Raw genomic sequence first — 93412 nt, 5'->3', positions numbered from 1 at the left:
TCACGCAGAGGCGCAAAGACGCAAAGGAAAAAGAAGGGATGAGATCGTCTCCCTCGTTACGGGAAGGAATCAAAAATACCTGTAGCAAAGTCTTCGACCAACCCAAAGTGGCGTAGCCCTGTCATCTTGGTAGAATCCGCATATTCCCAACAGCCACCCAGGGGCGTTAGCCCTGAGATCTTCAACATGCCCGTCAGTCGTTCCGGGAAAAAGAGGTTCACGCAGAGGCGCAAAGACGCAAAGGAAAAAGAAGGGATGAGATCGTCTCCCTCATTGCGGGAAGGAATCAAAAATACCTGTAGCAAAGTCTTCGACCAACCCAAAGGGACGTAGCCCTGTCATCTTGGTAGAATCCGCATATTCCCAACAACCATCCAGGGGCGTTAGCCGGGAGATCTTTAACATGCCCGTCAGTCGTTCCGGGAAAAAGAGGTTCACGCAAAGGCGCAAAGACGCAAAGGAAAATAAAGTTGAATTTGTCTCCCTCGTTACGGGAAGGAATCAAAAAGCCAGTAGCAAAGTCTTCGACCAACCCAAAGTGGCGTAGCCCTGTCATCTTGGTAGAATCCGCATATTCCCAACAGCCACCCAGGGGCGTTAGCCCTGAGATCTTCAACATGCCCGTCAGTCGTTCCGGGAAAAAGAGGTTCACGCAAAGGCGCCAGGACGCAAAGGAAAATAGAGATGGATTTGTCTCCCTCGTTACGGGAAGGAATCAAAAAGCCAGTAGCAAAGTCTTCTAACTTCTGCAGGGGTGTTGGATTGTTATCTTCAATAGATCTGCTCCAGTTTTTCCGGGAGAAATGGGTTCACGCCATGGGCGCAAAAAATAGGCAAAGGGGATCACTCCAACAAATGTGGGGGCTCGGTCCCGCATTTATTTTTAGAGGCTTGGTCAATGCTTCATTCAAAGTTACATCAATCTTCCCATTCAGCACCAAAAGGAGACATCCTGAAAAATCGGCCGCTGACTTCCGCATTCTCCACCAGCAGGTAGTCACCGTTTTCAGCTCTCAGCAAAGCACTGAATCTTACCGTGGCCCGGATGTAATCTGCATCCTGATCGGAACTTGTTTCAATGTCCGAAAGGGTTACATCAAATAAGGCATTACTCACTCCCAAACTGGAATACCGAACACCATCCTCCAGATACTCAATGACGAAATTACCGAAATCATCAAACTCATCCGCAAAGCCATAGGCAGCAGGGACAAAGAGGTTGAAAAAAGATGCCCGTGTACTGAAATCCTCACAGGCAAAAACAGCCCTGACCTCCAAGTACCTTTTGGCATAGGTGAATTCCTCGGCATTCGGATCATATTCTACCAAGGATATGGCCGTTCCCATTACGGGATTTTCAACGTCTTCATAACCCAATCCACAGTTTCCGACACCAGATCCACTAATCTCAATGGGATACATATCCTCCCAGCAAACCGTTTCCTGCCTACTAGGGTTTCGAAAGGACGACTGCGTGGGGTTATCACCATAAAATTTGAGGATAAACCCACCGTATTCGGCTGTGCTAGGTTCACAGGACACCACGACTTCGTTCTCATTTTGATCCAAGCAAGAACCTATGACTACTAGCGTGATGACTGCAAAAATGGCGGTTGGTAGATATTTCATATACAATCAGTTGCGTCTGGCACTTTACCAGTATAAATATAAATTAATGAACGTACTGACTGATTGTAAGGTTTTTTTTATTTTTTGGTATTCCGTTCGGATATTTTTGCATTGGAAAACCAGCTCTCGATAAATAGACCTAAAAAAGCTTCTGTCCCGGCGGTACAACCCCAGCCAGCCGGAGGTAGACAGTTGTTTGCCCTCTGTGGTGTGTCTGATGCTCGTAAAGGGTGTCAAACACAGCCCTTCGACTCATCTTGTATCTGCCAAACAGGGTGGTAATCTCGGCCAGGTCAGCATCTTCCATGTTTCTGAGCTGCTCGATCACAAAATCGTAACTGTCCAGCACCCACTTGGTAACCGTTGCCTTGGATTTGTCCTTGCTCTGCTCACATTCTCCGAACCCCACCGGGCAAGTTACGTCCGCAGCTAAGGCAGCAAAGGAAAAATTCCCATCAGCCAAGTGTAGCATTTGATCCGCAAATGAGCGGATCTGCGGGGTAGGTTTCAACGAATAGCTAGCCTCGGGCATGGTATCCAGGTACTCTTTGGTATAGGCTTTCGCCCTCTCCCAGTTCTTTACGATCTCTTCCATCTATTAGGTAGTTGATTCACGTTATATCCTTCGGTTTTCACTCCAAGCGGCCAGTTAGGAGCGAAAAGTTGCACGGTATCAATGTAGCTTAAACGCAGGTTTGTGGTTATTGTTTTCGCTCCACCTCACGGAGGTTTTCCAATTTCTTCGTTCGCAGGAACCCGTTGATGTCCTCAAAGTGCTCCCTTACCCGCTTATTCCCAAATTCAAACACCTTGGTCACCAGCCCATCCAAGAAGTCCCGGTCATGCGAAACGACAATCAAGGTTCCATCAAACGCTTTTAGGGCATCTTTGATGATGTCTTTGGTCTTCATGTCCAAATGGTTCGTCGGCTCATCCAGAATCAGCAGGTTAACGGGCTCCAGCAACAGCTTCATCATGGCCAATCGGGTCCTTTCTCCTCCGGAAAGTACCTTTACCTTTTTGGCAGATTCCTCCCCACCAAACATAAAGGCCCCGAGTAGGTCTTTGATTTTTGTCCGTATCTCACCCACCGCTATTTGATCGATGGTATCAAATATCGAAAGGCTCTCATCCAGCAGCGAGGCTTGGTTTTGGGCAAAGTAGCCAATTTGCGTGTTTTGGGCCAGTTCGCACTTGCCGTCAAAGTCTATCTCTCCCATGATGGCTTTCACCATGGTTGACTTTCCCTCTCCATTTTTACCCACAAAGGCAATCTTCTGTCCGCGCTCTATAATCATGGAGGCATCCTTAAACACCACATGATCGCCGTAGGATTTGGATAGGTCCTCCACGATCACCGGATATTTGCCCGAGCGGGGAGAAGGCGGAAAACGCAGCTTCAGTGCGGAATTGTCCACTTCATCCACCTCGACGATGTCCAGCTTTTCCAGCATCTTGACCCGAGACTGCACTTGCAGTGTTTTGGAGTAGGTGCCTTTGAACCGGTCAATAAACTGTTGCGTATCGGCAATCATCTTTTGCTGCTCCTCGTATTGCTTTTGCTGCTGCTCTCGGCGCTCTTTCCTCAACTCCAAGTAGTGGCTGTATTTTGCCTTATAGTCGTAGATTCGGCCCATGGTCACCTCGATGGTGCGGTTGGTAACGTTGTCCACAAATGCCCGGTCGTGGGAAATAACCACCACCGCTTTCGCTTTCTCCGTGAGAAACTCCTCCAGCCACTGAATGGATTCAATATCCAAGTGATTGGTCGGTTCATCCAAAAGGATTAGGTCAGGCTTTTGCAGCAGGATCTTTGCCAGCTCGATGCGCATACGCCAGCCTCCGGAGAACTCCAAGGTAGGCCGGGTCAGGTCGGAACGGCTAAAGCCCAGGCCCAACAGTACCTTTTCTACTTCCGCTTCGTAATTTACCTCTTCGATGGCATAGAATTTCTCGCTCAGTTCGGATACTTTTTCGATGATCTTGTAGTAATCGTCGGAATCGTAGTCCGTTCGCGTGCTCAGTTCTTCGTTTAGTTGCTCGATTTCCCGTTGCATACCTAGGTAGGAGGCAAATGCCTTGGCTGTTTCTTCGGCCACCGAACATTCGTCTGTGGTTAGGAGATGCTGGGGGAGGTAGGCGATTACTGCGTCTTTGGGGGCGGAAATCCCTCCTTTGGACGGCTTGGAAATCCCGGCGATAATCTTCAACATGGTCGATTTTCCGGCGCCGTTTTTACCCATTAGGGCTATTTTGTCGTTTTCGTTGATGGAAAAGGAAATGTCGCTGAAAAGAGACTTGCCACCATGCAAAACGGAAATGTTGTCAACTGAAATCATGCTTAGTATGTTAAGGGCTTGGTCGGCTGAATGAAGAGGTCGATGAGGCAAGAACGCGACAGGATGATTCCGACTGATTTAGTCATCGATTCCACCGGATTTCATTTTCTCGGCATTTTCCGCGAAGCGGAGCGCTTGAATAAACTCCTCGATGTTTCCTTCCATCACATCCGGCAGGTTGTATACCGTCTTATTGATGCGGTGGTCGGTGACCCGGCTTTGGGGATAATTATAGGTTCTGATCTTGTCCGAACGGTCTCCGCTTCCCACCATGGATTTTCGTTGGGCACCCACCGCTTCGTTGTGTTTGGCCAGTTCGATTTCGTAGATACGGCTTCGAAGTACTTTGAGTGCCTTTTCAAAGTTTTTGATCTGGGATTTTTGATCCTGACACGTCACGACAATGCCAGTGGGGGTGTGGGTTAGACGAACCGCAGAATAAGTGGTATTCACCGATTGGCCGCCCGGCCCCGAAGAACAGTACGTGTCTTTCCGGATATCATTCATGTCCAGTTGCACGTCCACCTCTTCCATCTCCGGTAACACAGCCACAGTCGCGGCAGAAGTATGCACCCGACCCTGGGTTTCGGTAGCTGGCACCCGCTGCACCCGGTGAACCCCGGATTCGTATTTTAACATGCCGTACACATCGGCGCCCGACACGGTACTGATGATCTCTTTGTAACCGCCCGCCGTGCCAAATGTCAAGTCCAACACGGTAAGGTTCCATCCCTGTTTTTCGCAGAACCGCTCATACATTCGGAATAGGTCCCCTGCAAAAATGGCCGCTTCGTCACCGCCCGTACCCGAGCGTATTTCCAAAATACAGTCTTTGCTGTCATTCGGATCTTTGGGTATCAACATGGCCCGTAGGTTTGACTCCATGCTTTCCTGCTGTTCCTTCAACTCATCGAGCTCCTGCTTGGCCATCTCCCGAAAGTCAGGATCTTTTTCCTTGTCGAGGATCGCCTTGGTACTCTGTAGGTTTTCCAGTACCAATTTATACGCTTTATAAACCTCCACCACCTTTTCCAGGTCTTTGTATTCTTTGGTGAGCTTGGTATACTTACCCATATCGGACATCGCATCCGGTTGGATAATCAGCTGGCCCACTTCTTCAAACCTTTCGTTGATAGCTTCTAATTTGTCAAGCATAATGGAATTATTTGGAGGGCAAAATTAAGAAATAATGTGGATTGGGTGTTTCTTTTTTGAGAGTATTGTAATGCCTGTGGGTATTTGTAGCCGCAATGCAATCAATACCGTCGGAATTTTGTTATTTTCGGGTAGCGAAGGGTGACTTATCGGAAAGCCATGCTACGGTTCCTATCATTCGCACGCCGAGGCGCTGTTAAGGAGCGACAGGCCGTGTAGGCACCGAATCCATTCAACGGAAAACCCACGCGACCTTTGAGACCACTAAATATTGAAAGTCATGAAGAAGATTTATCGATTCCTGCTGATTGTCCCATCCCTGTTTGTGTTAATTGCCTGCGGATCAGAAAAATCCGTAGACCGGGAGACCTTTAAAGAAATTCAAAAAGCCACCGAGATCAAAAAGGTCAACGAGGCAGAGCTGCTCGAATTTACGATGAAATGGGGGGATCAAATCAGTGGAGAGGCGCAAACGGCATTGATCGAAACCCTACAGAAAGCCATTGCCGAAAATGGAGCTGCCGGTGCGGTCGAATTCTGCCACGCCGAGGCCCTACCGATCACCCAAAAAGTGGCCGATAAACACCAAGTAGTCGTCAAACGAGTATCGCTGAAAAACCGAAACCCCGCCAATGCGCCTTCTGAAATGGAGAAAAGTCTGTTGGAAGCCTATGCCTACAATACGGAGCAGGGCGAGGCAAACCAGCCGAACATCCAAAAACTGGAGGATGGAGAAGTGCTTCTCTATACGAAGGCTATCGTAATCCCCGGTGGCTTATGCCTTCAATGCCACGGTGATCCAAATACGGAGATTGAAGCGGCTACGCTTGCCAAAATCAATGAAAAATATCCCGGAGACAAAGCCACCGGCTACAAGGCAGGAGAGCTTAGGGGCATGTGGAGCATTGCCATCCCGCGGAAGGAAGCCATTAGAAATATGTAATCGAAAATCATCCTGGTATTGGTTTTTCGATGTGCCCATTTTCCAACTTGCATCGGGCTGCGTACCGCTTATCCAAATCGTATCTTTTATAGCCATTTTATGAGAATAATCTATGTATTGTTTCTTTGCTTAATGCCTTTTTTTTCGGCGATGGCACAAACCAAAAGCCCTGCCGCATTTTTGGGTTACGAGCTTGGAAGCCGCTTTACACCCCACCACCGCGTAGTGGCGTATTTTGAGCATGTCGCTGCAGAAAATGATGAGGTAGTCCTGGAGTATTATGGGGAGACGGTAGAGCATAGACCCCTGCTCGTAGCCTACGTATCGTCAAAATCCCATATTGATCGGCTGGACCAAATTCAGGAGGATAACCTGCGCAGGGCGGGATTGCTCGAAGGTACGCCGCAAACCCGTCTTCCCATCACTTGGTTGAGTTACAACGTGCATGGTAATGAGGCGGTATCTTCTGAAGCCGCCATGATGACCCTCTACGCCACGGTGGATCCGCAGCAAAAGGAAGTTAGCGGTTGGTTGGAAAACACCCTGTTAGTGATTGATCCCTGCCTGAATCCCGACGGGCATGAACGCTACGTAGGCTGGTATGCGCAAAAGGCGCACGGCCAATTGCAGCCAGACCCCCAATCCATGGAACACCTAGAGCCTTGGCCCAGTGGCAGGCCAAACCATTACCTTTTTGATCTCAACAGGGACTGGGTTTGGCAGACCCAGCGGGAATCCCGGCAACGCATGGAATTGTATAACCGATGGCTGCCCCATGTCCATGTAGACTTTCACGAAATGGGCATTGACGCACCCTATTATTTTGCGCCCGCAGCAGCGCCTATCCATGAGCAGTTGTCGCCGTTTCAGCAAACCTTTCAAGAGTGGTTTGGCAGGAACACGGCGCGGTATTTTGACGAAAACAATTGGTTTTACTATACCAAGGAAGACTTTGACCTACTGTATCCCAGCTACGGCGACACCTATCCCATGTACACTGGAGCTATTGGGATGACTATCGAGCAGGGTGGCTCCGGAAGGGCTGGATTGGGCATGCTAAATGCCCTCGGCGACACGGTTACCTTAACTGACCGGATTCTTCATCACCACACCACGGCCGTATCGGCCATCGAAACTACCGCCACCCATTCCCAACAAGTCCTGGATGAATTTGCCGAATACTACCGATTCAATAGCACGCAGCCCAAATCACGCTACAAAAGCTTTGTCATCAAAGCATCCAACGCACCGGACAAGGTACAGCCGCTGCTGGATCTCTTGGATAAAAACGGCATTCGCTACGGGAAAAGTGGCAGGCATGCGCCCCTTTCCGGATTTCATTACCTAAAAGGGACAACCGAACGGTTTACCATGGACCCTGAGGATTTGATCATCACCGCTTACCAGCCCAAATCTGTGCTCACCCAAGTGCTGTTTGAACCGGAGCCTGTGCTGACGGATAGCCTCACCTATGACATCACCTCTTGGGCGTTGCCTTATGCGTTTAATTTGGAATCCTATGCGTTGGAAAGCCGACTGGATCCGGGGCAGGCGTATATAGGCAGTGAATTTCAGCTCAATCAGCCCGATTCGGGCACATTGGCGTATTTGGCTCCTTGGCATGCTATGAAGCACGCAAAATTTTTGAGTGCCTTGATGAAATCGGGCATACGGGTGCGTAACGCCGCCTATGGTTTTCGTATTGGGGAGACCTCTTACCCCGTCGGCACCCTGATTATCACCCGAGGTGGCAATGAGCGCGTGGCTGATTTTCATAAAACGGTAACTGATATAGCAAATACCTTCGAAGTACCTTTGGGAAAAACACGCACGGGATTCGTCGATAGCGGTAAGGACTTTGGCTCGGCCCAGGTGCAAGCCCTGAAAGCCCCCAAACTGGCGGTGATAGCGGGTGAAAAATCAAATTCACTGCAAGTAGGCGAACTTTGGCATTTTTTGGAAGAGGAACTCGCCTATCCCTTTGTCATGATCGACTGGACACGGCTGCCCACGATGGACTTGACTACCTATGAAGTGATTGTATTGCCCTCGGGGGACTATGGAAACCTGTCAAACCCCGGCATACAAAAGCTAAGAGAGTGGGTGCAGCAAGGCGGTCGGCTGGTCGCAACGGAAGAAGCGTTAGCTTCCTTTGCAGACCAAGAAGGTTCCGGCCTGAAAAAGTACCGTGACGAAGAGGAGGAAAGCCGCATTTTTGAAGCTACCCACATCGGATCAGAGGAGGAGCTTACCTCGCCCTACCAACTGCGGGACCGGCTTCGGATCTCGGAAGAAGTAATCGGTGCGGTGTTACAAGTGCAAATAGACAGTACCCACCCGCTCGGCTATGGGGTAGGCAGTGCCTACTATACGCTGAAAAACCGGGCTACCCGGTATGCCTATCTTGAGAAAGGGGGAGTGAATGTTGGTTTCATCCCCTCTGGGACAAATCACCGAGCAGGTTTCATTGGCCGTAAAGCCAAGGAGTCGCTCCACCAATCCCTGGTCATTGGATACGAAAAATACGGCAAAGGAGAACTTGTTTATTTTGTGGATAATCCGCTGTTTCGAGGATTTTGGGAGGGAGGGAAACTGCTGATGGTGAATGCAATATTTTTGCGGAACCACTAGCACGCATAGGTTCCGGAACATTGACTCGATTTGTTACAGAGATAAATGCCACCGGAATGGGCTTTCTTCAACCGCCCTGAGCGTGTAGGCAGTTAGTTTATTTTGATTTTCATCCCTATTCATCCATCAAGAAGCTATATGCGAGAAAAAGATAAATTCCGCTGCCCCTGGTGCAAAGGATTTGAGGCATACCAACGGTACCACGACGAGGAGTGGGGTGTACCGGTATACGATGATCACCGTCATTTCGAATTTCTGATTCTGGAAAGTGCCCAATCCGGACTCAACTGGGCCACTATACTCAAGAAACGGGAGGGGTATGCACATGCCTTTGCCGGCTTCGACTACGCACAGGTAGCAGCTTTCCCGGATAGCATGGTCGAGTTGCTTTTGCAGGATTCCGGAATCATCCGGAATCGCCTGAAGATAGCTGCGGCGATAAACAATGCCCGAAGGCTCCTGGAAGTGCAAGCAAACGAGGGATCCTTTACGGACTATATTTGGAAATTTGTAGACGGTAAACCTATCCAAAATCATTGGAAAGCCCTCTCCGAAGTTCCTGCCACCACAGAAGTCTCCGATAAATTGGCCAAGGATATGAAAAAGCGTGGCTTTAAATTTCTTGGCAGCACCACCCTCTATGCGCATTTGCAGGCCACGGGATTGGTCAATGACCATTTGGTAGACTGTTTTCGTCATCGGGAGGTGCAGGTATTGGCCAGATAGGTTTCTACCAGATTTTGGGTTTGAAGACTAGGTGGGGATAGTCCGTGCCCAAATTGATGCCTAGTGCAGAAAGGTCACTTTTTGCCATCAGGTCCGGCCGATGGATTCTGAATCCGGGGATGGCGCTCAATTCGGGCAGCCACTGCCGCACATAATCTCCATCTGGATCGTAGTTTTTGGCCTGTGTAGTCAGGTTAAAATAGCGGTCCGATCGCGGGTCGTTGCCAACTCCGGCTACATACATCCAGTTAGCCCAGTTGCTACATACATCGTAATCGATGAGTTTGCTTTCAAAGTAGGCCGCACCCCAGGTCCAATCCAAGCCCATATCGTTGGCCAGGAAGCTGGCGACCAACTGCCGACCTCGGTTGGACATAAAGCCTGTCTGATTCAGTTCCCGCATATTGGCATCGATAAAGGGGATACCCGTCATACCCGTTGCCCATGCATTAAACAGTAGGTTATCTTGCTTCCAGACTCTTGTTTCTGGCTGTATGCCTGAGCGCTTAAAAATTCGGTCTCCGTGTTTTTTGGAAATAAAGCGAAAATAATCCCGCCAAATCAATTCAAAAATCAGCCAGTAAGTAGAGTCGTTTTTTTCCACCTCCTTTTCATATTTCCGGATTTCGGCATAAATCCAACGGGGAGATAAGGAGCCTACGGCTAGCCAAGGGGAAAACTTGCTCGAATAGTCAGCCCCAGTCAATCCGTTTCGAGTTTGCTTGTATCGGGCAATGGCGTCCGTTTCCCATAGATAATGTTCCACCCGTTTCAGTCCTTGTGTCTCACCCCCCATAAAGGATAGCACGGCCTTCTCGGATGGATTTGGGGATTCCAGACCCAATTCTCCCAACGAGGGGATAGTTCCCGTTGATTTTAGTTCCGCCGGGAACGGAATGGTGACAGGAGTGGGAAACAATTGCCTGATCACGGACTCCTTCTCACAGGCCTTTCGGAAAGTGGTAAATATCTCTGGAAGGCGAGGGATGGGAAATGGAAGGTCTTCGGGGTGAAAAAGGGTGGCTTGCCAGTAGCTTTGGGTGGCAATACCTTTCTTTTTTCCGTTTAAGTACAGGGCCTTTTCGACCTGCTTTTCTTCGTAGGTGACTTCTTCGGAGAAGAAAATGGCTGCTACCTGATTTTGCTCGGCAAATGTTACCAATACCTCTTCGGGATGGCCGTTCAGCAGGATCAGGTCTGCACCCGTAGACTGGAGGCTCTTTTCAAGATCTATCAGGGATTCACGGATAAAGTTCGCCCGAAAGGGCCCGGTTTTTTCCAAATTCAACGGTGTCCTTTGAAAACTCCGCGGGTCTATACAAAACACCGGAATGACTTCTTCTGAATGGCGCAACGCCTGTGCCAACATTTCATTGTCGTGCAGCCTCAGGTCATTTCTAAACCAACAAATTGCTCTTTTATACTTCATATTAGAGCAAAAACAAACGAACAGGGCAAGTGTTTGGGTAACGAACCTGTTTCCATGTTGCTTATTTTGACCCGTAACGGAACAGCTGATTGCTAGACCGAATAGAAGAGAGGACAGCAGAAATCCTGCGAATTAATCATCTCCCAGGATATCCGATTTTTTAGCGGTCTTACTTTGCCGAATTCGGTAGTTGAGCGAGAGGTTGATTTGCCGTCTTCGTGGAAGGACATCGCTTTCGGTCAAAAATCCAGGCCCCTCAAAGACCATGCGGGTACGCCTGCTGTTTGCAATGTCCATCACATTCAGGATAAGGGTTCCTCTGCCGTTGAATATATCCTTGCTGGCAGAAATATCGGCATAGTAAAGCGCCTTTCTGATTCCTTGCGCTACGCGCTGCCTTCCTTCGTAGTTGGTGCGAACTTGGATGTCCAACGTATTGGGTAGGCTGAAGCGTGAGGTAAATCGGGCAAACCAACTGTAGGTATCGCGCTTGTATTCTTCCATGATGTTGCTCCCATCTATTTGGGCGTAAAAAAGGTTTAGGTTTAGGTCTATTTTCCACCACTCAGTGGGATTGAAGTCGCTGGTAAATTCTGCCCCGTATGACCGCTCGGAAAGCAGGTTTTCCGGCAATGTCATGGCATTCCCCTCTTCATCCACTGTTCGGATACGCTCTATCTTGTCTTTGGTATTTCTAAAATAAACGGTAGAAAAGATCGATCCTCTGTCCATGTACTTGATGTGTCCGAGCTCGTAGGCATCGGTGAATTCGGGATCCAGGTCAGGGTTTCCACTAAAGAAATTCCGTGCATCTGAAAATGTCATGAAGGGACTAAGGTCATTGTAAAAAGGCCGCCGTATCCGCCGGCTGTAGCTTACCTGCATGGCATCATCTGGGCTGATGTTGTAGGTCACGTGCGCGCTCGGAAATAGGTTGGCATATTGGCGGGGATTTACCGAATTGGCGCGTACCAAGGTGGTTTGTACGTCGGTGTATTCGGCACGAAGCCCTCCTTGGTAAGAAAGCTTTTGGTTTTTATTACCCAGGATTGCATAGGCAGCATGGATATTTTCGTCGTACAGAAAGATATCCTCCAACCCCGGGAGCGGCTCGAAATCACCCGATTCTTGCTGTTCACTTACGATAAAGTCGTTTTCCATGTCCCGAAAACTGCTTCTGATACCGGTTTCAAAATTTCCATCTTTAAAAACCGGCTTGGTATAGTCTAACTGGAAAAGCCATTGCCGTTCAAATTCATCGTTTATGGATGTCTGAACCAAATTTCTGGATGGGATAGGTGTGCCGTTGGGTTGAAACCCAAACTCGGTGTATACTTGGTCAGAGTTTTCCCAATAGTCTAGATAAGTGACCGCAGTGGTTAATTGATGACCTGCCTGCTCAAATGATCTCTTGTAGCTGATATTATATTCCGAGTTCGGTTCCTTTTCGTCTTCATCCTGACGCCGCTGATAGTAACCTTCCATCACGCCATTGGACAAATAGTCCTCGTAGCGGATGTCCGTGATACGTTTTGCGTCACTTCTTCTGAATAGATAGGATCCGGTGAGAATACTGTTATCGTTAAAGTAGTAATCTAGGCCTGCCTGAATGTTGTTGTTGATGCCGTTCACGGTGCCTGTCGTAAACTGCTCTGTATAAAATGTGGAATCCTGAACCGTGACATCCTGCCGAAGAAAACCCTCTCTGGGCACCCTGCGGTAGGCAAGGCCATAATTGACAAACCAGTTGATATTCTTGCGCCGGTAGTTCAGATTTGCCGCAAAGCCCAAGTTGGTAGGGTTCCCGGAAATCCCTTCAAAGGATGCATTGAATCCTTGTGAGTTTTCTTTTTTCAACACAATGTTGATAACCCCTGCCATACCCTCCGCTTCGTAGCGGGCGGAGGGATTGGTAATCACTTCCACAGACTCAATTAGGTTGGCAGGAAGCTGTTGAAGACCGCTGCTTCCCTTGAAGCTGACCAAGCCAGAAGGTTTTCCGTCAATCAAAATACGTACATTGTCACTGCCCCTAAGCCGTACGTTTCCTTCGGGATCTACGTTGATGGATGGGAGATTCATCAGAATATCGGTAGCCGATCCTCCCGCATTTGCCAGGTCTTTGCCTACATTAAAGATCCGCTTATCCAAGCTCAATTCCATCAGCGTTTTTTCCCCGGTAACTACCACTTCGTCCAGGGCCGCGGTGCTGGGCTGCATGGGAAAGTCCCCCAAATTGATCGTCGCTCGTTCGGAAGTTACCTGCACTTCGTCGATCCTACGGGAGTCGTAGCCCATAAACTCCAGGAGCAAGTAATAGCTTCCTGTGGGAATATCAAGGCTAAAACGGCCATCCTCTTGGGTAATGCCTCCGTTGACCAATCTGTCCTGTTCACCATCCGCTGTGTATACACTGACGGTGGCAAACCCCAATCCCTGTTGACTTTGGTCATCCAGTATGCGACCCGTAATTTTTACATTGCTGCGTTGCTGGGCTGACAGTTTATCTGAACCCAATGACCCAACCAACAGCAGGGAAATAATGATATAAAAGCGGTAAGCGTGTTTCATCCAATCCGTATTTTGGGTAATCTGCAAATATACGGAATGAAAGAATCAATAAGTGCAGTTTTTACAGGAACGAACAATTGCTTTTATGGACTTATATGTTCATTACATCAGGAATGTAAGTTGAGTATTGTACGGAAAGTATTGATTCAAAAAGAGGATCTTTCGTAGAATAGTAGATAAGGTTTTGTTGTAGTCTTATTTGCTCCCTGCCTATTAAATTGCTCCAAAAAGGCCCTCTGCCGTATAATATATTGTTTGATCGAATCTGCGCTCAGGACTTAGCATTTTTTCTCCTCCGTTTAAAATTATTTCTTTAAGGATTTGCGGTTTTAATATTGGGCTTGTCCTCCGCTCATGGTTCATATAGTTTTTAGTGACCTTGCCGCTTAATGCAAATTCTTTATCGCTTTGCAAGCCAAAAGCCATTTCAGTATAAATCCTTTGAATGTTGGTTTTGTGGGTTGTTGATAGTTCATATAGGATTCTAGTAAGCCTAGCGGAACTTCGCATGAATCGATTTACATAGCCAGTACCTTCGTTTGACTTATCAATAAAAGGTCTGCATATAGCAAAATCAGACCAAACAAATAGGTCAAATGCGTTTTCGTCAAGGATCGGAGATTTACCTTTTGTCTTCCATATTGGTTGTATGAGAAATGGTTTCTGCTTCTCTTTAAATTCTATTTGAAAAGTGTTTAGCGAACTCAAAATATTAGTTCTTTTAGAGTCTATCTCAATTATGCTATCCCAGTGTTGAATTTTAGAACAAACTGGCTCAAAGATACTACGAATTCGAGAAAAGTCACTCTCGCATGAATGCGCAATTCCTAATGCTGAATAAGAAGTAGTTGCAGGTCTTATTACAATTTCTGAACCCCAATCTTTTTCATCTTGATTACTTGTGCTATTGTCAGGAATTACCGTTAGCTTAACTTCTAATGCTCTTAGTTGCGAATTTTGATCACAAACAACTAGATCAATACCTTTTATATCATCAAAAGCAAATTTTTGATAGGCATCATACTTGGTTTCAAAATTAAAGGAGAGTTTTGAATTTTCAATTTTAGTGTTGAAGACTTCATCTATTTCAATTTCCGACGCTTGAACTTTCAAATTAGAATCTAGCGACAAATAGACAGCCTTGATTGCTTTATCTCTCATATAGCATGCAAGAGAGGCTGGAAATGTACTGTTAAACTGATTTTTTCCCCAAAGATTATTTCCTGAGCGATTGGAGTTTTGAATTCCGTAAAGTCCTGGTTGAGTTTTAGTCATAAATATTTTGACGTCAATATTTTGACGTCATTAAAATCTAACGTAAATTGCACTGTAAGTTAATAAACTAATAAAGACAAAGAAATGATAGGGATAGATCTTTTTTCGGGTTGTGGAGGAATGACTCTCGGCTTTGAAATGGCAAATATTAGGGTTATTAAAGCTTATGAGTATTGGGATGAGGCCATTAAGTGTTACAAGAAGAACTTTGAACATCCCATTGAAAAGGCTGATCTAAGTAATTATAAGTTGTACTTGAAAGATATATCTGGTGCAAATCCTGATATAATTTTCGGTGGACCACCATGCCAGGACTTCTCTCATGCTGGAAAAAGACTTGAGGGAAATCGAGCTGACTTAACCAGATCATTTGCAGAGATAGTTGCAAGTGTTCGGCCCAAATGGTACGTGATGGAAAATGTAGATAGATCACGAAACAGCTTGGCCTATAAAGGTGCTCGAAAAATATTAAAGGATTCCGGTTACGGTATCACAGAAGTTGTTCTTGACGCTAGCCTATGCGGTGCTCCTCAGAAACGGAAGAGGTTTTTTTCAATTGGCTTGCAAAATTCACTTGATGGGTTCCTTTTGTATGATTTAAAGAAAAATTTATCAAATAGTCCTATGACTATCCGAGCCTTTTTTAATGGAGTTTTTGATGTTGAGTTTTATTATAGACATCCTAGAAATTATAGTCGAAGAGCGATATTTTCTATTGATGAGCCTTCTCCAACGATACGTGGAGTAAATAGACCTGTTCCGGCAGGTTATACTGGACATCCTAATGATCCTGTAAAAATTGACGGGATAAGAGAACTTTCAACATTTGAGAGGTCTTTAATTCAAACCTTTCCAAAAGACTTCATATTCCCATCTAACTCAAAGACAACCAATGAGCAACTCATCGGAAATGCTGTTCCGATAAAGCTCGCTGAGTATGTAGCTAAAGCAGTTTTTAAACACCATTTGGCATATGTATGTACAAGAAAAGAAAATCAATTGATCAGGAATTTGTAAAATGGCTTCAATCAAAAAAAAACCTGAAGGAAAGAAGCTCAAGAGATGTTAGATCCCATCTTCTAAGAGCTGACGAGATAATTGATATTGATGATATGACGCTTCATGAGCCTGAAGTCACCTATGGCTTTTCCAAGTCAGAAAGATATCAGAAGTTATCATCAAGTACAAAGTCTCATTTAAAAAGAGCAGTTAGATTGTATAAAGAGTATTTAGGAGAAAAATTGCATGATTAGAATTAGGTAATCGTCAAGATGCTCAAGTAACAGATAATTCACTCTAAACTTTGATGAACGAACTAAAGGAATAGGGGAGTTTTTTGATTCAAAAAAATCCCGCTATTTTAGCCATTCTTTTAACGTCCAAACATCACATGAATCCCACAGTAGCCAATTTCCGAACGAACATCCTACTCTATTTATTCGTAGTAGCTTTTTCCTGTTCTCCTCGTGAGGAGAAAGTAGAGGATTTGATTCGAATAGATCAACTTACGCTTGCCGAAGGAGAAAGGCTGTTTGAGCAAAACTGCGCCACTTGTCATGCATTTGACCAAGACGGTATTGGTCCACGATTGGGAGGGTTGACCAGAGAAGTATCTGTACATTGGTTAAGGGCGTTCATTGCCAATCCCACCCAGGTGATTGATTCTGGTGACGAGAGGGGCCAAGCGCTTTTTGCCAGGTACCAGTCTTATATGCCGGGATTTTCTTATTTGGGGGAAGGGAGTATTGATGCCCTGATCGCTTACATGCACCAATTTGAGGCCTCAGCGCAAGCTAAGCAGACGAGAGCAGACTCCGTTACCAACCCCATACCAGAGCCGATACCGCTGTCTGACTTGGTAGTAGACCTAGAGTTGGTGGCCCAGCTACCGCTATCTAGTGAAGAGATGCCCCGCACTCGGATCGTAAAGTTGGATTATGAAAGTGCTAGTGGGGAATTATATATCAGCGACCAGCGGGGCAAACTGCATCATTTGACGAATGGAACCTCAGAGGTTTACTTGGATGTAAAGGCCGAAATGCCGCATTTCATCGATAAGCCAGGACTTGGAACCGGATTTGGGAGCTATGCTTTTCACCCTGAGTTTGCCAAAAACGGTTTACTGTACACGTCTCATACCGAGCAGCCGGGTACAGCCACGGCGGATTTTGCCTACGGAGATTCAATTAAGTCAACGCTTCAATGGGTGGTGCAGGAATGGCGAGCCTACAATCCCGAAAGCAAGCCTTTTCGAGGGGAGAGGCGTGAGCTGTTTCGCATAGACATGGTAACCGGTATCCACGGGATGCAGGAACTTACCTTCAATCCACTCGCCAAGCCCGGCGACGAAGATTACGGTTTGCTGTACATCTGTATCGGAGATGGTGGAAGTCTTGGCGCAGGATACCCTTTCATTTCCCACGGGCCTACGCAGGCTTGGGGAAGTATTTTTCGCATTGATCCAACGGGTACAAACAGTCGAAACGGAAACTACGGTATCCCTCCGTCGAATCCGTTTGTAGGAGATACCAAGAAGCTACCCGAAATCTACACCCATGGCTTTCGCAATCCTCATCGGCTCACTTGGACTAGGGCGGGGCAGAAACTCGCAACCAATATCGGTCAGGGAAAAGTAGAGTCCATTTATATGGTACATCCGGGAGAGGATTATGGCTGGCCTATACGGGAGGGTATTTGGGTAATCGACCACGAGATAGATATCAACCAGGTGTTTGAGTTGCCCCAAAACGATGCAGACTGGGGGTTCACTTACCCGGTGGCTATGTATGATCACGACGAGGGAAATGCCATTTCAGGTGGTTTTGAATATTGGGGAAACAAAAAGCCAAAACTTAACGGCAAATACTTTTTTGGAGACATCGTAAGGGGAAGGTTATTCTATTTGGAAACCGATAAGTTGGCATTTGGAAAATCTGTGCCGATATATGAATGGCGGGTACGTTGGAACGGTGACGTGAAAACCCTTGCGGAACTCTGCGGAACTAACCGCGTGGACCTCCGTCTAGGAAGGGATGCGTCGGGAGAACTCTACATCCTTACCAAGCCTGATGGCAAAGTGTACAGGGTCGTTGGTACAAATTGATTGTACTAAAAGCTTAAATCGGTAAATGAGAAAAGCCGGGGGAAGATCCCGTGGGTAGATCTTCCCCCGGCTTTTTTATTTGACGGGGATTTTCTAGGTATGGAAATGCTAGCGATCTTTTAACGCTTGACACTCGTCGTATTGTGGGTCGATGTCGATGAAAACTTCTTCTTTAGCGAGTATAAACCATTTGCTGAGAATATCTTCTTCCTTTTTTCGGCGCGTAGCGGCTTTCAGTTTTTCGTAGTCATCATTGATGTTTGCACGATGGGCAGGAAACCGTTCTTTGTAAAACAAAATACGTACGGCGGGTTCTGATCTCCCGTTTCTCGGATCCACCTCGTCGAAACGCATGGGTGTGGTAATGGTCCCCACTTCCATACTGTCCAGGGTAAAATACAATACGGGGTCTTCCAAGGTGCGTAAAGTAAGCCGGTTGGAACCATTCACCGGATCGGTAAAAAAGCCACCGTTGTCAGAAGTCTGCCGATCGTCGGAATACTCCTTCGCTGCTTTGGCAAAGGTGATTTCTTCGTTGACGATTACTTGCCGAAGGCTATCCAGGTACTGCTCTGCTTTTACGATATCCTCCTCGGTAGGCTTTGGCGTAATCAATATATGCCGGGTATTGAACGTAGTCCCTCTTCGCTCGAGTAGTTGAATCAAGTGGAATCCAAACATAGTTTCTACAGGATCACCTATCTCTCCGGGACGCAGGGCAAAAGCCATGGCTTCGTATTCGGGCGCCAATTCTCCCCTACGAAAGAATCCCAGATCTCCTCCCTGAATCTTGGATCCCGGGTCTTCAGAGTATTGGGAGGCCAAGGTAGCAAAGTCTGCTTCGCCGTCGAGAATTTGCTTTTTCAGGCCTGCCAGAAAGTTATATACCTTGTCTTTTTCCGCTTTGTTGGCTTCTGGTTTTTTTACAATTTGGCCGACGGTAACCTCGGCGGAAAAGAAAGGCAGGGAGTCTTTAGGGATTGCCTCGAAAAACTTGCGGACATCAGCGGGAGACACGGTGACATCTTCTGCAATCTTCTTTTGCATTTTGCCGACGATCATTTGCTCTTTGATCGCATCCTGAAGTTCCGCTTTTAGCTGGTCAGAGGTTTTGCCGTAGGCCTCGATCAGGGTTTCCTCGTCTCCACCAAACTGCTGCATGATCATGCTAAAGCGCTGATCGGTTTGAATGAGCACTTCCGCATCCGAAACCAAAACAGAGTCAATCTCGGCTTTTGCGGCCATGAGTTTATTGATTACCAGCGACTCAAAAACCTCGCACTTGGACGGGGTCTTAAATCCCTGCTGGGCTTGTGAAACGGCTTCCAGATAGGCCTTTTGTAGGTCTGATTCCAACAATATATAATTGTCCACCTTGGCGATGATTTTATCCAATACTTGGCCTGTTGGAGTTGGCTTGGGGGCAGCTGGGGTGGTTTCTGCAACAGCCAAGGTATCCTGCCCTTGTACAGACCAAGCTGATAACAGCAGCACCACGGCAAAATAGCCCGATTTTAAGTAATTATTCATAAATCGTAAATTCATTATTTTCTAGCGCTTTGTTGTAAACATCTTTGTGAAGCTGTTCCGCTAAAGCCACTCTTCGTTTGTTGACAATGATTTTGGATATCTCATCCTTCACAAACTCCAACGGAGGAACCTGGTCCTGTAGTCTGTATTCCAAAATGTGAAAGAAGTAAGCGTAGGAGTCGTCCTCCGCTGAGATGGTCCGGTTAGACCTTAATAGTTGGACGTTATTGGCATTCTGGGCCAGCGGCGTGTTTAGAATGATATCGTCAAATTTGATCCAAGTGGAGTCTTCGAGAAAGTAATTGGTGGCATAGCGCTGGGCAATGTCCTTGATTTCTTTGCGGTCGTTTTCCCGGTTACTATTGATCAACCGCTCTACCTGCCTCTTTTGGGGCAGTCCTTTTTCCATTTTGACAAAGTTGGTGCGGACGATGATTTCCTTGAGCGCAAAGTTCTCCTTATGCTGATTGTAATACGTTAATATTTCCTCCAAGGGCACATCTTTGTTGAGATTTTTCTCTACGTGGGATTTTTCAAATTCATAGGTAATTAGGGCGTAGCGGTAGTCCAAGAGCTTCCGGTTTAGTTCGGCCTCGTTGATCGTTAGGTTTTTTGACGCCTCTTTGATCATTAGCTGTTTTTTGATCCAAGTCTGAACATACCTGCTTACCAACTCGGCACTGTCCAATTCATTTTTGGTATCCCCTCGGATAAAGTCTATCTCCGAAGCATGCAGGTAGGTTTTTCCCACGGCAGCAATGATCGGGTCGTCCTCGTCTTCTACCTCCCCTTTCATCTTGAAGAGGTCGCAGGCACCGAGCAGCAAAGTGCTGCCTATGATCAGGTATGTTTTAATGAACTGCAATTTCGTAAACCCGTTTTTTTTCCGCCTCATCTACGTGAAGAGCGAATCTGTCTCTTAATTCTTCTATCAATTTTTGGTCCAGATAGTTTTGGTAATCCTGAATAACTAACCCCTTGGTTTCTTCAAACTTTTTGGCTCGTGGAGGTATGGCCTCGCCGGTCAGCACAAAGTAGTGGCGGCTTCCCCGTTTTACGTCGTGGAAGGCGGTGGAAAGATTCAAATCCTTCACTATTGGGTGATTGGGCACCTCCACCACCTTGTCCTCTACGGTAAACAGCAACGGAAAATCATCGAGCCAACGATCTTCCAGCCGCTCCTTCCATCCTGGTTCGTATCGTTTGTCACGCAGGAACTCCTGGATTTCGGTTTCCTCTGATGTATTGTCCTGTGTCATGGAAACAATCAGTGCCGGCACACGTTCTTTCCATTGATAACGGTCTATATTGGCTTCGTAGTATTGATACTGACCCAGCGAATCCAAGATTCCCTTTTGCCATACCAAATCATTCATGAGGCTAAATAGTAGGATACCTTCACGGAACTCCTGTAACAGCAGCCGGTAATCGGCATTGGTTTCAATAAGTTCCTGTTCTTCCACTGTATTAAGTTTGTCGGATAAAAACCGCTCATACCAGTCAGCCACCCCATTGGCTTTTTGCGACTCCACCGAATTCAAGCTCTGCTCTATGAATGCATAAAAACTACGCAAAGAGGTGGGTTCTCCGGAAATAACTACCAAGTCTTCTGCCCAACGATCTCCGGAGCTCAGCACCTGTTCCAAGGGCTGTAGAGACACGCCATCCCAATTGGAGAGTTCGCGTTCCAGCATTTGGAGTAGCGGCTCATTCTCTGACACTTGGTACTTGGCTTTTTGCATGGCCAACACCTGAGATTTGATCAAAGTGGAGCGGCTATCCCGAAGTATCCGTGATTTTAAGGTAGGCTCTAACTCTTCATATGGAGCAATGGGCTTACGGTCTTCCAATCGGATGATATGGTAGCCATAGGTTGTCTTTACGGGTGGAGATATTTCACCAATCTCACTGAGGTTGAAGGCGGCTTCCTCAAATTCGGGAACAATACTTCCTACCCCAAACCAAGGAAGCATTCCACCGTTGTTTCGTGTTCCTTGGTCTTCAGAAAAACTCAAAACAGTGTTTTCCCAAGTGCTGCTTTCCAGCCTAAGCTGTGCATAAATATCGGCAATCTTCCTTACTGCGCGATCCTCACTCTCAGGATCCGATGGATTGGTCCTGACCAATAAATGGGAAACCCTAATCTCCCCGGGGTTCGGTTTGCGATCCTCCAGCCGGATGATATGGTACCCAAAATCGGTGAGGACCGGTGGGGAAACTTCTCCCACCTGCAGCGAATAAGCAGCGGCCTCGAAAGGGTACACCATTTGCATTGCTGTGAAGTAACCCAAATTTCCCCGATTTACCTGCGCTGACGGGTCTTGGGAGTGTTCTAAAGCAAGCGCCCCAAAATCGGCTCCAGCCTTCGCCTCTGTTTGTATTTTTTCAGCCATGCGCAGCACTGCGATGGAATCTTCCAAGGCGGCGTTTGTCGGAAATGACAAAAGAATGTGGCTGGCTTTTACCACTTCTTGCAGCCGTTCGTAGGCTTTTTGCAGTTCCCCTTCCTGTACGTCACTTTCGAGCATGTAAGGTTTTCGTAGATCTTCCCTGAATGCTGCAAATTCGGCCTTGAATTCCTCTTTCTCGTCATAGCCCAAGCGGATGGCCTCTGCCACCTTTAGCTTAAAATTGATATAGAGCTCCAGGTTGGTTTCAAATTCCTCTTCGCTCAACGCGGCAGTTTCTTCACCGGGCGGCCTGTTTTTTTGCAAGATATACAGAAACTCTTCGGCATAAGTGGGCTCTCCGTCTATTGTAAAGAGGTATTTGCGCTCAGCTAGCAAGGGTTCGTTCTCCTCTTCTACAGCTACCTTACTTGCACATGAATTCAATACAAGCAGGACAAAACAAATGCCGAAACCGAATTTCATCTTTCTATCGTTGTTTTTTAGCCGTCATTACCTGTCCCAATGTGACGGGATGCCTTCCGACAGGCAAGTCGCACGAATTTTAATTGTCCCTACGTGTGTCGCTTGCGTCGTGCCTGGGTAGGTAGGCACGATTGAGCACATTTGGAAATTAATCCTGCAATGTTACAAATTTTAACAGAGAGTTGACGGCTATTTAGCTTATAAGTGGGTGGATTTAACAATTATTTGGAATTGAGTTTCTTAACCAGGCGACAAATGTTTTGGCTGTTTTTGGTCTCAAATTCAATTTTATCCATGATCTTTCGGACCAATAAAATACCCAAGCCTCCTTTGCGCTTTTCCTTGATCACTTCAGACAGTTCAGGTGCCTGGTACTCGAGGATGTTAAATGCCTGCCCTGAATCAACTATTTCAAAAATTATTTTTCCGTTGTAAGTAGCTACTTTAAGTAGGATCTGATCTTGGGGATTGCATCCATGGGAGTGGATGATGAGGTTGGCGCATACCTCTTCCACCGCCAAAATCAATTGGTTTTGGATAACCTCCGACAGACCTACCGAAGAAAGTATCCTGGTCAAAAAAACCCTAAGATCTCCTAGCCTGCGTTTTTCACAGGGCAAATTCAATTCATGCTCCATAAAGGATATCCAATGCTTCTTGATGGTTATTCACCATGGTAATCAGTTGGTCTAAACCGAGTATATGAAATACGTTATATACTTTTTCATTCATCCCGTATATGATAAAGGTGACTCCTTTCTCCTGAAAATCTTCCAGATAAGACATAAACACGCCCAATCCTGCGGAAGAAATGTATTCCAGCGCGGAGCCATCCACCAAAATCTGCTTACATCCCTCGCTGAGGAGACGGTGTATCGCCTGATCCAGTTCCACCGAGTTGCTGGCATCTACTTCTCCTTGTAGGGAGATGATGCGGTGCTGATTTTCTTCGATGATGCTTATTTCTAACATAATGGTTTATACGCTTATACTTGCTTTATGTTTTTTCTTTAAAACTTTACCACCATCAAGGAGTAGTCGTCGTCTGGTAAGGTGTCTTTGCCTATGAAACCATACACCTCCTGAATGATTGTGGTTTTGATTTCCACGGGAGAGCATCTATGGCATTGGTTTACCACATCTGCCAGTCGATCGTAGCCAAATTCCACGTTAAGATGATTCTTTGCCTCAATGATGCCATCTGTATACATGACCATCACATCTCCCGGCCGGTAATGTAGCCTCCCTTCTTCCAGAAAGGTGACATAGTGGGGATTTCGTACAATACCTAGACCCATGCCTTTGATATCCAAAAACCGACTTTTTCCCTTTTCGCTGTCAAAATATAAGGTAGGGCAATGGCCCGCCCGGGCGAAGGTCAGTTCGTTCCGTTGTGTGTCAAGTAGGTAATAGGAAGTCGTAATAAAATGGTTTTTTTCCAAGCATCTGCCCAACGCACTGTTGGCTTTATCGAGAAATTCAACCGGACGAAGCTGTAGCTGCACCAGGCTATGAAATACGCCCTTCATCTGGGACATGTTGAAAGCCGCCGAGGTACCCTTCCCGGACACATCGCCAATGATCAGGGCAAATCGGTGTTCATCAAACTGGAACGTTTCGTAGTAATCGCCGCCCACTTCATCGGCAGCGGCGGAAAAACCTTCGATTTCAAAGCGGTCATTGTGGTGGAGTACCGAGGGCAATAGGCTCCGCTGCACGCGCTGAGCAATCTCCAGTTCCTCTTTGTAGCGTTCGTTTTTGATCGCTTGGTTCAGTAGCCGGTAGTTTTCTACCGAGATAGAGGCTTGGCCTACAAAGGTAGAGATGATATTGATCATCTCCTTGTTAAATCCGTCTTTAACTTCCTTGAAAAGGAAGATGCTGCCCAGCACTTTTTTATTGATCTTCAGGTGAAATATCAACACCGACCGGTAGATTTCGTGGTTGACTCTTCCGTGAATGTATTCCATTCGGTCCCCGGAATTTTCCATCAAAAACTCCCCGAAGGGTTTGCTGGAGGCAATAAGCTCACGCAGGCTCTGTTGTTCTGATTTGGACATAAATCGCTGCTGAACTACGGTGGTTTCTTCTTCTTCGGAAAGCTTTATTTCCAGCCAAGCAGCATCGACATAGGCAGCACTCATGCAACTGTCCATCAAAATATCCAGTACCCGCTCTTCGTTTTCTCCTGGTTCAATGGACTGGCTCAGCTTCTGAAAGTTGATCGCTTCCACCAGCTTTTGCTCAAACACCGAAGATGTGGGAAGGTTAAATAGCGTGACCAAAAAGCTGAATATCGAATAGATCAGTACAAACGCAAATAAACCGAGGATGAAGAGGTTCTCGGTCAGGTTGACAGAAAACTCGTTTTGCAGCACATACTCGATCAACTGATACAAGAGGTAGGCGGCGCTGAAGATGATGATTGCTAAAAATAACAGCGATTTCCACTTTTCTTTAAAGGTTAGATAGGGAATCCACTTGAGATTTGCCGATAGAATGATGCTGTATATGAGTAAGAAAATCAGTCCGAAAATAAACCCGTAATTGAACGTATTCTGATTGATGAGCACAAAAAACATACTCAGGAGCAGGATGACCTCGAAGGCCTGCCATTGCTGCACCACCGCTTTGGTTTTTTGGTATAGAATCAGGTGTTTCCAAAGCAAGGAGGTAGATACCAAAAACAGACTGGTGAGGGCGAAGTTGACGTGATAAAAGAAGTTTCTAAGAAGCGGATCCCGGTATAACTGGCTGTCCTGAAGGAGGTAATAGAACAAGGCGATTAGAAAGGAAACTACCGTGGCAGTCAGCCCCGTGGAGGAAGCCCGCCAGATTAGGTGAAGAAAACTATCGTTTTCATGCTTTGAAATGGAGTGGTTAAAGAAAAGGTACAACAGGATAAAAAAAATAATTTCCAAAATCCATGTAAATTCTGGACCTATCCCGACATTCATTTCGTTAATTTCACCAAAAATTCGGGTTAGATCAACAAAAAGCAGCCCAAGCCATGTCAGGATGGCAAGGAGCACGGTAATCTTGCTGATATGTGCCTGGGGAAATTTGATCATAAACAAAACGCTTACAATAATACATATAAGGATGTAAAATCCATAAAGGAGGTTGTTAAAAGCTACCTTTTCTTTAAATGACAATACCTGAAACCTATCGCGCCTCTGCGGCAGCCATAGTCTGCGGAGATAGCGGTAGGGACTCCAATCGACCAATCAAATAAATAATTATTGCTATATGAAGAATCTTCTCGTTTATCTCTTTTTAGTTGGTGCTTTCACTGCCTGGAGCTGTACCAGCGCAGACGTAAACCGTTTCATACAGGGTGCTTCCCAAGCCACCCTTACCAATGAGGATGTAGGGGATGGGCTCCGCGATGCATTGGTGAAGGGCATTTCGGAGGGTGCAGACAAGGCTTCTCTTGAAAACGGTTTTTTCGGAAACGAACTTATCCGGATTGCATTGCCGGAAGAACTGACAAAACTTGAGGCTACCTTGAGGCAGTTTGGTTTGGGTGCGGAGGTAGATCGGGTTCTACTTACCATTAACCGAGGTGCTGAAAGCGCTGCGAAAGAGGCCAAGCCGATCTTTATCAATGCCATCCGCCAACTTACCATTCAGGATGCCTTTGCCATACTACGCGGTGAACAGGACGCTGCTACCCAGTTTCTGAGGCGAACTACCTCCGCACAGCTTACCGAACTCTTTCAACCAAAGGTACAGGAGTCACTAAATCAAGTAGGAGCTACCCGGCATTACACTGATCTGGTAAATGCCTACAATGCGATCCCCACCACCCGCAAAATTAACCCTGACCTGAATGCTTATGTAACCGAAATGGCCATAGACGGGCTTTTCAAACTCATAGCAGAAGAAGAACAGAAGATTAGGGCGAATCCGGCCGAAAGAACCACCGCCATCATGAGGAGGGTGTTCAGTGCGGTTGATTAGTCCACCTTTACAAAAAAACAATATCCATAATGACCTGATCGCCATACTTTTCGGAGATCAGTGTCATTACTTTTGACTTGTTCATCATCAGTTCCTTTTTTATGGCACCGGAGCTGAGCTGCACATAGAGTATCCGATTCTTGACAGATACTTTTGAGGTCCGAGTAGCTACTGTTTTGCCCATTAGCTGTGCCCACTCGGCCACCACCCGCCGCTCGTTAAACCGATCTTTGATCCGATAGGCCTCTAAGAGTTCTTGAAAAACCTCCTTGAGCGGGGCTGTGTTATTCTTTCTGGTACTGTCTTTTGGTTGCCATGCCATACCCAAAGGTACACTTTTTGCGAATTCTATCGCATGCCCCCTGATTTAATGCAGGAAAAAGCCACATTGCTTAGATGAATAGTTTTTCGGCAATGCTGTCTGCCAGTAGCTTTCCGTTCTTTGTCAGCCTAAGAAATTTATCAGATGCGGCTAGCCAACCATGTTCTTTCATCCAACGTATTTCTTTCAATCGCTCCTTTGGAAGGTTCAAACCGTAGGTTTTTTCAAAATGATGCAAGTCTACTCCCCAAATCGTCCGGAGTGCGGTGAGTATGTATTCGTTGGCCCTATCCTGTAAACTCAGCACATCCAGTTCAAAAACTTGCTCCCCGGAAGCCATTGCTTTAAGGTACTGTCCGTTATTGGCGATGTTGTGTCCACGGTTGATTCCGTCAAAGGAATGGGCGCTGGGCCCAATACCCAAATAGGGGATTCCTTTCCAGTAGTTTGTGTTGTGAACAGCAAACATCCCTTCTCGGCCAAAGTTTGAGATTTCGTACTGGATGTATCCCGCGGTCTCCATGGCATTCTGAAGCATTTCAAACTGTTCCGCCACAAACTCCTCTTCTGCTGGAAGGAATTTCCCTGCCTTTGACCAGCGCCCCAAAGCGGTTTTTGGTTCAACGGTCAGGCAGTAGCTGCTGATATGACCCGGATCCATTTTTAGGGCGGTCTCCAGATCCAATCGCCAATGAGTATGGTCAGGAGCAGGAAATCCATACATTAGGTCAATGGACAGCTTTTGAAATCCCCCATCCCGGGCAGTATCTAGTACACGGTAAGATTCCTCAGCGGTGTGGGCCCGGTTATAAAATCGAAGGATTGGCTCCTGAAAACTCTGGATACCAATGCTTAATCGGTCTATTCCCATGCTTCGGTAAGCCTGCAATTTTTCTTTACTTAGGTCGTCGGGATTGGCTTCCAGGGTAAGCTCCTTCAGGTCCATTGGAAAATGCCGGTAGATGGTGTCCAATAAGGTTTCAATCGATGTCGGCGACAATAGCGAGGGGGTACCCCCACCGAAATACACCGTTTGAACGTTGGATCCGGCGGGCAAGTATGCGCTACGCTGTACCAGTTCGTGCCTCATAGCTTCCAGCATCTGCTCTTGGTAGCCGGTGTGGGTGCTGAAGTGGAAGTCGCAATAGTGACAGGCTTGCTTGCAAAAGGGAATATGAATGTAGATACCGGACATACGCAAATGAGATCCTGACTGCATGTGTAGAAACGTCCGCAATCATTCAAAATTAGAAAGAGTTTGGGGATAATTCGAATAAGGCTCCAAGCTGATCTAAAAAATTTATTAATTTCGGGCAAACAATCCTTTGAAATTGACTGACCTAAGGAGGTGGACCCATACATGGGACAGGTAGCCTGCCCTAGTACATGTTAAAACAACGAAAACCCATGAGACAACAGAAACTTTACGTAACCTACGCCTTTTTGATTGCTTGTACCTTTTTTGCCGCGACTTCCTTTGCGCAGATGGAGGTAAAGGGCAGCTTGGTCTCCAAAAATGCAGAAGTAAAAAAAGTAGCAGACGGCTTTAAGTTCACCGAAGGACCTGCGGTAGACCGTCCGGGCAATGTTTATTTCACCGATCAGCCCAACAACAAAATTCATAAGTGGAGCTTTACGACCGGCGAGGTAAGTACCTTCATCGAAGATTCCGGTCGATCAAATGGATTGTATTTTAATCTCAAAGGCGAGCTATTGGCATGTGCCGATATGGGAAATGAGCTGTGGTCTATCGATCGGGAAGGAAACCCTACGGTATTGGTGGAGGGTTTCAAGGGTAAAAAACTCAACGGTCCGAACGACCTGTGGATCAATCCCCGCGGTGGAATTTATTTTACGGACCCGTTATATAAGCGTGAATATTGGGAAAGAGATCCTGCGATGCAGCAGGACGGTGAGCACCTGTATTACTTAAGTCAGGACGGTGTGCAGCTTTTTCGCGTGGATGATAACCTGGTAAAGCCAAACGGGCTGGTAGGTACGCCCGATGGCAAAAAACTGTATGTGGCAGATATTGGTGCCAAAAAGACCTATGTGTATGATATCGAGGAAGATGGTTACCTAACCAACCGTACGTTGTTTGTAGAAATGGGCTCAGATGGTATGACCATTGACCACCGAGGAAACGTCTACCTGACGGGAGACGGTGTTACCATTTTCAACAACAGAGGCGTTCAGATCGGTCACATTCCGGTAGATGCCGGCTGGACATCCAACGTTTGTTTTGGAGGTGGTGATCGAAAAACACTGTTTATCACTGCCATGGATGCAGTGTACACATTGGATATGAAGGTCAGGGGAGTTTGGTAAGACACGGGAAATGGCTGCTCATTTTTGCCTTCGCCCTTTTCTGGATTACTATAGTCAAGGGGGAAGATAGCGATACCCTTTCCATTCAGGTGGTTGGGGAAAGGACTTATGGTAGCACCATTGTCCTTCCCGATTCCCTTTCGAGGCATATTTACTTACAGGATCAGCTATTGCGCTTGCAGGCAGAGGGTTACCTGTTGGCAGCAGTGGTTTCTTCCGATCTCCGATCTCCGCAGCACCTATCTGTTGTCATTGAAACCTTTCAGCGTTTCGAGTGGATGGCATTGCGGGCAGGTAACCTGACCGACCATCTCCTGTTACAAAGTGGCTTCGACCCACTTGCCTTTGATCGCAAGCCCTTGAATTACGAATCACTAGCCAGGTTGTTTGAGAAAATTCTAGATCAATCCCAACGTACCGGTTTTCCCTTTGCGTCGATCCGGTTAGATAGCCTAGCGAAAATTGGGAATGGGTTTTCCGCTTCCATTTACTATGATCCAGGTCCGCTGATTCGCTTTGATACCCTAAAGATCACCGGCAATAGCAAAACCAGACCGGTATTTTTAGGCAAAACGTTGCGGATCGTTCCCGGCGCGCCGTTTTCCCAGCGGAATGTCGACCGTTCGTTAAAGTCGATCCGGACCATACCCTATCTGCAGGTAAGCGGTGAACCTCGCCTGAGTTTCCAAAACGAGGAAGCAACCCTGTATTTACCCGTAAACGATCGAAGGATCAACAGCATTGACGGGATCATCGGTGTCCTACCAAACGAAATCGAAGGAAACCGGCTGTTGGTCACCGGCCAATTTGATATGGTACTTTATAATGTGTCCGGTAAAGGACGAAACTATCGTATCAATTGGCAGAGGCTTAGCCAGTATTCCCAAAATCTCCGGCTCGATGCGACCGAACCCATGGTATTCGGATCGGGTTTAGACGTGAGCGCTTCTTTCTATTTATTAAAGGAAGACACCACGTTTCTAAACCGGGACGTTAAGTTTTCGCTGGGCTATCGAGTCAATCCAAGTCTATACCTGAGTTTCTTCAACCGACGGCAAGCAGGAGACCTTCTGTCAACATTTCACCTCCGTGAAGCCACAGAACTTCCCTCTGCCGCTGACTTCCGCTTCAATAACTATGGAATGAACCTGGAATACATGGATTTAGACGACGCTTTTTTTCCCAAGCGTGGAGGCAGGGCAGTACTTGATGTTGGAATAGGCAATAAGCGCTTGCTCCAAAATACCGGTCTTCCCCCTCAGCTTTACCAAAATTTGCTCACCCGTACGCTTCAGTATTACTTGCAAGCAGATTACAGCTATTATCACCTCTGGAAACCCACTTTTGGTGCGGTATTCCAGGTTCAGGCAGGGTATATGGAGAATCCAAACCTGCTTCTGAATGACTTGTTTCGGTTGGGCGGCCTCAAGACCATCCGTGGATTTAATGAAAACCACTTCTTTGCCTCGCAGTATGTCCATGCCACGATAGAACCCCGATTTTATTTTGATACTAGTACCTATTTCCTGATTTTTGCAGATGCGGCAGTGATGGTGAATCGCCTACCGACTTTGGTCAGAGACTTTCCCTATTCGTTTGGGGGTGGTTTTAGCATACAAACCTCAGGTGGCCTGTTTCATTTTGTCTATGCGCTCGGAACTTCGGCAGATCAGCCGTTCGGGTTTAATTATTCACGCATACACTTTGGCTATACAGGGAGATTTTAAATGAACAGCAAGGTACAGCTTTTGGGGCTATTTTTTTTGATGAATTTGCTGGCAGGCGCTCCAGCATTTTCACAAGTGTTGGAAAATTACGATGAGCGTTTTTCCCTCCTTCCTTCCGGCCAATTTTACGACCGCCCAGCCGGCATCCAAGTATCGGTGGATAGGGCGAGCTTTCCGCTAAGCACTTTCCATATTCAGATGCCGGAAGGCTCCACGTTGTTTATAGAACACATTTTGTGGTTGCAGGCAGATGCGGATACGCTATTAAAGCTACCGCTCAAGGATATAAATGCGGTGCTGCCCTTAGATGATTCTACCGCTGAATTCACCCTTTACAAAAAGGGGATTCGTGCAGAGGAAGCCTCTATCAGAAAAATGGGGCCGAACCCTCCAGGCTTGTACGATCAAGGTTCCAGCCAGGGATTTTTGGGTGATTATGCCCAACGCGAACGGGATGTGTTTCCGGAGTTTTTCTTTACTTCGCTTTTTTTGCTGATGCTTTTGGGAGCGTTGTTTCGAATGATTCACCCGGTCGTTTTTCCGTTATTTTTAAATCCACGCTATCTCATTTCGTCGGAGGAATTTACGGAAGGCAGTTCATTTACGAAGTTTTTTACCAATGCGCTGCTTTACTACCTACTTCTATTAAACATGTTGTTGATGCTGGTCATAATAACCATATCCAAGGTTTTATCAGTAGCGCCGATCGGCCTGGTGCTAATCAATGATATGAACCACTATTTTTTCATTTGGATTGCGGGCACACTGCTCTTGATGGCTGCCTCCACTTTAAAGGTTATCTGGCTAAGGATCAGCACGTATGTATTTGATATCGCTAAGTTCGAGATTCCACACTTTCTGTATATACTGCGGGTCCTTTCCCTGAGTACGTTAGTGATTACCTGCGTGATGCTCATAGGCCTCGCCAACGAGTATCACGCCATAGAAGATTTTGTAATCTTTTTCTTAAAAGCTTTTTTCAGTTGTTATATCTTGGCATTGTTGGTATTAGGTGTCTTAATGAGGAAAAGATTGTCCTTTAAGAATTATCATTTATTTTCGTACATTTGCACCTCAGAATTAATTCCCTTTTTGGTGATTTCAAGATTGCTCATTGGGTAAACCTATACTAACAAAGGAAAAATAAAGATGACTAAGGCCGTAAAAGACAGACTCCAACGAGTCAGAAGCATTCTAGTTTCACAGCCAAAACCCTCTGATGAACGGTCACCTTATTTTCAGTTGGCCGAAAAATACAAAATCAAGATTGACTTTCGTCCGTTTATTCAGGTGGAGCCCGTTCCCTTGAAGGAGTTTAGAAAGCAAAAGATTGATATCCTCAAGCATACTGCGATTATATTTACCAGTAGGAATGCAATCGACCATTTTTTTAGTCTTTGTCAAGAACAGAAGATTGAGATGCCTGCAGACATGAAGTATTTTTGCATATCCGAGCAGACCGCACACTACCTGCAGAAATACATCGTGATCAGAAAGCGAAAATTATTTGTTGGGAGTAAAACCGCCTCGGATCTTTTTGATTATTTCAAGAAGCACAAAGGCGAAAAATACCTTTTTCCCTGTTCAGATATCAGAAAGGAAGACATTCCTGATTTCCTGACCAAAAACAACATCAATTTTACCGAAGCGATTATTTACCACACCGTTGCGGCAGATCTATCGGATCTCAAGGATATCAAATACGACATTTTGGCTTTTTTCAGTCCATCCGGCATCAAATCGCTGTTCCACAATTTCCCTGATTTTGAGCAAAATAACACCCGTATTGCCGCTTTTGGTCCTACTACAGCCCAGGCAGTAAGGGAACAGAACCTCATACTAGACATTGAAGCACCGTTACCAAATGCCCCAAGTATGACCGGAGCACTGGAGCTCTACATAAAAAAGGCAAATAAATTATAACATCTTTTAATCTTTTGTAAGGTAAATTGAGTTAAAATGTGTAGAATAGGTTTTCAAACACAAAATGTGATTCACACATGATCCGAAAAGTTTACCTGCATGCACGTGTAAAATGGATATTGTTGGGTGTCTGTTTGTTGGTACCGATGCTCTCCCATGCGCAGCAGGATGCTCAGTTTACGCAATATATGTATAATGGGCAATTTTTTAACCCGGCCTTTGCCGGCAAGGAATCAGGCCATGCGATCACGGCCCTGCATCGGAGTCAGTGGTTGTCCTACAGTACGGCGACAGGTGGAGGCGGCGCCCCTACCACCCAGTTGATAACCGTTTCCAGTGCACTCGAGAAGGCAAACTTGGGTGTTGGACTTACAGTAGTGAACGACCAAATTGGTGCCATCAATAACCAAGAAGTAAATTTAGCATTGGCTTATCACTTGAGGATGGGCCGGGGAAGGTTAAGTTTGGGAGCATCCGGCGGTTTTTTTTCCAGCACGATAGATTATGGGAACCTGGAAGGCGTAAATCCGGATCCCTTGGTTGGCTCCGGAGGCCGCGAGAATCAGATCAACAACAGCATTTCAATGGGCCTGCTATACGATCGCAGCAATTTTTATGCTGGAGCCAGCATACGGCATTTTAACGAACCCTCGTTTGACTTCGGCGAAGGCTTCGAAAACCGCTTAGAAAATCATCATTATGTTTTAGTCGGCTACAGGATAAACACTTTTGCGCTTTTCAGTGTTGAACCAAGTATATTATTAAAATCCATATCTTTGAATAATTTTTCGTACGATGTCAGCGTTATAGGCACGTATAACAAAAAATTGAGTCTTGGTTTAGCGTACAGAGGAGAAGAATCTGCTTCGGTTCTAATGGGTTACAGCCTGATGAAAGATAATTCGTTGAGGTTGGGTTATGCATTTGATCTGGTAGTAGGAGGGCTCGAAGCGAAGTCTCCGACTACGCACGAATTTATGCTCACTTACAATCTACCTCAGGCTAAGAAGGAGCTAGAGAGGGTTATACAGCGGACACCGAGATTTAGGTTTTAAAATATCGGAACCAAAAAGCACAATAAGCTTGTGTTTTTCTGACATTTTCTACTAAATTTCGATTTCTTTGCGAATGTAAATAGTTGAAATTGAATGTTATTAATTTAATGTCATTTATGTTAAGAAAAATGGACTCGCGTTATTTTGCTCTTGCCGTCGGGCTAGTTGTCGCGACACTCCTCCAGGGCTGTGGGCTTTTTGGCAGCAAAGGTGCAGCCAGCGAGAAGTTAAACCGAAGAGGGGAAGTAACCGGGGTGCCAAAGCGTTCAGGATGGCAGCAAGCCTTACCGCATCAGATGGTTCCTGTGAAGGCAGGAACGTTTTGGATGGGTCAAGCAGATGAGGACATCTCGCTCAGTATGTCTTCTATGAACAAGCAGGTGACGATCTCTGAGTTTTTTATGGATAAATACGAGGTCTCCAATAACAAATATCGGCAATTTTTAGAATCGGTTCGAATGGGAGATCTTGCGCTCGGTACTCCCACCACCCAAGCGGACCCACCTCAGTTTAATATTGATGAACTCATCCCGGATACCACTGTGTGGACAAACAGTTTTACCCATCACTACGGGGATCCATTAATGCAGTATTATTTTGATCACCCGGCATTTGACGACTACCCCGTGGTAGGTGTCAGTTGGGATCAGGCAAAAAAATTCTGTGAATGGAAATCATACCACATGAATGCCAACGATCGCTCGGAGTTTGACATGCCGCGTTTTCGGTTGCCGTTTGAAGCAGAGTGGGAATATGCTGCAAAGGGAGGGAAAGATATTGCGAAGTATCCCTGGGGGGGGCCTTACCTGAAAAACAGACGTGGCTGCCTGATGGCCAACTTCAAGCCGGGAAGAGGAAACTACATAGATGATGGGTTTGCCTACACGGCGCCTGTAGATGCCTTTGCACCAAATGCGTTTGGGCTTTATAACATGGCGGGTAACGTTTCTGAGTGGGTGGAGGATGCGTACAACCCGGCAGCAAGTGCGATGGTTTGGGATATGAATCCGACGTTTTTTGATGCCAACGAACCAAGGAAAGTGGTACGTGGCGGTTCTTGGAAAGATGTCGCGCATTTCTTGGAGACAAGCGCGAGAAGCTATGAGTACCAAGACGTGAAAACAGCACACATTGGGTTTCGAACGGCGATGACCTACATAGGACGATCGGGCTCTATGAGCGTGAAAACAAATCGAAGAAGCAGACGATAACAGGTAAATTCAAATTCCAAAAATTCAATTTTATATATCACCCCTTTTTTAGCAAATAATATGTCAGCAACGAACAAAAACTCTCTGGCCTACAAGTTCTACACGAACATAATGCCAAAAATTTACGGAATTGGCGCCGCAGTGGTAATTTTGGGTGCCATGTTTAAGATTTTGGATCTACCCTTGGCGAATCTGATGATTGGTGTCGGGTTGAGTACCGAGGCGTTTATATTTTTCCTGTCGGCCTTTGAACCCAAGCACGAAGAAGTTGATTGGACACGGGTGTACCCGGAACTTGCAGATGATCCCAATGCTGCGGCAGTGCCGGTAAAGAAGGCAACCAAAGCTGCTACCGACAATACCACCCAAAAGCTGGATCAAATGTTGGAGAATGCAAAAATTGGACCGGAATTAATCGAAAGTCTAGGCAAAGGCATTCAGAATTTGGTTAGTTCTACTGAGAAGATGGGAAGCTTGGCAGATGCGTCGGTAGCTACCAACGATTACGCACAAAACGTACGAAAGGCCAGCCAAACGCTCATATCTATCAATGATTCTTATGAAAAGACAGCTTCTGCGCTTGCAGAAATGTCTTCCGCCAGCCAAGATGCGAAGCAATATCGCGATCAGATCGTGAGTGTGACCAAAAATCTTAGTGCCCTGAACAATATATATGAGATGGAACTGCAGGACTCGCAAAATCACGTCAAGGTGATTAACAAGTTCTATTCCAATATCACTGCTGCGATGGAAGGCCTAAACGAAGCTGGAAAAGAGACACAAGCCTTCAAAACCGAATTGGCCAAGCTTAACACAAATGTAAACTCTCTAAACAAGATTTACGGGGGCATGCTTTCTGCAATGAAGGGATAAGCCAAAGTAAGACTGTAGATACATTTTGTTGTTAAGTAAACAAATAAGATAATATTATGGCAGGTGGAAAAGAGACACCAAGACAGCGGATGATAGGTATGATGTACCTTGTCCTTACCGCTCTTTTGGCCCTACAAATAAGCAACCAAATCCTACAAAAGTTTATCCTTCTCAACGATGGACTGGAGAGAACCTCGGAAAATTTCATTCGAAAAAATGAAATGTCGGTTAGTATCATTGCTTCGACGGTGGAACAACAGGGAAACAATGAAAAGGATCTGCCAAAGCTAGCTGCGTCTAGGGAAATTAGATCGCTGAGTAGGGAAATGTTTAATTACATTCAGGATATCAAAGAGACCCTGATAGAACAAGCCGATTTGTTGAATGAAGAGGGTAATTTTAGAACTGCGGCCCTCAAAAACGTAGAAGTTCCCGGTAACCTCTTCAATAATAATCGGGTAGGGTATGAGATGCAGGAAAAATTAAATGGCTATCCGGCGGAGGTTAATCGCATACTGGAAGGACTTGGGTTGGACGGTTCCTTTGGCGACATCGCAAAAAATGCCGACGAGATTGATTTATTCAAAAACGATAGCGAAGTAAACTACAAGGACTATGTAAATCTCAACTACGTCAAATCTCCTGTGGGTGCGGTTTTGGCAATATTGAGTCAGCATCAGAATGAGATTTTAAATGTGGAAAGTGAAGCGCTAAACCGCATTACCAACTCCCTGGGATCCTTTATTTTTGAGGCAGATAAGTTGATGGCCCGTGTGGCGGCCAATTCGAATATCGTTGCAGCGGGTACGAGGTTTGAAGCGGACATGTTTGTAGCTTCATCTTCTTCTGGGGTACAATTAAGAATGACTGCGGATGGTCGTGAAATCCCGGTAGAGGATGGCTTCGGTAAAATTGAGTTCCCTGTTCCGCCCGCAGGCAGTTACGATGACAGGGGGTTGGCAGCTAGGAAACTCCGTGGTGAAATAGTTGTTCCTATCGGGGGAGTGGATAGTGTATTGACAGTCGATTACGAGTATTTTGTCGCGCAGCCCGTAATCCAGGTTTCTTCGGTTGTCGTTCGTCAGCTTTACGCAGAGTGCGCAAACGAACTGAATATCGATGTACCTGCTTTGGGTAATTCCTATGCACCGGAATTTTCGGTAAGTGGAGGACAGGCCATCAAAGGTACGCGGCCCGCAGATGTAACTATTATTCCAGGAGCCAGTGGAAAGGTAAACATCACCGTGGCGAGCGGTGGCAATCGTATTGGATCTTTGGAGTACGATATCCGTCCGGTTCCTGCGCCGACCATACGTCTGTTTAACGGGGACAATGCGATTGATCTTCAAAATACCTTCCCTTTTCCGGGGCCTAGGCAATTGAAGGTTAGGGCGATTCCTGAGCCGACATTTGCTCAGACCATGGCTAAGGATGCTAATTTCGAGGTATCGGCCGGCGAAGTTCGTTTGGTTAGAAACGATGTACCTCGTTCCAGTGTTCGAATTTCCGGCGAGAGTGTTTCTACTACCAGCTTGCTTGCAGAGGCTCAGGCGGGAGACAAGTTGATCGTAATCGTTAACGAGGTTACCAGAACAAACTTTCAGGGGAATAAAATTAGGAGTCAGCTCAACGAAGTCTACACGATTAACATACGCTAAGACAAATCGTTTCGTTATCTGACATACACCAGTAAAGTACAGCATCATGAACGCATTGAAGGGAATATTTTCAGTAATCGGGGTTAGCTTTCTGCTGCTTTTGGTCGGATCAGAAGCGCGGGCACAAGGACCTGACTCCCAGAACCCCTCTGTTGGGGGCGATTCAGGGATGAAGATGGACACGACTTTTTCTGTTTTGCCCATTCGGGAAGACGATAAGATGTATCAGATTTCCGTATGGAGAAGGATAGACCTGAGGGAGAAGTTTAACCTTCCATTTTATGGTACCGGTGGGCTGAAGCTGGGTGGAATCATGCGCAATATCCTTCAAGCTGTTGAGAATATGGAGTTAACTCCTTATGCAGATGAGGATTTCACCACGGAGCTGTCCATTACTGATTTTCAATCAAACTTTTGGATTAATGAGATCGGTGATAGCATCTTTGTGAGAGACCTTTATTACGTGGATTTTAAGGAAGACTTTATCTTCGACAAAAACCGCTCGGAGACGAAGTTTGATGTAAAATACATTATACTAACCATGCCCTCTGAAACCAACAGTAATGCTGGGGAACGTACTATCGGGTTTTTTAAATACAAGGATTTCTACGAGCATTTCAAAAATCATCCTGATGCAAAGTGGGTAAATTATCAAAATCCATCTAAGAATATTCCCTACAGTCAAGCGTTTGACTTGAGGCTTTTCCGGTCGGTGGTGCGGAAGTATACCAACCCGGATAATGCCTTGATTGCCGATATGGTGGATAACAGCGATCCAAACGCCAAAATGCAGGCCTACTTAAAGTCTTTGGAGTTTGAATACAAGTTACTCGAATGGGAGAATGACCTCTGGGAATGGTAAATTGGTATTTAAAAGGGGAAATAATTGAACGGACAGGCTGACTTTTCACAAAGTCAGCCTGTCGGCTTTTTTAATGTAAAGGAGTTTGAATTTCTAAGACTGTGGCGGGGGAATAGAACTGTGAGTCAAGAAAGTGGCCCTTTCGATGCGGCTTCCTGTGGCATCTAACCAAAGATTTCACCGTGTCTAGACGAATGCAGGATGAGTGCAATTGGGTTTGTATCAGAATAAGATTTTACAGAGGAGCAATGGGGCTCAATGGAAGCGGGCAGTGCACCAGGATGACGGGGTGAATTCCCCCAACTTTCCTAAGTGAGCATAGGTATACATTGAAAGATTTTTTTGTACCTTAGGGAACGCTGGATTAAAAAGCGTATCTAATTCTACGCATTTGGATAATGGTGTAAATAGGGAGTAGGCGAAAATGATACACTTCAGATTGGAGATTGTCTTTGTTTTTATGGCATGCCTTTTTTTAGGCTGCGGGGTCGATACGCCCCAAGACGTCGAAAGGGCAGCGCATTCCCTACCCGAAATCGTAGACTATAACCTTCATATAAAGCCAATACTATCTGATCGGTGTTTTGCCTGTCACGGACCCGACAAAAACAATCAGGAAGCCGGCTTATTTCTGCACGCTTCCCAAGGGGCCTTTGCGTTGCTGCAAAGCGGAAATAGGGCCATTGTTCCGGGTAATCTGCGCAGAAGTGAACTGGTTCGTCGAATCCTATCTGAGGATACCGAGATCATGATGCCCCCTGCAGCATCGAACTTGCACCTTACGACAGAAGAAAAGGCGCTATTGATCAAATGGGTGGAGCAAGGAGCTGAATACAAAAAGCATTGGTCGTTCATCAAGCCTGAAAGAGCCACCCTTCCGGAAATCAAAAACGAGTCCTGGGCGGCCAATGCGATAGATTACTTTATAGCAGCGAAGCTGGATAAATTTGGGATTGCTCCTTCCCCGGAAGCCCGAAAGGAGATTCTGGTGCGGAGGGTCTTTTTCGACTTAACGGGACTCCCTCCTACCGTGGGTCAGTTGGAAGCGATTATGGCAGACAGTACTAGCAATTATTTTGAAAGACTGGTAGATGACCTGCTTGCCTCTCCTCGTTACGGGGAGCGCATGGCGGCACATTGGCTGGATGTAGCTCGATTTGCCGATACGGAAGGATACCTGGATGATTTTCATCATGAAATGTGGCCCTATCGGGATTGGGTTATCGATGCTTTTAATCAGAATATGCCCTACGATGCGTTCGTGGTTGCGCAGGTCGGCGGTGACCAACTTCCAAACGCAACCGAAGGGGAACGGTTGGCGACCGCTTTTAATCGACTGCATAAGCAAAATTCAGAAGGAGGCGTCATCCCGGAGGAGTTTCGGGTTGAATACGTCGCAGACAGAACGAATACGGTAGGAACGGCTTTTATGGGGCTGACGGTATCTTGTGCCCGCTGCCATGATCATAAATACGACCCCATTTCCCAAAAGGATTACTTCCAATTATATGCCTTCTTCAATAGTACCATTGAACGGGGAGATGCGATCTTTTCTGGAAATTCTATTGAAAATGGCAGCCGTATCCCCAATAAATACTCGATGAATGCGGGTCCGGTCATGCCACTTCCATCGGAGGAAGTCGCGGAAATCAGAGCCTTTTTGCTGGAGGAAATCGATGCCAAAGCTTCCGAAATTGAATCGCAAAGCCAGCTGAATGAGACGGAGGCGCTAGCTTGGGCTGCATCGCAGCCTGGCTACGCCATGTTACAAAGTGTGGTAGAGAAGGTCACCAAAATAGATCTTCGATTTGATAGTATCGTCGATGAAACCGTCGAGGACTATGCGAAGGGGTCTGGGGTAGCACGGATTTTCGGGCATAATTTGGTGGATGGCAAAAAGGGCAAGGCAATCGAATACAATGAGGGCAAAGTGATTGCCGATGGCAGTAGGGTCAGCTTTGAGCGTATGGACCCTTTTACGGTGAGTTTTTGGATTAAAACGCCAAAGGAGTTTGATGAGGCCCGAATTCTATATAATGGAAATGGTAGAATTCAAGGCTATAGAGGATGGGATGTTTGGATGGACTCCACGCGGCTTTCCTTTCGATTAAACCATGCCCATCCCTTCCAATCCTTGGAGGTACGGCTAACCGAAAAATTACCCTTGAATGAGTGGCACCACTTTGTCTGGACCTATGACGGGTCTAGTTCGGCCAAGGGGATGACCGTTTGGCATAATGGGAAGAAGGCTGATCTAGCCATCCAACGAGACCATATTTACCGCTCTACCGTACCCTACAAAGATCCAAAAGGCTTTGTATACCTGAAATACGAAGGTTTCGTAATGGGTGCCAGTCACTACGATGCGGATTTCGACGGCGGCATGATTGATGAGGTTCGGGTGCTTGATAAGGAAGCTGGCGAATTGGTGGCTACATACCTATACGATGAGGAAACGGGAGTTGAGCGGTTTCGCAAATCGGTCGCTTCCCAATCCAAGGAAGCGTTGGAATTTTATTCCCTACATGTAGATCAGAAACTGGAACGCCAACGAGAGGCATTACGGGCTCTACAGCTGAAAGAAGTGATGGCCATCGATACAGTTCAGGAGATCATGGTGATGGGCGATTATGAAAACGACCGACCGACCTATCTGTTGGAACGAGGGGCTTACGATTCCCCGGGAGAGCGAGTTGAAAGGGGCGTTCCCTCCGCCATCCTACCCTGGCCGGAGGAGCTTCCCAAGAACCGATACGGACTCGGTAAATGGTTGACCCACAAAGATAATCCTCTCACAGCCCGGGTGGCTGTGAACCAGCTGTGGTATCTGATGTTTGGCCGCGGGCTGGTACGGACCAACGAGGATTTTGGTAATCAGGGGGCGTTGCCCAGCCATCCCGAACTGTTGGATTGGCTGGCCATTGACTTTCAAGAAAGTGGCTGGGATGTTAAGCGTTTGATCAAAATGATGGTGACTTCGTCTACCTATAAGCAGTCCTCCGTTATCCGGGAAGACCTTCGGGAAATCGATCCGGACAATCTGCTGTTGGCCAGAAGTCCCCGGTACCGCCGCTCCGCCGAGATGGTGCGAGACAATGTGCTGGCGGTAAGTGGGCTGTTGCAACCAATTGTGGGAGGGGAGTCAGCCTTCCCTTATCAGCCGGAAGGACTATGGAGGGAGACGATCACCCATGCATTTTTTCCGGAATATAAGATCGATTACGAAAACGGTCTTTATCGACGAAGCATCTATACCTTTTGGAAGCGGAATGCGCCCGCTCCAGGTATGCTTGTGTTTGATGCCTCCAATCGGTCTGAATGTCAGGTTCAGCGACAGCGAAGCAATACTCCATTGCAGGCTTTGGTGTTGCTGAATAGCCCGCAGATACTTGAAGCCTGCCGGGTTCTTTCAGAAAAGGTTCTTCTCGAGTCGGGTATGGACATCTCTAAATCCATCGATGCCCTTTTCCTGGCCTTGATCGGCAGAAAACCAACGGACCGGGAGCATGCTATTTTGGAAAGACAATATGCTGAAGAAGCCGCGTACTTTGCCAAGGAACCTATGGCGGCCAAGGAGTTTTTAAACATTGGATACCAGGCTCCCTCCGCAAACATTCCTTTTACAAATTCTGCGGCAATGGCACGTGTAGCCAATACGATCCTGAATTCAACAGAGTCCTACTACAAAAACTAACAACATGAGCTATTTGAAAGAAATTCAGGCGAATGAATATTTCAAAACCCGCAGGGAGTTCCTACAAAAAACGTCGAGAGGCCTGGGCGGACTGGCCTTGGGTAGTCTCCTTTTCCCCAACTTCTTGAAGGCTTCTGGCTCAGCAGAAATTGATCGACAATTGGTCAATAATCGCGGAATTTTGGGAGGAACCCATCATACACCCAAGGCAAAGCGGGTCATCTACCTTTTTCAAAGTGGGGGACCCAGCCAGTTCGAATTGTTTGATTACAAACCCGAATTAAACAAGCGTCAGGGAGAGGAAATTCCCGACTCTGTAAGGGGGGGACAACGGGTTTCCGGAATGTTGGCGGCACAATCCAGCTTCCCGCTAGTCGGCTCTCAATTCGAATTTACGCAGCACCCCAAGACCGGCGGTTATTTTAGCAAGCTTATGCCCAATACAGCCGACATTGCGGAAGATATTTGCATGATTAATTCCATGCATACCGATGCCATTAACCACGAACCTGCAGTAATTTTTATGCAAACCGGTTCACAACAAGTCGGAAGGCCGAGTATCGGCTCGTGGATGAGTTACGGCCTCGGGAGTTCGAATGACAACCTTCCTTCCTTTATTGTCATGTTGTCCCGCGGGAAGAATGGGGCCCAAAACCTAAACATGCAAGCTTGGAACAGTGGTTTTTTGCCGTCCCATCATCAAGGCGTTCGCTTTCGTTCCGGTCATGACCCGGTCCTATACCTAAGTAATCCCAATGGTATTACCAGAGAACGCCGTCGCTCAGAGTTGGACTATTTGGCCGAATTGGAAGCGGAACAAAAAGAGGTATGGGGCGATCCGGAAATTGATTCCAAATTAAGCCAGTACGAAATGGCGTATCGTATGCAGAGCAGCGTTCCCGAAATCGCAGACCTTTCGGACGAACCCGCCTATATTTTCAATTTATATGGCGAGGAGGCACGAATTCCGGGTACCTACGCCTATAATTGCCTAATGGCGCGCAGGCTTGCCGAACGAGATGTAAACTTTATCCAATTGTATCATATGGGTTGGGATCAACATGGAAATCTCCCGGACGAAATCACAAAAATGGCAATGTCTTCGGACAAGGCCTCAGCGGCCCTGGTAAAGGACCTCAAACAGCGGGGCCTGCTGGAAGACACGCTTGTCATTTGGGGAGGGGAATTTGGTCGAACCAGTTTTTCACAGGGGAAAATAACGAAATCCAACTATGGAAGGGATCACCATCCTAGAACCTTCAGCGCTTGGATGGCAGGGGGAGGGATCAAGCCAGGCAAGGTTTACGGAAAAACCGATCCCTTCGGCTATAACATCGTTGAAAACCCGGTTCATGTGCATGATTTTCAGGCAACCCTGCTTCATTTGCTAGGGGTAGATCACGAAAGACTCACCTTCAAGCACCAGGGACGACGGTATCGCCTTACCGACGTTCATGGCCATGTGGTAAAAGATATATTGGCTTAATCCATGAGACGAAGAAATTTCATAGCAAAAGTAGCCACCGTGGGAGCGGCTTTTCCCACGTTGCATGCAGTCGGGAACCTCCCCAATTACCGTCCAAGCTCCAATAAGTTCAATGGAGAAATCGTGGGTCACGGGGATTTTAAGTATCGGGTAGACACGCAGTGGGGTCAGCTCGACCCCAAAAAGGTGCCGATCGATAACTGCCACGAGATGGTGATCGATTCCAAAGGGCGGATCATCCTACTGACCGATGAACCCCGGAACAACCTCATTTTTTATGATCAATCGGGGAATCTGCTTGATGCTTTTTGTAACCGGTTTCCTGGAGGCCACGGACTCACCCTGAGTGAAGAGGGAGGTGAAGAGTTTTTATATATTACGGACAGTGGTTGGTTTCACGACCACAAGCATCCGGATGAGTGGAAGTACTTCAGTGGCAATGGCTTTGTATCGAAGATCACCATGAAAGGAGAATTGGTGTTCAATTTGGGACATCCCCAAACGATCGGAGTGTATGAGCCAGGCATGGCTTTTAAGCCCTCGGAGACCGCAATCGGACCCAACGGAGATATTTATGTAGCCGATGGATACGGCTCCTGCTACATCATACAGTACGATCAGCATGGCCGATACATCCGACATTTTGGCGGTAGGAATAATTCGGATCCCAACTACCAACTGAAAACCGCACATGGAGTTACGCTGGACACCAGAAATCCAGACGAGCCACAATTGATTGTAACGTCCCGCGAAGAGTGCTCTTTTAAGTTTTACACGCTTGACGGACGATACAAAAAAACCGTCACGATCCCCGGGGCAATGGTAAATAGGGCAGTAATTCATGGGAAAAACGTGTACGCGGGCGTATGTTGGTCGCAAATAGATGGTAAAGCAAAAGCGGGTACGGGATACATCACCATCTTGGACGAGCAGGATCGGGTGATCTCCAATCCAGGCGGACAGGCACCTCGGTACATAAATGGCATGTTAGAACATCAGATCCAGGAAGTCCCCTTCCTGAGTCATGGGCATGATGTCTGTGTGGACCAAGATGAAAATATCTATGTGTGCCAATGGAATGGCGGGAGGACCTATCCTATGAAGCTGGAACGAATATAGAGGGTTGATCCTATTGGCTACCTACGGGAACCAAGGTGCCCTGCTAATCCGAAAAAATAGCAAACGACTGGTATTAACTTGATTTCCGCCATTCGATGATTTTTGCCATGACTTTCTCGGCTTTGTCTTTGCCGATGACAGTTTGCATTTCTTCTAAGCTAGCTTCCTTTATCTTTTTGATGGATTTAAAGTGCTTAAGTAGCTTTTCTGCGGTCAGCTTTCCCACTCCTTCTATTTCTGTGAGTTGTGTTCCAAATGCATTTTTGCTGCGGACATTTCGGTGAAAGGTAATGGCAAATCGGTGGGCTTCATCCCGGATGCGCTGCAAAAGGCGTAAGGATTCTGATTTTTTATCGATGTAGATTGGGTAGGAATCTTCCGGAAAGTAGATTTCTTCCAGGCGTTTGGCAATGCCGATGATGGGGATTTTGCCGTAGATTCCCTGCGCTTTTAATGCACTCACCGCAGAAGAAAGCTGACCCTTGCCTCCATCGATTACGATTAGCTTGGGAAGGGGTTTTTCTTCCTCTTGTAGGCGTTGGTATCGTCTTCCCACGACTTCTTCCATGCTTGCGAAGTCATTCGGGCCTTCCACGGTTTTAATATGATAGTGGCGGTATTCTTTGTTTGCAGGTTTTCCATTCAGGAAGCAAACCATGCTTGCCACGGGATGTGTTCCCTGAATATTGGAATTGTCAAAGCATTCGATGTGATCAGGCAGTTCCGGAAGGGATAAGTCGCTTTGCAATTGGCGCAGAATACGGTTCTTCTTGTCTTGGACTTCACCGGTCAGCAGGGCTTTTTCCTTTTTGTAATACAGGGCGTTTTTCAGGGAAAGCTCAATAAGTTTTCGCTTATCGCCAATTTTGGGTACGGTAACTTGGAAGTCTCCGATTTCTTCTTCCATCGGAATGTTTACCAATACCTCTTTTGCTTCACTCTGAAACTGATCCCGAAGCCTGATTACTGCCGTTAGGAGCAGTTCTGCAGGTTCTTCGTCCAGCCGCTTTCGCAATTCCACCGTTTTTGAAAGGATCAAAGCGCCGTCCTTGATTTTTAAGTAGTTTACGAATGCCACTTTTTCGTCTACCACAATGCTAAAAATATCCAAGCTGCCTATACTTTGGCTTAAAACCAACGATTTGGCTTGGTATTTTTCCAATAGATCCAGCTTATCCTTGTACCGTTGGGCTACCTCAAACGCCAGGCTTTGTGCAGCCTCCTGCATCTTTTCCTTAAAATATCCCTTCGCAATACCCAGATTGCCTTTTAGAATGTATTTGGCCTGTTCGATGTCCTTTTGATAATCTTCCTCGGATTGCAGGCGCTCGCAAGGTCCCAGGCAATTTCCAAGGTGGTACTCCAGGCATACTTTGTATTTCTCTGCTGCTACTTTGGCGGGTGATAGGTCGAGCTTGCAGGTTCGGATGGTAAACAGGGATCGTATAAGCTCCAATACGTTATTCATGCCTTTTACACTGGCAAATGGACCGTAATAGGTGCCTTTTGAAGGAATAACCTTCCGAGTCGGGTAAATTCGGGGATAGTGTTCTTTCGTAAGCAGTAAATAGGGATATGTTTTGTCATCCTTTAGGAGGATGTTGTATTTGGGCTGGGATTTCTTGATAAGGTTGTTTTCTAACAGCAGTGCGTCAAACTCTGAGTTGACGAGGGTAAATTCGATCCTATCAATCTCCTTTACCATTCTTCGGGTTTTCCGATTGATGCCTATGCTGTTTCCAAAATAGCTGGCTACCCGCTTTTTCAGGCTCTTCGCTTTGCCCACGTAAATCAACTCTCCTGCGGCGTTGTAATAGCGGTATACGCCCGGTTGATCCGGTAAGTGGTGGTATTCCTCCGGACGGTATGCAGGTGATTCCATCATGAATGCGGTAATTTGGCCTACCATGTCTGCACAGGTGCAGCCATCAATCGGGGATTAGAAGTCGGTCGTTTGGCTGTCAAACTGGAAATCGTCGAAATCCGGTCGGTTGAGGTCATACATGGAACAGTCGATTTCCATACTCAAAGGTCTTTCCGGCATGGGAAAGGGTCCTTTGGTGATACCCGTGGAGGGATCGTCGTAGACTTTGGCCATGAAATTGGTCCAAATGGGACGGGCCGTTCTGGAGCCTTGACCGCTGATCCAGCTTCTAAAGTGGATGGCACGGTCATCTCCTCCTACCCATATTCCACTGACCAGGTCTTTGGTTACGGCCATATACCAGCCGTCTGAAGCGTTTTGTGTAGTTCCCGTCTTACCGCCGATTTCATTCCCTTGATCTCGGAGTGTCCATGGCACTCCCTGACTGGTGCCTCCCTCTTCTTCGGTGCCTCCACGAAGCATGTATAGCATCAGGTAGGCATGCTCCTCGCTCATTGCAGGACGTTTTTTGGGAATGAATTGATACAGTACATTTCCATTTTTGTCCTCGATTCGGTCTATGTAAATGGGTGTGATGTGCTCTCCTTTATTGGCAAAGGTTCCGAATGCGCCCACCATCTCCAATATGGATACATCACTCGTTCCCAAAGCCAATGCCGGCACTTCGTCCAGGTCGCTGGTAATGCCTATTCGGTGGGCCGTTTCTACCACCACGCGAGGACTAAGTTTCTTCATCATGTATGCAGTAACCGAGTTTACCGACTGTGCCATCGCCTTTCGGATGGTCATGCGTTCGTATGTAAACTTGCCATCTGCATTACTGGGTTGCCAGATAGGCTGGTTGGGTACACTCACCTCTACAGGTTGATCGATGACGGAATAGCAGGGTCCGTAGCCGTTTTCAATTGCCGCTGCGTACACAAACGGTTTAAACGTGGAGCCAGGTTGTCGTTTACCCTGCTTTACGTGGTCGTATTTGAAGTGCTTGTGATTGATGCCTCCCACCCAAGATTTAATGTGGCCGGTATGGGGATCCATGGTGACAAATCCGGTTTGCAGGTACTTTTTATAATGACGAAGGGAATCCATGGTGCTCATGAGCGTATCTACCTCTCCTTCATTCCATGAAAAGACACGCATTTTTTTCTTTTCGTTGAGTTTGTATTGGATCGAATCGTTATCGTCCCCGTATTTTAGCTTCAGTAGGCGATAGGCCTCGGTGCGCCTAACGGCATTTTCGATAAAATTGGGGATTGCCCTGCCTTGGTTGTCAATCCATGGCTCGCGTTTGCCCACTTCTGCTTCAAATTTTTTCTGCAGGTCGGCCATATGGGTGGCTACAGCCTCTTCCGCATAGCGCTGAAGCCTGCTGTCAATCGTGGTAAAAACCCGAAGGCCATCGCCAAAAAGATCGTACGAAGATCCATCGGGCTTCAGGTTGTCCTTTGCCCATTTCAATAAGTCAGCCTTGACAACTTCTCGGAAATAGGTAGCCATCCCTTCGTTGTGGTTTTCTACCCGATATTCCAGTTCAATCGGAAGGCTGGAGATGGAGTCAAATTCCGTTTGCGACAGAAATCCGTACTTTTCCATTTGTGCCAAAACAGTATTTCTACGGCGGAGGCTATTTTCGGGGTTGAATACGGGGCTGTAATATGTAGGTGCTTTGAAAAGGCCCACCAAGGTAGCTGCCTCCTGCACTGCTAGGTCATTGGGCTCTTTATTGAAGAAGGTTTTGGAAGCGGTTTTTATCCCATAGGCATTGCTGCCAAAATCCGAGGTGTTGAGGTACATGGTAAGGATTTCATCCTTGGTGTAGGATTTTTCCAGTTGGGCAGCCACTAACCATTCTTTGGTTTTGATGATTAGCATACTTAGGCCTGGAACCCTATTTAGGGTACCCTGCATTTCTTTAGTTCTTGTTTTGAACAGGTTTTTCGCTGTTTGCTGACTAAGCGTACTCCCTCCGCCTGCCCCCCGCTGCTGTAGGATGAGGCTTTTAAATAGTACTCGGGCCATTCCCCGCGGGTCTATACCAGAATGATCATCGAATCGAACATCTTCCGTAGCAATCAAGGCATTGATGAGGTTGCGGCTCAATTCGTTATAGGTCACAGGGCTGCGGTTTTCTCGGAAATACTTTCCCAGCAAGACGCCGTCAGCTGAGAATAACTCGGAAGCCAACTCGCTCTCCGGGTTTTCCAAGGATTTGAAGTCGGGCATGCTTCCGAAAAGGCCCAAAAAGTTGGAGCTTACCGCTAAGATAAACAACACAAATCCGAGGATGCTCGCCACAAAAAAAATCCAAAGGTACTTGATGGTTCTTTGGACGTTAAATCCGGTGGTAGTAGGTTTTTGCTTTGCCATTTTAGTTGTTGTATGACTTCCGGAAGAAGGTCCGATATTCTTCGAGGTCTTTGCGTCGATTCAGTTGTTGGAAGTTTTCTATCGAAATAACAAAACTACTCAATTTTGCCTCCTCCGGTAGGTTTTCGGTGTTAAAAGAATTTAAAAACTGATCTCGGTAAACCCGCGCCTTTTCATAATTGGAAAATGGGCTGATGATCACAATGGTGTTTTCCCTGTCCAAGGCGATCGTTCCTGTCCGCAGGCGATCGTTGGGGAAATTTGTGCTGTGAAATTTCTCCAAATCTGCCGTCAGGTTTTTTGATTCCGCCGCCGTACTTGGTTCCATGGCTAAAATAAAGACATGGGTTTGGGATTCATTGACCCGGTAAATCTGCTCTTCGGCGGCTTCTTCGGTATCACCATTTCCCACTTCGGTAGTTTTTTCCGGCTCTTCTTCCCTATCATGGGCCGCATCTGCCATGGCGTCATCCTGTTCTTCGCCACCTCCTACGCCATCTAGCATTTTCCTTGCCAAGTTTATCAATTCCGGATCGGAAGCGTTCAAGAGGAAATTTTCGAGCTTGATTCGGTATTCTTCTAAATTACCGAGCTTGCCCGTATTCATTATATCCAAAATCAACAGCCTATCGGTGTTTTTGGTCAGCGGATAGCTATTTAATGTGTTCCGGACGAGTTCCCTTGAGTCTTGGTAATTTCCTGTCTGATATAGGCGGTAAGCGGCCGCATAATTTTGTGAAGACTCAAAATTGGCCTGTGTTCCGGATACCGACTCGGGATTATTGACCGATTTGGTGTATTGGGATTCTGGAAATTCCTTGTTCAATAAAGATACATATTGTCCAAAGTCCTGTCCCAATTCTTTATTCGCAAGGTACAGGGTGTAATAGGCTTCGGGCTTTTTTAGGGTACCCGGGTATTCGTTTACCAAGGTCTCCATGTAAGAAATCGACCGATGCGGATCCTTGAGATCAAAAAACAATAATTTTCCCAAATTGAAGTTGGCATCCTCCATCTCGTCTACCAACCGGTCTATGGTCGCTTGGTCCTTGGGAATGCGGGAGAGCAAGCTTTGCCGATCTGGAAGATTCAGGGCGGCCATCGCTGAAGTCATTTCCTGGTCTTCGGAGATTGATTGAATACCTGCATCTTGAGAATTATCGGTGTTGGGAGATTCTTGAAACCCACGTGCGCTTCTACGCCAGTTGTCAGTCAAGGGTCGGTTTCCCCACACGCGATTAAATTCGATGGCTCCCTGTGACATGGCGCTTGGATTTTCCCAGTAAAACGATGTGCCCGAGCCACCACCTCCTGCAGATGCCAAGAGGTTATCAAAAATTCCAGAGGGTTTTTTGTTTCGCTGCATCTCTGCCTCCTGGATCAAGCGCTCTTCCTCCTTTTTGAGAAAATCGTCCACATAGGCTTCCTGCTGCTCGGGAGAAAGCCGGCTAAGCGAAATCAGGCTATCATTGGCTTGGATCAACTCGAAATTTAAGGCGTATTGGTCAAATATTTCCTTTCTTGCGGCCAGTACCTCGTAGTTTTTGTCGCCCTCCCGGAATTGCTTCATAGCACTGTCCAAGTAGTATTTGGTAGTCAGGAAGTCGTTGTAGTCCTGTAGGTAAATGTCTGCCAGCTTCTCGTAAATATACCCTTTTTGCCGACGGTTTTCGGTGGGTTCTTTCGCGGCTAAGGTAAGTAATCGAATGCTTTCTTCTTTTTCGCTTTGTTTGTACTCAAATAGGGCCTTTTCGTAGAGGATTACATCCCTAAATTCAAGGTTTTTCCGGTCTTTGTACAGGTCATCGTAGTAGCTCCTTACCCGGCGAAGGTCTTTGCTTTTTCCCAGTTCTGCTACCTGCTGGGAATAGAGAACCGCAAAAAAGGTTCGTTCGTAACTGGGGCTTCCCGTGATCGCCTTTTGGTAATATTCGTAGGCAACGGCGTCTAGTCCCGCCTGCTGATAGAGTTGTCCCAAGATAAAATTCATTCGGGAAATGGCCCTTTTATCTTCGGCAAATTCCAGTGCCCGAAAAAGCGCAGGAGCCACCATATCCGTTTCCCCTTTGGCCTCGTAGTAATACGCCAAGGTCTGGTACAGCAGAAATCGATTCTCATCGCTGATTCCGGACTCTTTGGACAGAAAGTCCATCACGTACACGGCATCGTCAAATTTTTGAAGGTCTATGAATGACCGCAACAATCCGATCAGCGATAAGTGGCGAACCTCTTTTTGTTTGCTGTTCACATTGAGGTATTTGAATGTATTTTGGGCTTCGTCAAAGTTACCTTGGAAATAGTCGATTTTGCCCAACAGGTAATAGGAAGGATCTACCCATTTGCTGATTCTATGCCAATCGATGGCTTTGGAGGCCAAGTCCCTCGCTTGCATCAGTGCTTCATTGTTGGATTCGATCACCGTACTGTCAATGGGGTAAAAAACGGGCAACACCTGCGAATAGTCTTCCTCGTATTCGGACTCAATGTTCGCCTCCACTTCCCGTATTTTATCCAACGCCAGAAAATACGCGTTGAATTTGGCCGTTGTGTTATGGTACAGCCTGTTCATGTACGTATCCTTCTGCGAAGTGCAGGAGGTGACTAAAAGGATGCAAAACAAAAAGACAGTATATAGCGTATTACTTCTCAACTTCGGTCGGGTTTAAGTGCCTGCAAATTACCTCTTTTAAAATAAATATGTAAAGACTTCCATTAATATCCTATTTTTGCACTTCCTAAGATCATACAAACGCACCTAACTTGAGCTTCAAACAGAAATTAAACGATTGGATAGAGACAAAATTTCTTTTCGTGATCCGAAGAGAGGAGGATTTTTCTGTAATCACCTCTATCAGTATTACGAAAATAAGGATCGCTTTATTGTTGTTTTTGTTGCTCATTACCTCATTTGGCATATCATTGATGCTTTCCAAGACGTTGCTGGCCCGTTGGTTTGACCCAGCGTATATTGAGTCTGAGAATACCGCACGGATCTATCAGCTGTCCGAAGTAGTGGATTCACTCATTATGGAGGTTCAGGCGAAAGATCGCTATGTGAAAAACATACAGCAAATTATCTCCGGAGGTGAAATGCCCGAGGATACGCTCATCAATCAGGAACCGGCCCAACTGGAGGTAAACCGAAGTGAAATCGACCTTTATAAGTACAGTGAAGCTACGCTGAGTGTTATCAGTGAATTTGAAAGCATGCCACTGGATGAAACCAGTTTTGGTCGAATAAACAACAGTGCCTTTGCCGATACCTATTTCTTTCCCCCGCTGAAAGGGGTGGTAGTAAGCGGTTATACACCGTCAAGCAATCATTTTGGTGTAGATATCGTAGCTGCAGAAAATGAACCTATCAAAGCCATCGCCGAGGGAACGGTTATTTTCGCCTCTTGGACTTTGGAAACCGGCTATGTGGTGGGAATACAGCATTCGAATGAGCTGATTTCAATTTACAAACATAATTCAGTAATATTGAAGTCGGTAGGTGATGCCGTGCGGGGAGGAGAGATCGTGGCCATCATAGGGAATACCGGTGAACTGACCACGGGACAGCATTTGCATTTAGAACTTTGGTACAAAGGCAACCCCTTGAATCCGCAGGAATTCATTACGTTCGACTAACTATGGCAACTAATAAGGAAGATAAGCTTAATGCTACGGAGATGGTCAGTTCCAGCAACCTAGTAGCTGCGGGAACGGTCATTGTCGGGAACATTGCCACTCCGGGAAATATTCGGGTGGAGGGTACGGTAGAAGGATCTCTGGAATCCCAAAATAAAATCATTGTGGGCGATTCGGCCGAGGTGCATGGAAACCTATCAGCCAAGGAAATAGAAATTGCCGGACATGTGAAAGGCGAGATCCGATGCAATGGTGCCCTTTACCTAAAAAAGACTGCCGTTATATTAGGTGATATCTATACAAAGAAACTCATTATTGAAAACGGTGCGGAACTAAACGGCAAATGCCATATGGGAGATAGATCCGAATGACCCGCAGCGATTAAGTACTCACTTACTTGAAAATACCCCGCGAAAAAGATACCCCAGGTTATGTCCGCTTCATCGGATTGGCCTTTCAAATGATGGCCCTGATAGGACTGGGAGGATACCTCGGGCATCGATTGGATGACAATACGACTTATAGTTTTCCCGTTTGGTTATTGACGGGCTCTTTTTTGGGTACGCTGATTGCCTTTTATCAATTATTCAAAAGCCTTCCTACAGACCGTAACTAGTCCAACGCTGCCTCATGAAATCGTATAAAACCTTGCTTATTCAATTGGGGGTATTTACCGGGTTACTTTGCTTGATGATTGCAGCCCTTCAGTGGCTTTTGCCCGGTCCATGGATGCACCCTCAGGTATGGACTATCACGGTATTCTTTGCGATATTGACAGGGCTAACTGGCATATTTTCAATACATTTATTAAAAAACGACAAATTAAATTCTGTATCTATAATCTTAGGTAGCACGGTTTTCAGATTAATTGTCAGTCTGCTGTTTGTTTTTGTGCTTTTATGGGGGGAAGATGAGAATTTACTTTGGTTTGTTGTTAATTTCTTTATAATTTATTTGTTGTACTTATTGTTTGATATATACAGCTTAATAACTAATTTGCGCCTTCATTTGAAATAGGCAAAACAAAAGAAGTTGATGATCCGCAAATTTGTATGCTTAACTGCCTTATTGTCAGTGTTTTTTCTGGCGTTTTCGGCACAGGCAATAGCTGCTTCCGGTGAAGATGAAGACAAGACAAGTTTCATCATGCACCATATCAAGGATTCCCATGAATGGCACTTCGCTACCATAGGTCATACCCACATCACACTACCACTTCCTGTCATCATTTATTCCTCCGACAGGGGCTTTGAATTTTATTCTTCCACCGACTTCTTAGATCCGGAAACCCACCATTTTGGAAAAGAACATAATGGCTATCTTATAGATGATCATGACAAACTACAGGCACTAGATGAAAGCCGGTCCTTCATCGATCTTTCTATTACCAAAAACGTGGCCATGCTCTTTTTGGTTTTGGGTATTTCACTTTATTTGCTTTTATCCGCTTCAAAACATTACAAAAATAACCCCAACAAGGCCCCCAAGGGAATCGCATCCTTTGTGGAGCCCATTGTTATTTTCGTAAGGGACGAAATCGCCATACCTAATATCGGTCCAAAATACAAGAAGTTTACTCCTTACCTCCTGACGTTGTTTTTCTTCATATGGATAGGAAATCTCTTGGGACTAATGCCAGGTGCGGCTAACCTCACAGGGAATATCGCCGTGACAGTGACTTTGGCCATTATCACGTTCTTAGTGACCAATTTGAATGGAAACAAGGCCTATTGGAAGCACGTGGTGGCGACGCCAGGTGTTCCTTTACCGCTGTTGCTAATCATCGTGCCGGTAGAAATTATCGGTCTATTCACCAAGCCCTTTGCACTTACCGTCCGATTATTTGTGGCTATCACAGCAGGACACATCGTGATATTGAGCTTTATAGGATTGATCTTCGTTTTCGAATCCTATGCTGTGGGTGTAGCGAGTACGCTAATGGTGGTATTTATCAATATCATTGAATTGCTGGTGGCTACCATACAGGCCTATGTGTTTACCTTGTTCTCTGCGATGTATATCGGAGCCGCGGTGGCCGAACATGCACATGATGATCACCATTGATTTGGAATTTCTTTGTTCAATTATTCATAAATAAATCACACCTATGTTAACTTCATTATTATTGACTGCCGGTTTTGCACTTATGGGTGCGGGTATTGGTGCCGGAATTGTAGCGATAGGCGCAGGTCTTGGTATCGGTCGTATCGGCGGACAAGCCATGGAAGGAATTGCACGTCAGCCAGAGGCTGCTGGAAAAATCCAGACTGCCATGCTGATTATCGCAGCTCTTATTGAGGTGGTTTCCCTTTTTGCAGTGGTAGTATGTCTACTGATTGCATTGAACGGTAACCTTACTTTCTAAAAACAATGGGGGATTGGCGATAGGCCAGTCCCTCTTTTCACATTGAACAAACAAGAAGAAATATAGCGTTATGGATCTGATTAGTCCTGATTTAGGTTTGATTATTTGGCAAACAATAGGCTTTGCCATTCTATTCATTATCCTGGCCAAATACGCCTGGAAGCCGATCCTTTCTGCATTGGAAGAAAGGGAGGGGACCATCGAAACCGCACTTTTGTCAGCTGAGCAAGCCAGAAAAGAGATGGCAAGCCTAGTGGCTGAAAACGAGAAAATCCTTCAGGAAGCCAGAATCGAGCGGGACGAAATATTAAAATCGGCCAACGAGTATGCGGCGAAAATCATGGAAGAAGCTACGGCAGCCGCTTCTCAAGTAGAGGCAAAGATGATAGCAGAAGCCAAAGCACAAATTCAGACAGAAAAGGAAGCAGCCCTCACGGATGTCAAAATCCAGGTCGCGGAAATGTCCCTGCTGATCGCAGAGAAACTGATGCGCCAGAAGTTATCGGCTGAGCCTGAGCAAAAGAAATTGGTCGAAGAATTCGTAAAGGAAATTAAACTTAACTAACGCATGTCTGAATTTAGAGTCGCCTCCCGATATGCAAAGTCTCTCCTCGAACTCGCTGTCGAAAAAGGCATTTTAGAACAGGTCCATCAGGACATGACCCGCCTCCTTGAGCTGGAAGCAGCCCATCCGGAGCTGGCGGGCATGCTAAAAAGCCCGATAGTGAGTTCTGACAAAAAGCTCACCGTATTGGAGTCTATTCTCAAAAGCAGCGCATCTGAGCTGACCCTTACCTTTGTGAAGCTGGTGTCCCAAAAGGGAAGGGAGTCCTTCCTCCCTGCCATGGCCCGTGAATTTCACCGCCAATACAACATTCAGATGGGTATCCAACTGGCAGAGGTTACCACTACGTTTAACATCGACAAGGAACTTCGCACCCGGTTTGTGGAGATTGTAAAAGAGGTATCCGGAAAGAAACAGGTAGAGCTGATCGAAAAAGTGAACCCGAAGTTGATTGGTGGTTTCGTGCTTAAAGTAGATGACCGGCAGTTGGATGAGTCGATTCATAGCAAGTTGCGCAAGTTAAGGTTGGACTTCACAGAGAACCTGTACGAGAAGAAATTTTAATTGATACTAGTATACAAATAATTCGATATAAGAATGGCAAATGTAAGACCTGATGAAGTTTCGGCTATCCTGAAAGAACAGCTTTCCGGAGCCAGGACTCAAGCGGAACTGGAAGAAGTGGGTACCGTCCTTCAAGTAGGTGATGGTGTTGCCCGTATCTATGGACTTTCCAAAGCCCAGGCCGGTGAATTGATTGAGTTTGAAAGCGGCATGAAGGCCATGGTGTTGAACCTGGAGGAAGACAACGTCGGTGCAGTGTTGTTTGGCGATTCCAAGGTCGTAAAAGAGGGAGATACTGTCAAAAGAACCCGACAAATTGCCTCTATCAAGGTTGGTGAAGGAATGCTGGGCCGTGTGGTGGATACCTTGGGAATGCCTATAGATGGTAAAGGACCCCTCGCCGGTGAGCTTTATGAAATGCCTCTGGAACGCAAAGCTCCCGGGGTAATCTACCGTCAGCCGGTTAACGAGCCACTTCAGACAGGGATTAAGTCCATTGATGCGATGATTCCAATCGGTAGAGGGCAGCGGGAATTGATCATCGGTGACCGTCAGACAGGAAAGACTGCGGTCGCCATCGATACCATTCTGAACCAAAAGGAGTTTTACGATAAAGGAGAGCCGGTATTCTGTATCTACGTAGCGGTAGGTCAAAAAGCCTCTACTGTGGCGAACGTGGTAGCAGCCTTGGAAAAAGGAGGCGCGCTTCCATACACTGTGATCGTGAGTGCGGCGGCAGCTGATCCTGCGCCTATGCAGTTTTTTGCGCCGTTTACAGGTGCGGCCATCGGGGAGTTTTTCCGCGATACCGGTAGACCGGCCTTGGTAGTATACGATGACCTTTCTAAGCAGGCGGTGGCTTACCGGGAGGTATCCCTTCTATTGAGAAGGCCTCCGGGACGAGAAGCTTATCCTGGTGACGTGTTTTACCTACACTCCAGGTTATTGGAGCGCGCAGCGAAGATCAACGCTTCAGACGAGATAGCCAAGCAGATGAACGACCTTCCGGAGTCCCTGAGACCCTTGGTAAAAGGTGGTGGGTCGCTTACAGCCCTTCCGATCATCGAAACACAAGCCGGTGACGTGTCTGCCTATATTCCTACCAACGTGATTTCAATTACGGATGGACAAATATTTTTGGAAACCAACCTGTTCAACTCCGGTATTCGGCCCGCCATCAACGTGGGTATCTCCGTATCCCGCGTTGGAGGTAATGCGCAGATCAAGGCAATGAAAAAGGTAGCCGGTACGTTGAAACTGGATCAGGCCCAATTCCGCGAATTGGAAGCCTTCTCTAAATTCGGCTCCGACTTGGATCCAACTACCAAACGAACCATCGAAAGGGGTAGGAGAAACCAAGAAATCCTCAAGCAAAAGCAATACTCCCCCGTACGTGTGGAACTACAGGTGGCGATCATCTACCTATCTACCAAAGGATTCCTTGACATGATCCCGGTGGAGAAAGTAAAGGCTTTCGAAGCGGATTTCTATAACTTGGTAAACGCACAATATGGGGATGCGCTTGCCGCTATCCGTAAGGGAGACTTGGATACTGCCGGCGATTTGTTAAAGAAAGCTACGGCAGAATTGGCACCCAAATATGCGTCAGCTTAATTCCTCTCGGGGATAAACCTATATCAAGGGCACAGTAAACGATCATGGCGAACCTTAAGGAAGTAAAAGAAAGAATCAATTCGGTCAGCTCCACGCAGCAGATTACCAAAGCTATGAAGATGGTCGCTGCGGCGAAATTGCGGAGGGCACAGGATAAAATTGTCCAAATGAGGCCCTATTCCCAAAAGCTGACCGCTATACTCAACAATATTTCCTCAGGATCTGAGGGCAGCACGGATATCGTATATGCACAGCAGCGACAGGTAGAGAAGGTTCTGTTTGTACCCATCACTTCCGATAAAGGTCTTTGCGGCGCGTTCAATTCCAACGTCATCAAAGCGACCTCCCTCGAGTTGGAAACGACTTACGCAGGTAAGCAGATTACGGTGATGCCTATCGGAAAAAAGGCGTTCGACTACTTTAAGAAACGTGATTATCCACTTATAGACGATTATGCATTGCTTTTTGCAGACGTCTCTTTTGACCGGGTAAAGGTGGCCGCGGAGCATGCAATGAATGCCTTTGAATCCGGCAGCTTTGACAAAGTAATTATCGTGTATAACGAGTTTAAAAACGTGGCAACCCAAGTGGTCAAGGCTGAGCAGTTTTTGCCCATCGAGCAAAACGATTTGGTGGAAACAGGTGCAAATCAGCAGGACTACATCGTGGAGCCTTCTAGGGAATATATCATCGAGGAACTGGTTCCCAACTCGCTGAAAATTCAATTTTACAAAGCCATTCTCGACAGCAATGCTTCGGAGCACGGGGCACGGATGACGGCGATGGATAAGGCGACCGAAAACGCCAACGACCTGCTCAAGCAATTGAAACTGGTCTACAACCGTACTCGTCAGGCAGCCATCACCAACGAGATCCTGGAGATCGTGGCCGGTGCAGAGGCGCTGGAAAGCAGCGATTAATTTCGTTCCGTATAAAACACCTACAACCACCCCACTGGAATGCTTAACTTCCGGTGGGGTTTTTTGTTGGGGACTTTCTAAACGGAGGGAAACTCTTCCAATTCACCTGAGGGCATGCATAAAATTTCTGTGGGGTCATGGAGAGAGACAGGTGCTATGCAAATCGTTTCTGGTGCCGTGGGATAGAAACGAGTTCATTTTGAAGCTCCTCAATCAGAAATAGTTGCTCAGGAAATGGAAACCCTTTTCGATTGGTTCAACGCTAAAATTGATGTTGATCCTGTTTTGCAAGCGGCTATTGCTCATTTGTGGTTTGTAACGGTACACTCATTAGATGATGGAAATGGACGTATCTCAGCACGATCTATGACGGATTTGCAGTTAGCTCGATCCGATGAAAGCAAACAACGCCTTTTAAAGTATGTCTCCCCAAATCCTCGAACCTATTCATTCAACCGCTTATAAATCTTCTTCATCATTATCTCTTTGGCCAAATCACCTCCGGCATAGGCCTCTTCTTCACCAAAAAAGCAAATACACTTGCCTATCTCTTCAGGAGTCTCACCGGAAGCAGCAAAAAGCAAGTCATTTTTTTCAAGTAAAAAGGATTTTTCCGCTACTTCCTTTGGTATTCGTCTTTCTATTTTTGATGCTTTGATATTGTATTTCGTGTAAAGGTCTCCATACAAAATTACTGGTAGCCCCTGTAAAGTCAGATCAGTTTTTGAAACGCCTTTTCCTTTATAAAATTTCCCTGCATTTGCCAATCTTGCCTTTTCCCAATGACTAGGAATCTCCCCGATCCATTCAATGCCGGAATCTTTGTAGGAATCGTAGGTTTTCATAGTTCTTGGTTGAGTTGTGCTTTCAGTGCCTGCCCCTTGGCGGTATGTCGGTATTTTTGCTTGGGATGGTTAATACTATTGGGATATTTTAGTTCAATGTACTTGTGTTCCAAAGCCGGGGAGATGTATTCCACTCTGAAATAATCATTGTGTTTTATCTGTAAAGCATCTTGTAGTTGTTGTCTTTTCATTTCTCCTTCCAATACGAAAACCACCTTTTTTATAGTTGTTATATCTTGCAGGGTTTCCTGCGGGGCAAGTTCCCCAGTAACTTCCCCAGTAATCTTAGATGTTCCCCCAGTATCCGGAGTTCTGAATAGGGTTACAGCGAAAAATTGGGCTTGCACAAACTTTAAAAATTTCTCCATGCCCTTCGAATTCAGCATCGTTGTATTGATGGTAGATGCTCATAATTCCTGGTTACGTAGAATGGGATTAAAGTCAGCATCAAAACAGTTAGCTGTTCCTGTAAATGCCTTTATAATTTCCTTTTTAATCGCAGTATTTTTGTCAAATATCTGCATCCAAATCGAAAAAAAACCGTTGTCCGCAGACCAATAGCCTAATAGTTTTTCAAATTCGTCACCAGCTCCATTTTCTATCGCTTGATTGTATAAAAGCATAGCAGCATTTGCCTTAACAAATGTATCTCTTCGGTTAACCCACCTTCTATCGCTGGAGGTTGGGTTGTCAGGATACTTTTGCAAGCCAACCAAGTCTAACAGATTTTGAGCTTTAAGCTTGATGTTTCCAGGTAAATTAGGATTCACTTTTACTTTTCCGTCTGCGGTATAAATAAATGCTAAATGGGTGTTATGCACATCTGGCCACAAATATTCCGCCAATTTAACCGGCTTTTTTCCTTTGGTAGAATTGCAGTTTGTACAGGCTAGCACAAAATTTTCCCATTCTAGTTCTAAATGTGGCTCCAATGCTTTTGGCTGAACATGTTCCACTGCCAAAGACGCGGGTAATTTTTGATTGCAATAAGCACAATACTGACCCATTCGGTCAATCAAATCCCTGCGAGAATTCCCATAAGAGGTATAGGTTTTTGGAGTTCTATCAGGATTCAATGGTCTAGCACCTCTTTCTATTGGACGCATAGGCTATTTATTGTCTTTATTTCGTATTTTCAATATCCGTTTTTCCAATTACAGCCAATCTATTCATTTTTAAGAAAGCAGCTACAGCAGGGTCATTGATTTCGGCTGATTTTTCCATTTCATCAAGCTGATATTTGAATTCCATTGACATTTCCTTCTTGTTATCTTTAATGTGAGAAAGAAGGTTAAGGTATTCTAATGTGAGGTCAAATTTCTGTTTATATTCCAAGCTTCTCGGCTCCACTTTCATGATGCGAGATGATACATCTTGAATACTCATTTTATAAGGATCGTCATTGATACTTGTATCCAGATTAATCAACTCTTCAGCTTTTAAGGACTGAACAATAAATGGGGAGTGTGTAGTGGCAATAAATTGTATATTTGGAAAAGCTTGTTTTAAATCACTGACCACGTGTTGTTGCCATTTTGGATGAATGTGCATATCAAGCTCATCAATCAATACAATTCCCTTGCTCAACTTCACAGCTTCCCTGCCCAAATGAGCATTCAGGATAACACATCTATAGGCAATTTCTGCTACCATTGCAGCCATTGTTCGCAACCCATCACTTAAATAGAATAATGGTAAGAAGTTTTTTTCATCTCTATCATTTGTAAATTGCCCCCCCAAATCATCTGAATCTTCATCCCACTCAGTTGGTTTCCAGTTTTGCACACAAATATCTATGGCTTCCAAAACAGCATCTAAAAGGACACTTTCCGGCCTTTCTTTTAGCTTTTTCCAAGAGGCAGATTTGATCCACTCCATGGGGGATTTTTTGTCCGAATGATCCCCTAGACATCTTGAATATCCATCTCTTAACCTAGAGCCTTTCTTTTTTAGGTTAATGGTTTGTTTGGGTTCAACCCATAACCTGGCGGTACTGAAAAATCCAATTACAGGAAGATCAATATCTTCTCGCATATGTTCATTGACAGCATCATTGAGTTCCTTTGCCCTATCAATAAGCGCATAAGCTTCCTTAATATCTGTGCGTCCTCCTGGTTTTGCAATAGATCGTTTCCAATGAATCTCTTGATCCCCAATCAAACCAAAAGCTGAAAAAAAACAGTTTTTTTGCGGTACAAATCGATTGTGTAAATCAATTCTACGTATATCTTCCTTTAGAATATGATATCGATCGGCCTCGTCAATTCCTAAAAGGAATGTCCCAGCTGCAAGCCGTAATCCTTGAAGAATGGAAGATTTGCCTTTCCCATTTTCTCCTATAATTACGGTGAAGTTTGTAGGAAACTCAAAAGTTGCATATTCAAAGTTCCGAAAATTATTCAGCTCCAATCTATTAATTCTCATATTGCAATATAACTTATTCCAAAATGTATTTTTCCATTTCCAACGTCTTTTCTTCCAAAGCTAAAATATCAGCCTTAATATCCTTTAAAGATCGAAGTGGTTTAAACTCATAGAAATACTTCGTAAAATTAATCTCGTAGCCAATTTTGGTCTTGCTGTGGTCTATCCATGCATCAGGCAGGTGGGGTTTAACTTCTGCATCGAAATATTCTTCGATGGTTTGTTTGCGGAAAGGAGACGCAGGATCCTGCGTCTTTACAAGAAAAGGTATGTTTTCATAGTCACGTAAAGAAGCGTCGGGTTTTGGTTTGCCCTTGGCTTTGACGACTTTGCCTTTTTCATCTCTGAGTGGTTGCTCCACGGTGATCCGCCAGTACCCAAAAAAGGCATTCGGAAGGATCTTGACGAATTGATTTTCTTCAAAATTGCCATAGAGGTTGGTGATAAAGCCTATTCCTTTTTCAGATCCGTTTTCAATGATTTTTTTACGCTTATTGCCCAAGCTCCGGTCCATTTTCTGCCAGAAACGGTTCCCCTTTTGCAGAGTCGTTTCATGCAACGAATCTGCGCCTGTTCCCGTGGCATTGATTAGCTGTACTTTCCCCTTTCGCTCCGTGCTTTTGTGATTGGTGACAATCCAGATGTAAGTGCTGATCCCTGTATTGTAAAAAAGTTGATCCGGTAAGGCGACAATGGCTTCCAGCCAGTCATTTTCGATGATCCATTTTCGGATATTGCTCTCACCACTTTCTGCAGCTCCTGAGAATAGGGGGGATCCATTGAAAACAATGGCAATTCGGGAGCCATTGGGTTTCATCTTGGAGATCATGTGCTGCAAAAACAGCAAGGAACCGTCGTTGATTCTAGGCAAACCGGCACCGAATCGGCCATCCATGCCCTTTTTGTTGGCTTCTGCCTTGATGAGTTTCTCTACCTTCTTCCAGTCCACCCCAAAGGGAGGGTTGGAAATTTGATAGTCAAATTGTTCTTCTGTCAGCTGATCGTTGGAAAGCGTATTGCCAAATTTGATGTTGCTGGGATTTTGCCCTTTGATCAACATATCGGCCTTGCAGATGGCATAGGATTCCGGGTTGATCTCCTGTCCAAAAACCTTGAGTTCCGCTTTTGGATTGAGCTCTTTTACATATTGTTCCCCTCCGGAGAGCATTCCGCCTGTTCCGGCGGTTGGATCATAGAGCGTTTTGACAATGCCTTCGATGGTCAGCATCTCCATGTCCTCGATAAACAAGAGGTTCACCATCAGACGGATAATTTCCCGTGGGGTAAAGTGCTCCCCTGCCGTTTCGTTGGACTGTTCTGCAAACTTTCGGATGAGTTCCTCAAAGGTGTAGCCCATTTCCATGGAATCCATATCCGAAAGGTCAATCTCCTGAAAGGACTTGACCACCCGAAAAAGGATATCGGCCTTTGGGTCATCCATCCGGTCGATATGATCATCAAAGTTGAAATACTCGATGATTTCCCGAGCGCTGGTAGAAAAGCCATGGATGTAGTTTCGAAGGTTGGCCGCGACATTATTCGGATCGGCCACAATCCTATCGAAGTCAAAGGCGCTCCGGTTGTGAAAATTATGTCCGGCGATCTTGTTAAGCGCAATGTCGATGACGCCCTCTTTCAGGGATTCCACCTTGGGAAGGTAGTCGAGGACTTTTTGCTTTGTGGGCTTCAGAATACAGTCCAATCGTCTCAGGACGGTCATGGGGAGGATCACCTTTCCATAGTCTGACTGCTTGTAGTCTCCTCTCAGCAGGTCGGCGACTTTCCAGATCAGGTCGGCTTTTTCCTTAAAGTTCTTCATTGTGCTATTTTGTAACGTCTTGTTCTTCGGTTGATTTGGTTAGTGGAAAAGTCCCAGTTGCTTGGGGGGCAGCTAACGAAGCATGGAACAAAAGCCCTCGGTGCTACCCACCTGTAAAGCAAAAGGCTTTGGAAACCATTCATGGATAGGGATCACCTGAATACTTCAAAGGCTTAGCGAAGCTACAATATAGGCAAAAGAATGTTTTTAGCCCAAGACATAAAAAAAGCTTCCCTTTTCGAGGAAGCTTGCATGTACCAGGAGCGGGACTTGAACCCGCACGACCTAATGGTCACAAGATTTTAAGTCTTGCGTGTCTACCAATTCCACCATCCCGGCATATTATATTGACTGGTTTTCTTTCAATAGGCTGTTCAATAATCTAACAGGCCCATAAAGAATAAAGCCCTTGGTAGAGGGCTTTAGCAGAGCGAAAGACGAGATTCGAACTCGCGACCCCGACCTTGGCAAGGTCGTGCTCTACCAACTGAGCTACTTTCGCTTTTAATACGTTTCAGCCGTACCCGTTTGCAGCGGCCTAATGTGATTGCAAATTTACCTGCTTTTTTATAAAAGGCAATATTTCCAGTCAAATATTTGTAATCGGCAAGCATGGTGTTCACTACCCCTTTGATTTTTAGGTGGAAAAATACAGCTAGGCCAGGGTTTTTTTGATTTCGTTTAGCTTAAGCAGCGCTTCTACGGGCGAAATAGTGTTGATGTCGATGGCATCGAGCATCTCCTGCGCCGCCTTAAATTTGGGATCCATCTCAAACAAGCTCAGCTGATAGTTGTTTTTAGGCATATCCTTGATCCTGTCGCGCTGCCCTTTGAGGTCCTTGTCCTTCTCCAGGTGCTTCATGATCTCGGCGGCACGAAGCACGACCGGATTGGGCATGCCTGCCATCTGGGCCACATGAATCCCAAAGCTGTGCTCACTCCCTCCCTTTTCCAGTTTCCGCATAAAGATCACCTTGTTGCCCAGTTCTTTCACGGATACATTGAAGTTTTTCACCTTGGGAAAATCCTCCGCCAGCTGATTCAACTCATGGTAATGGGTGGCAAACAACGTTTTGGCTCGGCACTTGGGTTGGTTGTGCAGGTACTCCACGATGGACCAAGCGATGGATATCCCGTCGTAGGTAGAGGTACCCCGACCGATCTCGTCCATAAGTACCAGGCTGCGGTCACTTAGGTTGTTGAGAATGCTGGCTGTCTCGGTCATCTCCACCATGAAAGTGGACTCACCCTTGGAGAGATTGTCTGAAGCACCCACCCGGGTGAATACCTTGTCAATGATGCCCAAACGGGCATAAGAGGCCGGGACAAAACTGCCCATCTGTGCCATCAGCACGATCAGGGCCGTTTGCCGGAGCAGGGCCGATTTCCCGGCCATATTGGGGCCTGTGATAATGATAATCTGCTGCGTGGCATTGTCCAGAAAGATGTCGTTGGGCACGTAGGCGTCGCCAATCGGCAATTGTTTTTCAATTACCGGATGCCGCCCATCCTTGATCTCAATGGATTCGGTATCTGCCATCTTGGGCATGCAATAATTGTTTTCCGACGCCACCTGCGCAAAGGATAGCAACACATCCAAGGTGGCCAATATCCGGGCGTTTTGTTGAATGCTCGACACGTAATCGGTGGCATCCTGCACAAGCAGGTTAAAGTATTTTTGCTCCAAAGCAATCAGCCGTTCTTCCGCATGAAGGATCTTTTCCTCATATATTTTGAGCTCCTCGGTGATGTAGCGCTCCGCATTTACAAGCGTTTGCTTGCGGATCCATTCTTGGGGAACTTTGTCCTTGTGCGTATTGCTCACTTCCAGGTAGTAGCCGAAGACCTTGTTATAGGCTACCTTGAGGGAACTGATTCCTGTCTTTTGCACCTCCCGCTGCTGTAGCTGTATCAGGTAATCTTTGCCGGAATTGGCCAGCTTTCGGTATTCGTCCAAATCGGCATCCACACCATTTTTGATGATGCCGCCCTGATGGGTCAGCATGGGCGCATCCTCCATCAGCTCCCGATCAATCTTTTCAAGCAAAAATTCGCAGGAGTTCAACTGATCCGCCAACTTCTTTAGAGAGCTGTTGCTCGCTGCGCTAAGCAGTGCCTTGATGGGGAGGGTACTTTTTAGGGCTTTTTTAAGCTGGTTCATCTCCCGTGGGTTGATGCGCCCCACGGCTACCTTGGAGATTAGCCGTTCCAGGTCGCCGATGTGCTTAAGGTGAGAGGCAACCTCCTCACGGAAAGCGGGATTTTCGAAGAAGTGCGCTACCATTCGCTGTCGCTCTACAATAGGCTCTTTTTCCTTTAGAGGAAGCACCATCCATTTTTTCATCATGCGGCTGCCCATGGGAGTATGCGTGTGATCCAAGATTTGTATCAGCGGCACGCCACCCTCCTGCTGCGGGTGGATTAGCTCCAGGTTGCGGATGGTGAACTTATCCAGCCACACGTATTTTTCCTCCGCTATGCGGGATATGGAGGCAATGTGCTTGACCTCCTTGTGTTCGGTCTCCTCCAAATAAAAGAGCACCGCACCAGCTGCCACGATCCCCTGGGGCAGGTTTTCGATCCCAAAGCCTTTTAGAGAGTTGGTCTGAAAATGCTGGGTAAGGCGTTCGTAGGCATAATCGTATTGAAATACCCAATCCTCGCAGTGGAAAGTGGTAAAGTCGCTTTTCAGAAACTCAGCAGCCCGGGCTTTTGCCGCCTTGGAATAGATCACCTCCGAGGGACTGAAGCTTTGTAGCAACTTCTCGATATACGCAGGTTGACCCTGTGCGGCCATAAATTCTCCGGTGGAAAGATCCAGAAAGGCTACGCCCAAGGCCTCGCGATCAAAATAGATCGAAGCGAGAAAATTGTTTCGCCGCTTGTCCAGCACGTTGTCGTTAAAGGAAAGTCCCGGAGTCACCAGCTCGGTCACGCCCCGCTTCACAATGCCTTTTACTTCCTTGGGATCCTCCAATTGATCGCAGATGGCTACGCGGTTGCCCGCGCGGATCAGTTTGGGCAGGTAGGTGTCCAGGGAATGGTGGGGAAAGCCTGCCAACTCAATATGGGAGGCGGCTCCGTTTGCCCGCTTGGTCAGTACGATGTCCAATATTTTACTGGCCTTTACCGCATCCTCTCCGAAGGTTTCGTAAAAATCTCCCACCCGAAACAGCAGCAAGGCGCCGGGGTGCTTGGCCTTGATGGCGTTGTACTGCTTCATGAGCGGCGTCTCTTTTACTGCTGCTTTAGCCATAAATCCAATTTGATCGTAAATGAAACCCTGAATTTACTCGATCCATCCCACAAAGAAAAATGGTTGCGATCAGTCCTTCCAGCTATGCGTGCCGGAGAGGTTCGATTTTCCCAATTCCAAGTATCCGAAAAATTTTCTGTCCAAATAAAACTATTTTTACCCATGGGGCATCTTACAACCAACCAAACCCTGAAAACCGGCACCAGAAATACCGATGAACACCGGCCCATCCGTCCATATTGCCCTAGTAACCCGCGCGATTTCCGGTGATTCGTTCGCAAAGGATATACTCATCAACGACTGGTATAAACGCGTGTATAATTACGCACTCAGGTTCTTGGGAGATCACGACTTGGCCATGGAGGTATCGCAGCTTACATTTATCACGGTACACGGCAAAATCGAAAACCTCAAAGATCCGGAGAAATTCCGGTCTTGGCTGTACACCATTTTGGCCAACCAATGCAGGAACCAAAAGCGTCGGCAAAAGGGCGCTGCATTGTCAGATCTGTCCGATGGGAAAGCAAGCAACATGGTGGATTTACCCTGTAAAAACGCCGATCCGGAGCAGCAAATGATTCAGCAAGAAGCTACCGACCAATTGGAACAAGCCATCCTGCGCTTGCCGGAGATGCAGCGGGAGGTACTGATCATGAAGGAATTCGAGGGACTGAAATTCAGGGAAATCGCCGAGTCCCTGGGAATTTCCGAAAATACCGCCAAATCCCGGCTTTATTACGCATTTAAACATCTAAAAGAAACACTGAGTGGTTATTCCTACCACTCCAAATGATACCGCTTATGAGCTTTATCCCTGATGAAACCGCCTGGATCGATTATCTGTACGGTGAATTGGATCCCGAGACGCACCAGCGTATGACCCAGTACCTCCAAGATAACCCCGCCGCAAAACAAGAGTTGGCGCAATTTGCTTCCCTTCGGCAGCGCCTAAAATACCTAGATGATAAAACTCCTCTGCCCTTGGCCAAGCCGGTGGTGCGTCAAACCAACCTGCCCCTGCCGAAAGGCATCCCTAAACCCATTCAGTATGCGGCGACCTTGGTAATAGCCCTCGTGTGCCTGATGGTAGCAGCAAAGGCCACCGAGCTCCATTTACGTTGGGGCCAAACAGGACTCTATATCGGCTTTGGAAATCCTGAATTTTCGCCAACCCCTCAGGCAGCGGCGACCGTTTCGGATAGCTCTGAAAATCTACTGCGTACTCCCGAAAAATTCCCCGTCGACTCCCTATTTCGCCATCTGGAGAATACCCTTGATCGAGAACTAGCCCGGCGGTTTCAGGTCGCTGAGGAGGAGTTAATTGGCAAGATAGGATCAGGAATGGAACGGCGCATGGATGCCTCCTTCCAAGCAGCGCAACAGGAACAGGCCTTACACCTTGCCTCCTATTGGGAAGGGGTAGCGCTGGCACAAAAGCAGTATACCGAAGCCCTGCTGGAGGATTTCTCGCAAACCCTCCAACAGCTACGGGAGGAGGATCTGGTATTCTTGTTGGACAGACTGAACGGCATACAATACGAAAATGAACAACTGCAACAGGAGATCAGTGACCTCTTACACTACTTATTAGCCGAAACAGATACCTCTAAACCCAAGCAGCCATGAAATCGAGCATGATTATTTTGATTTTGGTATTCCTATCCGGAAGTCAGTTCGCCTTATGCCAGGAGATTGACCGCGACCGCATGCAGCGCGAACTGAAAGTGGCCAGTGCGATTCTAAACAGCCTCTTCGAGCCCGACCAGGATTTTTTGGTCAGCCGCCGGGACGACCGTAGGCAGGCTCAATACCTCAGTGGCTTTGGCGTCATGATGACCCTGCCTGCCCATGCCTCAGTATCTGTGGCACCCAATATCCGATTTTTGCAATCACCCAACGGAAAGCCACTGTCAGGTACTGTACCCCACCGGGGATCACAGATCCGAATCGGACGTTCCTTGTTGGACAGTACTCGAACAATGAGTCCTATACCAGGCAACCCATTCGACCGCGATAGCCTAGAGCAGGCACACACCTTGCGCTCCAAGCAACTTGTGGCAGAGTACTTCTTGGATTATGCCCACTTGTTCACCCAATTGGGTCCCGAGGACCGGATCAAAATCGTGGAAGAGCGTTCGCCTTTTGTTTCGGGAGGGCGCTTTGTGCCGCAATTTCAAGCTTCTAACGTCACCGGAAGAACGCAGCGTTTTGCTGCCGAGGTTGTATTCGGTGACTTAATCGCATATCAAAATGGGCAGCTTACAAAGGAGGAAATGCTATCCAAAATCAGCTATGCCGGGGAAGATCCGTCCAAGGAGCAGGACTTGGAGCTTTTGGCCAATATCTTCGACCGACTGTACCGACCGGATCTTTCCGAGACTTTTTACTACACCGGCTATGCCTTTTACGACCGTATTCCGGACTTTGGCGTGATCTACCACCTCAATATGCTCACAAGACCGGATGAAAGTATGTATAGTTTTATTCTGCGACAAAGTATGGGCAGTGCTGGAAACATAGAACCGGATACAGAGAAACTAGCGGAGGAATATCCCCGGTTTATCGAAGAATTAAAGGGAAATATGCTCACTTACGGCAGGACCCTTAAGAGCTTGAGGGAAGACGAAAAATTGGTTTTAAGCATACGGTTTGGGGGATACCCACGCGCAGAACTTCCCGAATTTGTTCACCTAACCGTCGATGTAACGGATCTATTGCAGCTAAATTCGGGGATCCTGACCATGGAAAAAGCCCTTGAGCGTATCCAAGTTGATGAATAACCTAAAAAATAGGCCCATACTACTATCTTTGCGTCCGGAAAACGCGATAAAAGCATGAGGAAATTGAGTATGGACGAGCTGGAACGTCTGTCGGTGGAGGAGTATAAGTCTGTGGAAAAAAGCCCGTTGATTCTGGTGCTGGACAATGTTCGCAGCTTAAACAATGTAGGTTCTGCCTTTCGTACCGGAGATGCCTTCCGTATCCAAAAGATATACCTCTGTGGCATAACGGGAAAGCCACCCCACCGGGAGATTCAGAAAACCGCCCTTGGCGCCACCGAGTCGGTGGATTGGGAACACGTGCCCGACACCCTGGAACTGATCAAAAAGCTTAAAAACGAGGGCATTCAAACCGTGGCACTGGAGCAGGCTTCCCACAGTGTTGCCCTAACTCACTTTCAGCCGGAGCAAGGCATAACTTATGCACTGATTTTTGGCAACGAAGTCTTCGGGGTGGATGAAGGTGTGGTGAGCGAAGTGGATCAAGTAATAGAAATCCCCCAACTTGGCACCAAGCATTCCTTTAACATTTCTGTGAGCATTGGGATCACGCTTTGGGATGTTGGAGGTAAATTGGGAATATTTGATAAGGATTAGCCTGGGTTTTGTGGTAACTATGGAATCTGGAAGTGCCAACGAGCAGGAACCCGCATTCAGTAACCCTTCCTGAAGGAACGAAGGTTTGGCTGTTGCTCTAAGACGTTTTTTTTGCGGGAATGGGGAACCGTTCCGAAAAGACATTAGGTTACACCTTCCTCCGACTGGGTATAAAGTCGACTACATCCTCCTATTTCTAACCTCCTTTTTGTTGAGTTCAGTGTTACCTGTGCAGCGAACGTAACCTTCCTTTTCTGTTTCAAAAAGCCGAACGGCAAAGTTTACGGATCTCTTTTCGGAGTTTGTTGCTTTCCTTCGTTGCCTGCTTTAGCGGTACGCCTGCTTTCATCCCCGGGCGGTCGTGCCCAATATGGGTCAGCCAGGCATCTTTGGTCAGTGACTGAGCGGCTTTTACCAACGCCAGGACATCTTGACCGGAGGGCTTGGAGTCAAAGTATGCATCCGGCGAGGCCATGTTTTTCGCCTCAGGGAATCCCAATCCGTCCAATAGTGCCTGGGCCATGATCCAGTGGCCGATTTCGTTTGGATGTACCGCATCCTCAGCCAAGAAGAAATCGGGATTTGTTTGGCGCTTGGCTATCAGGTGTTCCTTCATCGGAAAGTGTAGATCTATTACCTGCCACTGCGAGTTCTTTCGTTGGGAAATGAGCCATTCAGAATAAGTATCCAGCACTTCTGCGTAAGCGGGATCTTTCTTCGGGTCAAAAATTGGAGGGGTGAGGTGGATGATGGGAATGGATCGCTGTGTCACCGCTGCGTGCAAACGCTCGATACCTTCCCGATACCTTGCAAACCGCTCCTCGTCCAGCGGCAGGTAGATGCCGTCGTTCATGCCATAGCAGGAAACAACCACATCTGGCTTCACTTTTTCCAAGATCCTTTCCAGCCGATCGTGCAGGTAGGGACGGGGAAAGCGCCCACCTGCATGTCCGGGCTCGGAAAGTCCACTGGCAGTTTCGCTGGGTAAGCCTACGTTGATGGCTTCCATCTTGGTGCCTGGGTTTTCCAAGTAAAAGGCCGCAATGGTAAAGTCTACGTAATGGGCGGCATAGGTGATGCTATTGCCGATAAATAACACGCGTTTGGCCTCTTTACGGATGGGATAGCTGGTCTGGGCCTGTACCGCGCCAACGAGAAGGCCAGTTAAAACGAGGATAACGAGGTGCCGTTTCACGAATTTATTCCTAGTTATTTGCTGATTCTTTCCGCAATAATCTCCGCCATCTGTGCATTGCCTTCTGCATTTGGATGTACCCCATCCGGAAAGAGGCCTTTCTTTTTAGCAAAAGGCCTGTGCAGGTCAATGATGGATGCCTTGGCCCCTCGGGCGGCCTTTTTGATCTGAGGGGTCATTTCTTTGACGATGACCGATTCGGTGATACCCCAGTTGTCTTCAAACACAGGTACGGGGAGGCAGACATAAATCTTTCCATCCTCCGGCATCACGGCGAGGAATGCATTTAACATGTCTTGATAGTCTGAGAGGAATGCGTCCTTGAAAGCCCAGTTTTGGGGTTTGGAGTCATTGGTGCCCAGCTTGATGACCAGAATGTCCGGCCTGAAATCCAACGCTTGTTGGTATTGCGCTTGCTCCCAATAGGGCATATCCCCTTTTTTCAGCAGGGTACTTCCGCTCACGCCGAAGTTTTTTACCTCATAGGCATCCCCTAACAGCTTTTGCATCATCAGGGGATAACTATTGATGTTATCCCGTCCAGGTCCTTGGGTGATGCTGTTTCCCACACAGGCAACCCGTTTAGGCTCTTGGGCAAAGGCATCCATCGCAATCGCAGCCCAGACAATCCACACTATATACCATTTCTTCATCGATTCGTCGGTTAGTTGAGTTGGTAAATTACGCTTTTTTTGATGTCTTTTGCCTATTCTATTGCCTAACTTTGGGGTGATGGCATGCAGATTTTACAGACTGGCTCATTTTCTCTCGTTAGATGTTGCGTTTGGCGCCTGTGCAGGAATGTATTTTTTTGCCAGATTGTTTCGGGTGGAGCTGGCTTTAGCGGCTTTTGTGTTGATGGCACTGTCTGTTTGGGTTATTTATACCTTTGATCATCTTCTAGATGCCCGTCATATGCAGACAAGCCATGCCTCCCCGAGGCACAGGTTTCATCAGCGGTACTTTAGCGTGCTTCGGGTGGCGCTGCCCGTGGCTGCCGTGGTCGTGGTAGTCGGGGCTTTTCTTTTGCTGCCGTCGAAGCAACTCTTTGCTGCAGCACTGATGCTGGGAGGGCTGATACTTTTGAATTTGCTCCTCACCCAATACTACAAACAACCGCTTGCCCCTTGGAAAGAAACCAGCATAGCCCTGTTTTACGTGTTGGGCATTCTCTTATTGCCGCTGTTTAATAAAGAACTTCCCACATTGAACCTTGCTTGGATAGCTATCGCCTTTGGATATTTTTTGCTGGCCTGGTATAATCTGGTATTCCTTTCCCTTTTGGACTGCAAGACAGACAAGCTTTCAGGACAGCGTTCATTGGCTACCTTTTTAGGTCATCGATTGGCCAAGAAAGCGTTGCAGTGGGTGGGCATGCTGGGGTTGGTTTATTTCTTGGTATTGTTGTTTCTACTGCCTTCTTATTACCATGTATTCACTGTTTTGCTCCTGTTGATGTATACCTGGCATGTGAGGTACTTCCTTTCGTACAGCAAATTCCCTAAAGAGTCCGTACGGAGGAGGTTGGAGTTATCGTTTCTGATGCCCGTAGTGCTTATTCTGTTACCGCTCTAATAATTCCTAAGGCCGTGCAAAACAACTACGATCGGATTGCTTCGGTATATGATTTTCTAGCCAGGTTGGTGCTGGGCCGCGATCATACCCGCAGCAAATTCGCTCTTTTGGATCAGGTGATGCCAGGCGATCAGGTACTGTATTGCGGTGGGGGCAGCGGGCTAAATCTGCCATATTTGCTGCATCGGGTGGGCCGTTTCGGTGGTGTCGTGTATGTGGAGCCATCTGTGCGAATGACGATACTTGCCAAGGATAGGATTGCCTCTGGAAACGTCGATTTCGTGGATTCCATGGCACAAGTGCCGCCTACGAGGGTGTTTGATGTGGTGATGACCCAGTATCTGCTGGATATTTTGGATGACAGGGAACTCGACCGTTTCTTTGGGGAGGTAGGTAGACGGGTGCTGCCCGGGACGCGATGGCTGGTGGTGGATTTTTACCCAAAAGCCCACAAAAAGGCTGTATGGAAGACTATGATACAGTTTTTTCGGTTGTTGGTGAATCACCCTCGACGTGACTTACCTGCTTACGACACGTTTTTTGAGCGGTTTGGATGGAAGGTGCAGCAGCAGGTGGAGTGGCAAAGGGGCTTCATGGTGGCGAAGGTGTTTCGGAAGGAGGATAACCTAGCTGATGGGGGTTGAGAGGGAGGGGTTTTTTACTCGCAGAAGGAAGGGGTTATTTGGCTATTTTTGGCAACTGAATGAATTATAACACAAGATCTTACATTGGGCAAATTAAATTGCTTTTAGGTGACATTCTTTAGAAAAAAATGTAACTTTACTATCGACACACTTATTTATCACGCTATGGCAAATTACACACTGACTATTAACGGTTCCCAGCAAACAATAGAAGCACCGGAGGAAATGCCCCTTTTGTGGGTAATTCGAGACTTACTTGGTATGAAGGGCACTAAATTTGGATGCGGTCAGGCTCTCTGTGGTGCCTGTACGGTTTTGCTTGGCGATGTTGCGGTTCGATCCTGCTCCCTGCCGGTTTCGGAGGTCGGTAGCCAGGCGATCACCACCATCGAAGGATTGTCGGAAGACGGCAGTCATCCGGTACAAGAAGCTTGGGTAGCGCACAACGTTCCGCAGTGTGGTTACTGTCAGGTGGGTCAGATCATGAACGCTACCGCCCTGCTGAAACGAAACCCTTCTCCCTCGGATGCGGAAATAGATCAGGCGATGGCGGGCAATCTTTGCCGCTGCGGCACCTATAATCGCATCAAAGAAGCCATCTTAAGCACCACCCGCTAGTTTTACGCCAAAACAATGAAATCCATGATCCCTAAATTTCCGTTTCTACGTTTCCCCAAAAAGGACTCCTCCACTACCCGAATTTACAAATCTTCCCGAAGGGATTTTTTGAAGCTGGGCGCCTTGGCCGGGGGAGGGCTGATGCTAGGCGTCACTTTTCAGTGCAGCACCAAGGACGGTGAAGGCATGTTTTCGCCAAATGCCTACTTGCGAATCGATCCCGACGGCACCGTTACGATTATCGCGCACCGCTCCGAAATGGGGCAAGGTATACGTACTTCCCTGCCAATGATCGTCGCGGACGAGTTGGGAGCAGACTGGAGCGAAGTGAAGATCGAGCAAGCAGTGGGTGACGAAGACACCTATGGAAATCAGAATACCGACGGATCCTTCTCGGTAAGGATGTTTTACGAACCCATGCGTCAGGCCGGTGCCACCGCCCGGTACCTGTTGATTCAGGCTGCGGCTGCAGAATGGGGCGTGGAGGCTTCGGAATGTGTAGCTGAAAATGGCCGGATCAGCCATGCCGGGAGTGGTCGGTCTTTTGGCTTTGGTGAGATCGCCTCCAAGGCGCAGGCACTGCCACTTCCCGATCCGAGTCAGGTGTCGTTAAAGGATTTTTCTGCCTACAAGCTGGTGGGTAAAGATACGCCCATAGTTGATTTGCACGACTTCGTTACCGGTAAAGCAGTGTTTGGGGCAGACGTAGACCTACCCGGGATGAAAATCGCCGTGATCGCCCGGTCCCCGGTAGTCGGAGCCAAAATCCTATCCTACAATGATGAAAAAGCACTGGCTGTGCCCGGTGTTCGGCAGGTGGTCAAGATTGCGGGTTCTGGCATTCCTCCTGGATTGAACAAGCCCTTGGAAGGACTTGCGGTCATTGCCGACCATACTTGGGCTGCGATTCAGGGTAGAAAGGCCCTTGAGATCGAGTGGGATATGGGTCCCAACGCTAATTATGACTCTCGGCAACAGTTAGAGGAAATGAAGGCCAGTACCCAAAATGACGGCATGGTGCGGCGTGAGCGAGGTGATTTTCAGTCGGCGCTGGCTCAAGCCTCCCAAGTGATAGACCGGGTATATGAAGCCCCATTCTATGCACATGCCACCATCGAGCCGCCGGCGGCCATTGCTCGCTGGGAAGGTGGCAAATTTGACATTTGGGCACCAACGCAGCATCCACAGTGGGCGAGGGAATCGGTGGCAGAGGCAACCGGTATTTCCTTGGCTGATATTACGGTAAACGTCACCCTGCTGGGAGGGGCCTTTGGACGGAAGTCCAAGCCGGATTTTTTGGTAGAGGCGGCCCTATTGGCAAAGGAAACAGGTATGCCCATCCGGGTGCAATGGACCAGAGAAGATGACCTTCACCATGATTTTTTTCATTCACACAGTGCGCAGCGTATTCGGGTCACGCTAGATGGAAACCGGCGACTTACAGGATGGAATCATCACACCGTTTTTCCCGCCATCGGTGCTACCTCAAATACCGAAGAGTTGCATCCGTCTGACGGAGAATTGGGACTGGGCTGCATAGACTATCCCTTTCAAGTACCCCACATCCGTATCGAAACCCACGAATCCAAAGCCCATACCCGAATCGGATGGATGAGGTCTGTAAGTAATATTCACCATGCTTTTGCGATTTGTTCCATGATGGATGAGGTGGCGGAGGCCTGCGGCAAAGATCCCGTAGCGTTTAACCTGGAGATGTTGGCAGACGACGGAAAACTGAACTTTGAGGGAGAGATAAAAGGTGACTTCGGGAATTATGGCGAATCACTGGATGACTTTCCTTGGGAAACCGCCCGACTCAAAGGGGTCATACGCCGGGTGGCGGAGGAGTCGGGATGGGGAAAATCACTCCCTGCCGGCACGGCCATGGGTTTTGCCGTGCACAAGAGTTTTCTGACATATGTGGCCTGTGTGGTAGAATTGCGAAGGGGGTCAGATGGCAAGATCACTATCCCGGTGGTGCACTATGCCGTAGATTGCGGAATCGCCGTAAACACCGATCGGGTTCGCTCCCAGTTTGAAGGAGGGGCGATCTTTGGGACCAGTATAGCCAACACCTCTGCCATTACCCTAAAAAACGGGCAGGTAGAGCAGAACAATTTTGACGGATACCAACTGGTGCGCATGCCGGAGTCACCCCAAAAGATTCATGTGCACATCATAGAGAGTTCCCGCAAGCCTACCGGCGTGGGTGAACCACCGGTACCTCCCTTGGCCCCCGCATTGGCAAACGCCTATTATAAGCTAAGCGGCAAGCGGGTATACCAACTTCCCTTTCGGCTGGGCTGACCTTTTTAAACCCGAGTGACGCTCGGGTTTTTTTATGGGATTGCCTTTCACCATTTTTCGGTTTTTGGATTGAGGCGAATACACTATCTTTAGGTGGTAGTTCCAATAGTACAGGTGACTTTTGGCACCCGGTGATTAGATCGGGAGTACGTGCAGGGAGAAATTAGTTAATTGTTGAAATTTGAAAACTAGTCAGCTTACGGTCTTATATGCCTTGGTAGGGATTCTCTTTCTGGGCTTGGGGTTCCTTTGGAACCAAATTTCGGAAAACTCCTATGTCCCCTCAGCAGGTGACCAAGAGGAAACCTTCTTGGGCCCCGCTCAGGAAGCTCCTGGGCCCAGGGTATCGATTTTTAAATTGCCAGAAAAGCTGGATTTTGCGGGCGAGTCGGTTCCCCTGCATCAGCCGGACGTGTATGAGCGACTGGAGCGGGAGCTGTATGTCAATGCCTACTGGGAGTCGAATACGGTACTGATGATGAAGCGGGCTGGAAAGTTCTTTCCGGAAATCGAGCAGGTATTGCGGGAAAATGGGATTCCGGATGATTTTAAGTACGTGGCGCTGATTGAGTCCGGACTGATGAACGTCGTGTCTCCGGCAGGGGCGAGGGGTTTTTGGCAGTTTATGCCCAGCACCGCCAAAGAATTTGGGTTGGAGGTGAGCAGCGAAGTGGACGAGCGGTACCACTGGCGAAAAGCGACGGTAGCTGCGTGTAAGTACCTGCGTTCTGCCTATGGGCGTTTTGGCAGTTGGACCAATGTCGCTGCCAGCTATAACATGGGCATGGCGGGCCTAAACCGACGAATCAACGAGCAACAGGTACCTGACTATTACGACCTGTACCTAAACGAAGAAACCAGTAGGTACATGTTCCGTATTTTGGCCATGAAGGAATTATTTTCGCGCCCGTCCCACTACGGGTTTGAGCTGCAGGCATCGGACCTGTACAAGCTTCCCAATTACCGGGAGGTGGAGGTAACGGCCCCCATTTCGAATTTAGCTACGTGGGCTATTCAGCATGGAAGTAACTACAAAGAAGTCAAGCTACACAATGCTTGGTTGAGATCCACTAAATTGACTGTGGGAAGGGGAAAATCCTACACCATCGAACTTCCCTTATAGCGGTTTCCGATTCCTTTGCTCCTATCAAAAAATTGACGCGACATGTAGAGATGAGATAAATTTGAATTATATTTCTCCTGCAATTTATCTCTAAATCAATTCACTACATGAGGCACCTTCACATTGTGTTGCGGCTGGCGGTCGTATTCCTAGCCGTTGTTGCTGTGGTCTATTTTAGTTTGCCTTCCCTCGTCAACCTGTACCTGAGCAAATACGGGGAGCGAATTGTCCGGGACATGATCACCCGGACCTCCGATTTTGCCGGTCACGAGGTGCATTTTGGGGATATCCGCATCGACTATGATTTTTTTGGTTCGGTGCTTCGGTTGAGGGATGTGGCCATCAGCCCGGGTGAGGTGGAAAGTGATAAAGACAAAATCCGGTTTACCCTAAACCTGAAAGAGGCCAACCTTACCGGGTTTCGATGGGTAGATGTTTTGCTCGACAATTCCATCCGTTTGGACTCGGCGCATTTGGAGGAGTTGGTGTTGGAAAGCTCGACACCTCCTTTGGAGAAGCTGGAAATCGGAAACACCGAAGCAACGGAACGGAAGGGAAAGGACTATGACCGCATATCCGTAAATCATATCCGCGTCAATAAGCTGAATTTTTTCAACAAAGACAGTTACACCGATTCAACCAGATTAAGTCTACACGATTTGTTTGTGTTCGCAGATGAATTTGTGTTTACAAATGCGCATTTGACCGATCGCCGCGCTTTGTTTGACGTCGCATTCATACAGGGCTATATGGCTGAGGCAACGGTTCACCTCAACGATTATCGAAATGCAATCAGCGCCAAAGACCTATCCTTTGATACAGATGAAAGGCATTTGATCATCGAAAAGGTTTCGTTTATTAATAAATTGGAAAAGTACGCCTACATTCGGCAGTTTGAAAAGGAAACCGATTGGATGGCGCTCCATCGGGGGAGATTGCAGCTGTTGGGAATTGATTTGGCGGGGTATTTTGGTTCCGGCACCTTGCATGCTGAAAAGCTCTTGATCACCGATCCAGAATTGGAAGTGTTTCGGGACAAGCGCCGACCGGACGACAGGGAGAAACGTCCTAAGATGATCCATGAGATCGTGAAGTCCATCGATGTAGGCGTAAAAATCGACACCATCGCCGTGGAGAATATGCGAGTCTCGTACGAGGAACGCCCCGACAACGACGCCCCACGATCCGGAATGATCTATTTCGATCAGGTACACGCTACCCTGTATCCCTTTACGACGTATAAAGAAGACTTGCACCAAAATGATACGTTACATATGTCCGCGGAGGCTAGACTCATGGGTCAGGGAAAAATTACCCTCCATGGCAGGTATTTTTTACGCGATGACAAGGGAAGATTTACCATGCAAGGAAGCGTAGGGGGATTTGACCTGAGGGCGATAAACGCCATGGTGGAACCGGCTACCCGGGTGGCGCTGAAGGGCGGGCGGCTGACAGACTTGCATTTCAATATTTCGGCAAACGATTATGATGGGTCGGGAGAGTTGATTGCCAAGTTTCAGGATCTGGAGATTGAGATTTTGGACAAGAATTTTGGCCATGACCAGAATATGTTTCAGCGTATAGGGTCTTTTTTGGCGAATAAATTGGTGATTAAGTCACAGAACCCCACGAAGCGGGGGGAATTAAAAAAGGGCGCGGTTTACCAAGTTCGGGATCAGCGTAAATTTATTTTTAACTATTGGTGGCAGCTAGTACTCAGCGGGCTGAAATCTACGATCACCGGCGATTCGGAGGAAGAACTACGGGAGAAGGCCCGCAAGAACTAATTTGAGTCCCGACAGAACCAAAGCCTACTAGGGGAAGTTTAGTAGGCGTTATTGGCCAAATCTCCGAATATGTGCTAGTTTTGCAGGTTCGCCGATCACCACGGGATCTAATCAAGTATGACTGAAGAAAACGTACTCACCGAGGAATTAATAGAGATTTTTGGTGCGCGGGAGCACAATCTCAAAAACATCGACTTAAGCCTGCCCCGGTACAAGCTGGTGGTAATCACTGGAATAAGCGGTAGTGGAAAGAGCTCTTTGGCATTTGATACCATTTATGCCGAAGGACAGCGCAGGTATATGGAGAGTTTTTCGGCTTATGCCCGTTCTTTCTTGGGCGGTATGGAACGGCCCGATGTGGATAAGATCAACGGTCTGTCTCCGGTGATATCCATCGAACAGAAGACGACTTCCAAAAATCCACGTTCCACGGTAGGGACGGTCACCGAAATCTACGATTTTATGCGGCTTCTCTATGCCCGCGCAGGAGAAGCTTTTTCCTACTTGACGGGACATCGGATGGTGCGGCAGACAGAGGATCAGATCGTGGAGCAGCTCTTTCAGCAATTTGGTGGCAAGAAGCTGTATTTGCTGGCACCTGTGGTCAAGGGTAGGAAGGGGCATTATCGCGAGCTCTTTGAGCAGGTGCGTAAGATGGGGTATTCCAAGATGCGCGTGGACGGCGTGGTAATGGATCTGGTACCCAAGATGCAATTGGACCGGTACAAGATCCACGATATAGAAATAGTCGTAGACCGTATCGTGGCAGATGAATCCGATCGGTACCGCATCGTTCAGTCCTTAAAGACCGCCCTAAACCTGGGAAAGGGGATCATCATGCTGCGAGACGAAAGTGGTGCGGTGTACCATTTCTCCAAATACCTGATGGATCCCGAAACAGGCCTCAGCTACGACGAGCCTGCCCCCAATAACTTTTCCTTCAACAGTCCCTACGGGGCTTGCCCTACCTGCAATGGGTTGGGTATCATCGAAGAGATTACACGGGAAAATATTATTCCCGATCCGGAGCTGAGTATCAGCCGTGGAGGCATTGCACCACTGGGAGAGTACCGGGATATTTGGATCTTCAAGAAGATAGATGCCATCTTAAAGCGGTACAAGGCTAGCATTTCCACGCCGATCAATAAACTAAGTGAGGAGGTGATACAAACCCTCTTATACGGCGATAAGATGGAAGTGGAGGTGGATTCTGTCAAATACCCCGGCACCACGTGGAACACAACCTTTGAGGGTATCATTCATTTTCTCCAAAAGCAACAGGAGGGCGGTTCGGATAAGATCCAAAAGTGGGTGGCGGATTTTACCACTTCCCGTACTTGTCCTGATTGCGACGGGTACCGGCTTAAGAAGGAGTCGCTGCATTTTAGGATAGCGGGCAAGCATATAGGTGAGCTTGCGGTAATGGATATTTCGGCGCTCTCGGATTGGTTTTCCAATGTGGAGAGCCGCATGACCGAAAAACAACGTTTGATCGGTGTGGAAGTATTGAAGGAAATTCGCAAGCGCATAGGGTTTTTGTTGGATATAGGCCTGAGCTACCTGACGCTCAACCGACCGCTCCGCACGTTGTCAGGGGGGGAGGCACAGCGAATCCGGTTGGCTACCCAGATTGGCACGCAGCTAGTGGGCGTGTTGTATATTCTAGATGAGCCCAGCATCGGCCTGCATCAGCGGGACAATGTCAAGTTAATCAAGGCATTGCAGGATCTGCGTGATTTGGGCAACTCGGTGCTGGTGGTAGAACACGATAAGGATATGATGCTGGAGTCGGACCACCTTGTGGACATAGGGCCTGGAGCGGGTCGGCATGGAGGACAGGTAGTAGCGAGTGGCACGCCTGCTGAGATTCTGAGGCTGGACAGTTTGACAGCCAAGTATCTCAATGGCGAGAAGCAGATTGCGGTGCCCAAAAAACGCAGAAAGGGCAATGGAGAAGCATTGGTTTTAAAAGGCGCCACCGGGCACAACCTGAAGCATGTTTCGGTTTCCTTCCCGCTTGGGACGATGATTTGCGTCACGGGAGTTTCTGGATCGGGCAAAAGTTCGCTGATACACGAAACGCTGTACCCGCTGTTAAATCAGCATTTTTATCACTCGAAGAAGGAGCCACTTCCTTACAAGAGCCTTCAGGGTTTGGAACATTTGGACAAAGTCATCGAAGTAGACCAATCGCCCATTGGCCGCACTCCCCGATCCAATCCCGCTACCTATACGGGTGTTTTTACCGATATTCGGGCCCTATTTACAGAATTACCGGAATCCAAAATCAGGGGGTACAAGCCCGGAAGGTTCTCCTTTAACGTAAAGGGGGGTCGCTGTGAAGATTGTGAAGGAGCGGGGATGAAGCTTATTGAGATGGATTTTCTTCCCGATGTGCACGTGCCCTGTGAGACGTGTAAGGGTAAGCGCTATAACCGGGAAACGCTCGAGGTGCGCTTCAAAGGCAAGAGCATCTCCGATGTGCTGGATATGACCGTGGAGCAGGCAGTGGAGTTTTTTGAAAATCAGCCCAAGATACTCCGAAAAATCCAAACCCTCTTTGAAGTAGGGTTGGGCTACATCACGCTGGGGCAGCACGCCACCACCCTCTCCGGCGGAGAAGCTCAGCGCGTGAAGCTGGCCACCGAGCTCTCCAAAAAGGATACGGGCAAGACCTTTTACATCCTCGATGAGCCTACTACAGGGCTGCATTTTCAGGACATCGAACACTTGCTGGAGGTGTTGAACAAGTTGGTGGAAAAGGGCAATACTGTCCTGATCATCGAACATAACCTCGATGTGATCAAGGTTTCTGATTACATTATTGATCTGGGGCCCGAAGGAGGGTCAGGGGGTGGTGAAGTGCTTTTCAGCGGCACACCGGAGCGTTTGGTCGGTCATTCCAGGAGCCACACAGCCAGATTTTTAGCGCAGGAATTGGCGAACGCCGCGGAGACAAAGGACTAGGAAGTGTTTTTAAGAACGATTGTTAAGATTAGGTTAAATTTCAGAATATTATTTTAAAATTTGATAACTCGTTTCATGAGCTGAGGTAGTATTATTTAAGTCAATTTTGCAGCGGAAAAATAGTTGACTTACTTAATCTTACTACTATCATGAAAAAGATTTTCCGGGTTATGTTGTCTTTCACGTTGGGAATCCTTGTTTTAGGGGCCTGTACGGAAGACGAGCAGCCAAACAATTCAGTATCCATTACGGGGATTCCCGCCACAGCGGTAATCGAAGCCGGGCAAGCGGTAGGTCCGGTGACCGCGCAGATCCTTGCTCCGGATGGGCTGGTTTCCGTGGTAATTAGAAAGGACGGAACAACTTTGGAATCGCTTCCTTTTACCGGTGAGACTGCGGTCAGCCATGAATTTTCCTATACATCTACCGAAGCAGATGCCAATAGAAACATTGTCTTTGAATTTGTAGCCACAGACAGCAACGGTGATACGCAGACGGTAACCCACGTATTGACGGTGGGAGATGTTGCCAGCGTGATTCGGTTGACTTCCAACATCACCGAAGATGCGCTATGGGAGACCGGTAAAACCTATGTGCTGGGGGGAAGAATCGCAGTTACCGCCGGGGCAACACTCACGATTGAGCCGGGTGTGATTGTGAAAGGAGAAGCGGGTTCAGGCCCCAATGCAACTGCATTGATCATCGCAAGAGGAGCGAGAATAGACGCTCAAGGGACGGAAACACAACCCATCATATTTACCTCCGTGGCCGATGAGATTGAGCCTGGAATGATTTCGAGTCCCAATCTGGATCCGGATATCGACGGTTTATGGGGAGGATTGTTGATACTCGGTAATGCCAGCAGTTCGTTTGCAGGAGATGTTACCGAAGTGCAGATCGAAGGGATTCCGCCCTCAGACACTAACGGACTTTACGGAGGCAGCGATCCGGAGGATGACTCAGGAATATTGAAATTCATCTCTATCCGACACGGCGGTGCCAATATCGGGGAGGGTAATGAAATCAATGGATTGACCCTGGGAGGTGTAGGCTCTAAAACCATTATCGAAAATATCGAGGTAATAGCCAATCAGGACGATGGAATAGAGTGGTTTGGTGGCACGGTAAGTGTGAAGAATGCAATCGTATGGAACTCCGGTGACGATGCGTTGGATACCGATCAGGCGTGGTCTGGTACACTGGACAACTTTATTATCCTATGTGGTTCGAATACTGACCACGCGTTGGAGATTGATGGGCCTGAGGGTTCTTTCAATGGAGCCCATACACTGACCAATGGCACCATAAGAGGACATGCTGCCGCTGAAATGGGAGACTTTAGAGACGGTGCAAGAGGTACCTTCCAAAATATCTACTTCTATGGTTTTGGCAGCCCATCTGCCACGGAGGGTCGGGGAGACCTTTCCATAAGCGGCGATGCAAGCTTGGCAAATTTTCAGAGCGGTGTCCTGAGTTTCGAAAGTCTAGAGGTTACGTTGGCTGAAGGAGCAACGCTTACGGATGTGTTTCGAAACGGTACCCATGCGCATGGCAGTGAAGTCCCCTTAGGGGAGAATACCGTCGGAGCTGATAAGGCTGCTTTTCAGGGTTGGTCCTGGGCGGCTGTTGCCGGTCAACTGGACGATTTGTAATTATTGAAGTACAATCCATTTTTTGGAAGGGGTGTATCCTCACCCCTTCCCTTACTTTTTTAGCTATCTGCTGTATTACTAAACAAAACATAATCCATGAAAAAAATTGTCACAAGCTGGTTAGTACTGGTATTGGCATTGCTTACCTTTTCAGCTATAGCGCAGAACGGCGTTATCAGAGGGTCTATCTACGATGAGCGCTCCGGAGAGCCGCTTTTCGGTGTTGCCGTTTCGGTGGTCGGCACGCAACTTGGCGCCGTCACCGATTTTGATGGGGATTTCGAGCTTCAATTGGCTCCCGGCACATATACCCTTCAGGCTTCCTTTATTTCATTTAATACGTTGGTATTAGAAGGGGTGCAGGTCACCGACGGGCAGGTTACGATCTTAGATAATCTGAAGCTTACCGAATTTACTTCTGACCTAGAGACCGTGACGATCTCTGCCGAGGCTATCCGAAGCACGGAGGCCGCCCTGATGACGGTGAAACGAAACGCCGCTCAGCTGATGGATGGGATCTCCGCGGCCGCATTTCGGCAAATGGGCGACGGAGACGCCGCCTCCGCAATCAAGCGGGTAACCGGGGTATCGATTGAGGGTGGTAAGTATGTGTATATCCGAGGATTGGGAGATCGGTACACAAAAACCATCTTGAATGGGGTGGATATCCCCGGATTGGATCCCGATAGGAATACTATACAGATGGATATCTTTCCGACAAACATCATTGACAATATCGTTGTCTCCAAGTCCTTTACCAGCAACTTACCCGCCGACTTTACCGGTGGAGTCGTGGATATAGAGACGAAGGATTTTCCGGAGGAAAAAACCATGCGCTTTTCGTTGAGTGGAGGCTTTAATCCCTCTATGCACTTCAAATCCAATTTTTTGCGTGCAGGTAGGAGTTCCACAGACTTCTTGGGGTTTGATAATGGCTACCGGGAGATTCCCACCAAAGGGATATCCGATATTCCGCAGTATGCGGAGGTAGTCGGTAATCCGGGTGGTGAAAGGGGTCAACTTTACCAGCGAATTCTTCGGGATTTTAATCCCGAATTTGGCGGACGAACCGAGCGAAACCTGATGAATATGGGCATGGGCTTCTCTTTGGGGAATCAGCTGGCCATAGGTAGTCATAAACTTGGCTACAATGTAGCGCTGACTTACAAGAATAGCTCCGAATTTTTCCAAAATGCGGAATATAATCTCTATGCCAAGCCAAGGGAAAATAATGTGACCGAGCTGGAGCCTTTGGAGCGGTCACGAGGTAGTTTCGGTGTGAACAACGTACTGCTAGGAGGCATGTTTGGACTGGCCTACAAAACCGATCAGTCAAAATACCGGTTAAATCTTATCCGCCTACAGAACGGGGAATCCAAAGTGGGTGTATTTGATTTTGAAAACACCAACCTGGGAGCTGTCTTTGAGGCAGACCAGTATAATATCGAATACAGCGAGCGCTCGCTGACCAGCCTGATGATCAACGGCGCCCATTTTCTGACAGGCGGAAAGTGGGAAGTAAATTGGAAGGTGTCTCCGACCCTTTCCACCATGGACGACCCGGACGTGCGTGTACTCCGGTTCAGGAGGCCCAATCAAACCATTTCCTCTGAAGTTGGCCTGCCACAGCGGATATGGAGATCGCTTGAGGAACAAAACCTGGTAGGCAAGGTGGATTTGACCAATAGCCATTTGTTGTTTGGCAATCAGGCAAAATTGCGGTTCGGAACCTCCTATGTGTACAAAGACCGGGATTTTTTGATCAACGATTTTCAGTTTTCCACCGGAAATACCGTTTTTACGGGAGATCCGAATGAAGTACTTCGGGAGGAAAATCTTTTCTCAGCGTCAAACCGAAATGGCGTCCGGTACAGCCCGCTGTTTATCCCCAGTAACCCAAATAGTTTTCAGGCCAACCTGACCAATCTGGGAGTTTATGTACACAGCGAGTTCTCTCCGATACCGAAGTTGAAAGCGATCGTGGGTGTCAGGGCCGAGAAATACGATCAATACTATACCGGATCCAATCAGACCCAAACGATCGTCTTTGTCAATGAGCGCGTACTGAATGACCTGGATCTGTTTCCGACCATAAACTTGATCAATAGCCTACAGGAGAACCAAAATGTGCGCCTCTCGTTTTCGAGGACGATCGCACGTCCATCCTTTAAGGAAATGTCCTTTGCAGAGATCCTGGATCCCATTACCGGAAGAACCTTTATAGGCGGCTTGTTTCCGGAGACCACCAATGGGGGTACTGAGGTTTTGTGGAATGGGCAGCTAGAAGCCACCCGTATCAACAATTTTGATCTGAGATGGGAGAAGTTCATGCCGGCAGGTCAATTACTGTCAGTGAGTGCCTTCTACAAAACCTTTGACAAGCCCATAGAGATGGTTCAATTTCTATCCGACCCGGGTGCTTTTCAGCCTCGAAATGTGGGCAATGGCACCGTGGCAGGCGTGGAGTTGGAAATTCGAAGATCCTTGGCATTTGTTGCACCCAAGCTAGAGAACCTGTTTTTTAGCTTCAACGGGACATTGACCGAATCACGTATTCAAATGTCCGCTTCCGAGCTCCGTTCCAGGCAGCTAACGGCTAGGGAAGGGCAACAGATCGCGTCCTACCGGGACATGGCAGGACAGGCCCCTTATATCATCAATACGGGGATCTCCTTTAACGATTTTGTCGCTGGCCTGGAAGCGGGCGTTTTTTACAATGTGCAGGGTTCTACCTTGAATTACATCGGATTCGGTAACCGAACCGATACGTACACGGTTCCTTTTCATTCCGTAAACATCAGTGTAAACAAAACATTTGGCAAAGATGAGCGGATGCAAACCGGCCTGAACATACAAAACCTGCTAAATCAATCCAGGCAGGAGGTATTCCGTTCTTATCGGGCGGCTGATCAACTATTCTCTAGCCTAAACCCCGGTACGTTGATTAATTTCAGCCTTTCCTACGCATTATAGACCTCAGATTGCCCATGTTCCAACTAACCCCTGTAAACACAGGGGTTATTTTTTTGTTTTGATGTTAACAAATTGTTAACTTTAGATAACATTAAAATAACGTGGTTGGAAATGCGCGCTTCTTTGTTTTGGATGTGTCTGTATATGGTGACGGTTTTTTCGATGGCTGGTGGGAGTGCGACTTTTGGCAGGCATTTGGATAGGCCGGAGGTGGCTGCCAAAAGCCTGGTGGCGGCGTGGATTGATGAAAGTCAGTCCTTTGCTAACCTGTATCGAAAATTGGAAAAGGACTTTGTCCGATTTGGGAGGTCTGAGCGAATGGTGCGTGCCATTTTTTTCCGCTCCCATGCGGTGATTTTTCACGAGTACCAGCAATACACGCTGGAGTCAGATGTGTTGAGAGAAGGGCTTTACGATTGCGTAAGCGGGTCGCTTATCTTAGCGGCATTGTTGGAAGCGTTCGGTTTTTCTTATGAGGCGATAGAGACTTCCTACCACGTGTTTCTCCAGGTATCCGTAAATGGGGAGGTGTTGTTGCTGGAAGTGACTGACCCCCGGTACGGGTTTATCACAGAGACAGAAGAACTGCAACATTATCTAGAGTCTTATGTCACCACCGACTCTGGCTCCCTCTTTTGGGAACCGATAGACGGGTCAGCTTCTTTACCGGAGGTATATCAGCCCATCGCGCTTAGGGAGCTTTTGGGATTACAGTATTACAATCAAGCCGTCCGGTATCTCAACAACGGGAACCCCTTGGCAGCGTATCAGTTTTCCGCGACAGCCCTCAAGTACTACGACTCCGAGCGAATACACGCCCTTTCCGACTTTTTGAGGAAGGAGTTGGCTAAATTCAATTCTATCAACGGATAACTTTGATTCATTTTTGAAAAGTCATAACAATACGACAGGCCAATTTTCTACGACAAAGCAGTAGTGAAAAATACCAATGCACCTTATGCACGCGACTATCTGATTGAAAAAGAGAGCGAATAATAGGGGACTTCAATGGTGGCGATTTTAGGGATAGGGCATCCCAATGCCTCGCTGAGCATATTTTAAAGACCTCTGTCCAATACGTCATAGGCTTCAATGCTCTTGTGAATAAAGAAGGCTTTAAATTGAATTTTCAATTTTTAGATTTAAAACACCTTTCGGAGAAGCTTTTGGGGGTTTCGGGATTTTGAATAATTTGAATATCAGGGATTTTTTCCGTTCTCCTAAAAAGGCAGTCAAAAAGTTCGGAGAGAAGTTCGGAGAGAAGTTTGGAAGATGTTCAACTGCAAGATATAATCGATGTTTGACAGGTTTGGCAATTGGTACAGCTGCCCTTTGTGGGCTTTCATTATCGTTTAACCCGGCAGAGCAAGCAAAGACGACAGCTTAAGTTCTTCCAAATGAAAACTATATCCGAACCTAATCTTGATTTTTTTTCCGGAAGCTAACCTGGTACTCACGATTACCCAGTTCATAGTGATGTAACCAACCTGTCAATTTTTCTCCATTTTCAGATAGCTGTCCGACAAACAATACCTTAAAATTGATGTTTTTCATTTCCGCACTCGTTTCAACATAATTATTTCCGCTGTAGATTACAGCTGGCATAAAGTAAGACTCCCCATTTAAGTAGATTCCAGACATTTCATGATATATATCATGTGGCTGAAAATAAACTTCCAATGGGATTTTTTCCTCGGATTCAATAGATAATGTACCTAACCAATGTCCGTGCAACTCAGAATATAATGGAATACTACTATCGCTACTTATTTCCGCACTTACCTTAGTCATCATGTTATCTCTTAAAATAGCCCAACTATCTTTGTAGTCAGGCCTAAATCGCTCAACTTCTTCCTCTTTAACACCAAGCGCTTTCAATAGCTTTTGACTTCCATAAGAATAAAACTTATATTTTGTTGGAGGACTGATCACTCTATCACTGTAGTGGGATATTAAATTAATTGTTGCAGATATGATGGGATTTAAAGCTTCTAATTGATTTCGGCTATTTTCCATAAGCATTCTTGCATCCAACATACCAAATATCTCCACATCACTAACGATAAATTCTTCGATATTTGTTGAATTAAACATTCTTTTAATCCTTTCAGTGCCCATGTTAATTTCACTCATATAGGCAATAACCATCCTGAGTTGAAACTCCATATCATACACCTCATTTGGCAAGCCCTGCCGATTTCCACTTAAAAGCCCATGATAAAAATGAAATACCCAAAGTCTCGACTCCAAATTATCGGGAAAATTAGAAATTTCACCGGAAGCAAGGAATTCTATAGCTCCAGGGAACCAAAACTCAGCTCTGGAAAATTCGCCTTCCGCATATCCCCGTTGAATAACTTTAAGATTTTGGCTATTGATTTTTTGCTGCCTTTTTCTCTGCTCTTCAAAGCGTGTAAATTCTTCTTGTCTTTCTTTTTCCACTATGTTTTGTTCTCTCAATAAAAGTTGATCAGAAATAACCTCGACAGCAGGATCATCGGTCAATACCGATGATAAATATGTTTCTTCAATTTGTTTTAATTCCCAGATATCTTGACTTTTCTTAATTTTCAAAATAATACTTTCCGAAATGTCACTGACAATCTGAGTTTTTTTCCATTCTATTTCGGCGAATAGTTTCTTGATGAGATCATGGTCCCGAAAGAAGTGGTAATTGTCATTTGCCAAACTATACAGATCATTTATCTGGTCAATACCATTCTCATTGAGTACAATATTTTCTACCTTATCCATTTCAACAAGAATAAGAGAATTCAATACTTCATTTGTCTTCTTATTGATGATTTGATCAGCTTGCTGTTTTACCGATATTTCTGCTTTTAGAAAAAGGTCTGCATAATCTAATTTAAATTTCAGCAACTTTTGCAGGGTAAACAACGATTTTTCTAATCCTAATAATGACTGTGATTTGGCCAACAGAGTTTTATTTGCAAGTTCGAATTCTTGCTGTTCTATAAGATTAGATAAATAAACCAACTCAGAATCCATTAAAATCTTATATTCTGAGTTCAATAGGCTTTTGTAGTCATTTAGTTCTGAGAATGTCAATATCTCGCTATTTAAGGCCATAATTGTTTGATCATACCCCATCCGTATCGATCGCATCTCTTGAATATGTTGAACCGCTACTTTGTAGGAATTTTCTTGCAGAAAAACCTGCCCCATGTAGTGACTCAGTCTTCCCACGCTTTCTCGTGGCTTTAAAATAGTAGCATTCCCTCCTCCAACTTTGAGTTTCGGCCTGCATTGATTGATCCTATGTGCTATTTGCTTTTTTTTAGATTTACTGATTTTATCAAATGGCTCATTAAACACCGGGATAAAATATTTATCTGAAAGAAGATTATATTTTATTCGATCGTGTGTTTCACTTCCAATTTTCAATTGTTTGAAGTCAATGTCCGGAAATTCGAGTTCCACACTTTGGGTCCATTCATCCAGTTTTTTGCAGTTTTGTGCATGTAAAACATTGAAAATTGATATGCTTACAAGAAGAAGTGTTTTTACGAATGATTTCATTGCTAATTCCGGTAAGAATGTCTCGAAAACCTATTAAATTGTTGATAACTGTAATTCCCCCTAGTTAAAAAGAGAAATAATCCATAAAACAAGTATTACTAACCCAGCATAAATAGCCCATTTCACTACAAATCTTAGGAAAACCAGTACTGGCTTATACTGCAGTAATAGCCAATGTGTGAGAAAGTATGAACCAAAACCAATTCCCAATTTAGCCCAAACGCTTAAATCTAAGGGCTCAGTGAATAATAAATAAAAAAGGAAAATCATTACAAGAAATGCTAAAAAATCAGCAAAGTTATTGAGCTTCTGCTTTTCTGTTAACGGCTCTTTTGGAGTAATTGGATCCTTTATGTTTTCAACACTAGTTCCCTTTCCTTTAGTCCCACCACTATGAGAAGTTTTATTGTCTACTATCTTTCCCCCTGTGCCATAACAATGAACACATCTTTCATACCTAGTTACAAAACTATCCTCCCCCGGACTATGATTTTGTCTAGGAATTGTATGAGGGACTTCTCCTCGGCCAAAACAGAACATACATCGTTCCCACATAATTTATATTTTCTGAATTAGGCATTTTGTAAATGATCAAAATCTACCTATATTGCTCTTAAACACGGCTTCTATGGAAAAAAGGTATAAGAGTCTCTCCATATTTGAGTTTCAGGAGAAGTTTCCCTCCGACAGGGAGTGCTATAAGTACTTGGCGGAGCTGAAGTGGAAAGAGGGATACATCTGCAAGAAATGTGGCAACACCTCCTATTGTAAGGGCATTAAGGAATTCGACAGGCAGTGTACCCGATGCTGTAGACTGGAATCTCCGACCTCGGGCACACTGTTCCACCAGTGCAAATTCCCCATTCTCAAGGCGTTTTACATAGTCTATTACATTTCCACCAGTAAAAACGGGATCAGCAGCTGCGAGCTTAGCAGAAAGCTCGAACTGAGGCAGAAAACCTGCTGGCTATTCAAGCAGAAGGTGATGAAGGCGATGGAAAGTAGTGGAAACTACCCCTTGGTAGGTACGGTGGAGGTGGATGAAACCTACGTGGGAGGCCAGGATGACAAGGCAATAGGCAGAAACGAAGGGAAAAAGAGGATCGTGGTAGTCGGGATCGAAAAGGTGCGGGGAGGTGTGTCACGTTGGTATGGCAGGGTGATCGAATCGGCGTCCAAGGCCAATCTGGGCAGCTTTATGAGGGACCATATAGCGACAGATGCGCAGGTGAAAACGGACTGCTGGGCCGGTTACAAAGGGATGGAGAAGGAATTTCCCAACCTAGTGCGTGAAAAGTCGGGCAAAAAGGGGGAGAATTTTGGTGCTATGCACCGTGTGATTATGATGTTCAAGGCCTGGGTTAGGGGAACCCACCATTCAGTGGTGGCCCTGCAACCGTATATCAACGAATATACCTACCGGTTTAACCGGCACATGATGAAGGAGGGGATATTCGAGAATCTGGTTGTGAGGATGCTGGCACAGCCGCCCTACCCCTACAAAGCCTTTATTTATTAAATGTCTAATTCAATATATTTTTTTATATATAAATACCTACCGAAAATTCCTTTAATATTTTATAAATGTTTTCAAGTGAATTATTTTAAACATAAAATATTGATATATATTGGATTATTTGAGATAGATTTATCTACTTTATAAATATCATTCTATCCATGTGACTTCACTTCGCTTAATTACCCAAACATTATTTTCCTTTTTTAATATAGCTTCTCCACCTTGGTATCCAACTCTAAAGTCAAACCTAGCCAAGTTCAGATCTTTATTAAAAATAATAGAATAAACAAGGGGATGCGTTTCAATATGCCAATGTCCTCCCCAATGTCCATAAAGAATCGGAATAAATGGTCTTATCCTATTGTAACGTTTCTCAACCTCATCCAAAGGTAAGCCACGGTTCATTTTATAAGGTTCCTTCGATTCGATTATTTTTACACCTAAGAAATAGTTTAATGATTTTTTATACTCTGGAGTTAAATATAAAACCTTACCATCGTTCATTGACAGTGGGGGCCTAAAATTGCTGATTGAGTCTATGTAATAAATTTCTCTGGTCTTACTGAAATCATCGAAGTTGTCGGCCGTTGTAATCGAAAATATTATTTTATTTTGAACAGCAACATATTTGCTGTTAACATTAAGCTCATTACCTCGCTCCCAATTTCCGATTTTTAATAAATCGAGTGGTATAAAAAATGCTCTATACGAGTCGAACACTGCTTTAATAGTGTCATTTTGACCTACAAACGCCTCGGTATTTGCTTGGATAGTTTCATTCCAATCCAAAAAGAATTGGCTAAACATGGGCTGGGAGTTATTTTGAAAGGCTAACTCAAGTTTTGCGGATAGAATGCTATCCGAATAGATCGGACCGTGCTCAGCATCTATTTTTTCGAACCTGTTTGGTCTGCTTTTCAATAAAAGCTGTACAAAAAGGAGCATTACTATGAAAAAAAGATATTTTTGATGTGTACAGATCATTTTTGCGTCTATATCAAATGTTGTTTTTGATTTGATGCAAATAGGGAAATTTTGCTTCGAAAGACCCCTGCGCCAATACGTCTATTTTTAATTCTAAATGACTTTCTTTCACTAGAATTGGAGTCTACTAAAACTAAACAGATAGGATAAAATCCTTTGCAAAAATACCCCTTATCAGTTTTTATTATAAGTGGTGAAACCAATAGCCCTATTTAGGTTTGCAATTAAAACATTTAAAAATACAAATTATTATTTACCAATCAAATGACTAACGTGTTTTTTCCTGGCAGGTTTTCTGACCCATTCATCCATATATGCTCGCTTGATTCCAGCGGTTCAGGGGCAATTCTATTAAGTTAGGGTATTGTGATTGGAATTCCTTTCGTTGAAAGCGGGTTTTTTTCGCTTTTGGCTGTTGGTGGTCAATTTTCGGGGCATAGTCTTCCCTTTCCCACGGATATGGGACCAATTT

74 protein-coding genes, 2 tRNA genes and 1 pseudogene are annotated in these 93412 nt (G+C 46.5%); 45 read left to right on the top strand and 32 right to left on the bottom strand.

All coding sequences use genetic code 11. The annotated features are described in order from the left end of the window. Positions 1-286: 286 nt before the first annotated feature. The 5 genes from IAQ59_RS18460 to prfA all read right to left on the bottom strand — a co-directional run bounded on the left by IAQ59_RS18460 (position 287) and on the right by prfA (position 5123). Positions 287-619 carry a hypothetical protein gene (locus IAQ59_RS18460; RefSeq protein ID WP_209332321.1) on the bottom strand — a complete coding sequence of 111 codons (333 nt, stop codon included), beginning with the start codon at positions 617-619 and terminating at the stop codon, positions 287-289. Between the two features lie 299 nt (positions 620-918). Then, complete coding sequence (locus IAQ59_RS18455) at positions 919-1629, bottom strand: hypothetical protein (RefSeq protein ID WP_209332320.1); 711 nt, start codon at positions 1627-1629, stop codon at positions 919-921. A gap of 139 nt (positions 1630-1768) precedes the next feature. After that, a complete protein-coding gene (locus IAQ59_RS18450; RefSeq protein ID WP_209332319.1) occupies positions 1769-2224 on the bottom strand; it encodes a DinB family protein in 456 nt (151 codons plus the stop codon). A 106-nt stretch (positions 2225-2330) separates the two neighbouring features. Then, positions 2331-3968: an ABC-F family ATP-binding cassette domain-containing protein gene (locus IAQ59_RS18445; RefSeq protein WP_209332318.1), complete on the bottom strand. Its 1638-nt coding sequence runs from the start codon at positions 3966-3968 to the stop codon at positions 2331-2333. A 78-nt stretch (positions 3969-4046) separates the two neighbouring features. Next, positions 4047-5123, bottom strand: a complete 1077-nt coding sequence (gene prfA, locus IAQ59_RS18440) for a peptide chain release factor 1 (RefSeq protein ID WP_209332317.1) — start codon at positions 5121-5123, stop codon at positions 4047-4049. Positions 5124-5403: 280 nt separating this feature from the next. Between prfA and IAQ59_RS18435 the strand changes: the two genes are divergently transcribed. From IAQ59_RS18435 to IAQ59_RS18425, 3 genes are all read left to right on the top strand, one after another. Continuing rightward, entirely contained in the window at positions 5404-6066 is a 663-nt protein-coding gene (locus tag IAQ59_RS18435; RefSeq protein ID WP_209332316.1) for a Tll0287-like domain-containing protein, read from the top strand. Positions 6067-6165: 99 nt separating this feature from the next. Next, positions 6166-8697 carry a M14 family metallopeptidase gene (locus IAQ59_RS18430; RefSeq protein ID WP_209332315.1) on the top strand — a complete coding sequence of 844 codons (2532 nt, stop codon included), beginning with the start codon at positions 6166-6168 and terminating at the stop codon, positions 8695-8697. Positions 8698-8835: 138 nt separating this feature from the next. Further along, positions 8836-9423, top strand: coding sequence for a DNA-3-methyladenine glycosylase I (locus tag IAQ59_RS18425; protein WP_209332314.1), 588 nt, complete (start codon positions 8836-8838; stop codon positions 9421-9423). A 4-nt stretch (positions 9424-9427) separates the two neighbouring features. On the opposite strand, the gene IAQ59_RS18420 is transcribed toward IAQ59_RS18425, so the two are convergent. The 3 genes from IAQ59_RS18420 to IAQ59_RS18410 form a co-directional block, all read right to left on the bottom strand. Continuing rightward, positions 9428-10852, bottom strand: coding sequence for a DASH family cryptochrome (locus IAQ59_RS18420; RefSeq protein WP_209332313.1), 1425 nt, complete (start codon positions 10850-10852; stop codon positions 9428-9430). Between the two features lie 132 nt (positions 10853-10984). After that, the gene (locus tag IAQ59_RS18415; protein ID WP_209332312.1) at positions 10985-13423 is read right to left on the bottom strand and encodes a TonB-dependent receptor; all 2439 of its coding nucleotides are present in this window, start codon (positions 13421-13423) and stop codon (positions 10985-10987) included. Positions 13424-13636: 213 nt separating this feature from the next. Then, positions 13637-14698, bottom strand: a complete 1062-nt coding sequence (locus tag IAQ59_RS18410) for a HindVP family restriction endonuclease (protein ID WP_209332311.1) — start codon at positions 14696-14698, stop codon at positions 13637-13639. Positions 14699-14782: 84 nt separating this feature from the next. On the opposite strand from IAQ59_RS18410, the gene IAQ59_RS18405 reads away from it, so the two are divergent. From IAQ59_RS18405 to IAQ59_RS18395, 3 genes are all read left to right on the top strand, one after another. After that, a complete protein-coding gene (locus tag IAQ59_RS18405; RefSeq protein WP_209332310.1) occupies positions 14783-15715 on the top strand; it encodes a DNA cytosine methyltransferase in 933 nt (310 codons plus the stop codon). Beyond that, positions 15676-15951 carry a hypothetical protein gene (locus IAQ59_RS18400; RefSeq protein ID WP_209332309.1) on the top strand — a complete coding sequence of 92 codons (276 nt, stop codon included), beginning with the start codon at positions 15676-15678 and terminating at the stop codon, positions 15949-15951. Before IAQ59_RS18405 ends, IAQ59_RS18400 begins: the two co-directional genes overlap by 40 nt. A 137-nt stretch (positions 15952-16088) precedes the next feature. Continuing rightward, entirely contained in the window at positions 16089-17801 is a 1713-nt protein-coding gene (locus tag IAQ59_RS18395) for a PQQ-dependent sugar dehydrogenase (RefSeq protein WP_209332308.1), read from the top strand. 108 nt (positions 17802-17909) lie between these two features. Here IAQ59_RS18395 and IAQ59_RS18390 read toward each other — a convergent pair whose 3' ends face one another. The 6 genes from IAQ59_RS18390 to IAQ59_RS18365 form a co-directional block, all read right to left on the bottom strand. Then, entirely contained in the window at positions 17910-19331 is a 1422-nt protein-coding gene (locus tag IAQ59_RS18390; RefSeq protein ID WP_209332307.1) for a peptidylprolyl isomerase, read from the bottom strand. After that, positions 19324-20196: a peptidyl-prolyl cis-trans isomerase gene (locus IAQ59_RS18385; protein ID WP_245189699.1), complete on the bottom strand. Its 873-nt coding sequence runs from the start codon at positions 20194-20196 to the stop codon at positions 19324-19326. The genes IAQ59_RS18390 and IAQ59_RS18385 overlap by 8 nt, the downstream gene beginning before the upstream one ends. Further along, complete coding sequence (locus IAQ59_RS18380) at positions 20183-22204, bottom strand: peptidylprolyl isomerase (protein ID WP_209332306.1); 2022 nt, start codon at positions 22202-22204, stop codon at positions 20183-20185. The genes IAQ59_RS18385 and IAQ59_RS18380 overlap by 14 nt, the downstream gene beginning before the upstream one ends. Before the next feature lie 221 nt (positions 22205-22425). Next, entirely contained in the window at positions 22426-22842 is a 417-nt protein-coding gene (locus IAQ59_RS18375) for an ATP-binding protein (RefSeq protein ID WP_209332305.1), read from the bottom strand. Beyond that, entirely contained in the window at positions 22832-23176 is a 345-nt protein-coding gene (locus tag IAQ59_RS18370; protein WP_209332304.1) for an STAS domain-containing protein, read from the bottom strand. Before IAQ59_RS18370 ends, IAQ59_RS18375 begins: the two co-directional genes overlap by 11 nt. 38 nt (positions 23177-23214) lie before the next feature. Next, on the bottom strand, positions 23215-25275 hold the full coding sequence (locus IAQ59_RS18365; protein ID WP_209332303.1) for a GAF domain-containing SpoIIE family protein phosphatase: 2061 nt from the start codon (positions 25273-25275) through the stop codon (positions 23215-23217). Between the two features lie 178 nt (positions 25276-25453). On the opposite strand from IAQ59_RS18365, the gene IAQ59_RS18360 reads away from it, so the two are divergent. Then, positions 25454-26167 (top strand): DUF4197 domain-containing protein, encoded by a 714-nt coding sequence (locus IAQ59_RS18360; protein ID WP_209332302.1) that lies wholly within the window; start codon positions 25454-25456, stop codon positions 26165-26167. Positions 26168-26174: 7 nt separating this feature from the next. Here the strand turns inward: IAQ59_RS18360 and IAQ59_RS18355 are convergent, their stop codons facing one another. Together IAQ59_RS18355 and hemW are read right to left on the bottom strand one after the other, a co-directional pair. After that, positions 26175-26489, bottom strand: coding sequence for a DciA family protein (locus IAQ59_RS18355; RefSeq protein WP_209332301.1), 315 nt, complete (start codon positions 26487-26489; stop codon positions 26175-26177). 70 nt (positions 26490-26559) lie between these two features. After that, positions 26560-27708, bottom strand: coding sequence for a radical SAM family heme chaperone HemW (gene hemW / locus IAQ59_RS18350; RefSeq protein WP_245189698.1), 1149 nt, complete (start codon positions 27706-27708; stop codon positions 26560-26562). A 266-nt stretch (positions 27709-27974) separates the two neighbouring features. On the opposite strand from hemW, the gene IAQ59_RS18345 reads away from it, so the two are divergent. The 12 genes from IAQ59_RS18345 (at position 27975) to IAQ59_RS18290 (ending at position 44425) form a co-directional block, all read left to right on the top strand. Then, positions 27975-28817, top strand: a complete 843-nt coding sequence (locus tag IAQ59_RS18345; RefSeq protein WP_209332327.1) for an SMP-30/gluconolactonase/LRE family protein — start codon at positions 27975-27977, stop codon at positions 28815-28817. Further along, positions 28811-30544: a BamA/TamA family outer membrane protein gene (locus tag IAQ59_RS18340; protein WP_245189697.1), complete on the top strand. Its 1734-nt coding sequence runs from the start codon at positions 28811-28813 to the stop codon at positions 30542-30544. The genes IAQ59_RS18345 and IAQ59_RS18340 overlap by 7 nt, the downstream gene beginning before the upstream one ends. Then, positions 30545-31666, top strand: coding sequence for a DUF4271 domain-containing protein (locus IAQ59_RS18335; RefSeq protein ID WP_209332300.1), 1122 nt, complete (start codon positions 30545-30547; stop codon positions 31664-31666). A gap of 27 nt (positions 31667-31693) precedes the next feature. Then, positions 31694-32467, top strand: coding sequence for a uroporphyrinogen-III synthase (locus IAQ59_RS18330; protein ID WP_209332299.1), 774 nt, complete (start codon positions 31694-31696; stop codon positions 32465-32467). A 77-nt stretch (positions 32468-32544) separates the two neighbouring features. Further along, positions 32545-33522 (top strand): PorP/SprF family type IX secretion system membrane protein, encoded by a 978-nt coding sequence (locus IAQ59_RS18325; RefSeq protein WP_209332298.1) that lies wholly within the window; start codon positions 32545-32547, stop codon positions 33520-33522. 116 nt (positions 33523-33638) lie between these two features. Beyond that, entirely contained in the window at positions 33639-34733 is a 1095-nt protein-coding gene (porK, locus tag IAQ59_RS18320) for a T9SS ring complex lipoprotein PorK/GldK (RefSeq protein WP_209332297.1), read from the top strand. 60 nt (positions 34734-34793) lie between these two features. After that, positions 34794-35606, top strand: coding sequence for a type IX secretion system motor protein PorL/GldL (gene porL / locus IAQ59_RS18315; protein WP_209332296.1), 813 nt, complete (start codon positions 34794-34796; stop codon positions 35604-35606). A gap of 56 nt (positions 35607-35662) precedes the next feature. After that, complete coding sequence (porM, locus tag IAQ59_RS18310) at positions 35663-37264, top strand: type IX secretion system motor protein PorM/GldM (RefSeq protein WP_209332295.1); 1602 nt, start codon at positions 35663-35665, stop codon at positions 37262-37264. Between the two features lie 46 nt (positions 37265-37310). After that, positions 37311-38126: a type IX secretion system ring subunit PorN/GldN gene (gene porN, locus IAQ59_RS18305; RefSeq protein WP_209332294.1), complete on the top strand. Its 816-nt coding sequence runs from the start codon at positions 37311-37313 to the stop codon at positions 38124-38126. Between the two features lie 424 nt (positions 38127-38550). After that, a complete protein-coding gene (locus IAQ59_RS18300) occupies positions 38551-41820 on the top strand; it encodes a DUF1553 domain-containing protein (RefSeq protein ID WP_209332293.1) in 3270 nt (1089 codons plus the stop codon). A gap of 4 nt (positions 41821-41824) precedes the next feature. Further along, positions 41825-43306 (top strand): DUF1501 domain-containing protein, encoded by a 1482-nt coding sequence (locus IAQ59_RS18295; protein WP_209332292.1) that lies wholly within the window; start codon positions 41825-41827, stop codon positions 43304-43306. A 3-nt stretch (positions 43307-43309) separates the two neighbouring features. Then, positions 43310-44425, top strand: a complete 1116-nt coding sequence (locus IAQ59_RS18290) for an NHL repeat-containing protein (protein ID WP_209332291.1) — start codon at positions 43310-43312, stop codon at positions 44423-44425. A gap of 73 nt (positions 44426-44498) precedes the next feature. On the opposite strand, the gene uvrC is transcribed toward IAQ59_RS18290, so the two are convergent. From uvrC to porW, 3 genes are read right to left on the bottom strand one after another with little or no spacing between them, the layout of a single operon-like run. Next, positions 44499-46307 carry an excinuclease ABC subunit UvrC gene (gene uvrC / locus IAQ59_RS18285; RefSeq protein WP_209332325.1) on the bottom strand — a complete coding sequence of 603 codons (1809 nt, stop codon included), beginning with the start codon at positions 46305-46307 and terminating at the stop codon, positions 44499-44501. Positions 46308-46364: 57 nt separating this feature from the next. Continuing rightward, positions 46365-48677 (bottom strand): penicillin-binding protein 1A, encoded by a 2313-nt coding sequence (locus tag IAQ59_RS18280; RefSeq protein WP_209332290.1) that lies wholly within the window; start codon positions 48675-48677, stop codon positions 46365-46367. Position 48678: 1 nt separating this feature from the next. Then, the gene (gene porW / locus IAQ59_RS18275) at positions 48679-51327 is read right to left on the bottom strand and encodes a type IX secretion system periplasmic lipoprotein PorW/SprE (protein ID WP_209332289.1); all 2649 of its coding nucleotides are present in this window, start codon (positions 51325-51327) and stop codon (positions 48679-48681) included. A 110-nt stretch (positions 51328-51437) separates the two neighbouring features. Between porW and IAQ59_RS18270 the strand changes: the two genes are divergently transcribed. The 11 genes and pseudogenes from IAQ59_RS18270 to IAQ59_RS22795 all read left to right on the top strand — a co-directional run. Beyond that, positions 51438-52307 carry a M23 family metallopeptidase gene (locus IAQ59_RS18270; RefSeq protein ID WP_209332288.1) on the top strand — a complete coding sequence of 290 codons (870 nt, stop codon included), beginning with the start codon at positions 51438-51440 and terminating at the stop codon, positions 52305-52307. A 2-nt stretch (positions 52308-52309) separates the two neighbouring features. Continuing rightward, positions 52310-52678: a bactofilin family protein gene (locus IAQ59_RS18265; RefSeq protein ID WP_209332287.1), complete on the top strand. Its 369-nt coding sequence runs from the start codon at positions 52310-52312 to the stop codon at positions 52676-52678. A gap of 26 nt (positions 52679-52704) precedes the next feature. After that, positions 52705-52923, top strand: a complete 219-nt coding sequence (locus tag IAQ59_RS18260; protein ID WP_245189695.1) for an AtpZ/AtpI family protein — start codon at positions 52705-52707, stop codon at positions 52921-52923. Between the two features lie 14 nt (positions 52924-52937). Then, a complete protein-coding gene (locus tag IAQ59_RS18255; RefSeq protein WP_209332286.1) occupies positions 52938-53324 on the top strand; it encodes a hypothetical protein in 387 nt (128 codons plus the stop codon). Between the two features lie 18 nt (positions 53325-53342). After that, positions 53343-54371, top strand: a complete 1029-nt coding sequence (gene atpB, locus IAQ59_RS18250) for a F0F1 ATP synthase subunit A (protein WP_209332285.1) — start codon at positions 53343-53345, stop codon at positions 54369-54371. 43 nt (positions 54372-54414) lie between these two features. Continuing rightward, entirely contained in the window at positions 54415-54672 is a 258-nt protein-coding gene (gene atpE / locus IAQ59_RS18245) for an ATP synthase F0 subunit C (protein WP_010854327.1), read from the top strand. Between the two features lie 70 nt (positions 54673-54742). Then, positions 54743-55237 (top strand): F0F1 ATP synthase subunit B, encoded by a 495-nt coding sequence (gene atpF / locus IAQ59_RS18240; protein ID WP_209332284.1) that lies wholly within the window; start codon positions 54743-54745, stop codon positions 55235-55237. A gap of 3 nt (positions 55238-55240) precedes the next feature. Continuing rightward, entirely contained in the window at positions 55241-55801 is a 561-nt protein-coding gene (gene atpH, locus IAQ59_RS18235; RefSeq protein WP_209332283.1) for an ATP synthase F1 subunit delta, read from the top strand. Positions 55802-55834: 33 nt separating this feature from the next. After that, positions 55835-57415 (top strand): F0F1 ATP synthase subunit alpha, encoded by a 1581-nt coding sequence (gene atpA / locus IAQ59_RS18230; protein ID WP_209332282.1) that lies wholly within the window; start codon positions 55835-55837, stop codon positions 57413-57415. A gap of 44 nt (positions 57416-57459) precedes the next feature. Further along, complete coding sequence (gene atpG / locus IAQ59_RS18225; RefSeq protein WP_209332281.1) at positions 57460-58335, top strand: ATP synthase F1 subunit gamma; 876 nt, start codon at positions 57460-57462, stop codon at positions 58333-58335. Positions 58336-58539: 204 nt separating this feature from the next. Then, positions 58540-58800 (top strand): annotated as a pseudogene (locus IAQ59_RS22795) (Fic family protein); the annotation flags it as partial. On the opposite strand, the gene IAQ59_RS18215 reads toward IAQ59_RS22795, so the two are convergent. From IAQ59_RS18215 to mutS, 8 genes are all read right to left on the bottom strand, one after another. Continuing rightward, positions 58779-59180 (bottom strand): restriction endonuclease subunit S domain-containing protein, encoded by a 402-nt coding sequence (locus IAQ59_RS18215; RefSeq protein ID WP_209332280.1) that lies wholly within the window; start codon positions 59178-59180, stop codon positions 58779-58781. The pseudogene IAQ59_RS22795 and the gene IAQ59_RS18215 overlap by 22 nt on opposite strands. Further along, positions 59177-59548: a Fic family protein gene (locus IAQ59_RS18210; RefSeq protein WP_209332279.1), complete on the bottom strand. Its 372-nt coding sequence runs from the start codon at positions 59546-59548 to the stop codon at positions 59177-59179. Before IAQ59_RS18210 ends, IAQ59_RS18215 begins: the two co-directional genes overlap by 4 nt. Before the next feature lie 39 nt (positions 59549-59587). Then, entirely contained in the window at positions 59588-60286 is a 699-nt protein-coding gene (locus IAQ59_RS18205) for an HNH endonuclease (RefSeq protein ID WP_209332278.1), read from the bottom strand. A gap of 16 nt (positions 60287-60302) precedes the next feature. Continuing rightward, positions 60303-61604: an AAA family ATPase gene (locus tag IAQ59_RS18200; RefSeq protein WP_209332277.1), complete on the bottom strand. Its 1302-nt coding sequence runs from the start codon at positions 61602-61604 to the stop codon at positions 60303-60305. Between the two features lie 13 nt (positions 61605-61617). Continuing rightward, entirely contained in the window at positions 61618-63423 is a 1806-nt protein-coding gene (locus IAQ59_RS18195; RefSeq protein WP_209332276.1) for a type I restriction-modification system subunit M, read from the bottom strand. 255 nt (positions 63424-63678) lie between these two features. After that, positions 63679-63762, bottom strand: a tRNA-Leu gene (locus tag IAQ59_RS18190). A gap of 90 nt (positions 63763-63852) precedes the next feature. Next, a tRNA-Gly gene (locus tag IAQ59_RS18185) sits at positions 63853-63925 on the bottom strand. Between the two features lie 153 nt (positions 63926-64078). After that, a complete protein-coding gene (gene mutS, locus IAQ59_RS18180) occupies positions 64079-66679 on the bottom strand; it encodes a DNA mismatch repair protein MutS (protein ID WP_209332275.1) in 2601 nt (866 codons plus the stop codon). A 214-nt stretch (positions 66680-66893) separates the two neighbouring features. On the opposite strand from mutS, the gene IAQ59_RS18175 reads away from it, so the two are divergent. The 4 genes from IAQ59_RS18175 to IAQ59_RS18160 are packed head-to-tail and all read left to right on the top strand — an operon-like array spanning position 66894 to position 70056. Continuing rightward, on the top strand, positions 66894-67472 hold the full coding sequence (locus IAQ59_RS18175; protein ID WP_209332274.1) for an RNA polymerase sigma factor: 579 nt from the start codon (positions 66894-66896) through the stop codon (positions 67470-67472). Between the two features lie 8 nt (positions 67473-67480). Beyond that, positions 67481-68305, top strand: coding sequence for an anti-sigma factor family protein (locus IAQ59_RS18170; protein ID WP_209332273.1), 825 nt, complete (start codon positions 67481-67483; stop codon positions 68303-68305). Continuing rightward, on the top strand, positions 68302-69459 hold the full coding sequence (locus IAQ59_RS18165; protein WP_209332272.1) for a hypothetical protein: 1158 nt from the start codon (positions 68302-68304) through the stop codon (positions 69457-69459). Before IAQ59_RS18170 ends, IAQ59_RS18165 begins: the two co-directional genes overlap by 4 nt. A 54-nt stretch (positions 69460-69513) precedes the next feature. Beyond that, a complete protein-coding gene (locus IAQ59_RS18160; RefSeq protein WP_209332271.1) occupies positions 69514-70056 on the top strand; it encodes an RNA methyltransferase in 543 nt (180 codons plus the stop codon). 259 nt (positions 70057-70315) lie between these two features. Here the strand turns inward: IAQ59_RS18160 and IAQ59_RS18155 are convergent, their stop codons facing one another. After that, positions 70316-71251: an SGNH/GDSL hydrolase family protein gene (locus IAQ59_RS18155; RefSeq protein ID WP_342450729.1), complete on the bottom strand. Its 936-nt coding sequence runs from the start codon at positions 71249-71251 to the stop codon at positions 70316-70318. A 14-nt stretch (positions 71252-71265) separates the two neighbouring features. Continuing rightward, entirely contained in the window at positions 71266-71904 is a 639-nt protein-coding gene (locus IAQ59_RS18150; protein WP_209332270.1) for a DUF459 domain-containing protein, read from the bottom strand. A 79-nt stretch (positions 71905-71983) separates the two neighbouring features. Here IAQ59_RS18150 and IAQ59_RS18145 point away from each other — a divergent pair, with 79 nt between their 5' ends. The 10 genes from IAQ59_RS18145 (at position 71984) to IAQ59_RS18100 (ending at position 87770) form a co-directional block, all read left to right on the top strand. After that, the gene (locus IAQ59_RS18145; protein ID WP_209332269.1) at positions 71984-72826 is read left to right on the top strand and encodes a hypothetical protein; all 843 of its coding nucleotides are present in this window, start codon (positions 71984-71986) and stop codon (positions 72824-72826) included. Positions 72827-72840: 14 nt separating this feature from the next. Further along, positions 72841-73470 carry a class I SAM-dependent methyltransferase gene (locus IAQ59_RS18140; RefSeq protein WP_209332268.1) on the top strand — a complete coding sequence of 210 codons (630 nt, stop codon included), beginning with the start codon at positions 72841-72843 and terminating at the stop codon, positions 73468-73470. A gap of 165 nt (positions 73471-73635) precedes the next feature. Further along, positions 73636-74088: a (2Fe-2S)-binding protein gene (locus IAQ59_RS18135; RefSeq protein WP_209332267.1), complete on the top strand. Its 453-nt coding sequence runs from the start codon at positions 73636-73638 to the stop codon at positions 74086-74088. Between the two features lie 24 nt (positions 74089-74112). Further along, positions 74113-76395 (top strand): xanthine dehydrogenase family protein molybdopterin-binding subunit, encoded by a 2283-nt coding sequence (locus IAQ59_RS18130; RefSeq protein ID WP_209332266.1) that lies wholly within the window; start codon positions 74113-74115, stop codon positions 76393-76395. Positions 76396-76576: 181 nt separating this feature from the next. After that, a complete protein-coding gene (locus IAQ59_RS18125) occupies positions 76577-77518 on the top strand; it encodes a lytic transglycosylase domain-containing protein (protein ID WP_209332265.1) in 942 nt (313 codons plus the stop codon). A 107-nt stretch (positions 77519-77625) separates the two neighbouring features. Then, positions 77626-79305 carry a DUF748 domain-containing protein gene (locus IAQ59_RS18120; protein ID WP_209332264.1) on the top strand — a complete coding sequence of 560 codons (1680 nt, stop codon included), beginning with the start codon at positions 77626-77628 and terminating at the stop codon, positions 79303-79305. A gap of 117 nt (positions 79306-79422) precedes the next feature. Next, positions 79423-82272: an excinuclease ABC subunit UvrA gene (uvrA, locus tag IAQ59_RS18115; protein ID WP_209332263.1), complete on the top strand. Its 2850-nt coding sequence runs from the start codon at positions 79423-79425 to the stop codon at positions 82270-82272. Positions 82273-82421: 149 nt separating this feature from the next. Continuing rightward, positions 82422-83924 (top strand): hypothetical protein, encoded by a 1503-nt coding sequence (locus IAQ59_RS18110; RefSeq protein ID WP_209332262.1) that lies wholly within the window; start codon positions 82422-82424, stop codon positions 83922-83924. A 96-nt stretch (positions 83925-84020) separates the two neighbouring features. Continuing rightward, positions 84021-86897, top strand: coding sequence for a TonB-dependent receptor (locus tag IAQ59_RS18105; protein ID WP_209332261.1), 2877 nt, complete (start codon positions 84021-84023; stop codon positions 86895-86897). A gap of 111 nt (positions 86898-87008) precedes the next feature. Beyond that, positions 87009-87770 carry a hypothetical protein gene (locus IAQ59_RS18100; RefSeq protein ID WP_209332260.1) on the top strand — a complete coding sequence of 254 codons (762 nt, stop codon included), beginning with the start codon at positions 87009-87011 and terminating at the stop codon, positions 87768-87770. A gap of 543 nt (positions 87771-88313) precedes the next feature. Here the strand turns inward: IAQ59_RS18100 and IAQ59_RS18095 are convergent. Then, complete coding sequence (locus IAQ59_RS18095) at positions 88314-90437, bottom strand: hypothetical protein (protein WP_209332259.1); 2124 nt, start codon at positions 90435-90437, stop codon at positions 88314-88316. A gap of 60 nt (positions 90438-90497) precedes the next feature. Beyond that, positions 90498-90992, bottom strand: a complete 495-nt coding sequence (locus IAQ59_RS18090; protein ID WP_209332258.1) for a hypothetical protein — start codon at positions 90990-90992, stop codon at positions 90498-90500. A gap of 73 nt (positions 90993-91065) precedes the next feature. Here IAQ59_RS18090 and IAQ59_RS18085 point away from each other — a divergent pair, with 73 nt between their 5' ends. Then, positions 91066-91956, top strand: coding sequence for an IS1595 family transposase (locus IAQ59_RS18085; RefSeq protein ID WP_209332257.1), 891 nt, complete (start codon positions 91066-91068; stop codon positions 91954-91956). 147 nt (positions 91957-92103) lie between these two features. Here the strand turns inward: IAQ59_RS18085 and IAQ59_RS18080 are convergent, their stop codons facing one another. Beyond that, a complete protein-coding gene (locus IAQ59_RS18080; protein ID WP_209332256.1) occupies positions 92104-92763 on the bottom strand; it encodes a hypothetical protein in 660 nt (219 codons plus the stop codon). Positions 92764-93412: the final 649 nt, after the last annotated feature.

The organism is Lunatimonas salinarum (assembly GCF_017811155.1).
GTDB lineage: Bacteria > Bacteroidota > Bacteroidia > Cytophagales > Cyclobacteriaceae > Lunatimonas > Lunatimonas salinarum.
This window is presented reverse-complemented; position numbering and strand designations above follow the sequence as displayed.

Coding starts and splice junctions, on each gene's coding strand:
- IAQ59_RS18460 (WP_209332321.1), bottom strand. CDS start 619: ATGTTGAAGATCTCAGGGCTAACGCCCCTGGGTGGCTGTTGGGAATAT.
- IAQ59_RS18455 (WP_209332320.1), bottom strand. CDS start 1,629: ATGAAATATCTACCAACCGCCATTTTTGCAGTCATCACGCTAGTAGTC.
- IAQ59_RS18450 (WP_209332319.1), bottom strand. CDS start 2,224: ATGGAAGAGATCGTAAAGAACTGGGAGAGGGCGAAAGCCTATACCAAA.
- IAQ59_RS18445 (WP_209332318.1), bottom strand. CDS start 3,968: ATGATTTCAGTTGACAACATTTCCGTTTTGCATGGTGGCAAGTCTCTT.
- prfA (WP_209332317.1), bottom strand. CDS start 5,123: ATGCTTGACAAATTAGAAGCTATCAACGAAAGGTTTGAAGAAGTGGGC.
- IAQ59_RS18435 (WP_209332316.1), top strand. CDS start 5,404: ATGAAGAAGATTTATCGATTCCTGCTGATTGTCCCATCCCTGTTTGTG.
- IAQ59_RS18430 (WP_209332315.1), top strand. CDS start 6,166: ATGAGAATAATCTATGTATTGTTTCTTTGCTTAATGCCTTTTTTTTCG.
- IAQ59_RS18425 (WP_209332314.1), top strand. CDS start 8,836: ATGCGAGAAAAAGATAAATTCCGCTGCCCCTGGTGCAAAGGATTTGAG.
- IAQ59_RS18420 (WP_209332313.1), bottom strand. CDS start 10,852: ATGAAGTATAAAAGAGCAATTTGTTGGTTTAGAAATGACCTGAGGCTG.
- IAQ59_RS18415 (WP_209332312.1), bottom strand. CDS start 13,423: ATGAAACACGCTTACCGCTTTTATATCATTATTTCCCTGCTGTTGGTT.
- IAQ59_RS18410 (WP_209332311.1), bottom strand. CDS start 14,698: ATGACTAAAACTCAACCAGGACTTTACGGAATTCAAAACTCCAATCGC.
- IAQ59_RS18405 (WP_209332310.1), top strand. CDS start 14,783: ATGATAGGGATAGATCTTTTTTCGGGTTGTGGAGGAATGACTCTCGGC.
- IAQ59_RS18400 (WP_209332309.1), top strand. CDS start 15,676: ATGTACAAGAAAAGAAAATCAATTGATCAGGAATTTGTAAAATGGCTT.
- IAQ59_RS18395 (WP_209332308.1), top strand. CDS start 16,089: ATGAATCCCACAGTAGCCAATTTCCGAACGAACATCCTACTCTATTTA.
- IAQ59_RS18390 (WP_209332307.1), bottom strand. CDS start 19,331: ATGAATAATTACTTAAAATCGGGCTATTTTGCCGTGGTGCTGCTGTTA.
- IAQ59_RS18380 (WP_209332306.1), bottom strand. CDS start 22,204: ATGAAATTCGGTTTCGGCATTTGTTTTGTCCTGCTTGTATTGAATTCA.
- IAQ59_RS18375 (WP_209332305.1), bottom strand. CDS start 22,842: ATGGAGCATGAATTGAATTTGCCCTGTGAAAAACGCAGGCTAGGAGAT.
- IAQ59_RS18370 (WP_209332304.1), bottom strand. CDS start 23,176: ATGTTAGAAATAAGCATCATCGAAGAAAATCAGCACCGCATCATCTCC.
- IAQ59_RS18365 (WP_209332303.1), bottom strand. CDS start 25,275: ATGATCAAATTTCCCCAGGCACATATCAGCAAGATTACCGTGCTCCTT.
- IAQ59_RS18360 (WP_209332302.1), top strand. CDS start 25,454: ATGAAGAATCTTCTCGTTTATCTCTTTTTAGTTGGTGCTTTCACTGCC.
- IAQ59_RS18355 (WP_209332301.1), bottom strand. CDS start 26,489: ATGGCATGGCAACCAAAAGACAGTACCAGAAAGAATAACACAGCCCCG.
- hemW (WP_245189698.1), bottom strand. CDS start 27,708: ATGCAGTCAGGATCTCATTTGCGTATGTCCGGTATCTACATTCATATT.
- IAQ59_RS18345 (WP_209332327.1), top strand. CDS start 27,975: ATGGAGGTAAAGGGCAGCTTGGTCTCCAAAAATGCAGAAGTAAAAAAA.
- IAQ59_RS18335 (WP_209332300.1), top strand. CDS start 30,545: ATGAACAGCAAGGTACAGCTTTTGGGGCTATTTTTTTTGATGAATTTG.
- IAQ59_RS18330 (WP_209332299.1), top strand. CDS start 31,694: ATGACTAAGGCCGTAAAAGACAGACTCCAACGAGTCAGAAGCATTCTA.
- IAQ59_RS18325 (WP_209332298.1), top strand. CDS start 32,545: ATGATCCGAAAAGTTTACCTGCATGCACGTGTAAAATGGATATTGTTG.
- porK (WP_209332297.1), top strand. CDS start 33,639: ATGTTAAGAAAAATGGACTCGCGTTATTTTGCTCTTGCCGTCGGGCTA.
- porL (WP_209332296.1), top strand. CDS start 34,794: ATGTCAGCAACGAACAAAAACTCTCTGGCCTACAAGTTCTACACGAAC.
- porM (WP_209332295.1), top strand. CDS start 35,663: ATGGCAGGTGGAAAAGAGACACCAAGACAGCGGATGATAGGTATGATG.
- porN (WP_209332294.1), top strand. CDS start 37,311: ATGAACGCATTGAAGGGAATATTTTCAGTAATCGGGGTTAGCTTTCTG.
- IAQ59_RS18300 (WP_209332293.1), top strand. CDS start 38,551: ATGATACACTTCAGATTGGAGATTGTCTTTGTTTTTATGGCATGCCTT.
- IAQ59_RS18295 (WP_209332292.1), top strand. CDS start 41,825: ATGAGCTATTTGAAAGAAATTCAGGCGAATGAATATTTCAAAACCCGC.
- IAQ59_RS18290 (WP_209332291.1), top strand. CDS start 43,310: ATGAGACGAAGAAATTTCATAGCAAAAGTAGCCACCGTGGGAGCGGCT.
- uvrC (WP_209332325.1), bottom strand. CDS start 46,307: ATGGAATCACCTGCATACCGTCCGGAGGAATACCACCACTTACCGGAT.
- IAQ59_RS18280 (WP_209332290.1), bottom strand. CDS start 48,677: ATGGCAAAGCAAAAACCTACTACCACCGGATTTAACGTCCAAAGAACC.
- IAQ59_RS18265 (WP_209332287.1), top strand. CDS start 52,310: ATGGCAACTAATAAGGAAGATAAGCTTAATGCTACGGAGATGGTCAGT.
- IAQ59_RS18255 (WP_209332286.1), top strand. CDS start 52,938: ATGAAATCGTATAAAACCTTGCTTATTCAATTGGGGGTATTTACCGGG.
- atpB (WP_209332285.1), top strand. CDS start 53,343: ATGATCCGCAAATTTGTATGCTTAACTGCCTTATTGTCAGTGTTTTTT.
- atpE (WP_010854327.1), top strand. CDS start 54,415: ATGTTAACTTCATTATTATTGACTGCCGGTTTTGCACTTATGGGTGCG.
- atpF (WP_209332284.1), top strand. CDS start 54,743: ATGGATCTGATTAGTCCTGATTTAGGTTTGATTATTTGGCAAACAATA.
- atpH (WP_209332283.1), top strand. CDS start 55,241: ATGTCTGAATTTAGAGTCGCCTCCCGATATGCAAAGTCTCTCCTCGAA.
- atpA (WP_209332282.1), top strand. CDS start 55,835: ATGGCAAATGTAAGACCTGATGAAGTTTCGGCTATCCTGAAAGAACAG.
- atpG (WP_209332281.1), top strand. CDS start 57,460: ATGGCGAACCTTAAGGAAGTAAAAGAAAGAATCAATTCGGTCAGCTCC.
- IAQ59_RS18215 (WP_209332280.1), bottom strand. CDS start 59,180: ATGAAAACCTACGATTCCTACAAAGATTCCGGCATTGAATGGATCGGG.
- IAQ59_RS18210 (WP_209332279.1), bottom strand. CDS start 59,548: ATGGAGAAATTTTTAAAGTTTGTGCAAGCCCAATTTTTCGCTGTAACC.
- IAQ59_RS18205 (WP_209332278.1), bottom strand. CDS start 60,286: ATGCGTCCAATAGAAAGAGGTGCTAGACCATTGAATCCTGATAGAACT.
- IAQ59_RS18200 (WP_209332277.1), bottom strand. CDS start 61,604: ATGAGAATTAATAGATTGGAGCTGAATAATTTTCGGAACTTTGAATAT.
- IAQ59_RS18195 (WP_209332276.1), bottom strand. CDS start 63,423: ATGAAGAACTTTAAGGAAAAAGCCGACCTGATCTGGAAAGTCGCCGAC.
- mutS (WP_209332275.1), bottom strand. CDS start 66,679: ATGGCTAAAGCAGCAGTAAAAGAGACGCCGCTCATGAAGCAGTACAAC.
- IAQ59_RS18175 (WP_209332274.1), top strand. CDS start 66,894: ATGAACACCGGCCCATCCGTCCATATTGCCCTAGTAACCCGCGCGATT.
- IAQ59_RS18170 (WP_209332273.1), top strand. CDS start 67,481: ATGAGCTTTATCCCTGATGAAACCGCCTGGATCGATTATCTGTACGGT.
- IAQ59_RS18165 (WP_209332272.1), top strand. CDS start 68,302: ATGAAATCGAGCATGATTATTTTGATTTTGGTATTCCTATCCGGAAGT.
- IAQ59_RS18160 (WP_209332271.1), top strand. CDS start 69,514: ATGAGGAAATTGAGTATGGACGAGCTGGAACGTCTGTCGGTGGAGGAG.
- IAQ59_RS18150 (WP_209332270.1), bottom strand. CDS start 71,904: ATGAAGAAATGGTATATAGTGTGGATTGTCTGGGCTGCGATTGCGATG.
- IAQ59_RS18145 (WP_209332269.1), top strand. CDS start 71,984: ATGGCATGCAGATTTTACAGACTGGCTCATTTTCTCTCGTTAGATGTT.
- IAQ59_RS18135 (WP_209332267.1), top strand. CDS start 73,636: ATGGCAAATTACACACTGACTATTAACGGTTCCCAGCAAACAATAGAA.
- IAQ59_RS18130 (WP_209332266.1), top strand. CDS start 74,113: ATGATCCCTAAATTTCCGTTTCTACGTTTCCCCAAAAAGGACTCCTCC.
- IAQ59_RS18120 (WP_209332264.1), top strand. CDS start 77,626: ATGAGGCACCTTCACATTGTGTTGCGGCTGGCGGTCGTATTCCTAGCC.
- uvrA (WP_209332263.1), top strand. CDS start 79,423: ATGACTGAAGAAAACGTACTCACCGAGGAATTAATAGAGATTTTTGGT.
- IAQ59_RS18110 (WP_209332262.1), top strand. CDS start 82,422: ATGAAAAAGATTTTCCGGGTTATGTTGTCTTTCACGTTGGGAATCCTT.
- IAQ59_RS18105 (WP_209332261.1), top strand. CDS start 84,021: ATGAAAAAAATTGTCACAAGCTGGTTAGTACTGGTATTGGCATTGCTT.
- IAQ59_RS18100 (WP_209332260.1), top strand. CDS start 87,009: ATGCGCGCTTCTTTGTTTTGGATGTGTCTGTATATGGTGACGGTTTTT.
- IAQ59_RS18095 (WP_209332259.1), bottom strand. CDS start 90,437: ATGAAATCATTCGTAAAAACACTTCTTCTTGTAAGCATATCAATTTTC.
- IAQ59_RS18090 (WP_209332258.1), bottom strand. CDS start 90,992: ATGTGGGAACGATGTATGTTCTGTTTTGGCCGAGGAGAAGTCCCTCAT.
- IAQ59_RS18085 (WP_209332257.1), top strand. CDS start 91,066: ATGGAAAAAAGGTATAAGAGTCTCTCCATATTTGAGTTTCAGGAGAAG.
- IAQ59_RS18080 (WP_209332256.1), bottom strand. CDS start 92,763: ATGTTTAGCCAATTCTTTTTGGATTGGAATGAAACTATCCAAGCAAAT.